This window comes from Cryobacterium sp. M96 (assembly GCF_002929845.1).
Classification (GTDB): domain Bacteria; phylum Actinomycetota; class Actinomycetes; order Actinomycetales; family Microbacteriaceae; genus Cryobacterium; species Cryobacterium sandaracinum.
The window spans coordinates 1-113,148 of the sequence record NZ_PJJS01000054.1 but is presented as its reverse complement, the minus strand read 5'-3'; the positions used below and the strand labels follow the sequence as shown (position 1 = coordinate 113,148).

Below are 113,148 nucleotides of genomic sequence, written 5' to 3'. Positions count from 1 at the left end.
CAGGGATACCTTGGTGCCCTTGAGCCCGTTGGGCGCGGACATCCGGATGCCGTTGGGCTGCTTCTCGACGACGGCGCCGAACTTGCGCAGCACGTCCAGGTGGTAGTCGATCGGGCGGTCGCCGATGCGGCAGCCGCCCAGATCGGGGATAAACGCCTCCCCGAGGCGGTGCAGCAGAGGGCCGCAGAACAGGATCGGGATGCGCGAGGAACCGGCGTACGCGTCGATCGCCGCGAAATGCGCGCTCTCGACGTCGACCGGGTCGAGCAGCAGTTCGCCGGGCTCAGCGCCGTCGGTGACCTTGACGCCGTGCACTTCGAGCAGCTGGCGCACGATGCGCACGTCGCTGATGTTCGGCACGTTTTTGAGCGTGCTGGGACTCTCACCGAGAAGGGCCGCGACCATGGCCTTGGTGACCAGGTTCTTCGCGCCTTTCAGTTCGATCCGGCCGACCAGGGGGATGCCACCGCGGATGGTGATCCGGTCGCCCTGCAGCCCGACGGCCGCGCCCCAGTTCTGGGCGTTCTCGCGGTTCTGCGCGTCCGACCGGTTCTGGTCGTCTTCACGGTCCTGGGTGTTTTCGCTGATGGTGCTCACAAACGTACCTGCCTTGCGGGGAGAGTGCGGGGCCGCCATGGCTCCCGGTGGGATTCGAATTCTGCGATCCGCGCTTCATCGCGCAGGGTGAGTCCGATGTCGTCGAGGCCCTCGAGGAGGCGCCACCGGGTATAGTCATCGATCTCGAACGGAACGGTGAGGCCGCCCACGCGGGCGGTCCTCGACACGAGGTCGACCGTCAGTTCGACTCCGGGACAGGCCTCGATGATGTCCCACAGGCGCTGGGCGTCGGCCTCGGAGATCTGGCCGGCGAGCAGACCCTGCTTGCCGGAGTTGCCGCGGAAGATGTCGCCGAAGCGGGGGCTGAGGACCACGTCGAAGCCGTAGTCGCGTAGCGCCCAGACGGCGTGCTCCCGCGAGGAGCCGGTGCCGAAGTCGGCGCCGGCCACGAGCACGCGGGCACCCTCGTAGGCCGGATTGTTGAGTACGAAGTCGGGGTCGGCGCGCCAGCGGGCGAAGAGGGCGTCTTCGAAGCCGGTCTTGGTGACGCGCTTGAGGTAGACGGCGGGGATGATCTGGTCGGTGTCGACGTTGGAGCGGCGCAGTGGAAGCGCGATGCCCGTGACGGTTGTGAACTTTTCCATTACTTACTCGTCTCCATCCTGGACCAGGTCCCACGGGCTCGAAAGCGTACCGCGGATGGCGGTCGCCGCCGCGACCAGCGGGGAGACGAGGTGCGTGCGCCCGCCCTTGCCCTGACGGCCCTCGAAATTGCGGTTGCTCGTGGAAGCGCACCGCTCGCCGGGAGCGAGCTGGTCGGGGTTCATGCCGAGGCACATCGAACAGCCGGCGAAGCGCCATTCGGCGCCGAAGTCGATGAAGATCTTATCGAGGCCCTCCGCCTCGGCCTCGATGCGCACCCGCGCAGAACCGGGCACCACCAGCATCCGCACGCCGGGGGCCAGGCTATGGCCCTGGATGATGTTGGCGGCGGCGCGCAGGTCCTCGACCCGGCTGTTGGTGCAGGAGCCGAGGAAGACGGTGTCTACCCGGATCTCCTTCATCGGGGTGCCAGCCGCCAGGTCCATGTACTCGAGGGCGCGTTCGGCGGCCGAGCGCTCGTTGGCGTCGATGATTCCGGACGGGTCCGGCACGGTATCGCTCAGGGACACGCCCTGCCCGGGGTTGGTGCCCCAGGTCACGAAGGGTTCGAGAGTGTCGGCGTCGAGCAGCACCTCGGCGTCGAACACAGCGCCGTCGTCGGTGGCGAGGGTGTCCCAGTAGCCGACCGCGTCGAGCCAATCCTGGCCTTCCGGGGCGTGTGCGCGACCCTGAAGATAGTCGTAGGTGATCGCATCCGGGGCCACCATGCCCGCGCGGGCGCCGGCCTCGATCGACATGTTGCAGATGGTCATGCGACCCTCCATGGAGAGGGCGCGGATGGCGCTGCCGCGGTATTCGAGCACGTAGCCCTGGCCACCGCCGGTGCCGATCTTCGCGATCACGGCGAGGATGATGTCCTTGGCCGTCACGCCGGGGCGGAGAGTGCCGTCGACGGTGATCGCCATGGTCTTGAAGGGTGTCAGAGGCAGAGTCTGGGTGGCCATCACGTGCTCTACCTCGCTTGTGCCGATGCCGAGCGCCATGGCCCCGAAGGCGCCGTGGGTGGAGGTATGCGAGTCGCCGCAGACGACGGTGATGCCCGGCTGGGTCAGGCCCAGCTGCGGTCCGACGACGTGCACGATGCCCTGCTCGATGTCGCCGAGCGAGTGCAGGCGAATGCCGAATTCCTCGCAGTTGCGCCGCAACGTCTCGATCTGGGTGCGGCTGGTGAGGTCGGCGATGGGCCGGTCGATCGCCAGGGTCGGCGTGTTGTGGTCTTCCGTGGCGATGGTGAGATCGGGGCGGCGCAGAGGGCGTCCGGCCAAGCGCAATCCGTCGAAAGCCTGCGGGCTGGTGACCTCGTGCACGAGGTGCAGGTCGATGTAGATCAGGTCGGGCGTGCCGTCTTCGCCCTTGGCGACGAGGTGTTTGTCCCAAACCTTTTCGGCCAGAGTACGCGGACGTTCTTCCAGCAGTGGTGCGTCAGTCATGTGTGTGCGTCTTCCTCAACGATGGGTATGCAGCCAACCAGAAACTCCACGACGAGAGAGGCCTCAGAACTGGGACTCGTCGCGGCAGGGAAGAGAGGGTCGACGCAGCAGCACTCTGACAGGCTAACACTGTGCGTGTGCGAGCTTTGCCTGACGCCCCTCATTCGAGGGTGCTTTCCGCTGTGTCCACGACGTCACTCTATCTGTGGCGCGCTGCTTCGCCCGTGTCGGCGGTGTCGTCCTGCTCAGGGTTGCCCAGTTTCGACTCCACATAGACGACCGTCACGTTGTCGTGTCCGCCGCGGGCCAGAGCCGCGTCGACGAGCACGTCTGCGCGGGACCGGCTGGGCAAGCTATCACCGTCATAGGATGCCAGGATCTTCGCGATCTCGGCCGCGCCGAGTTCCTTGGTCAGTCCGTCGGAGCAGATCAGGAACGCGTGCCGCCCGGACGCCGGAAGCAGCCACACGTCGGCGTCCACGGACTCGTCGGCGCCGATCGCGCGGGTGATCACGTTGCGTTCCGGATGCTGCTCCGCCTCGTCACTGGAAATGAGACCCGCGTCGACCATCTCCTGCACAGCGGAATGGTCGACGCTCAGCTGCGCCAACGTGTGCCCGTCCCAGGTGTAGACCCGCGAGTCGCCGACGTTGAAGGCCATCCAGTGGAAGCCGACGTCGTCGCCGGCGTCGACGAACGCGATGCCCGACAGCGTCGTACCGGACACCGCGGTGCCGTAGTCGTCGACGGCGCTGAGGTCGCGCACCGCATCGTTCGACGAGTGGATGGCGTCGAGCACGCGTTCCGGGGTCGAAGGTGCGTCGCAGGCGATGTGTTCCTCGAAGACCCGCACGACTGTCTGGCTGGCCACGTCGCCCTGGGCATGACCACCCATGCCGTCGGCGACCAGGAAGACCGGGGCCTGGGCCAGGAAGCTGTCCTCGTTGACCTTGCGCTCGCGGCCGACGTCGCTCCGGGCACTGAACACGAACCGCGCACGGGTTGCGGGGAGCACCAGTTCGCTCTCACTCTGCGAGGCCACGTCAGCTCCTGTGTTCGAGTGCGTGCGAGGCACGTCGGCGAATGTCACTCCTCGACGAAGTGGGGGATCTCCTCGGCGAGGGTGTGACCGCGCCGGCGAGCATCCCGCCGAGCCTTGATCAGGCTGGCGATGGTGGCCACGGCCATGGAAACCACGATCACCCCGAGAGAAGTCCAGGTGTCGATCTCCGGAGCCCAGCCCACGCCCTCGCCGCCGTTGATGAAGAAGACCTCATTGTTGTGCAGGGCATGGAAGACAAGCTTGACGCCGATGAAGAACAGGATGAATGCGATCCCGTAATTGAGGTATTCGAGGCGTTCGAGCAGCCCGCCCAGCAGGAAGTACAGCTGACGCAGCCCCATCAGGGCGAACACGTTCGCGGTGAACACGATGAAGGGGCTCTGCGTGATGCCGAAGATCGCCGGGATGGAGTCGAGGGCGAAGACCAGGTCGGTGGTGCCGATCGCGAGGAGCACGATCAGCATGGGGGTGAAGACCTTCTTGCCGTCGACCAGGGTGCGCAACTTCGAACCGTCGAAGGTCGACGAGATGTTCATGTGTCGGCGCAGGTAACGGATCAGCCCGTTGTCGGACTCGTCCACGTCGGGCTCTTTTGCGACCGCCTGGTGCACGGCCGTGTAGAGAAGGAACGCGCCGAAAATGTAGAAGATCCAGCTGAAGTTCTCGATCAGCTGGGCTCCGAGCAGGATGAAGATGCCGCGCAGCACCAGCGCGATGATGATGCCCACGATCAGCACCTCCTGCTGGTACTTCCGGGGCACCGAGAACCTCGCCATGATGATGACGAAAACGAACAGGTTGTCGATGCTGAGGCTGTACTCCGTGAGCCAGCCGGCGAGGAACTGCCCCGCGTGCTCGGCGTCGCCCAGGACCAACATCAGCAGGGCGAAGATCAGGGCCAGTCCCACGTAGAAGGCAACCCACAGGCTGGCCTCGCGCATCGAGGGCACGTGCGGCCGCTTGAAGACGATGAGGAGGTCGGCAACCAGGATGAGCGTCAGGACGACGAGCGACCCAATCTCAAACCAGAGCGGGAGAGCAATTTCCATGCGTGTAGAGCCTTTCACTGAAGGGGATGCTGGAGGCAGCAGGAAACCTGAGAGTCTCTCCCGTATCGATGGATCGATACCGCCGTGTCGGGCCCCTGCGACGCGGCCCGTGTTGACGTTCACGGCGAGGTGCCCGAACGGGCACGGGGACACTCCCCTTCACTCCGTGGAGTCTACCGGGGTCTCGCTTAAATAAGACACCCGGTGCCCCTCGAAAAGAAGGAAACCGGGCTGGTGTGACCCCAGCGGGATTCGAACCCGCGTTACCGCCGTGAGAGGGCGATGTCCTAGGCCGCTAAACGATGGGGCCGTTTTGCAACTCACCCAATATGCCACACGCCGATAGCTAAAACCAAACTGAGCGGCTCAGGCGTGCACGAGCAGGGCTTTGGGTACCACGTCGACCTGCACCGGCATTGCCCCGACCCTCTCCTCGTCGGCGTAGGCGGCGACCCGGTCGGCGTCGATCCGGATGCTGCAACACCGGGTGATTTCCACCTGCGGCAGGGTTGTATGCGTGCCCGAGAATACCTTCGGGAAGACGCGGAGGAAACCCGCCCGCGACAGCGGGGCCACGATGAAGAGGTCCAGCAGGCCGTCGTCGATCACCGCACCCGGAACGACGCGCATGCCGCCGCCGATCGACACGTTGTTGGCTACGGAGATCAGCATGGCCCGCATCCGGCGTGGCCGGCCGTCGACGGTCAGCCGGTAGGAGATGGGCCGAGCGTCGTCAGCACCAGCAGGATGGCCAGGGTGTAGCGGCTCTTCTCGCGGGGCCGGCGCATCCGGTTGGCCCGTTCGTTAACCACGGCGTCGAACCCGGCCGAAAGCACGCCCGCGAACCAGATCGTCGTGTCGCCGCACCGCACCCGGGCGGCGTCTATGGCCCGCGGCGGGCGGGTGAGGGCATCGAGCAGGTGACGGATGGCAGCATCCGTGTCGTCGACCGGGATCCCCAGCCCGCGCGCGAGGTCGTTGCCCGTGCCGCACGGCACAATGGCCAGGAATCGACTCGTACCGGCCAGGAGGTTGGTGCCAAGGCTGACCATCCCGTCGCCGCCGACGACCACGAGCGCGTCGACCCGCGACACCAGTGCGCCCTGGACGTCGCGGCGAAGCGCGTCGAAGCTGGGGGCGCTCAGACTGGTCACCTGGTGGCCGGCCACGACCAGGGCCTGGGCAACCCGAGGGCCGACGTCCCTGCGGCGACCGAAAGCGGCGGCGGCGTTGATGGCGACGACGAGGTGAAGACATGGAGGCACCGCTCCAGTATGGTCTCAGCTTGCAGCGCTCTGGGATTGGGTATTAGCTCAATCCATGAAACTGACGAAACTCGAGCACGCGGCTTTGATTCTTGACAAGGCCGGCCAGAAGTTATTCATCGATCCCGGCTCGTTCACGAGCCCGCTCACCGACACCGCCCGGGCTGTCGCCGTCGTGCTCACCCACGAGCACCCCGACCACTGGACCCCGGAACAGCTGGACCGCATCATCGCCCTGAACCCCGACGTGGCGATCTTTGCCCCGGCCGGGGTCGCGGCCGCCGCCGCCGGCTATCCCGTGACCGTCGTCAGCGCGGGCGACACCGTGGAGGCCGGGCCGTTTCGGCTGCGCTTCTTCGGCGGCACGCACGCCATCATCCACAAAACGATCCCGGTGATCGACAACCTCGGCGTACTCGTCGACGAGGAGCTCTACTACGGCGGTGACTCGTTTGCGATTCCGGAAGGCGTGACAGTGCAGACCCTCGCCGTTCCGGCCGGCGCGCCCTGGCTCAAGATCAGCGAGGTGATGGACTACGTGCTGGCCCTCGAGCCGCGCCGCACCTTCCCCACCCACGAAATGGGACTCTCCCGGGGTGGCAAGGAACTGTCCAACGCCCGGATTCAGTGGGCCACCGAGCAGAACGGCGGCGAGTTCTTCCCGCTCGAGCCGAACGAGTCCCTCGACCTGTGATGTTTGACGTTCCTTTCGGGGGGTAGCCCTGTAGGAATCCCACAAACGATATATAGTCAGCGCGGAATGCGTTAGCCCTGGCCCCGAACTTTTCCGGGCTTCGGTTCGTGGCTTCTCCCCACTGCTACGGTCGTGTCACTTCGGCGCGCCACCGTGCTGCACGGCCGTGAACCACCGGCCGTGACGTCGGAGTCTGACCGCGCACCGCACACCACACCACGCGAGTTCCGGCATGCCCGCATGCCTGCTCACGTCTTTCAAGGAGCCTCGATGACGAGATCTGACCGTGCACTATCCCGCCCAGGCACCATTGGCATTCGCTCCATTGTGGCCGGGCTCAGCCTCATGCTGGTCATGCTGCTGACGTTCTTCTTCCTGACCACCGGGCGGCTGGCCAGCGGCGCCGGAGAACTCTCCACCGGAGCCGTCACGGTGGAAACCGGCTCCCTGAAAGTCACCGGCGGCGCGGCACAACTCGCCGTGGGCGCCGAAACGCTGTCGGAGGGCGCGGCCGCCGCGGCCGCCGGTGCGACCGACCTCCAGGCCGGGGCGACCCGGGCCAACACGGGCGCCATCAGCCTGGCGACAGGTGCGGCGAACACTTCGGCCGGCGCCGGCACCCTCCTCGACGGAGCACTCACGAGCGTCAGCGGCAGCACCAGGCTGGTGCTCGGCACCGAATCGGCCGCACGGGGCGCGGAGACGCTGTCCGCCGGCGCCGCCACCGCCGCCAGCGGAGCGAGCGCTCTCGCCGCCGGTGCCGGAGCTGCTGCGACCGGTGCGGCGACTCTCGCCGCCGGCGTCGCCACAACAGGGACCGGCGCCATGAAAGTCTCCGCCGGCGCAACGCAGGTTGCCGCGGGTGCGGCAACCGTGGCCACCGGCGCTGGCCAGGCTGCCCTCGGCGCCAGGACGGCTCGCGACGGCTCGGTCCTGCTCGCCGTTGGAACGGCATCCGCCGCCCAGGGCACGAACCAGGCCCGGCGCGGCGCCGAGGCCCTCGCGCTGGGGGCGACCGAGCTCAGCGACGGAGCCCGCAGCGTCGCTGCGGGAGCCACGAGGCTGGATGCCGCACTCGCCACCCTGGCCGACCAGGTCGAGGCGGACACGATCACCCCGGACGCCCTTCTGGCCACTCTCCAGGGGCTGAGCTCCGCCGCCTCCAGCCTGCACACGGGCACCACGGGGGTTGAGTCCGGGGCTGTTGCCCTTCGGGACGGTTCGGCCGTCCTCCGCGACGGATTGACGCCCCTGAGCGAGGGCACTGCGGTGCTCCAGACGAGATCCGCAGAACTGCGCGACGGGCTCACAACCCTCGCCGCCGGCGCGGCCCAGGTGTCCGGCGGAGCTGCCGCGGTGGCCGCGGGGACAGGTGCCGTCGCGACGGGGGCCTCGGAACTCCAGGTCGGTACGCAGGCCCTCACCGCCGGTTCCGAACGGGTTGCGGCCGGCACCAGCGTGGTTTCCACCGGTGCAAGCTCCCTCCAAGGCGGCACCAGCCGAGTAGCCGCCGGCGCCTCGTCGTTGTTCACGGGAGCGACGACCCTGGCAACTGGCGCTGTGAGTCTCGCCGACGGCGCAACCCGCATCTCAGTCGGCGCCGGGTCATTGACCGACGGCACGCAGACCCTCGCGGCGGGGGCGTCCACGCTGGTCGCCGGCACCACTGCGCTCGAAACCGGGTCCACTGCCCTGGCCGAGGGCACCGAGAATGTGTCGGACGGATCCGGGACGCTCCTCGACGGTGCGAACACGCTCGCCGCCGGCACCGCCGAGCTGAGCGCCGGCTATGCCAAGGTGGCCGCCGGTTCAGGCAAGCTGGCCGATGGCGCCGAGACGCTGAGCTTCCATCGCTCGGCTCCCGGGATCATGGTCCTGATCGGATTGGTCCTGGCAGGGGCAACCGTCTGGCTGATCCGCCGCCTGAGAATGGGGCGCTGACCGAGAACCGATAGGCATCGGGGCCTGGATCCACTGATCCGGGCCCCGCTTTGTCCGGCCCAAAACCAAAGAAGGGGATGCACCGCCCCTGCACAGGGCGCACCCAGCTGACGCGGCATCGGTGCAGCTACTGTAATTTTGATGGCTCTGCACACGTGCGACCCGATGACTTCTCCCCCGAAGGATGCTGCCCCTATGACTGTTCCCGTTCTCTCGGCCCAGAACATCGGCAAGTCCTATGGGAGCGGGGCGAACCGTTTCGACGCGCTCAAGGGAGTCTCCGTCGACATCCGCGCCGGTGAATCCGTCGCCATCGTCGGCAAGAGCGGGTCCGGCAAGTCCACGCTCATGCACCTGTTGGCGCTGCTAGACGACCCGGACAGCGGCGCGCTGCTGGTCGAGGGAACGGATGCGAAGAAGCTCAAGGGCAAGGAGGTGAACCGGCTTCGTAACCAGGACTTCGGGTTCGTCTTCCAGCAGTTCTTCCTCACCGCCAATGCGAGTGTGCTCGAGAATGTCGTGCTCCCCCTGAAGATAGCCGGGGTCAGCCCGAAGGCGCGCAGGGCGCGCGGAATGAAGGCCTTGGAGCAGTTGGAGCTGGCCGACAAGGCGAAGAACAAGGCCATGAACCTCTCCGGCGGGCAGAAGCAGCGCGCGGTCATCGCCCGGGCCCTGGTCAACAACCCGAAGGTGATCTTCGCGGACGAACCGACCGGCAACCTCGACACGGCCACCGGAGCCGTCGTCGAGGACATCCTCTTCTCCCTCAATAAGGACAAGGGCATCACGCTCATCATCGTCACCCACGACATCGATCTCGCTGCCCGCTGCGACCGCCAGATCTTCATCCGGGACGGGATCGAGGACGTCACCAGATCTCCTGAAGCCATCTCGAAGCCCGAGGGAGCGCGCGCATGAAATTCGTCGACATCATCACATCCGCGATCGCGAACAGTTTTCGCAGCAAGCTCCGCACCGGCCTGACCGTCATCGCCATCTTCATCGGCGCGTTCACGCTCACCATCACCAGCGGCATCGGCACCGGGGTGACGAGCTACATCAACAGCCAGGTCTCGGCGATCGGTGCGGCGGATGTGCTCACGGTCTCCAAGACCGACGACGCCGCGGCGACGGAGAGCGACGGACCGGCGGCGTATGACCCGGAGAAGGCCACCACGATCAGCCTGGGCAACGGCTCGCGCCCCGGTAGCACCATCCAGGCGCTCACCGACGCCGATCTCGACACGATCAAGGCCACCAGCGGCATCCTCGGCGTCGACCCGGCGGTGCAGGTGACGCCCGACTTCATCGAGTACGACGGCAGCGGAAAGTTCGAGCTGACCGTGAACGCGCCCGCCACTCTCACCACGGCCGACCTGGCGGCCGGGGCTCAACTGGACAACGAGAGCGCCACCGACCAGCTTCTGCTGCCGACCACCTACCTCGACGCGCTGGGCTTCAGTACCCCGGAGTCGGCCATCGGCCAGACCGTCTCCATCGGCATCACTGATTTCGCGGGCACCCCGCAGCAGGTTCCGGCCACCATCGTCGGCGTGCAGAACGAGACCATCCTTGGCGCTGGGGCCGGCCTCAACCAGCCGCTGACGGACCGGCTGCACGACGTCGAACTCGCCGGCACCCCCGCCGGGGCACCACAGAGCTACGCCAGTGCGACCGCCCGGTTCGACCTGGACGCCTCCGACGAGGAGATCGTCGCGATCAAGGCCGACCTCGCCGACCAGGGCTACGCCTCGCAGACCGTCGCGGACCAGATCGGCTCGTTCGAAACCGTGATCAACGTCATCATCGGCGTGCTCAACGCCTTCGCCGTGATCGCGCTGATCGCCGCCGGCTTCGGCATCATCAACACGCTGCTGATGAGCGTGCAGGAACGCACCCGGGAGATCGGGCTGATGAAGGCTATGGGCATGAACGGCGGCCGTGTCTACGCTCTGTTCAGCACCGAGGCCGTCTTCATCGGCTTCCTGGGCAGCGCCCTGGGCGCGCTCGTTGCGGTGGGCGTCGGTTCGGTGATCAGCAACATCCTCGCTACGACCGTGTTCGAGAACCTGCCCGGACTTCAGGTCGTGCAGTTCGCGCCGAGTTCGATCGCCATCATCATCGGCGTCGTCATGTTGATCGCCTTCCTGGCCGGTACCCTGCCCGCCCGGGCCGCGGCGCGGCAGAACCCGATCGACGCCCTGCGGTATGAGTAGCACGGGTCCGAGCGGTGCGGGCCCGAACGGCCCCGGTCCGGCCGGCCCCGCCGCCGACCTGGGGCTGCGCGCCCGCAAGCGCGCGGCCACCCAGTCGGCGCTGGAGCGGGCCGCCATCTCGCTGGCGCTCGAGCACGGCTACGACCGGGTGACGGTCGACATGATCTGCGAGGCGGCCGTGGTCTCGCCGCGCACCTTCTTCAACTACTTCGGCACGAAGGACGGCGTGTTCCTCGGCGGCGCGCCGCCTCAGCCGACGGATGCCGAGCACCAGGCGTTCGTGCACGGCACCGGCCGGGACGTGCTGGGCGACCTCGTCGAAATGATCGCTGCCGCCGTGGCCGACCACTCCCCCGACACGGAACTTCTCCGTAGCCGCAGGATGCTGATCGAGCGCACCCCGGAACTCCTCACCGGGGAGACGTCCCGCATCGCGGAGCTGGAGGCGCATCTGGTGCAGCTGGTCCTCGACCGCTTCCACGCCCAGGGGCGCACCGAGACGGGCACCCCCGATCTGGCCGACGAGGCCAGAATGGTCGTCGCCCTCGCGGGCAGTGTCATGCGCTACTCGATGCAGAAGTGGTTCTCCGGCGGCTTCACCGGCAGCCCCGGCGAGTTACTGCACCACTCCCTCGCCCTGGTGCAGCGCCTGACGGGGACGGCTGTTCCGGCGCCCCGCTAAGCTAACGGGCGCCGCAGCGTCGCAGTGCCAGCAACGGGCATCCATCGTGACGTAATCTCGGAGATTTTCGGGAAACCCCGGTTTTCGCGCCCGGCTGAGCGGCGTCTTGCGAAAATCTCCGAAGTTAGCGCGGGGTGGCGCACCGGGTCTCGACGAGCTCGAGCGCCGAACGGGAGCCTCCGGACGTCGGGTCGCCGCCTCTCGACGAGCCCGACCACCGGTTGCTCGACCGGTGGCAGGCCAGGAACGCTCGCGGCGCTACGCGGTGACGAGCTCGCGCCAGTCGGCCAGCGGCAGGCCGTGGGCTTCGGACACGGAACGGTTCGTGACCGCTCCGGCGGCGACGTTCAGGCCGAGGGCCAAGGCGTCATCGCGCTCGAGCGCCGCCTTCACGCCAAGGTTGGCCAGTGAGAGGGCGTACCGCAGGGTGACGTTGGTCAGCGCGTAAGTCGACGTGTTCGGCACGGCGCCGGGCATGTTGGCAACGCAGTAAAAGATCGAGTTGTGAACGCGGTAGGTCGGGTTTTCGTGCGTGGTCGCGTGGGTGTCCTCGAAGCAGCCGCCCTGGTCCACGGCAATGTCGACCAGCACGGAGCCGGACTTCATGCGCGCCACGAGAGCGTTGGTGACCAGCTTCGGGGCCTTGGCGCCCGGGATCAGCACGGAGCCGATGACCAGGTCGGCATCCGTCACGGCATTCTCGATCTCGTAGGAGTTGGACGCGACGGTTTTCAGCCGGCCCTGGTACTGCGCGTCGAGCTGGCGCAGCCGGTCGATGTTGATGTCGAGGATCGTGACGTCGGCGCCGAGGCCCATTGCCATGGCGGCCGCGTTGGTGCCGGCGACGCCGGCGCCCAGCACGACGACCTTCGCGGGGCGCACCCCGGGCACGCCGCCGAGCAGCACGCCCTTGCCGCCGGCCGGGGCCATCAGGGACTGCGCGCCGACCTGCACGGCCAGTCGGCCGGCCACCTCGCTCATCGGGGCCAGCAGCGGCAGCGCGCGGTTGGCGGTCTGCACCGTCTCGTAGGCGATGGCGGTGACGCCGGCTTCGGCGAGGGCGCGGGTGAGGTCGGGCTCGGCGGCCAGGTGCAGGTAGGTGAAGAGGATCAGACCCTCGCGGAAGCGGTGGTACTCGGAAGCGACCGGTTCCTTAACCTTCATCACCATGTCGGCGCGGGCCCAGATCTCGTCGGCGGAGTCGACCAGCTCGGCGCCGGCCACGTGGTACTCGTCGTCGGTGATGTGCGATCCGAGGCCGGCACCCTTTTCGACCAACACGGTGTGACCGGCGGCCAGGAACTCGTGCACGCCCGAGGCTGTGATGGCTACGCGGAATTCGTTGTTCTTGATTTCCTTGGGTACACCGATGATCATGGCCGACTCCGTTGCTCAGTACTGCTCAATTGAACTTGTGACAGGGGGCTGCGGCGCCACTTTCGACAGTGAACCGCAGCGGGGTCAAGACTAAATCCACCAATTCGGCCCGAACCGCACGCCGCCGTCGGGCCTGAGGTCCAGCGGCGGAGACCGATGCCGACAACGGCTCCACCGCAGCATAAATAAGCCTCGCGTTCAGGGGTTTTCCTGGTGATCCCGGTCGGCTTCGCTCCGGACCGCACCGGTCACCGAGATGGGGAACCGCTTTGTCACTCGACAGTTGTCGCGCGTCAACCCGGCAAGCGTCGCCTGATGTCCGTTTCCGGCCTGCTCCGGCCCCCTAACATTGAGCCAATGAGAACCGCGGAAATCGAAGACCTGGTCGAACACCTCGCGGCCGGCCTGGACCGCGCCCTCTCGCTCGAGGATCTCGACGGAGGCCTGCTGGCGTACAGCCGGGACCAGCCGCTCGCCGACAGCGTGCGGGTCAATTTCCTGTTGAGCAAGAAGGTGCCCGCCGACGTCAGCGCCTGGCAGTTGCAGCACGGAATCAGCACAGCGGTCCGTCCCGTCGCCGTCCCCGCCAACGCCGCGCTGGGCATGCTCGGCCGCGTCTGTGTGCCGCTGATGGTGCGGGGGTTCCGGGTCGGCTACCTGTGGGCGATGCAGGGGTCGCACGACGAATCCCCGGAGGCGATCCTCCGTGAGCTACCCGCCGTGCGCGGCCAGCTGGACCGGCTGGCCGAGACTTTGCTCGACAGCAACACCGCCGAATCCGAGCACCGCCGGAAACGTGAGGCCCTATTCCTCGCGGCCTGCCAGGCGGAGACATCCGCCATCGAGGAGATCGCGGGCTGGCCGCAGATTCATGGGACCGGCCCGTGGCATCTCGCCACCCTGATGCCCCGCCCCGTCGAGCAGGCCGACGGCGGCGAGGCCACGCCCGATTTCGCCGCCGGCGTTCTGCTCCAGCGGATCTCGGCGCTGCACGCCACGGTCGGCATCGACGCGGCCCGGTTCAGCGCCGGCACCGAGACCCACGCGGTTGTGCTGCTGCGCGATTCAGCGGGCAAGGTGGCACACACCGAGATGCTTCACCGCTATCGGTACGAACTCGCCCGGCGCGGCGGCACCCCCGAGCGCCCCGACCTGATGGGCTTCAGCGAGGTGTTCACCGATCTCAGACGGTTCCCGGATGCCTACATCCAGTCCCGCAAAGCGGTGCAGGCCGCCGCCGTCGACGCCCGGTTGGGCACCATCGCCGATTTCCGCCAGATCGGCGTCTACCAGTTCCTCGCGGCCAGCAGCCGCAACCTTTCCCCCGTGGAATCGGTCTACTTCGCCGAGCTGCGGGACTTCGACGACAACCACGAGTTGCTTCCGATGCTGGAACTGCTCTACGACACCGACGGGTCGGTTCAGGATGTCGCGGCGGCCCTGCACCTGCACCGCAGCAGCATCTACAACCGGCTGGCGAAGATCCGCACCCTGATCGGCGCTGACCCGCTGGGCGGCCAGGTGCGGCTGGAACTGCACCTCGCGATGAAGGCAGACCGCTGGTCGCGGCGGCCGCGGATCTAGCGCCGGACGAGCGTGGCCTTCTCTGCTTGAACGTCGGCCTTCCACTCCACGATCCGGGCCTGCTGCAGCGGCGCCTTGCGGTTGACGTACCACGCGGCGCCGAGGGCCAGAAACCAGACCGGGGCCACGACCAGCGCGAGGCGCGTGTCGTCAGCCTGGCCCAGGGCCCAGAGCATGAAGGCGAAGAACGCCAGCACGACCCAGGGCATGAACCGAGCGCCCGGCATCCTGTATTTCGAGGCGGCGTGCAGGTGGGGACGGCGGCGCAGGAAGGCGAGGTAGCTGACCATGATGATGGACCAGACGAACATCGTCAGCACAGATGCCACCGAGGTGACAAGCGTGAAAGCGCCCATGAAGGAATCACCCGTGTACAGCAGCACCAGCCCGGCCAGCAGGAATATGCAGGAGAACAGCAGGGCGTTCCTCGGCACCTTGCGGCTGCTCAGCGTGCCGAAGGTCTTCGGGGCATTGCCGTCCTGCGCGAGGCCGTAGACCATCCGGGAGGTCGAGTAGATGCCGGAGTTGGCACTCGAGGCGGCGGAGGTGAGCACGACCAGGTTGACGACGATGGCCGCGACCCCCAGCCCGGCGAGGGCGAACATGCCGATGAAAGGGCTGCTGCCTTGGTCGATGGTGCGCCACGGGTTGACCGACATGATGATCACCAGGGCACCCACGTAGAAGAGCAGCAGCCGCAGCGGAATGGTGTTGATGGCTCGGGGCAAGTTCTTCTCCGGGTCCCTCGTCTCCGCGGCCGCGGTGCCGACAAGCTCGATTCCGGCGAAGGCGAAGATGGCGATCTGGAAGCCGAGCACGAAGCCGGCGACGCCGTGCGGGAACATCCCGCCGTCGTTCCAGATGTTCTCGAAGCCGGCCACGGCACCCGACGGGGAGGTGAAGTGCGTAATGATCATTACCAGGCCGGTTCCGATCAGGGCCACGATGGCGGCGACCTTGATCAGCGCAAACCAGAACTCGGCTTCACCGAACGCCTTGACGCTCGGCAGGTTGAGCAGGATCAGCGCAACCGGAGTGAGTAGCGCGGGGATCCACAGCGGCGTGCCCGGTGCCAGCACGTCGACGTAGCCGGAGATGGCCACGATGTCGGCGACGCCGGTGACCACCCAGAACGCCCAATATGACCAGCCGGTGAAGAAGCTCGCCCACGGGCCGAGCAGGTCACCGGCAAAGTCGCTGAACGACTTGTAGTTCAGGTTGGACAGCAGGATCTCGCCCATGGCCCGCATCACGAAGAAAAGCATGAAGCCGATGATCATGTAGACGAAGATCACGGCCGGCCCGGCGAGGGAGATGGTCTTGCCGGCGCCCATGAATAGCCCGGTTCCGATCGTGCCGCCGATGGCGAGCATCTGGATGTGCCGCCGACTCAGCGAGCGAGCAAGGCTCGGATCCGCGTGCGAGTCTCGGGCTGCGGCCCCGGTAGGTGAGGTTCCGGGTACCGCGGTGGTGCGTTCAGGCATGGGGCTTCTTCCTCAAAACGGCACAGACGCAGCCACCCAGAGGACGACCGTGTCAACCCGTTGGGGCCTCACGGTTGTGAAGCGGCCCGACTCGGGTTCTGAAGTAGCAACGCTACGTCCTCGGGCGGGCGTCCCCCGAACCCGGGTGGCAGCCGAGGCGCACCCCAGCCCGCACCCCGCGGCCGCGGGCCAGACCTGATCGACAGGTGTCGAGCATCCGCGGGCCAAACGTCGTCGGCTGTTCGGGCGTGGTGATCCCAACCGGACACAGGGTCAGGACAAGATGTCTTTGGTGGAGAACCGGCCGTAGGCCAGGGTACCGAACACGGCGATGTAGCCCAGTTGCAGGAGCACGTTGTCGCCGAACGAGCCCAGGTCCATGGGCTGCCGCAACAGGTCGGCGAAGCCCAGCCAGTAGTGGCTGAAGAGCCACGGATCCAGCCACGACAGTTGCGGGAGCACGTCGAGGATCTGCACGACGACCGATACCACGACCGTGGCGGCCATCGCCCCCACGGGAACATCGGTGAGGGTGGAGATGAACAACCCGATCGCCGCGAAGCCGAGCAGTGAGACTGTGACGTAGAGCGAGATCAGCCCGGAGCGCAGCAGCGATTCCGGCACGCTGATCACATCGCCCGAGAGCAGTGTCACCGGCCCGACCGGGAACAGTGCGGCCCCGATCAGGGTCCCGGCCACCGCAAGGGTCAACGTCGCGGCCAGGCAGAACACGGCGACGCCGGCGTACTTGACGAGTAGCAGGCGCAAACGCCCGGCCGGGGCCACGAGCAGGTAGCGCAGGGTGCCCTGCCCGGCCTCCCCCGCGATGGTGTCGCCGGCGACGACGCCGATGGTGAGCGGAAGGAACAACGGGATGGCCACGATCATGGCGGTGAACGCCACGAACAGGCCGTTCTGGGTGACCCGGTCCAGGAAGGGCGGGCCCTCTCCCGGTGCCAAGGTCTCCGACGAAAGCCGCACGGCGACGGCGAGCAGGATGGGGATGAGAGCGATGGCGACCAGCATCGCCCAGGTGCGGCGGCGGCGGAACAGCACCGTTAGCTCGGAGCCGAGCAGGGCCGGTCCGGCTGATCGGCGCCTGCTCGGAACGCCGTTGCCCGACACCTTCGAGCTCGCCACGCTATTGGAGGACATCGAAACCTTCTCCGGTCAGGGCCACGAAACGTTCTTCCAGGCTGGATTCCTCGATCAGAAAACCGCGCACGCGCACGCCACCGGCGACGAGAGCCGTGACGATGGACTCCGGCTGCCCGGTCAGGTCGACCGACATTTCTCGGGGCAGCGGAGCCGCGACCCAGGGGTCCTGCTCGGGCACGTCGCTGTGCACGGGTGCCAGACCGAGGCCGGTCAGCACGGCTGCGGCCGCGGCGGCATCCGGTGTGCGCACGCGGACCCGCGTCTGGCCCACGTGGCGCAGGTCGGCCAGCGTGCCCTGGGCCACGAGGTTGCCGCCGCTCATCACCGCGGCGTGAGTGCACATCTGCTCCACCTCGGCGAGCAGGTGGCTCGAGACGAAGACCGTGGTGCCCTCGGCCGCGAGCGACCGCACCAGGCTGCGCACCTCGCGGGTGCCCTGCGGGTCGAGCCCGTTCGTGGGTTCGTCGAGCACGAGCAGCTCGCGCGGCTGCAGAAGCGCGTTGGCGATGCCGAGGCGCTGCTTCATGCCCAGCGAGTAGGCAGCTACCTTCTTGCCGGCGGCGTGGGTCAGGCCCACGCGCGCCAGCGCCTGCTCGACCCGGGCGCCTCGCGTGCTAGACGGCGCGTTGCGGTCGGCGGTGTCGAGCCGGCGCAGGTTGGCGGCTCCGGAGAGGAATGGGTAGAACGCCGGCCCCTCCACGAGGGCGCCCACGCGCGGCAGCACCGCGTGCAGACTGTCGGGCATGCTCTGCCCCAGCACGCTGATCTGCCCACTGCTGGCCTGGGTTAGGCCGAGCAGCATGCGGATGCTGGTGGTCTTACCGGAGCCGTTCGGCCCGAGGAATCCGAAGACCGCTCCGCGCGGGACGGCCAGGTCGATCTCGTTCACGGCGATCTGCTCGCCGAAGCGCTTGGTGAGACCCCGGCTCTCGATCGCGAGATCGGGAGCCGGGGTTGCGGCTGTCACTGTGTCGTGATCACTGGGCGGCGGCGGCCTGGAGCATCTCCACCGGAACGGATCCGGCGAAGACACGGCCGTCATCGGCGAGAAACACGTTGACCAGGGCTGTTGAGAATAGTCGCCCACCGTCGACCGCGGTCGCCAGTTCCGACATGAGCGGGTTGGCGTTGAGTTCGGACGGAACGGATGCCGCGGGCACTTCGACGATGGCGTCCCAGCCGCTTCCCGTCACGAGGGGAAGCTTCTCAGCCGGAATCTCAGGCTTGGCCTGGTCGGCGGGCATCTCGGTCATCTCGGGCATGACCGGAAGGGCGACCTCTTCGACGGTGGTGCCGGCTGGCGGGCTGAAGTCGAACAAATCGGCGGACGGGGTGCTGAAGTCGACGGCGGTGAAGCCGACCTGAAGAGCGGGGTCTTCCTGGCCGTCGGCGCGCACGGTGACTTGCAGCGGCACCCCCGTCTCAGAGTCGACCGAGATCGACACCGATTCGACCAGGGTCCGTGTGGTCTTGGGGGTGAGCACCAGCTCATAGGCCGTGCGACCGGCCACGGTGCCGTCGGTGCCGACCGAGACGGTGGTGCTCGGGTCGATCTCGCTCAAAAAGCGCTCGGCAACCTGCGAGGGCGTCGACAGGCCGGCCGGGGCAGAGTCAACTATTTCGGCGAACTTCGCCTCGGCGATGGCCCGGGCGTCGGCGGGGATGGTCAGGTGGCTGGCGGTGTTGGTCTTGGAGTCGTAGGTCCATACATCCGTGCCGTTACTCACCACGTTGCGTTCGGCCATGCGGTCCTGGATCTGCACGCGGGCTTTCGCGGGGCCGTCGGAGTCACTGCCGTCCACATGAATGCGGGCCGTGTGCGAGCCGCTGAAGAGTTCCATCACGGAGGCGAGCGCTCCGGTGGCCGCCGCCCCCGGTTCGGTCTTACCTTCCGGTGCGGATTCAGCCATCGAGTCGCTCATGGACTCGGACATGCCGGCGCTCAGGTCGATGTCGGGTAGTCCCAGCTCGGCTGTTTTCTCGACGGTGCCGGAGAACGCACTGATGGTGCTGTCACTGACCATGAGTAGCACTTGCTCGGGCGTTTTGTCGGGCAGATCGACGGCTGCACCGGCCTGCAGAGGTACAGCAATCACACCGGCGGCGATGACAACCGGAACGACGATGGCGGGAAGCCACTTGGTTGAATTGCGTGACATGATCAACGACCTGTTCCGAAACGATTCATATCCTGATGCTACGCCGGGGCTCTGACAGTCGGCTCGGAATCCCGCTGGGAGGTTGCTCACAAATAGAGACGCCGAGCCGTGAGCGGGTGAGCCCGCGAACGTCTAACCGAAGAGTTCGCCGAGCCAGTTCTCCTTTTTCTTGGGACGGTACCCGTCACGATTGTCGTAGCCACGGTCTCGGTCGTCATAACTCCGGTCGCGCTCGCCGTACTGCGCGCGGTTGCGGGTGTCCGGATACGGCTGAACCGGTGCCCCGGCGACCGGTGGGACCGGCGCTGCCTGGGCGGCTTCCTTTTCCACGCGGTCGAGGATCTTGTCGAGTTCGCCGCGGTCCAGCCACACGCCGCGGCATTCGGGGCAGTAGTCGATTTCCACACCACTGCGTTCGCTCATCACGAGGGTGGTTGAGTCATTTGGGCACTTCATAAGATTCCTCCAGGACGTCGTGGACTTTCGATCCTAGACGCCCGACCGGACTGATCCTGAGAGTCGTCGGATGACAGAAATCGTCCCAATGGATGTTCACGGGCGCTCGCGGTGGTGTGAGGGGAGTGCGCACCAATCGCTTTCGGCGGTAACGGTTTCACGGATGGACAACTCCGTCCTGAACGAATTCGACGAAGATTTTACCAAAATTTGCCGAGAATCCGCCGAAATGCAGTTTCACACGAGAATCTCCGTCGAATTGGTTCGAGACCGAACTCGGCGCTCCGCGGATGATGAACAGCCTCTCTACCGCCGTCGCGCTCGTGTTCAGTCGGACTGGCCGACGCGAAGACCGGATATTACGCCCGGCAGGGCCCCGTCTGGCTGGTCACCATCCTCAAGGCCGCGCCCGGACGATCCATCAACGACGAAGTCGTCTTCGACCACCTTGACGTGTTCGGATGGAGCGATGGCCAACGGCGAGAGATCGACGACCACCACACCCTTCAGCTGGTCGACGTCGCCACTACGACCGGGGCGTGGAACACGATGAGGGATATCGACGCGCCCGCGGCACCAGAAGATCTCAGCAACGCCCTCGACTGCAACCCGATCGCACGTCACTCCCTCGACGCCTTCTCCCCCTCGGCCTGACAGTCGACGTGCCATCCGCGACGAACCAAAAGCAGCGAATAGACGGACCACCATTGCAATGCGGTCGACTCAATCGAACCATTTCCCGAAGGACTTCGGGCGTTGCTCTCCGAACCAGGCCTGTCCGTCGACGATGACCGCGTCCGTGTGATCTGCCAGTGCGCAGCGGCACGGGCTCAGGGCAGACAACTATTCGCTGTTTCGAACTTTCCTAGTCTTCTGCGGCCCGTGATGTCGCCCAATCCAATGAGTGCCGAACCTGGGTGGCGGTGAGTCGTGTGGTGCCACCGCAGTTGGTGCACTCGTTGGCGTACGACCTGGCAAGGGGAAACAATGGCAGTAAGAACAGCGTAAACTTCGACGACTTTTTCACCACCCGCTGCTGGGCCAGAATCCCACAATATCCGCACACAAACGAGACAACATTTATCACGGCACGATGCGCACGCGTGCCGAAGAGAAGGAACACGATCTACTTCCCCGATTGCGCGGCGGGATCGGGCACGGAGCCGGACTTCTTATGTCGAGGCCGGTCGAACTCATCGGCGTCTAAACGATTCGGGATGGTCACTTTTTCGGGTTCCCTGCGCTCATACGGGACTGCGCCGGCAGATGGTTGATGACGTTTGACATTGTGGTCCTTCCAGGTGCACATGGAACGGCTCGACTCTCTTCACCGCGGCCGCGGCAGTGCCGTCAATAATATGTTGGCCCGTCCCATCCGAGGGACATGCCGCAGACACCTCACTGGGTAATCTGCTGGCCGAGGCACCCGTGACCCGGCTGTTCCTGTCCGCTCCAGCGTGCTGGGACTGGGACTGGGACTGGGTCATCTCAATCATGGCCGCGGTACCGGGGGTGGTCACGCGTCGGTGAGCGCTCTCGGGCCCCTCTCGGCACCGCCCTCGGCCCGGAAAGCGAGCCGGCGCAAAGTCTCCACGTTTCGCATACTAATGGCCGGGTCGCGCAGGAAGGAGGGCACGAACCGGCCGGGGCCGGCGGTGGCGTCCTCGGTGATGCGCACGACGCATCCGCCACCTCGTGCCTTCACATTGAGGGCCACGTGGGACTTCCCGATCGGCCAGCCACGGGCCGTGAACAACGCGTGCCCAGGTGATTCCCACTCCAGAGCAGAGGTGGAGTCGTCGATCAGAGCCGGCCAGACGCCCACCGAGTGATGGATGGAGCTTCCGGCTGTCGGCCAGGCCGCGTCGACAGCCCGCATGCGGGAGGCTGCGACGACCCAGCTCGGGTACAGCCAGACGTCAGCGAGGACGGCGAAAACGTTCTCGGGCGGACAGCTCATGGTGCGGTAGGTCACGGCCACTGTGTCACCTATTTCTGGTTAGTCGGGGAAAGATCGGGGGCTGTGCGCACCCCGAGGTCGTGTCGAAGAGCGCTCAGGGCCGCGTACCAGCCGGCCAGGCCGTGCACGCCGGGGCCCGGCGGTGTGGATGACGAGCACAGGTACACGCCGCTCAGGGGGGTGCGCCAAGGGTCAGTGGACAGTACCGGGCGGCGCACGAGTTGGGTCAGACTCACCTCGCCGGCCGAGATGTCACCGCCGACGTAGTTGGGATTGAGCTGTTCCATCTCCGTCGCGGTGCGACCGGCGCTGGCCAGGATCGTGTCACGGAAACCCGGGGCATAGCGCTCGATCTGGCGCACGATCGCTTCGGTCTGGTCGATGGTTGAGCCGCGCGGAACATGGGTGTACGCCCAAAGAGTGTGCTGACCGGCCGGCGCGCGACTGGGGTCGGTGCGGCTGGGCTGGGACACGAGAACATACGGCTCCTCGGCGTGTCCGCCACGCGCAACGGTGTTCTCGGCTCGCCGGATCTGAGCCCGAGTGCCGCCCACGTGCACGGTGCCAGCCGCCCGCACCCCGGCAGCCTGCCAGGGCACCGGACCCGAAAGCGCGAAGTCGACCTTGGCGACGCCGTTTCCGTACCGGAAGGCGCGCAACCGTCGCGCGTAGGCACCGGGAAGCTCGCCCTCGGCGAGACGCAGGAGCGCACGCGGCGTCAGGTCAAGCATCACCACGCGGGCCGGCGGCAGTTCGCTCAGCCGCCGCACCTCGGTCGACGTGACGATCTCACCGCCATGAGCGAGCAGATCGTCGACCAGCGCGGTCACGATCGCGCCGCTGCCGCCGACCGGTATCGGCCAGCCGCCCGCGTGCGCATACGTGGCGAGGGTGAGGCCCGCACCGGCTGTGACGATGCTCGGCATCGACCTGATCGTATGGGCGCTGACGCCGGAGAGCAGGGCAGGCGCGGCTTCGCCCGAGAAGCGCAGGCCCCAGAGCGGGCTGCCCTGTTCGAGGGAGCGTAAGCCGAAGCGCAGCGCGGTGACCGGATGCTTCGGCAGTCGCAGGAGCTGCGCACCGGTGAACTGAGCGACCTGCTCGGCATGCGCCACGAGGGGCGCAAACAACCGATTCCAGGCCGCGCCGTCCCTGCCCAGTTCGGCGACGGTGCGCGTCAAGCTGCGGTAGGCGAGGCCGGCGGTGCCGCCCGGCAGCGGGTGGCCGTAGGAAACCTCGGGAATTGCCAGTTCGATCCGATCCGCGAGCCCGAATCGTTGAAAGAACTCCGAAGCCAGCGCGAGTGGGTGCACGGCGGAGCAGACATCGTGGTGGAAGCCCGGCAAGGTCAGTTCTGCGGTCGCGGCGCCGCCACCGACGCCGGCGGACTTCTCGTAGACGCGCACAGAGAATCCGGCCCGGGCGAGGGTGACCGCGGCGGCGAGGCCGTTGGGCCCGGAGCCGACCACGATCGCATCAACTTCCGGCACTCCTCGGCGCGCAGTCACCATGTCACTCTCCACTCGTCATGGGACGAGTCTTCCCTAGTGCCCTGACGTCGTTCACAGACACCATGCCGACGACAGCGATTGAGTGTCCCCGGTGCGAACAGTGTGACTGGAAATACGCAAATCTCAGGTTTTCATAAAAACTCACGGTAGTGCTGAGGTGCCTGGACTCGAACCCAAACAACTGACAGTAGTCTCGGCCGTGCGGCCCACCCGCTACAGGGGCAAAATGCCGCGGATTTCCGCGGTTTTGATGTGGCAAGTGCACGCGCTGGCACGGACGAATACGGGCCAACTCTGGTCACGCCAAGGGGTCTTCGGTGCGTTTCTGGTCACATCCTCGCGCGTGTTGTACACAGAGTGAAAAGCCTCTCATAGACCGAAGGCGGCACTGGATGCGCCGCCACATCCGTCATCGATGTGCGATTTTGTCGGCGGCTCGACGCTGGCCGGTGAGCCGAGGTACGAGACGCACGAGGATCACCATGACGACCAGCTCCACGAGGGTCTGGGTCACCACGGCCAGTGCGGCCACGGACAGGGACTCCGCTAGCGCAAGCGCCAGAGGGAGCACCACCAGGGAATTGCGGGTGGACCCGCTGAAGACGAGCGCGCGGGTCGCCGGCACGTCCAGGCGTGCGAGTCGACTCGCTGACAACCCGACGACGACCATGATGACCGGGAACGCGATGTACAGCGGCACCACCAGCAGAAGCGAGGCGATCCGCATGTCCACCGCCGCGATCTGGGATCCGATCACCACCGCCAGGGTGGCCATCATCAGCGGCACCGTAATAACCTGCAGGACGGCTTCGATTGCCCGGCCGAACCGGTGCCGACGGCCAACCCATTGAACCGTGACCGCTGCCAGCAGGGGAATCACGATCAGGACGAGGAACGCCTCGAGGAACGGCTCGATCTCGATCATCGAGACGGTGTTCGGGCCGGCGAACAGCAGCAGGTAGATGGGAAGTAGAACAATCTGTAGAAGCATCAGCAGAGGTGTGGCCGCCAGGAGTCGTTCACGTGCCCCGCCGGCCAGACCGGTGAACACAATCATATAGTTGACACACGGAGTCAGCAGCACGAGCGGGGCACCGAGGAGCAGTGCCCGGTCGCAGGCAACGAATCGTGACGGGCCGAACGCGACCACCGGAACGACGATGAAGTCGACGGCAATCGCGGTGCCCAGAAAACGGATGTCCACAATCCGCCGGCGCTCCATCCACCGCACGGGTCCCGCCATCGTGTATACGCACAACGCCCTTACCCTCGCGTCGGATGGGCCGATGTCCGACTCCCGGCGGTGAGCGAAGAAGGATCCACCTTGAGCGCTATCATCGTTTAATGGCGATCAAATCTTCGGTTCTGTCCGATGGGTGCGAGCAACGCGATCCTGCGGCGGCGCTGTTCCACTCCCTCAGTGACCCAGCCCGGTTGAGCATTGTGAAGCGAATGGCCGGCGGCGAGGTACGGGTCAGTGACCTTACCGACGAGCTGGGCCTCGCCCAGTCCACGGTTTCGGCGCACGTCGCGTGCCTGCGTGAGTGCGGCCTGGTGGAAGGCCGTATGCAGGGCCGCAGCGTGTACTACTCGCTGTCTCGTCCGGAGCTGATTGACATGCTCGCCCAGGCCGAGGTTCTACTCGCCGCAACCGGCAACGCGGTCAGCCTGTGCCCGATCTACGGCACCGGCAGTACCGGCGTCCCCCTGACAAAGAAGCGCACACCATGAGTGCTGCCTGCGGTTGCAGCGACGAGAAAAACGGGACCAAGGCATCCGAAGAGGAGGAGACCGCCAGTTTCTGGCAGGTGAGCGAGATCCGGGCGGCGGCAGCCTCCGGTGCACTTCTCCTTGCCGCGTGGATCGTCTCGCTGACCGGCGGCCCCCAGGGGCTGCTGCTACCGCTGGAAATCATGGTGCTTCTGATTGCCGCCTGGACATTTGTTCCGTCCACCCTCCGACGACTTCTCAAAGGCAAAATCGGGGTCAGTACACTGATGACGATCGCCGCCGCCGGCGCGGTCGCGCTCGGGCAGTTCGAGGAAGCAGCCATGCTGGCATTCCTCTACGCGATCTCGGAAGGGCTTGAGGAATACTCCCTGGCGAAAACCCGCCGCGGTCTGCGCGCACTGCTGGACCTGGTCCCGGTTGAGGCGATCGTCCTGCGCGACGGCGCCGAGGTCACCGTCGCCCTGTCAGCACTCGCCCCCGGCGACCGCATGGTCGTCCGGCCCGGGGAACGTCTAGCCACCGACGGCAGGATCATCATCGGCCGCACGTCCTTGGACACCTCTGCGCTCACCGGAGAGTCCGTCCCCGTCGAGGCGGGACCGGGAACCGAGGTCTATGCCGGGTCCATCAACGGCACAGGCCCGCTCGAAGTTGAGGTCACCAGCACCGCTGAGAACAACTCGGTGGCCAGGGTCGTTCAGATCGTGGAGGCCGAGCAGTCCCGCAAGGGGCCCGGTCAGCGGCTGGCCGACTCGATCGCCAGCAAGCTGGTTCCGGGCATCCTGATCGTTGCAGTCCTGATCATCATCTTCGGCTTCATCGTCGGCGAACCACTGCTGTGGTTCGAACGTGCGCTCGTCGTTCTGGTCGCCGCCTCGCCCTGCGCCTTGGCCATCTCTGTCCCGGTCACCGTGGTCGCCTCCGTCGGCGCCGCCAGCCGCATGGGCGTTCTCATCAAGGGCGGGGGTGCCCTGGAAACCCTCGGCCGGATCCGCACTATCGCATTGGACAAGACCGGAACCCTCACCCGCAACAAACCCGCCGTGACCGATGTCGCCACCACCGGATCCGCTTCCAAAGACGATGTCCTCTTCCTCGCGGCCGGTCTGGAATCCCGCAGCGAACACCCCCTCGCCCACGCTATTCTCGCCGCGGCTCCGGACCGGGCGTTTGTCACCGACGTGGATACCGTCCCCGGCGCCGGCCTGGAGGGCCGGGTGGACGGGCGACGTGTACGTCTCGGTCGGCCGGGGTGGATCGATGCCGGCCCCCTGGCCGCCGACGTCCAGCGGATGCAACAGGCCGGCGCCACCGCTGTCCTCATCGAGGACAATGGGCAGGTCATCGGCGCCATCGCAGTCCGTGACGAGCTGCGTCCCGAAACCCGGCAGGTCATAGACCGGCTGAGCGCATCCGGATACACCACGGTCATGCTCACCGGCGACAACCTGGTCACCGCCACCGCCTTGGGGAAGGCTGCGGGCATCACCAAAGTCCACGCCGACCTCCGCCCCGAGGACAAAGCGGAAATCATCCGCACCCTCAAAGCCCGCCAGCCCACAGCCATGGTCGGCGACGGCGTCAACGACGCGCCGGCCCTCGCAACCGCCGACACCGGCATCGCCATGGGCGCCATGGGCTCCGACGTCGCCATCGAAACAGCCGACATCGCCCTGATGGGCGAAGATCTGAACCACCTACCTCAGGTGCTCGACCACGCGCGGAGAACCCGGAGCATCATGCTCCAGAACGTGGGCCTGTCCCTGCTGCTGATCGCCGTGCTCATTCCCCTGGCACTATTCGGCACGCTCGGCCTGGCCGCCGTGGTCCTGATCCACGAACTGGCCGAAATCGTCGTGATCGCCAACGGCGTCCGGGCGGGCCGGCTGAGCCGCACAACCGCGCTGGGAGCCGCGCAGTCCGTCCCAGCACTGGAAGCGGCAGCGTGAACGCCGAAGCCACGCTCTCGCGCGGGGTGGCCCCCGACCTGGGTTTGATCAGCATCCGGCTTCTCTACAACCCCCGCGCGTCCGCCGGGACGGCACGAGGATTCAGGTCCGCGCATATCGGCTGGGTGGCCGTGCGGGCCGCGACCGACGCGGCGATCAACGCGCGTCTGGTCCCGTAGACCATTACCGCGATCACCGGTCTGGTCAATGCAGCGCTGACCGTGTACACCATCCCTTCGGCGCTGGGCATGTCAGGACCCTCCACGCAGGCACGGCCCAACGATTCAGCGGAGACGCCAGAAACTTCATCGACCGGCTCGACAGGTGGACACTCGTAGCCTGGCCGTATCAGCCACCGCAACGTGCTCGCCCGTGTGTAACACACTGCGCATGAATGCATGAGGATGGTTGCACACTCGGCCCAGAAAGTGAGTATGTCGAGTTGGCCGTGGAGGTCTTCGCGATGCTCGCCGACGCCACGCGCATCCGGGTCATACTCGCGTTGCGGGACTCGAACTGTCGGTGAACCAACTGGCGAAAATCGTCAACAAGTCCCAGGCCGCCGTATCGCAGCATTTGGCGAAGCTGCGCCTCGCCCGCATCGTGACTACCCGGCGCGAAGGAACCCGGGTGTTCTATCGCCTCGCAAACGAGCACGCCCGCCAGCTTGTCCCCGACGCCATCTTTCAGGCCGAACACGCCCTCGATGGCGTTCCGGCCCACCACCGGCACCCGCACGACACCGCCAGCACAGACCTTGAGGTGGACGCGCATGCGTGACGTGTTGCGGAACACCGCCTACCGAAAACTGTTCAGCGCCCAGGTTGTGGCGCTGATTGGCACCGGCCTGCTCACCGTCGCACTGGGGTGCTCGCCTTCGATCTGGCCGGCGGGGATGCCGGCATCGTCCTGGGCAGCGCCTTGACGATCAAGATGCTCGCCTATGTGGGCGTCGCCCCGGTCGTGTCCGCGCTCACCAGCCACGTCCCCCGCAAGGTGCTGCTGGTGTCCTCAGATGTTCTCCGGGCCGGGGTCGCGATCTCGCTCCCGTTCGTCACCGAGGCCTGGCAGATCTACATTCTCATTTTTGTGCTGCAGGCCGCTTCCGCGACCTTCACGCCCGCGTTCCAGGCGCTGATCCCGGATGTTCTTCCTAAGGAAAGCGAATACACGCGGGCGTTGTCGCTGTCCCGTCTGGCCTACGACCTGGAATCCCTGCTCAGTCCCATCCTGGCGGCCGCGCTCCTGACCGTGATCAGCTACCATTCCCTGTTCGTGGGAACAGCGCTCGGCTTCGTCGGCTCGGCCACACTCGTGCTCTCCACCACCCTCCCGACGATGAGATCCACCGCAGCCGCACCGTTCGTCGACCGGCTCACTCGAGGCGTGCGCGTGTTCTGGCGCACCCCGCCGCTTTGTGCACTGCTCGCGATGAACCTCGTCGTCGCCGCGTCTACCGCGATGGTGATCGTCAACACCGTCATACTCGTGCAGAACAGCCTCGAACGAACCCAGGTCGATTTCGCGATCACCCTCGCTTGCTACGGACTCGGCTCCATGCTCGTCGCCCTCAACCTGCCGCGGGTGCTGGATCGCTATCCGGATCGACGCGTGATGCTGACCGGATGCGCCATCCTCCCGAGCGGGCCCGTCGCCGTAGCGCTGCTGGTCCCGGCTCAGGACTCCGCGCCGGCCTGGCCCGGCGTGCTCACGGTCTGGTTCGTTCTCGGCGCCGCGACCGCACTGATCCTCACGCCGTCGGTCCGGCTCCTCCGCCGCTACTCCGACGACACCAACCGGCGAGCGGTCTTCGCCGTCCAGTTTTCGCTCTCCCACGCCTGCTTCATCATCACCTACCCGCTGGCCGGGATCCTCGGGGCAACGCTCGGACTTGCCCCGACTGCCCTCGTCCTGGCCGCTATCGCCGTACTCGCCGTACTCGCCGGGCTCGCGGCGGTCCGGTCGTGGACATCGGCGTCAACACAGCTTCAGAAGGCCAATAGGTGAAGGACTACGGCTTCGTGTGAGTCAACATGCCTGAGACTTCGATCTGCCCTCGTGTCCCGACTGTGACGCCGACCTTGTCGAGGTGCAGGTCCGCGGTGGCGGGTCTACGTACGGTGGCCACGAGGAGCTTGCTGGTCCGGATTGTCTCCTTGCCGGTGGCGCTTGTCACCTCGGCGATCACGTCGCGGGTGCCCTCGGATTCTTCCTGCGACACCAGCCGGGAGCGCACCCGGACGGTCATCTCGCAGCCGAGCGGGGAGAACAGTTGTGCTTGTTCGAGGGCCACGTAGCCCCCCGGACCAGCGATGACTCGGGCACTTCGTCTAGCTCCATGCGTTCGCCGAGGTCAGCTAGCCCACCTCGGACAACCCCGCAATGGGTGGTGCCCACGGGGCGGAGCCGGTGGCCACAAGGTACTGGTCCGAACGCATGGTTTCCACGCTGCCGTCGTCCGAGGTGATCTCCAGTAGCGGCTCCTCCGTAGTTCCCGTGAACGTTGCGTCGCCGTGACGGAAGGCCCAATCGTATTCGGCGATCAAGTCCCCCTAATTGCTGGCCCGCATCGTGTTGACCAGAGTGCGCTTGCCCTCGATTAGCTTCTTCATATCCACCGGCTCCGCAGAGGCTGCGATGCCGGGGATTCGCCTCGCATTCAAGGCAACATGGCGAGCTTCGACGGCCGCCAACAAGGCCTTAGACGGCATACATCCCGTATTGACGCAGGTGCCTCCGATAGTTGCACGCTCGACCACTACCACTTGCTTGTCAAGCCTGGTCGCCAGGATCGCGGCCGCGAATGCTGCACCACCGGAACCGATGATCGCCAAGTCAAAGTCGGTCGGCGTGTTTTTACACATGAATCCTCCAAGTGCTTTCAATCGGCAATCGCGCTGCCGCCGCGCAGTGCGGTGTGCACGGACCTCAAGTCTCGACCTTCCTCACGGCTGGAAGGTCAAGCCGGACCACGAGTCCGGTCATGGCAGGAGCACAGGGTGCGCATAGGAGGAACGGCTGATGTGGCCGGGATGACGGCGAAAACGCTGCGCTATGTCGAGGATCGAGGCTTGCTTCCTCCGCCGGACAGGATGCGATCCTGACGAGATCTGCAGCTACCTGAAGACCTCGCGTCGAACACATTGAACCGTGCAATGGGCTGCGGGACCAGCGGCATCGGAGAGCATGTGCTCTGACCGCCGGTCGCCGCGACCGCATCAGCAGCCGATGCGCAGGCACGTTTTTCTTATGCCTGTATAGAAAGCAGTATTATCGTAAATAATACAATTCGACAAATCATGGTCTCGCTGAGGGTCCGTCCGAAGAGACAACGGCATGAGTGACGGGAATGCAATGAACAGAAGACGTGCAGTGGCCATAGGCGCGATCCCCCTGGTCATCGTGGCGGCCGCGACGGCAATTCTGATGACCACAACCGATGACCCGGAGGCCCGGGTAGCCATGCATGAGGGACTCGTGACCGGAACGGTCTGGGTCGCCAACGAAGATGGCGCCAGCCTGAGTGCGATCGACGCGGCCTCGAACAAGGTCGCAACCACCCTGACCGGTCTTAAGAGCCCACACAATGTGCAGGCGACAGCCGATGGGGAGTCCGTGTGGGCCGTCAGTGGATCCACGTCTATGGCGATCAAGCTCGACGCATTTACGTTGGCTGTGACGGGAATGGTCGCCACCGGCGCCATGCCTGCTCACGTTGTCGTCACTCCGGATCTCACGACGAGTTACACAACCAATAACGCTGACGACACCGTGACGGCAGTCAATGCCTCGACGATGCAGTCGGTGGCCACCATCCCCGTCGGGACAGGCCCACACGGGCTCCGGCCAAGCCCCGATGGAAAATGGATTTACGTCGCCAACATCGGCGGAACGATTCTGGGCGTCGTCGATACCGCAACTAACTCACAGGTCGCAGAGATTGAGGTCGGCGCGGCGCCCGCCCAAGTGGCATTCTCGCCGGACGGACGCTTCGTGTACGCCTCGCTCAGTGGGGAAAATGCCGTTGCCAAGGTAGACGTGGCCACCCGCAAGCTGATCGGAAAGACCGCGGTCGGCTCCGGACCGATCCAGACGTTCGTGAGCCCGGACAACAAGTACCTATTGGTAGCCAACCAGGGCACCGACGACGAACCAGGCACAACAGATTCCATCCTGAGTGTCGATACATTCAAGGTTGTGAAGAGCGTGAAGACGGGCGACGGCGCCCACGGCGTCGTCATTGACCCCTCCAGCCGACACGCGTACGTCACCAACATGGCCGCAGACACGGTCGCCGTCCTCGATCTGAAGTCGCTCACCGTTGTGGCACGTATCCCGGTCGGATCCACACCAAATGGAATCAGCTTCTCAACGCAAACCGTCGAACCGTCCCCGGAAACAAAGTTGGAGCTTCCGGTGGTTTCTGGCGACTCGTCGACGATGAAGCACTAGGTACTTGCAGGCGCTGGCGGCGCAGTGCGCATGGGGGAGGTCAGGAGCGGACCAATCGTGCGATTGCGATTGAAGCTTCCTTGATCTTGGCGTCGCCTTCTTCACCGCCGGCAGCGACAGCGGCAGCAACACAGTGGCTCATGTGGTCCTCGAGTAAGCCCAAGGCCACGGACTGCAGAGCGCTGGTCATAGCTGATATCTGCGTCAGAATGTCGATGCAGTACAGCTCATCTGCAACCATTCCCTGCAATCCCCTGGCCTGTCCTTCGATTCGTCGGAGGCGCTTCACATACGCGTCTTTGCTCGATATATAGCCGTGCGGGCCAGCGTGGGTTGTCATCGCGCTCTCGTCGCTGAAATCACTCATTGGTGTGTGTATCCGATCTGGTCTGCCCCGCGCGATCCTGGTGGCCTGCCGGCGAGTGGTGGCACTTTGAATTTTCCGAGTATACCCCCGGGTGGTATACCTCACACGCGGCGGGGTGACCAACTGTGCGCACCGATCTCATGTTGACCGGGTACCCCCCTGGGGTATACCGTGGATGTATCCCCTGGAAGTACGTCCCGACGGTTGCTTCGATCGCTGGGGAACGAAAGGAATCGCGAATACTATGTCGACGTCGAATAAGAACGACCTTGGTCTTACTGACTCTTCGTGCACGTGCGGGTCGCACGATCACAAATCCGAGCGCACCGCGGAACCTACCGGCATGACCACCACTTTCCAGGTATCGGGAATGACCTGCTCTCACTGTGTGAAGAGCGTGACGGCCGAAGTGGGCAAGGTCGCCGGAGCCGAAGCCGTGGACGTTGACCTTGTTCCGGGCGGCGTCTCCGTGGTCACCGTCTCCAGCTCCAGATCCCTCGATCCCGCCGCTGTGGCCGCCGCCATCGATGAGGCAGGCTACGAACTGGTCACGGCGACACGATGAGTGGAGAGCAGGTCGACCTTCTCGTCGGCGGCATGACCTGCGCCTCCTGCGCGGCGCGAATTGAAAAAAAACTCAACCGGATGCCCGGGGTCGAGGCATCGGTGAACTACGCCACCGAGAAGGCCAGTGTCCTCATCCCTGACGGCACGACGGTTGAGGATGCCATCGCGGTGATTGAGGAGACCGGATACACGGCCGCACGTCCGAAACCGCCTGAGGCTCCGACACTCGATGTGCCCACGGACCAAGACCGCGAAGTGGCCAGCCTGCGCCAGCGGCTGATCCTGTCCGCCGTGCTCGCCACCCCCGTGCTCCTGCTCTCGATGATCCCCCCGCTGCAATTCACCAATTGGCAATGGCTGGCTCTCACCCTTGCCGCCCCGGTCGCCGTCTGGGGAGCATGGCCGTTCCATCGCGCTGCCTGGGTGAATTTGCGCCACGGTGCTGCGACTATGGACACCCTGATCAGTATCGGAGTGCTCGCCGCACTCGGCTGGTCGCTGTACGCCCTCTTCCTGGGAATGGCTGGAGTCCCGGGCATGACCATGGCCTTCAGCTTTACCGCCACCCCGGGAAGCGGTGCCGATGAAATCTACCTGGAGGTCGCATCCGCCGTCACGGTGTTCATCCTGGCCGGCCGTTACTTCGAGGCCCGTGCGAAGAAACAGTCTGGTGCCGCACTGAAGGCGCTGCTCGAACTCGGGGCGAAAGAGACGACCCTTCTGCGGGATGGTGTCGAGACCACCGTCCCCACCGCGTCGCTGGTCGTCGGCGACCAGTTCGTCGTCCGTCCCGGCGAGAAGATCGCCACGGATGGAACCGTTGTAGAAGGTAACTCGGCGATCGACGTCAGCATGCTCACCGGCGAGTCCGTTCCGGTCGAGGTCGGGCCCGGCGCAGCCGTGGTCGGCGCCACCTTGAACTCGGGTGGTCGCCTGGTCGTGCGGGCCACCCGCGTTGGCGCGGACACGCAGCTCGCCCAGCTAGGCCGCTTGGTCGAACAGGCGCAGACCGGTAAGGCCGAGGTACAGCGCCTCGCCGACCGGGTCTCAGCGATCTTCGTCCCGATCGTGATCGGGTTGTCGCTGGCCACCCTTGTGGTCTGGCTGCTGCTCGGAGCAGGGAGCGTCGTCGCATTCACCGCGGCCGTGGCAACGCTCATCATCGCGTGCCCGTGCGCGCTCGGCTTGGCGACCCCGACCGCTCTGCTCGTGGGCACCGGGCGTGGTGCGCAGTTGGGCATCCTGATCAAGGGACCCCAGATTCTCGAATCAACCCACCGGGTAGACACCATCGTGCTCGACAAGACCGGCACGGTCACGACCGGCCGGATGACGCTCGTGGCCGCCGTTCCCGTCGCTGGTGGAGACGAGCAGCTCCTGCTTCACCTCGCCGGAGCCGCGGAAACGGGTTCCGAACATCCCATCGCCCAGGCGATTGTGTCTGGTGCCCGGGAACGCGCCGGCGAACTACCGTCACCCGAGTCCTTCGCGTCGACGGACGGTCTCGGCGTTCAAGCCCTGGTCGGCGGTCGGGTCGTTCTCGTGGGACGTCCGCGCTGGCTGACGGAACAGTGGACTATCCCGCTTCCGTCAGAGCTCGAGACGGTGCTGGCCGCCTTCGAGGCACAGGGTCGAACCGCGGTCGCCGTCGCCTGGGACGGCCAGGCCAGGGGTATCCTCGCCGTCTCTGACGTCGTCAAAGACACCAGCGCTGCCGCGATCGCGGAGTTCCGTCGCCTGGGTCTGCAGCCGGTGCTCCTCACCGGCGACAACGAGGCCGTCGCGGCCTTCGTTGCGGCTGAGGTCGGTATCAGCGACGTTCGTGCCGGTGTGCTGCCGGCCGAGAAAGCGCAGATCATCCGGGAGCTGCAGAGCGAGGGTCGCGTGGTTGCCATGGTCGGCGACGGCGTGAACGACGCTGTGGCACTGGCCACCGCGGACCTGGGCATTGCGATGGGAACGGGAACGGATGTCGCCATCGAGGCCAGCGATCTGACCCTGGTCAGAAGCGACCTCATCGCAGCAGCTGATGCGATCCGACTCTCCCGGCGCACCCTGTCGACCATCAAGGCCAACTTGTTCTGGGCCTTCGCCTACAATGTGGCGGCGATCCCGCTGGCTATGCTGGGCTTGCTCAACCCGTTGATCGCCGGCGCGGCCATGGCACTGTCATCTGTTTTCGTGGTGAGCAACAGCCTCCGGCTGCGCGGCTTTCGCGGACTCAACGTGGCGGGTGCCCCGATACCTACCGGAACGCTCACCGCACATCCTGCCACCATCAAGTGACCTGCGAGATCGCATTCACAGGTCGAGCAGTGTGAAAGTCGATACTGTGGAGGGGTCTGCGCGGGAACCAACTGCGACAGGAACGGGACCGGAGGCGACATGAAGCTGGATAGCACAGCACACGTGGTTCCCCGCACGAGGCCTGTCCTCCTGTCTGGTTTGGTGGCGTTGGTCGCCATGGCCGGACTCCTGTTCGGTGTGCTGGCCATGAACTCCACGCATGCCAGTCACGAGACGGGTGGGACCGCGGTTGCATCTGACCCCACCGCGCAGGTCGGTGTCTCCCCCGTTGTCACGGCGGGCGCTGTCTCGGCGGTTTCCGTCATCGCACACACCGGTCTCGGAGTCGTGGATTGTTCCGATTGCATGTTGGACTGTGCGATCCTCGCGATGACCTGCACCATCCTGCTGGTGCTCGCTTCGCTGATCCTGCTGGCTCGGTTACCGTCAACGTACCGCAGGCTGTTCGACGCGGGCGGGCACATCGCTCGGCTCTCTCACCGCCTCGTCCTGGATATTCACAGGCCGAACCTGACCATTCTTTCCATCAGTCGCATTTAGACCGAACCGCCGCCGACGCGCCCTCATGGACGCGTGGCCTCCTCGCGCCCGCCGGCGCCTCGGTTTCTCAAGTCTGACTAATGAATGGAAAAACAATGCTCAAATCACGTAAGTACCTTCTGACGGGGGCGGCCCTTGCCGCCGTGCTCACGCTCAGCGCCTGCACCAACGGGACAACCCCCGACAGTTCGTCCGGGTCGTCCAGCACCTCCACTGCGTCCGCTTCTTTCGGGTCGGCTGATGTGACTTTCGCACAGATGATGATCCCCCACCACGAGCAAGCCGTCGAGATGAGCGAGGACATCCTCGCCAAGGACGAGGTCGACGTGCGCATCACCGACCTCGCCACGCAGATCAAAGCCGCCCAAGAACCGGAAATAGAGCAACTCAGAGACTGGCTCGCCGAGTGGGGCACCGATGAGACCAGCACCGGCGGCATGGATGGGATGTCGGGGATGGGTGACGGTTCCGACGGAATGATGTCCGACGACGACATGATGGCCCTCGAAAATGCGTCGGGCCCGCAGGCCGGAGAGCTATACCTGGAACAGATGATCGTCCACCATCAGGGCGCGATCATGATGGCGGAGCTGGAACTGGATGAAGGTCGAAACGAGGACGCCAAGGCCATGGCGTCGAACATCGTCACGAGCCAGACCGATGAGATCGATGTCATGAAGGACATCCTCTCCACCCCGTAGGACCCCTCACCTTTCCCGGCGGTAAAGCCTATCGAGACCCGTCGCCGTCTGCGGGCGGCAGAAAAACACCAGCGTCATCGGCAGTTCCGCAGGCTGGCACACAAATCGCGCCGACAACAGTCCGACCGACCGGCTCCGCCACCAGTGCGGCGGCGATTGTTCGGCGTCGTGGCGATGGCCTTCGTCGCGCTTTTCGCCGTCAGTGTCTCGCTCCCCGCTCTCGCTCGCAAAACCCGGCCCGGCCGCGGCGAATCCACAGAGCCAACTGGCCGCTGACGCGCCCCAGGTCGTGCCCATCAACGAAGCAGACACCGTCAGCGTCCTGCGCGACGTTTTCACCGTGGGACGAGTGCAGAAGCCGTAGCCAGGCGCCTATAACCAAAGGTCGGGCAGCTATGTCAAGGACGTGACTTCGCCAGTTCAGCGGCCGTTCACAGTCGGGGTCTTCATCACGACGGACTGCGGTCCGCGCGTGCCGTCCTGCGACCGCTGCTCGAGCTTCAACAAGGGCCTGGACATGAATCCCGGCGTGAACACTCCCAGCCAGGCAGTCGCGGACGGCATCGTGAAGGACGTCTCGGCAACCGACGCCAGCGGACTCGGCGTGTGCGCCATCATCGAGCACATGATCGACGGCCGCCTGGTCTCGCGATGGTGGCAGTGGGCGTTGCCACCCTGGGGGCTGGAAAATGATGCTACCGATGCCCTCCGGGCGCGGCGGCGGAACGAGCATCGGCTCGGTGTACGGACTCGGAGTGTTCTCCGGTGCCGCCAGCGCGTGCTGCGCCCCAGTCCTCGCCGATGTGGCGGCGCTCTCCGGTGCCGCTTCGTCTTTCCCGGCCGCCGCCGCAGTGGGCGTCGCCTACGTATTCGGGATGGTCGCGCCCCTGTGCGCCTTGGCGTTGGCGTGGGACAGAAAAGACTGGGGAGCCAGTCGCCTACTCGCGGCCACGACCATTCCGATCGGGCCCGGGGCCCGGTGGCGGTTGCCCGTGGGAACAGTGCTCTCAAGCGGGTTGATGATCGCCATTGGCGTGCTCACCGTCGTCCTCGCGGTGTAGGGACCCGGCATGGCACCGGACGGGTGGCAGGTTGAACTTGCCGCAGCACTGGGGCACTGGGCCGCCGTCATCCAGCAGTTCCTGGCCTTCATTCCAGGGTGAATCTCGACGCTCGCCGTCTTCGCCGCTCTCGGCGCTTTGGTCTGGACGGCGCTCCGCAGCCGAAAGCACGCAGCCACGCCGACCGCCTCCGGCAACCGACCCGACCAGGCGCATACGCGCGCCCAGACAGAGGAGTCACAGTAATGGCATCACGGAAGAAAGGCCGTCCGGGCATACGCCCGCAGTCACGCGCCAGGAGCACCGGGTTGCGCCGGGCAACGATGGTCGTGGGCATCTTGGCGGTTGCGGCAGCCATCCTGGTAGTCATGGAAAGCACTTGGAACGGGACCCCCACGGCTGTGGAAAACACCGCCTCCATCAATTACGCCGTGGGTGCTCCCGGCCCGGGCGCGGAAGCCCCCGACTTTTCTCTCGCTTCCACGGCCGGGGGGACGGTCAATCTCAGCGACTACCGTGGCGAGTCCGTTCTGCTCTTTTTCCATGAGGGGATCGGGTGTCAGCCGTGCTGCGACCAAATCCGCGGTCTGGACGCCGCCCAGACCGAGCTGCAGTCTGTCGGCGTCGATCAGCTCCTCACCATCACCAGCGGGCCGGTGATCCTGATCGCCCAGAAAATGGCCGACGACAAACTGACGGCGGTCGCTTTGGCCGACACCCGTCTGGATGTCTCCCTGACTAACCAGACCAACAAGGACGGAATGATGGGTGAATCCCGCAACGGACACAGCTTCATCCTGGTTGGGCCGACGGGGGAAATTGAGTGGCGCGCCGACTACGGCGGCCCGCCTAACTACACCATGTACGTGCCGGTAGACGAGATCCTCACCCAGATGCAGGCTCTCCGGACCGACGCCTGATGCGAATCACCGTACTGACGCAAGCCTCGTGCCACGCCTGCGATCAAGCCAAGCTGGTAGTGTCCCGACTCTCCGCGGACTACTCCTTTCAGGTCGAGGCGATCGGCCTGGACACCGATGAAGGCCGGGCTCTGGCCGCTCGGAACGGCATCATCTTTGCCCCCGGCATCCTGATCGACGACGTCATGTTCAGCTACGGGAGGCTATCGGAGAAGAAGCTGCGGCTCCAGCTGTCCCGCCCCGACGTAGCCGCCCAGGGGCAGCCGGGCTCGAACGGCAGCTCACAGAACGTTGCCGTACACCACAATGCACATCAGCAATAGAGAGGACCGTCCAAATGGAACACCCGAACACAGAGGACAGAGCACATCGGCAGGCGATCGTTGCGGCCGCACGAGCACAGCTGAAGCGGGGCGAGCGGCGTCGGAGCTTCTGGATCTACGGCTTGGGCACCGTCGTCGCAATCACCCTCGTGGCGACCGTTGTCTCCATCTTCATCGTCAACCAGAAAGACCAGGACGCGGCGAGATCGGCAGCAGACAAGCCAATCAGTGGCGTGGAGAGTTCTGATGGATTGAGCCGCGACCACGTGGTCAACGAGGTTGCGTTTCCGACGCTTCCCCCCGTCGGCGGAGATCATTCGGCCGAGCTGACAAACTGCGGCGTGTACACGAAGCCGGTAGACACCTGGCGGGCCGTGCACTCGCTCGAGCATGGCGCGGTGTGGGTCACCTACCGATCCGATCTGCCGCAAGAGCAGATCGACACTCTGACGGCTGATGCCGAGTCGAACCCATACGAACTCTTGAGCCCGTATCCTGACCTCCCCGCCCCGATTGTCGCCAGCGCCTGGGGAAAACAACTGCAACTGGACAACGTGGATGACCCCCGCCTGCAGTTGTTCCTGCAGACCTACCTACAGGGCCCACAGACACCCGAACCCGGCGCACCCTGCTCTGGTGGCGTCCAGGGCTGATCGGCACGGGATCCCGCGGGCGCAGCAGGGACCGTACGTTACTATGGAAGGTAGTTGATTAGGGGTTTTCGTTTCCATTAGAGCGTAGAAGGGAACAACCCATGGTGCGCCCACTCGGCACGCTGGAACAGCACGTCATGGATCGCATCTGGTCCTGGGGGCGCCCGGTCGCCGTTCGCGAGGTGCTGGAGGATCTCCAACGCGAGCGCACACTCGCCTACACAACGGTAATGACAGTTATGGACAACCTGCGCCGCAAAGGCTTTCTGACTCGGGAGAAGGACGGCCGTGCGTATCTTTACCGACCTGCGCAGACTCGTGAGCAGCACACTGCCGCGTTCATGGGGGAAGTCCTTGCCGGAGGAGCTGACACTTCGGTGACATTTTTGCACTTCCTCGACCACATTCCGCCAGAGGAAGTCGCCAGCCTCCGTCTTGCCCTTGACGAGCACCTTCAGGGTCGCACAGGCACCGCGCCATGATTGCTCCAGCCGTTTTGGCGGTCCTCGCCGTGATTCTGGCCGTCCTGGGGCCGACCCTATTGCGCCGGATGTCGTGGCTCGAGCGGTCTCCCCGGATCGGGATCACTGCGTGGCAAACGCTGAGCGTCTCAATTGTTTTGGCGGTGCTGCTTGCCGGTTCGAGCCTGGCCATCCCCGCGATTCCCTGGACCATCAACCTCGCCGACTGGATCCGTACCTGCGCGATGGCCCTCCTCGCGCAATACTCCACGCCAGGCGGTGCCGTGGTCAGCGCCACCGGCGCTGCCGCCGCAAGTGCCATCCTCGTCCGGGTCGCCTATTGCCTGGCCGCGGACCGGGCAATCGCAGCCCGTAACAGGAAAGTACAACTGGACGCCCTGGCCCTCATTGCGCGACCCCACCTCCGATACGACGCTCTCGTCGTCGACCATCCGGCCGCCGCCGCGTACTGCCTACCAGGCAGGGTCCGTCAGGTCGTCTTGACCAGTGCCGCCCTGTCGGCGTTGGATCACAATCAGCTCCTCGCCGTTCTGGCCCACGAACGGGCCCACCTGCGGGGACGTCACGACCTCATCCTCGCGGCGGCCGACGCGCTACAGCATGCATTCCCCCGTGTCCCAGCATTTCGAACCGCACGCAGAGAACTGGGCCGGCTCGTCGAGATGCTCGCCGATGACAGTGCGGCCCGTCATAGTGACCGGACCACAGTCGCCACCGCCTTGGTGCGCCTGGCTGAACACGGGCTGACCCCCGCGGCGGCCCTCGGTGCTGGCGGAGAATCAGCTCCCAGCCGAGTCAGGAGACTTATTTCACCGACTCGGCCCCTCGGCGCCGGGAAGACAACCGTCGCTGCTTTGGCTATGGGATTGTTGATCGCCTTGCCCTTGTTCCTCGCCATCGCCCCCGCATCCGCAGCGGGAACAATGGACCCGTGCCCGGAGGACGAGCAGTCCTTGACGATGTGATCGACGCTGCGCATTCCCCCGGAAGCCCGGATCTCACACTGCAACCGCACTGACGGCCATCGAACAGGTGTTGAGGCTGAATAAGAACCTCAATTCGGCAGATACAGCGTGTCCACCTCCGCGCGCACGGTGGTCAACTCCATTTCATCGGCCGCCGACAGCGACTTCGGCGCATCAGCTGTCGTCTTCCCTCGCATCATGAACCACATCATCAAGCCCATAGCCGCTGGGCAGGCCAGGAGGGCCAGACCATAGAGCGCCGTACTCACCGTGACGCCTCCAGGCTTTTATTGCCAGCCTCCGACGAAGCGTCGCCAGCCGGGTGATGGGCCATCATCTGCTCGTGCATTTTCGCCATGCCGGGTGCACCGGCCGTCATGTCAGCCGTGTCGGACATCCCGGCCATCATCTGTTCGTGCATTTTCACCAGGCCAGGTGCTCTGTGCATCGCGGCCATGTGTCCGCGGGCGCTATCCTCGGCCTGACCCGCCGGGGCCGGAGGGCTGCTGCCCTCGGCCGCGTAGGCCGGAGCGACGGTGCCTGCTGCAAGCAACGCTCCAGCGGCCAGGGAGATGATCCAGATTCGTGAGCGCATGAGCGCCTCCTTCTTTGTCTACTATCTTTCATAGTAGTAGCCGAAGTTGGCTCCCGTCGCAGTGAACCGCGGTCACACAGGAAAGCCCCTGTCAGGAGTCGTTGTTACTTTGCTTCAATGACGCCCATCATCCCGTTGTCCTCGTGATCGAGGATGTGGCAGTGATAGACAGTCCGTCCGGCGAAGTCGTCGAAGGCGATGCGGACCTTCACTCGTCCCCCTGCCGGAACATTGACAACGTCTTGCCGAACCACCAACTCGACCGCCCTGCCATTTTCCTCAACGAGCTGCATTGGCCAAACGTGCAGGTGCAGGGGGTGGTCCATCTGGCTGGTGTTTGTCAGGGTCCATTCTTCGATGCTGTCGGCCTGAACCGTGGTGTCTGTTCTGTCCGCATCGAACACCTCTTTATTAATGGTGAAACTCATCATCGAGCCGCCCCTCATCCCGCCCATTCCCATCCCGAACGTGAGCTCGCGACGCGCCGTCACGGGCCGCGAACGAAGATCTGGGGGCACGGCCTGCTCGGGGACCGCGGACAGGGCGGTCATCGCATCACCGGACACCGTTAGTGTCGCCACTGAAAAGCCGCGAGGGTTGCTCTGAGCGTCCTGCCCGCTGGGTCCAGCGCCGCCGCCCATCATCCCGCCCATCATTCCGTTCGGGCCGCCGCGGTCGTAGGGCAGCGTCTGGAAGATGGATGTCCCTGAGACAGCGGTAACCAGGAGGTCCGCTCGGTTGCCGGGTAACAGCACTACCTCATCGACGTCGCCGGGGGTCTGGAACCGTCCCGAGTCGATGCCGAGGAGTTGTAGCTCCTGCCCGTCGAGACGCAGCCGCAGGTACCGGGACACACAGGCGTTGACGATGCGCCAACGTTCGCGTTCCCCCGGACGGGCGGTCATGACCGGATTCACCTGCCCGTTGACCAGAACGAGTTGTCCTTCCCGTCCCGCCATCTGTTCCATCGGCGTGACGGGAGGGATGCGGCCCAGGCTGTCCAGTGTGATGTCTGAGATGACGAGCACGCGCTCTCGCGTTGCCCTGATGGGCGTGGGGTCCTCGACAATGATGGCCCCGTAAAGGCCGCCGAAGACCTGATCGGCGACGAACCCGTGGTGGTGCGGGTGATACCAGTACACTCCCGGCGGGTGATCAGGCGGCAGCTGATATTCGTAGTCGAAGGACTCTCCGGCCTTCACGGTCACGAACATGTTGTCGCCGTTGTCCGACGGAGAAACATGCAATCCGTGCACGTGCAGGTTGCTCGGATCGTTGAGGCCGTTGTGCAGGCTCACATTGAGCGTGTCGCCCGCCTGAACGCGTAGGGTAGGCCCCGGCACGCCCCCGTTATAGCTCAGCACGGTGGCACCGCGACCGGAAATCTTCACGTCCCCCGGTGCAGCATCCAGGCGTACCTTGAGGCGGCCATCGGCGCTACGTAGCTCGGGCGGCTGAACCAGTGGATCCCCGGAGGGCGCCCCAAAGCCTGAGCTGGTGGCCGAAGGCGATGCTGTCTGCTGGCTCCAGAGAAGTCCCGCTCCCCCGGCAACCGTGCTCGCCAGCCCGAGGCCACCGAGCGTGAGAGCGCTTCGACGGCTGAGAGGCTTCACCACTTATCCTCGCCCAAGACTGCGCGCTGTTCGCGGTACTGCTCTGCGGTCAGCTCACCCCTGGCGAAACGTTCATCCAGTATCTGGCGCGCGCGGCCTAGCCCAACCTCTCCCCCCTGTTTCCGCCCGACACTACGATCGCCAGAAAACAGCCGAACCATGAGCACGACCAGCAACGAGATACCGACAATTGTCAGCAGCCCGAAGAGCCAGTACAGCCCCATACTTCCTCCATAGCCCCACATCATGATCCGACTCCTTCGACTCATATTTCGAGAATAGACACTGCCGCAAGCATACCCCTTGGGGTATTTTGGACAATCAAACGGCGTGCACCACTCCCCCTTTTCAGGCGGTGCATCCTCCCGGAAGGGGTAGTCGTTCAGTGCGCCTCAAGCCGTCACGGCGAGCAGCGAACGACAAGTGAGCCGTGAGCCGGTAGAAGCATTCCGGAATACTATCTATCCTAGTAGCGTTGCCTGATTAACGACCCAGAGGCCCTACGACAGCCTCCCACCGACGAGGTGGATCGCCCCGATCGCATACCCCCCATGGGTATAGGATGAGAGTGTTCGACACGGAGATTGTCGCTGTGAGGCCGATTCTTCAGAATGGAAGATTCACATGACTCAGGAAGCCGAAACTACTGTCCTCGAAGTGCAGGGCGTTCAATGGGCATCCTCGCGAGCGATCGTCGAGTCGGTGCTCGCCCGCCGCCCCGGCGTGTTGAGCGTTGATGCGAATCCGGTAGCGCAAACCGCGAGCGTGACCTTCGATCCCAGGCAGACCTCCGTCACTGATCTGGCGGCATGGGTCCGGGAATGCGGTTACCACTGCGCTGGACGCTCCGTGCCCGATCACATCTGCGATCCGGTGGCGTCATCCGTCACCGACCACACCGAACATGAAATGAAGACCGGACAACCGCCTCGAACCATGCAGGAGACCATGGGGCATGGTGGCGCGCACGGCGACATGTCCATGGCCGGCATGATCCGGGACATGCGCAACCGGTTCATGGTGGCGGTGATCCTGTCGGTTCCGATCACCCTGTGGTCGCCGATCGGCCGCGACGTTTTCGGTTTCGCGGTTCCTGCCCCGTTCGGGCTGCGGAATGACGTTTTCGCGTTGATCCTGTCTCTGCCGGTCATTTTCTATTCGGCTTGGATCTTTTTCGATGGGGCCTTCCGGGCGCTGCGGGCTCGAACCCTGGACATGATGGTTCTGGTAGCCGTCGGTGTCGGAGCGGGCTGGCTCTATAGCCTGTCTGTCACCCTTACCGGTGGTGGGGAAGTTTTCTACGAGGCTGCGACCGTTCTGACCAGCTTCGTCCTCCTGGGCCACTGGTTTGAAATGCGTGCCAGGGGCGGCGCAAACGACGCCATCCGCACGCTGCTCGAGTTGGCACCGTCGATGGCATTCGTCATCCGAGACGGGGAACCGGTTGAGGTCCCGACCGCGGAGGTTGTCCCGGGCGACCTCCTCCTGGTTCGGCCCGGAGCAAAAGTTCCAACTGACGCCGTCGTAGAAGACGGTGAGTCCGACATCGACGAATCCATGGTCACCGGGGAGAGCCTTCCCGTCGCCAAGAGCATCGGATCCAACGTGATCGGCGCCACAGTGAACACCACCGGAACCCTTCGCGTGCGGGCGACCAAAGTCGGCGCCGATACCGCACTCGCGCAGATCGTGGCCCTGGTTCAGGAAGCACAGAACTCCAAGGCCCCCGGACAACGGCTAGCCGACCGCGCGGCCTTCTGGCTTGTGCTCGTAGCCCTCATTGGCGGCAGCGCCACCCTGGGTGCGTGGCTCTTGGCCGGCGCGAGCCTTCCTACCGCGATCCTCTTTGCGATCACCGTCGTCGTCATCACCTGTCCGGATGCGTTGGGCCTGGCGACACCGACCGCCATCATGGTCGGCACCGGCCTGGGCGCCAAACGCGGTGTCCTCTTTAAAACTGCGACCGCGTTGGAGACTTCAGCTCGAATCGACACGGTCGTCCTGGACAAGACGGGAACTCTGACCCGGGGCGAACCAGAGGTGACGGACTTCATTGCTGTTGGGATGGATGAGGTCGAGTTGTTGGCCCTTGTCGCTGCAGTGGAACGGGAGTCCGAGCATCCGCTCGCCGCAGCCGTCGTCAGTTACGCCGTCGGGCGCGGCGCGACTGCGTTGGAAGCATCTGCGTTCCGCAATGTTCCGGGACATGGTGCCGGCGCAACAGTCGCAGGACGCCAGGTGTTCGTCGGCAACCGCAAACTCATGGTCGCCCAGGGCATCGATATTGATCCGGTGTCCGCCCAGCGTCAGACGTTGGCCGCCACCGGACGGACGGCGGTCCTCGTCGCCGTCGACGGGAAGGCCGCTGGGGTCATCGCCTTGGCTGACGCCGTTCGAGAGACCGCGGCGGCCGCCGTTGTCGCTCTTCACGAAGCGGGAATCGAGGTCGTCATGCTCACCGGCGACAATGAGGCGACCGCGCAGCGGATCGCATCCATGCTCCAGATCGACGTTGTGATCGCCGAGGTGCTCCCGGAAGACAAGGCCGCGAAAATCAAGGAGCTGCAGGCGTCCGGCAAGCGAGTCGCGATGGTCGGCGACGGAGTCAACGACGCTCCGGCCTTGGCACAGGCGGACCTGGGCATCGCCATCGGGGCGGGGACGGACGTCGCCATCGACACGGCGGACGTAGTCCTGATGCGGTCAGACCCCCTCGACGTCCCCATCGCCCTGCGCATCGGGAAAGGCACCGTGCGCAAAATGCGCCAAAACCTCGGCTGGGCGGTCGGCTACAACGCGATCGCGCTCCCCATTGCCGCCGGCGTTTTCTTTCCGACGTTCGGCATCCGGCTCAGTCCGGAAATCGCCGCCATCTCCATGTCCGGCTCCAGCGTCATCGTCGCGGTCAACGCGCTGCTACTCAAGCGGCTGCGCCTCCCGCGACAGCCCGAGAGCACGACGGCCACCACATCGGCTGACGGAGCAGGGAATGACGTCGGAGTTTCAGCCTGATCTGGCGCCGGCCCGCAGGGGTACCACGACCGCGAATCTGGCTCCCTGCCCTGTCCCTCCCGACGAGGCCGTCACGTCCCCGCCGTGCGCACGCGCTATTTCCCGGGCGATCGTGAGACCGATCCCTGATCCGGCGGAGCGGCGGGCCTGTCCGGGCACACGGTAGAACCGCTCGAAAACACGGTCTGTGTCCTCCTCGGCCAGGCCCACTCCCGTGTCGATCACGACGACCTCACCACGGCCGTCGGCGCCGTGCGTCGTGATGGTGACCGCACCGCCCGCCGGGGTGGCGAGCAGGGCGTTGCCGAAAAGGTTGGTCAGAACCTGGGTGATCCGGTCCGGGTCCACGTGCACGGGCAGCGGCGTGGCGACGTTGAGTGTCAACGTCACGCCCGAATCTTCGAATTGCGGAGCGAGCCGGTTGGCCGTGCGGCGAGCAAGATCGGCCAGGTCGGCATCGACTGGATGCAGATCGAGCCGCTGTTCTTGAGCGCGCGACAGGCTGGACAGGTCATCGGAGAGGCGATGCAGGCGGCGCAGTTCCTCGCTGAGGGAGGCGAATGTGTCGGGGCTGGCGGTGAACACGCCATCGATCAGCCCCTCGACGTAGCCGTCCAGAACGGTCAGTGGGGTTCGCATTTCATGCGCAACCTCCCCGAGCAGCCGGGTTCGCCGTGACTCGGTATCGGCCAGGGCCTGGGCCAGCGTGTTGACGTCTGTGGCCAGCGCTGCGAGTTCCGGCTCGGAGGGGACGGGGACCCTGCCGCCGTATTTTCCGGCAGCGATCAGTTTGGTCGCGGCCCGCACAGCGTTGAGGGGGCGAAGTAGGCGCCCCGTGACTGCCGCGGCGACGAAACCTGCGGCGATGACGCTGGCCAGTACCCCGACGATCAGCGAGGTCGTGAGCGCGGATAGGAAGGCGGAGCGCACGCTGGTCGCGTCCATGGCCCCCATCGACATTCCGGTGCCCTCACTGTCCATCATCATCCCCAGCCGGTCTTCGAACAGTCGAGGAGCGAGCAGCGAGATCGTCAGATAAGCCACCATGCCGCCGACCACGGCAATAGCGGCATAGGAGATGAACAGGCGCAGCGAGAGGCGCATCTTCATCTGGGCCCGGCCACAAACTTGTAGCCCACGCCCCGCACCGTGGCGATCAGGTGTGGATCGCCGGCATCGTCGCCGAGTCGTGCGCGCAAACTGCGGATGTGAACATCGACGACCCGTTCGTCGCCGTAGAAATCGTAGCCCCAGACTTTTTTAAGCAGTTGTGCCCGGGAAAACACCCGCCCGGGCTCGGTTGCGAGTGCGGTGAGAAGATCAAACTCCAGGCTCGACAACCCCACAGAGACTCCATTCGCCTCAACCTCTCGGTGGGCGGGTTTGATGGACAAGCCATCGAAGCGAAGCAGGGCGTCTCTGTCGGTTCGCTCATCCCGATTGTCACGACGGAGCATTGCCTTCACTCGAGCCGTCACCTCGCGCGGGCTGAATGGCTTGGTCACATAGTCATCCGCACCCACACCGAGCCCCACGAGCTTGTCGACCTCCTCCGCCCTGGCCGTGACGAGGATCACGTACGCGTCGCTGAAGCCTCGCAACTGCCGGAGAACCTCCAGCCCGTCGATCCCCGGCAGCATTACATCCAGCAGCACGAGAGCGGGAGGGTCCTTATGGAGTACCGCAAGCGCCTCGGCGCCGTCCGCGGCCTCCGCTACGTCATAACCTTCCGCTTCCAGGTAGCCGCGCAGGACCGTCCTGATCTGCGCCTCGTCGTCGACAACCAGGACCTTCTGCATCGCTCACCCCTTTTCTTCTGATTATCGCCGTCCGGCGGCACGGACTCTGCACTGCGCCCCAGGGACTCGGCGAGGGAGTACCAACTCAGGCCTTACCTCTCGAGCACCTGCAACCGTTCTCGGTATTCCGTTTCATTCAATTCACCCTTCGCGAAGCGATCATCGAGTATTTGACGCGCTGGACCGCGCTCGCCTTGTCCGCGGCTCAGCGGAGTAGTCCCGCGGAACCCTCCGCGTTCAGTTTCGTCAGCAAAAGCCCGCACAACCCAGACAACAAGGAGGATGACTGCGACGAGCATGAGCAGCCCTACCGGCCATCCCCACGTCATGTTGTATCCGTTTCCCCACATCATTTCTTCTGCTCCTTCAGTTTGTGTTTATTTTCGTACATCCAGGCAGCCCGTGGACCGCTCCGCCTGTTCAGGAGACGGTCAGGTCCGCGCCATTCCCAAGCCCATCCCTACGCCCATCCCTGCGCCCGAGTGCATACCGACTCCCGAACCCATGCCCATCCCCTCACCTGGGGTGTGGGTCGCGTTCAGCATCGGGTCAATGCGGCTCCTCATCTGTTCTACGGCTGCCTCCCTGTCATCAGATGACAGAGTGCTGTTGGAGTCGAGAGTGGTCCTCTGCTGCGAGAGAATTACGTCTTTGAGACCAGAAACCGATTTTCCCTGGGCTTCAGCGACATCCGCGAGGGACCCACCCGACTGGACCCGGTCCTGCAGCTCCGTCCGACTCAAGCCGAGGTAGCTCGCGATCGCGACCATGGGCGAACTCTGCCCGAATGCCATGCCGGCCAAGTGGCCTGAACGGTGCTCGCCAACTGACGACGAGGTCGTCGATGGTGGCTGGGAAATAGCCCCATCACCGGTAGATGCCTGCGCCGCGGCAACACCGCCCGTGACAAGCGCTCCGACAAGCCCGAGTCCCGCAACACCAGCGGTCACGTTCTTCCGATTGAATTTCATCAGTCTCAACACCTTTCGCGTTCAGCCACCAAGTTGGTGTCCACACACCAGCATGCAGACCGCGCATGAAGCTCCAGCCCCCGAGCATGTGAAGGTTTGATGAAACGCGCTGGCCAGGCTCATACCGATCCGCAAAGCGCATGCCGACGGTCGTTATGCGTCGATTCCTGACACCAGCGGCGCAGCAAACCATCCGTCAACTGATCGAGTCATCGTCTGAAAATCAGATTGTCCACCGCATCCCGACAAGCCGGGAAAGACATCGCAGTGTGCACCTTGGCGCTGCGGGCTGAACGCCGAACGGCGTCGAGTGTCAGTCCGGTTGCGTCGTGACGAAAGCGAATCAACCCGGGCGGCGAAACGCCGCTGCAGCCCCGCATGGCGCTTGTGATAGTGGTTCTAAACACCGGAGCGGACCCGGGCCAAGGGGAGAGGATGGGCGATGGGTGATATCGCCGCGAAATCCTGCACCTATTACTGCTGGGGTACCTGGACTCGAACCAAGAACAACTGAACCAGAATCAGTCGTGTTGCCAATTACACCATACCCCACTGCCTGTTCCTCAGAACGGACCGACTCGTAACTCTAACCCACTCAGAGTGCCGGGACAAACCCAGAGCCGAAATCATCGCCGGCTCGAGCCGATTGCCGGGGCAGACCCCGAGGGGCCCGACACCGCGCGGCCAGTCACTCGAGAGTGGTGGCAGCCAGACGTGCAAGACGCAGCACGGACTCCGCCTTGCCCAGGATCTCCATCGACTCGAACAGCGGCGGCGAGATGCGCCGGCCGGAGACCGCGACCCGCAGGGGGCCGAAGGCCACGCGCGGCTTGAGCGCGAGCCCGTCGATCAGCGTCTCGGTCAGGGTGGTGTGCACGCGGTCGTGCGTCCATTCCGCTTCGGGAATGTCGAGCAGCGCTGCCGTGGACGTGGCGAGGATCTCGCGCGTGTTCTGCGGGAGCGAGGCGAGGGCATCCGGCTGGTAGGCCAGCGAGTCGCCGCCGATGAACAGGAAACCGAGCATGCCGGGTGCCTCGCCGAGCAGGGCGATGCGTTCCTGCACTAGCGGTGCGGCGGCCTCGAGAATAGCCTGCTGCACCTCGCTGAGTGGTTCGGTCACGTCGCCGGCGGCCACCAGGTACGGGATGACCCGGGCGGCGAAATCGGCCGGGTCGAGCAGCCGGATGTGGTCGCCGTTGAGCGACTCGGCCTTCTTGAGGTCGAAGCGGGCCGGGTTCGGCAGCACGTCGACGACGTCGAACGCGGCGATCATCTCATCGATCGTGAACACGTCGCGGTCGCTGGAGAGGGACCAGCCGAGCAGCGACAGGTAGTTGACCAGTCCCTCGGGAACGAAGCCGCGGGCGCGGTGGTGGAACAGGTTGGACTCGGGGTCGCGCTTGGAGAGCTTTTTGTTGCCCTCGCCCATGACGTAGGGCATGTGCCCGAAACGCGGCACGAACGTGGCCAGTCCGATGTCGATCAGCGCGTGGTACAGGGCGATCTGGCGCGGCGTGGAGGAGAGCAGGTCTTCGCCGCGCAGCACGTGGGTGACGCCCATCATGGCGTCGTCGACCGGGTTCACGAACGGGTACAACGGATGCCCGTTGGGCCGCACGACGACGAAGTCGCTGAACGAGCCGGCCGGGAAGGTGATCTCGCCGCGAACCAGGTCGTCGAAGGAGATGTCCGTGTCGGGCACCTTGAGGCGGAGCGCCGGCGAGCGGCCCTCTGCACGGAAGGCCGCCTTCTTCTCATCGCTGAGGTCGCGCTCGAAGTTGTCGTATCCGGCCTTCGGGTCGCGGCCGAGGGCGACGTTTCGCACCTCGATCTCCTCGCCGGTGGCGAAGCTCTCGTAAATGTGACCGGACGCCTTGAGCTGCTCGATCACGTCACGGTAGATGTCGTAGCGCTCGGACTGGCGGTAGGGAGCGTGCGGTCCGCCGACCTCGACGCCCTCGTCCCAGTCCAGGCGCAGCCAGTGCAGCGCGTCGAGGAGCTGCACGAAGCTCTCCTCGGTATCGCGGGCCGGATCGGTGTCTTCGATCCGGAAGATGAACGTGCCGCCGGTGTGCCGGGCGTAAGCCCAGTTGAAGAGTGCCGTGCGGATCAGACCGACGTGCGGCGTTCCGGTCGGCGAGGGGCAGAACCGAACGCGAACGTCGGTGCCGGTGGCAGTGGAAAACGGGTGCGCAATTGTCTCAGACATCACCCCCGATTCTAGTTGCCTCCGGGTGAGGGCGCGGGTGGGGATACGGGTGGCGCCGCGGGTGGCGCGTCCGGTCCGGCCAGCGCGGCGAGCCGGCGCAGGGTGACGGCAATGGCCGCCACGCCCGCGGACCCAGTGACCGTGACCGTGTGCAGGGTGCGGTGGTCGCGGCCGCGGGTGGGCCGGATGGCGACGAGAGGCTGCGCGCCGACGGAGTCGAGGGCAAGCGCGGGCAGCATCGCCACCCCGATGCCGGCCGCCACGAGGCCGAGCACGGCGGCCGCGTTGTCGGTCTCGTAAGAGATGCGGGGCGTGAAACCGTTGTGACCGCAAAGCTCCAGCAGGTGGCCGCGGCACCGAGGACATCCGCCGATCCAATTCTCCTCGGCCAGGTCGCCGAGGTCGACTGCGCTGTTTTTGGCCAGGGCGTGTCCGGCCGGCAGCACGAGCATCATCTCGTCCCGGCGGAGCCGGGTCACGACGAGGCCCTCGGCGCTGTCCCGGTGAGGGTCGACCCGGTCGCCGGGGTAGCTGAACGTGATCGCCAGATCGGCCTGGTTCTGGCGCACCAGAGCCACGGCTTCGGGCGGCTCAGCCTCAAGGTAGGTGACGCTGACTCCCGGATGGCGGCGCTGCAGGTCAGCGAGCAGGCGCGGCACAATGGTCGCCGAGGCGGAGGGGAACGCCGCCAGACGCACCCGGCCCGCGCGCAGGCCGCGCAGCTCGGACAATTCCCCCGCGGCGGCGTCCAGGGCCCCGCTCACGATGGCGGCGTGCCGGGCGAGCAGCCGGCCGGTCTCGGTGAGCCGCACGCCGCGGCCGATGCGTTCGATCACGGCCATCCCGATGCGCTGCTCGAGCCGTCTAAGCTGCTGGCTCACGGCGGGCTGGCTGTAGCCGAGCGCCGCCGCGGCCGCCGTGATCGAGCCGCAGTCGGCGAGCGCACCCACGACGCGCAGCATGGTGGAGTCGAGTTCGGGCTGGACGATGGCGGGCACGAAGTGATCATAACTGATGCTTATGGATTGCCTCAGCTACTGGTTATTGTCAAATGAATAGGCCGGTCGCATGCTGGAGAAATGATCCAGAGCGACTCTTCCGCGTCCCGTTCGACGCTGCCGGCCCGCATCGGCGTGCGCGAGGCGGGCGAGCGGTTCCGGGGCGGCCGCGGCTATCTGGCGGCCTGCACGCTCGGGCTGCCGACCCGGGAAACGGAAGCGGCCCTGCGCCTGGACGCCGACGCCTGGGCGCTGGGCACCGCGTCGGCGGCGGGGTACGCCGCCGTGGTCGAACGGGTCCGGCACGCGTATGCCAGACTCGTCGCTGTTCCGGTGAGCCGGGTCGCGATCGGGTCTCAGGCGTCCGTGCTGGCCGGCCTGCTCGCCGCGAGCGTTCCCGACGGCGCCGAGGTGCTCTGCGTCGATGGCGATTTCAGCTCGATGGTGTTCCCGTTCCTCAGCCAGGCGCACCGCGGGGTCACCGTGCGGCACCTGCCTCTGGCCGAGCTGGCCGTCGGGATCACCGCCGACACCTGGCTTGTGGCGTTCTCGCTCGTGCAGTCCGCCACCGGTGCCGTCGCCGACACCGCGGGGATCGTGGCCGCCGCCCGTGCTTACGGGTGCTTCACCCTCTGCGACACGACGCAGGCCGCCGGGTGGATGCCGGTGGACGCATCCGTCTTCGACGCCTCTATCTGCCACAGTTACAAGTGGCTCTGCGCCCCGCGCGGCGTGGCCTTCCTGACCGTGGCCGAGCGGCTGGCCGTACTGCTGCACCCGGTGCAGGCGGGCTGGTATGCCGGCCGGGACCCGTGGGCCTCCTGTTACGGACCGGACATGAACCTTGCGGCTGATGCACGCCGATTCGACGTCTCCCCGGCCTGGAACTCCTGGGTGGGCGCCGAACCCGCACTGGAGCTGTTCGGGCGGCTCGACCTGTCGACGGTGCGCGACCACGCGGTGGCGCTGGGCGACGCGCTCTGCGCCGGGCTCGGGCTCGCCCCGGCCGGGCAGTCGATCGTGACCTGGCCGGATGCCGACGGCACCGACCTTGAACGCCTCACCCGGGCCGGTCTCACCGCGTCGCGCAGGGCCGGGCGGGCCCGCGTCGCCTTCCACCTGTGGAATGACGAGGACGACGTCGCCGACGCCCTGCGCGCCCTGCGTCCGTAGCCGGGTCACGACGGGCGCGACCGCAGGGCCTGCTCGGCCAGAGGGCCTCGCGGCGACTCGACTACTTCTGTGCGGTGACGGCGGTGATGATCGCGCCGGCGAGAGCAGCGGAGGAAGCCGGATTCTGGCCGGTGTACAGGTTGCGGTCGATCTCCATGTGCTCGGCCCAGGCTGCGCCGGCGACGAAGTCGGCGCCCAGCGCGACCAGGCGGCTCTGCACGAGCCACGGCGCCTTGGGGGCGAGGCCGCCGAGAGTCTCCTCCTCATCGGTGAAGCCGGTCATGCGGTAGCCGGTGAAGGGCCAGCTGCCGTCGGCTAGCTGGGCGGCGAGCATGGCGGCCGGGGCGTGGCAGAGCACGCCGAGAATCGTTCCGGAGTCGAGGGCTTCGGTCATGATACGTCCGGAGTCGGCGTCGACGGCCAGGTCCTCCATCGGGGCGTGGCCGCCGGGGTAGAAGACGACGTCGTAGTCGGCGACCGTGATGTCACTAATCGAGCGGGGCTCGTCGAGTTCACTGCCGATGGTGTCGAGGTAGGCGACGATGGCCGCGGCCCGGTCTTCCCCGCCGGCCGCCTGGGGTGCCAGGCTTCCCGCGTCGATGGTGGGGGCGATGCCGCCGGGCGTCGCGATGGTGATCCGCCAGCCGGCCTCGGTGAACAGGCGGTGCGGTTCGGCGAGCTCTTCGGCCCAGTAGCCGGTGGGGTGCAGGCTGCCGTCGTTGAGGGTCCAGTGATCGGCGGCGCTGACGACAAAAAGTACGGAATTCATGGGTTCTCCAGAGTGTGTGATCGTGTGAAATGGATGCTGTCGGGAAAGTCAGACGTTCGTGCGGACGACCATCTTGCCGGTGTTCTCGCCACGCATGAGGCCGAGGAAGGCGTCGACCGCGTGGTCGATCCCGTCGACCACGGTCTCGTCGAAGACGACGTCGCCCGCGGCGAGCCAGCCGGCCATGTCGGCCGAGAACGCGGGGAAATGCTGCACGTAGTTGCCCACGATGAAGCCCTTGAGGGTCAGCCCGCGACCGATCATGTTCGCCAGGTTGCGCGGGCCGCCGGTCGCCTCGGTGTTGTTGTAGACGGAGATCGCACCACAGAGGGCGGCGCGTCCGCCGTCGTTGAAGCTGGCCAGTGCCGCCTCGAGGTGCTCGCCGCCGACGTTGTCGAAGTAGACGTCGATGCCGTCCGGAGCCGCGGCGGCGAGCTGCTTGGCGATGTCGCCGTCCTTGTAGTTGAAGGCGGCGTCGAAGCCGTACTTCTCGGTCAGCAGGGCAACCTTCTCGGCCGACCCGGCGGAACCGATCACGCGCTTCGCGCCCTTGAGACGGGCGATCTGGCCGACCATGCTGCCTACGGCCCCGGCCGCGCCGGAAACGAAAACGGTGTCGCCTTCCGTGAGCCCGGCCACCTCGAGCAGGCCCACGTAGGCGGTGAGTGCGGTCATGCCCAGCACGCCGAGGTAGGCGGAGAGAGGCACGCCGGGGATTTCCGGGACGACGCGGAAGCCGGAGGCCTCCTCCTGTACCAGGTCGCGCCAGCCGAACTGGTGCACGACCACGTCGCCGACGGCAACCGCGTCAGAGGCGGATGCGACGACGCGGCCGACGGCCCCGCCCGTCATCGTCTCGTTGAGGGCGTAGGGGGCGGAGTAGGACTTGGCGTCGTTCATCCGGCCGCGCATGTAGGGGTCGACCGAGACGAACTCGTTGGCCACGCGAACCTGACCGGGGGTCAGCTCGGGCAGGTCGATGCGGATGGTGCCGAAGTCGGCATCCGTTGGCCAGCCGGTGGGGCGGGCGACAAGCTGGATCTGGGTGCTGGTGATGGTGATGGACGAGGCCATGGCGGCTCCTCTGCTGCTTTGTAACGAATGTTTTAATATATTGTGTACTGAGCGATACACAAAACCACTCACAGCGAAAACGGAGGAAACACCATGGGGCGGCTGCAGAGTTTCGAGCGCACGACCGTCGTCCAGGCGGCCAGGGACCTGTTCTGGGACAAGGGCTTCGAGGCTACCTCGCTCGCCGACCTCGAAGATGCGACCGGTCTCCGGCGATCCAGCCTCTACCATGCCTTCGGCAGCAAGCGTGGCCTGTTCGACGCCGCCGTCGAGGACTACCAGGCCTCCGTCATCCGCCCGAGATTGCGGACCCTGACCGGGCCGGGGATCGGCCGGGCCTCGCTGCTGGCCTACTTCAGCGAACTCAGGTCGGCGGTCTCCGCCCTGCCGGAGGACTCCCCGCGCCGCGGCTGCCTGCTGGTGAACTGCGCCGCAGGCCTCGCCGGGCACGACGACTTGGCCCGCCAGGTCGTGGAGGGCTACCGGTCCGAGCTGACGGACACCCTTCAGGACGCCCTCCGGGCGGCCGGGACCGCGGCCGGAGGAAGCGCGCCGGACCGCGCGCCGGAACGCGCCCGCACCCTGGCTTCGCTCGGCATGAGCGCCATGCTGCTCGCCCGGGTCAACGCGACCGAATCGGTGGCGTTGCTGGATACGGCGACGGAGCAGATCCGGTCCTGGTTTCCCGTGCACGCCGCAACCGACGCCTGACGATCAGGCGCGCCGCACCGGATTCGTCAGCACGCCGATGCCGGCGATCTCCACCTGCACGGCGTCACCATGCACGACGGAGGCGGACCGGTCTGGGGCACCCGTCAGAATGACGTCGCCCGGCAGCAGGGTGAACACGCTGGAGACGAAGGAGATCATCTCAGCAACGGTGTACTTGAGCAGCGTCGCATTGCCCTTCTGGAAGACCTCGCCGTTGATGCGGGACTCGATGGTCAACGCGGTCCAATCGTATTCGGTGTCGATGACCGGTCCGAGCGGGCAGAACGAGTCGAAGCTTTTGGCCCGTGTGAGGTCGCCGTCGCGCTCCTGCAGATCGCGGGCGGTGACATCGTTTGCTACCGTGTAGCCCCAGATGGAGTCCTCGGCGGCGTCGACGGACACGTTGCGGGTGATCTTGCCGATCACGATCGCGAGCTCGCCCTCGACGTGCACGTTGTCCGTGGACACCGGCACGGTGATCGGGTCGCCGGGGCCGACGACGCAGGTGTTCGGCTTGAGGAAAAACCTGGGCTCACCGGGCGAGCGGGCCGCGGTGGACTGCTCGGCCGCGTCGGCGAAGTAGGACCACGCCATGCCCACGATCTTCGACCGCGGGATCACCGGGGCGAGCAGCTTCACGTCGCGCAGGGCCACGCGCTCCCCGGACGGGTCATAGCCCGCGAACATCGGGTCGCCCTTTAAAACGACGATCTCGTCGTCGTCGACGATGCCGAACGAGATACGTCCCTCGTGACTGAACCGTGCGATTTTCACGCGGGTCCCACCGGGGCGTCGAGCCGGGTGAGCCAGCCGTGGCGGTCGGGCAGGCGGCCGTACTGAATGTCGGTCAGCTCCTGGCGGAGCGCCATCGTGATCTGGCCGGCCGGGCCATCCGGGTCGCCGATGGAGAGGTTCGGGCCCTTGAGCTGCGAGATCGGGGTGACGACGGCGGCCGTGCCGCAGGCGAACACCTCGGTGATGGCACCGGATGCGACACCGTCCTGCCATTCGCCGAGGGTCACGTCGCGCTCCTCCACGGTCAGGCCTCGGTCCCGGGCGAGCTGGATGATGCTGTCGCGGGTAACGCCCTCGAGGATCGCGCCGGTCAAGCGCGGGGTGACGAGCGTGTCGGTGCCATGAACGAAGAACACGTTCATGCCGCCGAGTTCGTCGATGCGGCTGCTGGTCTCCCCGTCGAGGAAGAGCACCTGGGCGCAGCCGTTGTCATAAGCCTGCATCTGAGGCAGCAGGCTGGCGGCGTAGTTGCCGCCGCATTTGGCCGCGCCGGTGCCGCCGCGGCCGGCGCGGGAGTACTCGGTCGAGAGCCAGATCTTGATCGGGGCCACACCGTCTGCGAAGTAGGCGCCGGCCGGGCTGGCGATCACGTAGTAACCGACCTGGTGCGCGGCCCGCACGCCGAGGAAGCTCTCGTTGGCGATCATGAATGGGCGCAGGTAGAGGCTGGTCTCCGCAGCGGAGGGCACCCAGTCGCCGTCTACGGCCACGAGCTGCCGGATCGATTCGATGAAGTCGGCCTCGGAGAGTTCCGGCAGTGCCAGGCGGCGTGCGGAGCGCTGCAGGCGCTCTGCATTCTTCTCCGGGCGGAAGGTCCAGATCGACCCGTCGGCGTGACGGTAGGCCTTCAGCCCCTCGAAAATCTCCTGGCCGTAGTGCAGCACCGAGGAGGCCGGGTCGAGGTGCAGCGGACCGTAGGGCATGACCCGGGCGTTGTGCCAGCCCGCGTCGAGGGTCCAGTCGATGGCGACCATGTGGTCGGTGAACTTCTTGCCGAAGCCGGGATCGACGAGGATCTCTTCGCGCTCGATCTTCGTGCGGGCCGCGGTCGACGGCGTCAGGCTGAATTTCAGCGGGAAGGTGGCGGTTCCGGATGTCGTCGGGGGCGCTGGCTGGCTCATTGGATTCCCTTGTCTGTCAGTCGAGTCACGATGGCGTCGCCCACGGCGCTGGTGCTCCGGGGTATGTCGAGAGCCGCCCGGGCCACGATGTCGGCGGTCACGGCGGCAGTCACCCGGGCCGCGGCATCCGTGAGTCCGAAGTGCTCCAGGAGTAGTGCCACCGACAGGATGGCCGCCGTGGGGTCAGCCAGTTGTTTGCCCGCGATGTCCGGTGCCGAACCGTGAACCGGCTCGAACATGCTGGGGAACCTGCCCTCAGGGTTAATGTTCCCGGAGGCCGCAAGGCCGATGCCGCCGCTGATTGCCGCCGCGAGATCGGTGAGGATGTCGCCGAAGAGGTTGTCCGTGACGATGACGTCAAATCTACTCGGATTTGAGACCAGGAAAATCGTGGCCGCGTCGACGTGCAGGTAGTCGACGGTCACCTCGGGGTATTCGGCTGCGACGGCGGTGACGATCCGCTGCCACAGGCTGCCCGCGAAGACGAGCACATTGGTCTTGTGCACGAGTGTGAGGTGGCGGCGGGGCCGACCCTGGGCCTGGGCGAAGGCGTAGCGCACCACGCGTTCGACGCCGAAGGCCGTGTTGACGGAGACCTCGTTGGCCACCTCGTGCGCGGTACCCTGGCGGATCGCTCCGCCGTTGCCCACGTAGGGACCCTCTGTGCCCTCGCGCACGACGACGAAGTCGACGGTGCCCGGAGAAGCCAGCGGGCTGGGCACGCCGTGGAAGAGAACGCTCGGGCGCAGGTTCACGTAGTGGTCGAGCGAGAAGCGTAACTTGAGCAGCAGGCCGCGCTCGATATTCGCGTTGGCGAGGCGGGGGTCCCCCGGCACGCCGCCGACGGCGCCGAGCAGGATGGCGTCGTGGCCGGCGATCGCCGCGAGGTCGTCATCGGTCAACACATCGCCGGTTTCCAGGAACCGTGCGGCGCCGAGGGAGAACCAGGTTGCGTCGAAGGTGACGTCGTCGGCAGACGTGGCCGCCTCGAGAACCTTGACCGCTTCGGCGACGACCTCGGGGCCGATCCCGTCGCCGGGAATGACAGCAAGCTTGATGAGAGGGGACATTCGACTCCGTATGTCTGAAAGTTGGCTGTAGATAAACCCTACTGCGACGCAACGAGTGTCTAAGCTGGTCAACTCCTGACAACCAATAGAAAGCAGTTTCGCATGAGTCTCGGATTGGGAATCTTCCTTCTTGTCGTCGGCGCCATCATGGTGTTCGCCCTGAACGTGACCGTCGAGTGGATGGACATCGAGCTGGTCGGCTACATCCTGATGGGCGCCGGTGCTGTCATCATGGTCATCGGCATCGTCTTGCTGACCCGCAAGCGCAGCAGCATCACCACGACCCGCAGCGCCGTCGACCAAGCGAGCGGGGAACAGGTCACGTCGCAGAAGCGTTCCGTCGACGACGTCTAGGTCGACGTCCGTCGTGCCGGGGCCCGCGTCGAGGTCGACGTCGACACGCGCCCCGGCACCGGCCTGCGCCGGCGGCGGCCCAGGTGATCAGGTCGCCTTACGCAGGGTGACCAGCGCCACCAACGCCGCCGCCAGCACCAGAATGGTACCGATCCAGGCCGTGGGCCCAATTCCGCTGGTGAAGGCATCGCGGGCCGACGAGAGCAGCACGTTTGCCAGGCCGGAGGGCAGCCCGTCGGCCACGGCCACCGCACCGCCGAGGGTCTCCGCCGCCGCCGCGCTCTGCGCCGCGGTGAGGGCCTCCGGCAACACGACCGCACTGCGGTACGACGCCGTCAGGATGGTACCGAGGATGGTCGTGCCGAGCACGGCGCCCAGTTCATAGGCCGTCTCGCCGACAGCGGATGCCGCCCCCATCTTGGCCGCCGGGGCGTTCGCCACGATCAGTTCGTTCGAGACCGTCTCGGCCGCGCCGATCCCGATCCCGAGGGCCACGAAGACGAGCGCGATGCCGACCGCGTCGAGGTCTCCCCCGCCCAGGGCGGCGGCCGCGTAGCCGACGGCCGAGATCAGCAGTGCCACCGGAACGACGATCGACGGCCGCACGCGCCGGGCGATGGGCACGATGACGAGGCCGGACACGATCATCGCCGCCAGTCCCGGCACGAGCACCAGACCCGCCTCCAGAGGCGAGAGGGCCAGTACGAGCTGCAGGTACTGGGAGACGAAGAACAGGCCGCCGACGAGAGCCACGACGCTCAGCAGGTTGACGCCGATCGCCCCGCTGAAGGCCCCCTGGCGGAACAGCCCGAGGTCGATCATCGGGTGCGTCAGCCGGGGCTGGCGGCGCACGAAGACCACGCCTGCGGCGAGTCCGAGCACGATCGGGCCGAGCGAGAAGGGCGTGGGTCCGTGCTCCGCCAGGGCCTTGATCCCGTAGACGACCGGCAGCATGGTCGCCAGCGAGAGCGCGATGCTCGGCGCGTCGATGCGTCCGGGGTTCGGGTCGCGGGACTCCGGCACGAGCAGGGGCCCGAGAACCAGCAGCGGCAGGAGCAGCGGCACCGCGAGCAGGAAGACCGAGCCCCAGGCGAAGTGCTCCAGCAGCACGCCGCCCACCACGGGGCCGAGCGCGCTGCCTGCGGCGAAACCGCTCGCCCAGATCGCGATCGCCAGCCGCCGCTGGTTGCGGTCGGTGAAGACGGAGCGGAGCAGCGACAGCGTCGGCGGCATCAGCATGGCGCCGAAGAAGCCCAGCACGGCGCGGTCGATGATCAACCACTCGACGCTTGGGGCGAAGGCGGCCACCACGGAAACGGCGCCGAACCCGGCGGAGCCGATCAGCAGCAGCCGGCGGCGCCCGATCCGGTCACCGAGGCTGCCCATGGCCACTAGGAGGCCGGCGAGCATGAGCGGGTAGATGTCGATTACCCAGAGCAGCTGCGTGCCGGTCGGCCGCAGGTCCTCGGAAATGGCCGGCAGGGCGAGGTTGAGCACCGTGTTGTCGATCGAGACCAGGAGCACGGGCAGCATGAGCACGACGAGCGCCCACCACCGGCGGCGGGGGCTGAGCACACGGCTGACGGCGATGACGGGGGTGGTCTCTCGGACGGTATTCGACACGGGAACGACTTCTTTCGGCTCCAGGGACGGATGCTGCACCGTCCAGACGGTACAGTAAACCGTCCAGACGGTATAGTAGCACCATGAGCTCTAAAACCGCAGCCCCGGCCCGGAACGTGCCCCGCCTCTCCCCCACGCGCGATCGCATCCTGGACGCGTTCGCGCACCTCCTGATCGACCAGGGCGAGCGGGCGGCCACCCTCGAGGCGGTGGCGGTGGCGGCTGGCCTTTCCAAGGGCGGCCTGCTCTATCACTTCGGGTCGAAAGACGCGCTCGTGGAGGGACTCCTGGCCCGGCTCGACGCGCTCGTCGCCGACGATGTCGAACAAATTCGAGCGGCCTCGGCCGGAGCGGTCGACTACCTGATCCGCACGTCGATGAGCGAGGGGACGGTGCTCGACCAGTCGATCGGTGCGGCCGTCAGGCTCGCGCAGGGGGCACATCCGTTGGCCAATGCGGCCCTGGCCGCAACTCGACGCCAGTGGCTGAGCGTCATCGAGGAGGCGGTGGGAGACCCGGACGTGGCCGAGGTGATCATGCTCGTCAGTGACGGGCTGTACTACGAATCCACCCTCGCGAGCCCCGGCCAGCCTGCCGTCGATGACACATCGACGACGAGGTTGGACCGGTTGCTCGCGGTGATCGGGCGGATGACCGACGGAACTGCTATTCGGTGATGGAGATTTCGATCATGGCCTCGGCCGAGATCGCGTCGCGCACCGTGGCCAGCAGGCTCGCCGGAACGGGCGAGTCGACCGTCAGTACGCTCAGGGCCTTGCCGCCAGCCACGTGGCGGGCGATCTGCATGCCCGCGATGTTGATCTGGGCGTCGCCGAACTCGCGGCCGTAGACGGCCACGATTCCCGGACGGTCCGTGTAGAGCATCACGATCAGGTGGTCGTCGAACGGAACCTCGACGTCGTAGCCGTTGATCTCGACGATCTTCTCGATTTGCTTGGTGCCGGTCAGGGTGCCGGACACCGATACCTGCGAGCCGTCCGCGAGGGCGCCACGCAGCGTGATGACGTTGCGGTACTCCGGCGACTCCTTGTCGGTGATCATGCGCACCGCGACGCCGCGCTGCTCGGCGAGCAACGGCGCGTTGACATAGGACACGGTCTCGCTGACGACATTGGTGAAAATGCCCTTGAGCGCGGCGAGCCGGAGCACGCTCACGTCATAGTCGGCGAGCTCGCCGCGCACCTCGACGTCGACGCTGGTCAGCGGGCTGTGGGCGCCGAGACCGGAGAAGACCTGGCCGAGCTTCTCCACCAGCGGGATGCCGGGGCGCACGTAGGGGTCGATAACGCCTCCGGCGACGTTGACCGCGTCGGGGACGAGCTCCCCCGACAGGGCGAGGCGAACCGACTTGGCGACGGAGACGCCAGCCTTTTCCTGGGCTTCGTCCGTGGAGGCGCCGAGGTGAGGCGTGGTGATGATGTTGTTGAGGCCGAGCAGCTTCGACCCGGTCGGCGGCTCGTTGACGAACACATCGAGGCCGGCGCCGGCGATCGTGCCGGCCGTGAGGGCGTCGTAGAGGTCGTTCTCGTTGATGAGGCCGCCGCGGGCCACGTTCACGACGAACGCGGTGGGCTTCATCAGCTTGAACTGTTCGGCGCCGATCATGCCGTTGGTTTCGGGCGTCTTGGGCATGTGGATGGTGATGAAGTCCGACTGTGCAAGGAGCTCATCGAGGCTGACCGGAACCACGCCGAGCTGCTGGGCGCGGGCGGAGGTGATGTAGGGGTCATAGGCGATGATGTTCGTGCCGAAGGCCTGCATCCGCGCCGCGATGAGGGCGCCGATGCGGCCGAGGCCGATGATGCCGATGGTCTTTTCGTAGAGCTCGACGCCGGTGTACTTGGAGCGCTTCCACTGCCCCTGCGCCAGCGCGCCGTGGGCGGCCGGGATGTGACGGGCCAGGCTGATGATGTGCCCGACGGTCAGTTCTGCGGCGGAAATAATGTTGGAGGTCGGGGCATTGACGACCATGACGCCCGCAGCCGTGGCCGCTTTAATGTCGACGTTGTCGAGGCCGACGCCCGCGCGGGCGATGACCTTCAGTAACGGTGCGGCGGCGATTGCCTCCGCGTCCACCTTCGTGGCGGAGCGCACCAGAACGGCATGCGCCGTGGCCAGTCCGGCGAGTAGCGCGACCCGGTCAGTGCCGTCTACGGAGCGGACCTCGAAGTCGGGCCCGAGGGCGTCGACGGTGGCAGGCGATAATTCTTCAGCGATTAGGACAACAGGTTTTGACACGAAAACGGATCCTCCGATTGCAGCAGAAAAGCATGGCTTGCGCCGCGACCGTGGGGCGCCAGATATGAAATCACTCTATCGGCTGGAGAATAGGGCCATGAGCAGCGTTACATTCCCCGACCTCCAGTTCGCCGTGCGCATCGTGCTGGCGGTGGTCTTCATCGGCGCCGGCATCGCACATTTCGTGCCGGGTGTGGCGCGCACGATGAGGGCGATGATCCCGCCACGGCTGCGAACGACCGGGATGCTTCGCCCCGGCAACCTCGTCATCCTCACCGGAGTCTGCGAGATCGCGGGCGGGCTCGGACTGCTGTATCCACCCACGATCGTGACGGCCGGCGTCTGCCTGATCGTGTTCTTGGCGGCGATCTTCCCCGCCAACGCCTTCGCCGCGCGCTACCCGGACCGCTTCGGCGTGGCCGCGATCCCCCTCGTGCCGCGGCTGACCGGGCAGCTCGTGCTGATGGGGCTGATCGTCGTCGCGATCGCCTGAGCGCTAGGCGACGCCGTGCACCACAGGCGGAGCGCCCTGCCCGGTGTCGAACCAATTCGACGGAGATTTTGGGTCAAACACCCGTTTTTGAACCCAAACGCGCTGTTGAGAGCAACATCTCCGTCGAATTCGTTCGGGACACCGAGCGGCAGGGCCAGGCGAGCAGGCAGGGCCAGGCGAGCAGGCAGGGCCAGGCGAGCAGGCAGGGCTAGGCGAGCAGGCTGCCCGCGCCGAGGGTGAAGATGTTGGCGGCGATCGCGGCGTTCAGACCCAGGCCGGCCAGGAACAGGGCAGCCTGCGCGGCGGGTCCGCGTGAGCGCCCGATCCACGCGGCAAGCACGAAGACGAGGAGCGGGCCCAGGATGCCGACGAGGAGCACGAAAATACCGAGTCCGCTCAGCTGGGTGTCGAGGCTTTGAGCCAGGATGTTGAGGCCGACGAGGTTGCCGACGCCCTCCCAGATGTCGTAGGCATAGCAAAGGCCGAACAGGATCGCGATGCCCGTCGACAGCCAGCGCGGGGTGCGCCGCCGGGATGAGGGGATGGTCGCGGGCGTGGTCACCGGTGAATCGGTCATGCGATGACCCCCGGTCCGGAGATGAACGGCAGCGGGGCGAGCAGAACGACTCCGAGGAGTAGCCAGCCGATCCGGGCTCGGGGATGCGTTCTGGTCAGCCAGAACGTCACCGCGAACCAGACCGCTGGAGCGGCCACGGCCAGCCAGAGACCGAGGGAGAACATGAACTCGGACAACTCGTCGGCGGGCGGGGTCTGGATGCGGCCCACGCCGATGAACCAGCCCACCGTGTAGAGCAGATATATTCCGCCGAAGATTCCGAGCGAGACGAGCGCCAGGGAACTCGTGGCCGTGCGGGTCAGGGCGGCGTCGGCCGCCGCCTTCGCCGCGACAGCGGATGCCGGACCGGCCACGGTCCATCCGTCCGGCGGCGCGACGGAACCGGTCTCGGTGCCGGCCGCGGTGCCGGTGTCGGTTTCAGAGCCGGAGCCGGAACCGTCGCCGGTCGTGACGAAAGCGCCCGAATCGGGCTCGGCGGGCCGTGCGGTCGCGCCAGACTCGTCGCCGGAGACGAGCGTGGGGTCGTCGTCGCCGGCCCAGCCCAGGGCGTCGTCCCGGTTGTCGTCACCGGAGTGTCCAGAAGTCATGAGACCAGCGTACCGAGGCGCCGCCCGGGCGGCGCACACTTCCGGCTGATCACGACTTTCAGTGCCTTGGTTTCCGCCGCGCGGGAGAAGGTGTCGTACGCCTCGAGGATCTGGTCCATCCGGAACCGATGCGTGGTCAGCTTGTCGGCTGGGATCTTCTTCTGCGCGACGAGCCGGAAGACGGTGTCCGGGGCCGAGGCGCGCTCGAGCTTCGCGGCCGTGACCGTCTCCCCCGCCGGGCCGTCGGGGATGCCATGAACCGGTTGCGAATGGGGGTCGTGTCCTGTGCGAACCGGCAGGCCGGGTTCATCCACGGGCATCAATGGTGACCACCCGGACCGGACGTGGCAAGCACCCCGAACGCATCCTCGGGCAATCAGCGCCGTTGACGCGGCAGCGGGGCCAATCCAGTGGATTGGCCCCGCTGCCGATGCGAGCTCGGGTGTTAGCGCGCGGCTTCGCCGTCAGTGTAGTCGTCGTCGGCGGAGGCGTTCCAGGCGAACAGCTTGCGCAGCTCACGGCCGGTGGCTTCGATGGGGTGCTCTTCGCCCTTCTTGCGCAGAGCAAGGAACTCCGGTGCTCCGGCGTCCTGGTCCGCGATGAAGCGGGCCGCGAAGGCGCCGTTCTGGATGTCGGCGAGAACGGCCTTCATATTCTCCTTGACGTGGGCGTCGATGACGCGTGGGCCGGAGACGTAGTCGCCGTACTCGGCGGTGTCGGAGACGCTCCAACGCTGCTTGGCGATGCCCCCCTCCCACATCAGGTCGACGATGAGCTTGAGCTCGTGCAGCACCTCGAAGTAGGCGACCTGCGGCTGGTAGCCGGCCTCGGTGAGAACCTCGAAGCCGTACTGGATCAGCTGCGACGCGCCACCACAGAGCACGGCCTGCTCGCCGAACAGGTCGGTTTCGGTCTCTTCGGTGAAGGTGGTCTTGATGCCGGCGGCGCGCAGCCCACCGATCGCCTTGGCGTAGCTGAGGGTGAGCGGCCAGGCCGCGCCCGAGGCATCCTTCTCGACGGCGACGATCACGGGAACGCCGCGGCCGGCCTCATACTCGCGGCGAACGGTGTGGCCCGGTCCCTTGGGGGCGACCATGGTGACGTCGATGCCTTCGGGGGCCTTGATGTAGCCGAAACGGATGTTGAAGCCGTGTCCGAAGACAAGGGCCTTGCCCGCAGCGAGGTTCGGCAGCACGTCGTCGGCGAACAGGTGACGCTGCACCTGGTCGGGCGCCAGGATGACGATGACGTCGGCCCAGGCGGATGCCTCGGCGGTGCTGAGAACGGTGAAGCCGGCCTCTTCGGCCTTGGCCTTGGACTTCGAGCCCTCCTTGAGGCCGATGACGACCTCGACACCCGAGTCGCGCAGGTTCTGCGCGTGAGCGTGACCCTGCGAGCCATAGCCGATGACGGCTACTTTCTTGCCCTGGATGATCGACAGGTCGGCGTCTTTGTCGTAGTAAATCTCAGACACGAGTAAATGTTCTCCTTGTTGTTGTAGTCGGTGGTCGAGCTCTAGTTTTTGAAGACGCGCTCGCTGATCGATTTCGACCCGCGGCCGATGGCGAGCAGGCCGGACTGGGCGATTTCCTTGATCCCGTAGGGCTCGAGCACGCGCAGCAGCGCCTGCGTTTTGCCGGAGTCCCCGGTGACCTCGATCACGACCGCGTCGACGGACACGTCGACGACCCGAGCCCGGAACAGGGTCACGGCTTCGAGCACCATCGACCGGGTCGTGTTGTCGGCGCGCACCTTCACCAGCAGGTGTTCGCGCTGCACCGACTGGGCCGGGTCGAGTTCGACGATCTTGATGACGTTGATCAGCTTGTTCAGCTGCTTGGTCACTTGCTCCAGCGGTGCGTCTTCGACGTCGACGAGGATCGTGATGCGGGAGAGCCCGGGGATTTCGGTGTGGCCGACGGCGAGGCTCTCGATGTTGAAACCGCGGCGGGCGAAGAGGCCGGCGACCCGGGTGAGCAGGCCGGGCTTGTCCTCGACGAGGAGGCTCAGAACGTGGGTGCTCACGGGTTATTCTTCTTCCCAGGTCGGTGCGTGCTCTTTGGCATACTGCACATAGCTGTTGCTGACACCCTGCGGCACCATCGGCCAGACCATGGCGTCCCGGCTTACGATGAAGTCGATCACCACGGGCCGGTCGTTGGTCGCCAACGCCAGCTTGATGGCGTCGTCGACCTGGTCGGGGCTGGTGACCCGGATGGCGAGGGCACCGTAGGCCTCCGACAGCTTCACGAAGTCCGGCACCATGGCGGACCCGTGCCCGGTGTGCAGATCGGTGAAGGAGTGCCGTCCGTCGTAGAACAGGGTCTGCCACTGGCGCACCATGCCCAGCGAGGAGTTGTTGATGATGGCGACCTTGATCGGAATGTTGTTGATCGTGCAGGTGGCCAGTTCCTGGTTGGTCATCTGGAAGCATCCGTCGCCGTCGATCGACCAGACCACCCGGTCGGGCTCGGCCACCTTGGCACCCATCGCTGCGGGGATGGAGTAGCCCATCGTGCCGGCGCCCCCGGAGTTCAGCCAGGAATTGGGCCGCTCGTACTTGATGAACTGGGCCGCCCACATCTGGTGCTGGCCGACACCGGCCGCATAGACGGCTTCCGGCCCGGTCAGCTCGCCGATGCGCTGGATCACGAACTGCGGGCTCATGAGGCCGTCGGTCGGCTCGGAATAGCCCAGCGGGAACTCCTCCCGCAGCCCCTTGAGGTAGGTCCACCAAACGCTGACGTCGGGCGTCGTCGTGGTGATGGCGGCCGCGTAGGCGATGGTGAGTTCGGCGATGACCTCCTTGGCGTCACCGACGATGGGAACGTCGGCGGCGCGGATCTTACCGATCTCCGCGGGGTCGATGTCGACGTGCACGATCGTGGCGTGCGGCGCAAACTCGGAGACCTTGCCGGTGACCCGGTCGTCGAAGCGGGAGCCGAGCGCGATGATCAGGTCGGCCTCCTGCAGCGCGAGCACCGCGGACACGGTGCCGTGCATCCCGGGCATGCCCAGGTGCTGGTCGTGCGAGTCCGGGAACGCGCCGCGCGCCATCAACGTGGTGACGACGGGCGTCTTGCTGAGTTCGGCGAAGGCGAGCAGTTCTTCCGACGCGCGGGCACGGATGACACCGCCACCCACATAGAGGACGGGCTTCTTGGCCTCGGCAAGCAGCTGGGCCGCAGCCTGCACCTGTTTGCCGTGGGCCTTGGTGACCGGCCGGTAGCCGGGCAGGTCGAGCTTGGGCGGCCAGATGAACGGGGCGCTCTTCTGCTGGGCATCCTTGGTGATGTCCACCAGGACCGGGCCGGGCCGGCCGGTGGAGGCGATCAGGTGAGCCGACGCGATAGCCGCGGGGATGTCCTCGGGACGCTTGACCAGGAAGGAGTGCTTCGTGATCGGCATGGTGATGCCGACGATGTCGGCCTCCTGGAAGGCATCCGTGCCCATCAGGGTGGAGAAGACCTGGCCGGTGATGCAAAGGATCGGCACCGAGTCCATGTACGCGTCGGCGATGGCGGTGACAAGGTTGGTGGCGCCGGGCCCGGAGGTGGCGATGGCCACCCCGACGCGGTTGCTCGCCGAGGCGTAGCCCTCCGCGGCGTGGCCGGCACCCTGCTCGTGCCGCACCAGGATGTGCCGGATCACGGTTTGGCTCATCAGCTCGTCGTAGAGCGGAATGACGGCGCCGCCCGGCAGACCGAAGACGTCGGTGACGCCCAGCAGCTCCAGCGAGCGGATGATCGCACCGGAACCGGTGAGGATTTCCGGTGCCCCCGAGTCGGGCGCCCCGGCGGCCGCGGCAGACGAGGGCGACGGTGATGGCACGGGTGTTTCCGCGGTCATGTGATCAGTTCCCTAGTTCGATGACGAATAGTGAGTTCTAGCCCGTGACGGCGCCGACGGCCGCAGACTGGACAAGCTTCGAGTACTTTGCGAGAACGCCCCGGGTGTAGCGCGGAGGCAGAGGTGCCCAGCCAACACTCCGGGCGGTCAGCTCATCAGGGTCGACCAGTAGGTCGAGCGTGCGAGCTGCGATATCGACCCGTATCAGATCACCATCGCGCACGAAGGCGATTGGACCTTCGTCCACCGCTTCGGGTGCTATATGGCCGATGCACAGTCCGGTTGTGCCGCCTGAGAATCGACCGTCCGTTAAGAGTAGTACATCGGCGCCGAGCCCGGCGCCCTTGATGGCGGCGGTGATCGAGAGCATCTCCCGCATTCCGGGCCCTCCCTTGGGTCCCTCGTAGCGGATGACGACGACGTCTCCCTTCTGGATCTCCCCCGCAGTGAGAGCGTCCATGGCGGCGCGCTCACGCTCAAACACGCGCGCGGGTCCCTCGAAGATGTCGGAGTCGAAGCCGGCGGTTTTGACGACGGCACCCTCGGGGGCGATAGAGCCCTTGAGGATGGTGATTCCGCCGCTGGCGTGAATCGGGTTGTCGAGGGTGCGCAGCACCTCGCCGTCCAGTTCGGGCGGGTCGATCTCGGCAAGGTTCTCGGCCACGGTCTTGCCGGTCACGGTGAGCGCGTCGCCGTGGATGAGGCCGGCCTCGAGCAGGGCCCGCATCACGGCCGGCACGCCGCCGTGACGGTCGACGTCGTTCATGACGTACTTGCCGAACGGCTTCAGGTCGCCGATGTGCGGCACCTTGTCGCCGATGCGGTTGAAGTCGTCGAGGGTGAGCTCGACCTCGGCCTCGTTCGCGATGGCCAGCAGGTGCAGAACCACGTTGGTGGAGCCGCCGAACGCCATCGCCACGGCGATCGCGTTCTCGAAGGCTTTGAGGGTCAGGATGTCCCTGGCCGTGATCCCCAGACGCAGCAGGTTGACGACGGCCTCGCCGGAGCGGTGCGCGTAGTAGTCGCGGCGGCGGTCGGCGGAGGCCGGGGAGGCCGATCCCGGCAGGCTCATGCCGAGAGCCTCGGCCACGCTGGCCATGGTGTTGGCGGTGTACATGCCGCCGCAGGCACCCTCGCCGGGAGCGAAGGCGCACTCGATGCGCTTGGCGTCGGCCACGGACATCCGCCCGGCCTTGACGGCGCCCACCGCCTCGAAGGAGTCGATGATGGTGATGTCTTTTTCGGTGCCGTCGGAAAGCTTGACCCAGCCGGGAGCGATCGATCCTGCGTAGAGGAAAACGCTGGCCAGGTCGAGGCGGGCCGCGGCCATCAGCATCCCGGGCAGCGACTTGTCGCAGCCCGCCAGCAGCACGGAGCCGTCGAGGCGCTCGGCCTGCATGACAACCTCGACCGAGTCGGCGATGACCTCGCGGGAGACGAGGGAGAAGTGCATGCCCTCATGGCCCATCGAGATGCCATCGGAGACGGAGATGGTGCCGAACTGCAGCGGGTAGCCGCCGCCGCCGTGCACACCTTCTTTGGCGGCCTGCGCGAGGCGATCCAGGGAGAGGTTGCAGGGCGTGATCTCGTTCCACGAACTTGCGATGCCGATCTGGGGTTTCTCCCAGTCGGCGTCGCCCATACCGACGGCCCGGAGCATCCCCCGCGAGGTGGTGGCTTCGATTCCATCGGTGACGTCCCGGCTGCGAGGCTTCATATCGATCTCAGTCATGCACTGAGTCTAAACGTCCACTGAGGGCGGAACGTCGCCCGGGGGTCATGCTCCGGCGGCGGCCTCACGCTCCGTGGCGACGGCCGCGCGGGCATCGGCGATCAGGCCCAGCACCAGCGGCACGTCTTCGGGGCCGCGCACCCGGTAGCCGGCGAGCGAGTCGCCTGCCCCGATCTTGAGGCCGACGTCGCCGGGTCGCAGCACGGCGAAGGCATCTTCGTCGGTGGTGTCGTCGCCGGCGTAGAAGACCCGGTCGGCCCCCGCGTGCCGGCGCAACCGCTCAAGGGCGTCGCCCTTGGTGCTGGCACGCACCGCGAATTCGATCACGTCCTTGCCGTCCCGCACGGTCAGGCCGGGCAGCAGCGTGCCCAGCTCCTCGCGTGCGGCCTTCAGGGCGGCCGCCGCTTTCCGAGGCGTCGCCAGCCGGGTGTGCAGGGCCAGACCGGCCGGCTTGCGTTCGATCCAGGTTCCGTCGATGCTGCCGGAGATGCGCTCAAGCACCCGGGCGAGGGCGTCGAGCTGCTCGAGTTCCTCGGTGACGAGGTCGAGTTCGATCTCGGGGGTGTCCAGCTGCACCTCGATCCCGTGCGAGCCGGCGAGGAGCACATCGGTCTGCGGCTGCGACACGTGCCGCAGGCTGACCAGGGCCCGGCCGGAGACGAACGCGACCCGCACCCCGTCGAGGTCGAGCAGGCGCTGCACGGCCTCGCGAGTGCCTGCCACTGCGCGCGCGTCTTCGGGCTTGTCGACGTGCGGGGCAAGCGTCCCGTCGAAATCGAGGGCCACGAGGATGTTGTCGGCGCGGCTGAGATCCTTCAGCGCACCGGCGAGGGTGTCGGGGATCCCGGGACGCACGGCGGCTCCTTCGGTCAAGGTTCGGAGGAAGGAAGAGGACCAAGCGTCGACGTCGTTGTCGAAGACCTTGCGGCGGAGCGCGCGCATGCGTCGCAGCCGTTCCTGGCGGGGCATCGCGACGGCCCTGAGGATGGCGGCCTTCACGCCGTCGATGTCATGCGGGTTGATCAGCACGGCCTGTTTGAGCTCGTCGGCGGCGCCGGCGAACTCGCTCAGAACGAGCACGCCGTCGCGGTCGAAGCGCACGGCCACGTATTCCTTGGCGACGAGGTTCATGCCGTCGCGGAGCGCGGTCACGAGCATCACGTCGGCCGCGAGGTAGAGCGCCACCATCTCCTCGCGCGGGTAGCCGTGATGGTGGTAACTGATGGCGGTGTGGCTGATGGTGGAAAAGTCGCCGTTGAGGCGGCCGACGGCCAGTTCGATCTCGTCGCGCAGGGCGATGTACGGGCCGACGCGTTCCCGGGAGGGGCTGGCGACCTGCACCAGGGTGACATCCTCCACGCTCAGGCTGCCGTCGGCGAGCAGCTCGCCGAACGCCTTGATGCGGTGGGCGATGCCCTTGGTGTAGTCGAGCCGGTCCACGCCCAGCATGATCGTCTGGGGGTTGCCGAGGTCTTCGCGGATCTGGCGCGCCCGCTCCTGGATCTCGGGGCGCCGCGCCAGTTCCTCGTAGGCGGCGGCGTCGATGGAGATCGGGAAGTGCTTGGCGATCACCCGGCGATGCTTGCCCTCGGGTGCGGGCACATCGATGGCGACGCCGCGGGTCGGATAGCCGTAGAGGCGGCGCACGGCTCGGGAGAAGTTACCGGCGTCGGCGAGGCGCTGGAAACCGATCAGGTCGGCGCCGAGCAGTCCGTCGAGGATCTGCTTGCGCCAGGGTAGCTGGGCGTAGATCCCGTAGGGCGGAAAAGGGATGTGGTTGAAGAACCCGATCACGAGGTCGGGCCGCGCGTCGCGCAGCATCCGTGGCACGAGCTGCAACTGGTAGTCGTGCACCCACACCGTGGCGCCGGGCGCAGCGGCGGATGCGGCGGCGTCGGCGAAGCGGCGGTTCACCCGAACGTAGGCCTCCCACCATTCGCGGTGGTAGCGCGGCGGCGCGATCACGTCGTGGTAAAGCGGCCAGATCGTGTCGTTGGAGAAGCCCTCGTAGTAATCCTCCAACTCCGACTCGCTGAGCCGCACCGGCACGATGGAGATGCCGTCGTTCTCGAACGGGTCGAACGAGCGGTCGGCGATGCCGGGCCAGCCCACCCAGGCGCCGTCGGAGCTGCGCATCATGGGCTCGAGGGCGGTGACCAGGCCGCCGGGCGAGGTGCGCCAGCCCTCGGTTCCGTCTTCGGAAACCTCGATCTCGATCGGGAGGCGGTTGGAGACCACGACCAGCGAATAGGTGGAGTCCGGGGCGGCGGATGCCGTGGGTTCGGCTGAAGAGGTAATGAGATCGTCCGTTCCGGCGGGCGCAGAGCGACGCCTTGGTGGTCTCCCAAGGCTACCAGTGGGCCGAAAGCGGTGGCCGGGCTGGCCACTCGGCCACGGTCGCCCGACATGGGGACAACTTTGAGGTAACGCGCGTACTTTAACCCGTGGATCGTGTCCGGGTGTGGCGCGACCCCGGCTGACTGTTTGAAAGAGGCGGACCCATGGACCTGAATTCACTGCTGAGCTGGGTGTCGATCTCACTCGCGACCATCAGCCTCGTTATCTTCGTCTCGTTCTTCGTTCTGGTGCGGAGGCTGTACCGGCGCATTCGCCGTAGCCGCAGGCTGACCGGCGCGGTGTTGCGTTCTCGCACCATCCTGAGTCGGGGCCCGCAACACGAGGTTCTGAAGCTGCAGTTGCGGCTGAGGGAATCTCTCGACAGTGGTCAGGCAGCCGTCGACCTGGCCCGGAGCAGCCAGGGCCCGCTCGGCGAGCTTCCGCGACTTTTCCGTCGCATTCAGGGCGAAAGCGTCACGCTGCAATCGCAGCTGCGGCTGCTGACGAGCGAGGCCGATCCTGTCGTGCTCGCCGAGGCGCTGTCGGTGGCCGGCCGCCGTGTCGACCAAGTGGCCGGGTTGGTGCGCCGGCTGCGCTCGGCCGTCGCTGCCGGTCTCGGAGAGCTCACCGATGACACCCTCACGGCCCTTCGGTCCGAGGTCGACCGCGAGGTGGCCGCGCTCCGGGCTGGGGTCGATGAGTTGCGCTCCCTCAACGGCCGCTCGCTCAACGGCTGCTCCCTCGACGGCCACTCCCATAACGGCAACGACGGGTTCTCTGATCCGCGCCGGCCCTTGCCCATGAATACTTTCAACAGAAGGACTGAATCATGAGCCTCACCTCGCGGCTGCGCGTCATCCTCCGCAGCAAGTCAAACCAGGCCCTGACCCGGATCGAAGACCCCCGCGAGGCCCTCGACGACAGCTACGAGCAGCAGGTGAAGTCGCTCCAGCAGGTGCGCCTGGGGCTGGCCGAGGTCGCAACGGCAAAGAAGCGAATTGAGTTGCAGGGGCAGGACATGGGCGGCCGCTACCAGCGGCTGGCCGACCAGGCCCAGGAGGCGCTGAACCAGGGCCGGGAAGATCTGGCCCGCACGGCGCTGGAACGCCGGTCGCTCCTCGAGGGCCAGGTGGCAGCCATCCGTGACCAGTACCTCGTTTTGGTGCAGCAGCAGGCGCAACTGCAGGACAACGAACGACGCCTCGCCGAACGGGTCGCCGCCTTCCGCCTGGAGAAGGAGACCATCAAGGCCACCTACGCTGCCTCCGAGGCTCGGGTCAAGGCCAACGAGGCCGCGTCCGGCATCGGCTCGCAACTGGGCACGGTCGGTGCCGACCTCGACCGGGCCAAGGACCGGGTCACCCAGATGCAGGCCCGCGCCGCCGCCACCGACGAGCTGCTCTCCAGCGGCGCTCTGAACGATGTCACGGCCCCGCTCGACGCGGACCTCGAGCGGCAGCTCTCGGCTGGGGCGACCAGAGCGGCTGTCGACCGCCAGCTTCAAGCGATGAAGGAGGCCCGCGCCACGAACCGAGGCCCCGGCCCGAACGCTCGCGGAGGAACCGACGCCTGGTTGAGTATCGGCCAGGGCCCGTCTCTCCCCTGATCCTGGTCGTCGACCCACTCTGAGCCAGGTCGTCGAACCAATTCGACGGAGATTTTGGCGAAAACGCTACTTTCCGGGGCATCCTGGACCTACCTTGGCAAAATCTCCGTCGAATTCGTCCGCGCTGCGGGGCAGAACAAAGCGCGAGGTGCACGCCCGAACCGCACAGGCACTTCGGCGCATCAGGCGGGAGGTGTGGCCACCTCAGGAGATCCGGCCGGGCCGAGCCGGGTATCCGCACCTGTTCCGCACTGGTCCGCGCCGACTGGAGAATTTAGGCGACGGATGTCCTGAGTCAGCCCCACACGCAAGCTCGCCTGAGCCTGAACCTGAACCTGAACCACGGTTGCTCGGGTGAGCCAAAATCTCCGGCGAATTCGTGCGGCGCACGGGGCGCAACCTCACGCGGGCGGGCACACGTTCCCTCCGGGAACAGATACCCCGCATCAGCTGCGGGCCTGCGCCAGGCCGAACGAGCGGGCGCCGCGCCGGCTGGCGACGGTCCAGTACGAGGCCAGAACGCTCACCAGTGCGAGGATCAGCAGGATGGCCGCGGGCCCGCCGGCGCTGCCGCCTCCCCCGGAGACAATGGCCTGCATGCCCCGCACCGCCCAGGTGAGCGGCAGGAACGGGCTGATCATCTGGAACGGCGCCGACACCAGCTCAATCGGGTAGAGCCCACCCACCGCGGTGAGCTGCAGCGCGAGCAGTACCAGGGAGACCACGATTCCGACCCGGCCGAACGCCGCCGTGAGGAAATGGTGCACCGCCGCGAACACGAAGGCGAGGAACACCGCGAAGGCCAGGGTCGACGGCAGGATCGACCACGAGACGCCGAGCGTGCTGTGCAGCAACAACACCACGACCACGGCCTGCGCTGCGGCGATTCCGAACGCACGGCCGAGGCTGCGGGCCACGAGGTTGCCGGTCGACGCGGTCGACGCGAGCGCGAGCGCGGACAGCGGCTTCATCACCAGGAAGATCGCCAGGGCACCGATCCACAGGCCGATCGGCACGAAGACCATGCCGATGACCGGGCCGATCGACGCGAAGGCGTTGTCGCGCTCCGCGGTGATGCCGACCGGTTCGGAGACGACCGCCGCGGTCGTCACCGGGTCGGTGTCGGTGAGAAGGGCCGCGCTGTCCGCGCCGTCCTGCAGCCCGCTGGCGAGTTCGACCGCGCCCGATTCGAGCAGGCGGGCGCCCGCCGCGGCATCCGTTGTTCCGGTGGCCAGCTGCGAGAGGCCGGTGGCGATGCCGGCAACGCCGGTGGCGAGGTCGCTGGCACCGCCGCGGAGGTCGCTGCCGCCGGCGGAGAGCAGGCTCGCACCGTTGGCGCTCTGAGACACCCCATCGAGCACGCCTTCGAGGCCCGGACCGGCCTGGCCGATGCCGGTGCTCTGCGCGGCGAGGGCGTCGAATCCGCCCTGGAGCTGCAGCAGGGCCGGCGCGTAGTCGGCGACCCGCGGGTCGCTCTGCATGGCCGCGTTCAGCTGCCTGAAACCGTCGGCGTTGGCCTGCACCCCGGCCGCGTAGGCCGGTAGGCCGGTCGCGAGCGGAGCCAGCCCGACCGCGCCCGTGCTCAGCCGGTTCAGGCCGTCGCTCAGTCCGGTGACGCCCTGGGTGTACTCGGTCACGCCGGAGGAGAAGCTGGCGGCGCCGGTCGCGGCGGACGAGGCCCCGGATGCCGCGGCGGCCGTGCCGCCGGCCAGCGAATCGAGTCCGGTGGCCACGCCGGTGACCCCGGTCGAAACCTGCGCGGCGCCATCCGCCGCCTGCGTGAGGGACTCGCCCAGCACGGCCAGGCTGGTGTAGAGCCCGTTGAGGTACTGCGAGGTGATCTCGCGGCCGAAGACGCCCGACATGGCGGTGCCCACCGACTGGGCCACCGATCCGGCCAGGAACGAGTGCGCGTCATCCGTGCGGATGCCCAGGTCGGCCTGGGTGGGAGCCGCCCCGCCCAGCGAGGTCACCGACGCCGAGAAGTCCTTCGGGATCGTGAGCACCGCGTAGGCGTCGCCGGAGGCCAGGGCCGACGCGGCATCCGCGGAGTTGGAGATGGTCCAGTCGAACCCGGTGGCCTCGGACCCCTCATCGGAAGGCTTGGTGAGTTCGGTCACGAGCAGGCGGCCGGCGAGCACCGGCTGCTCGGTGCCGTCGGGCAGGGTGGTGGTGACGATCTCGTCGTTGTTGACGACGATCGCCGGCAGCGTGTCCACGCGCTGATCGGCGGTGGCGAGGGCCCCGGCGAAGAGTCCGGCAACCGCCAGCGGCACCACGATCAGGCCCGCCAGCAGGGCCCCGAGGGCCCCTCGGCGCTGCCCGGGCGTGCGGCTGAACAGTTCCTCAAGCCTGGTGCTCATCGCTGCAGGGCCTTTCGGTCACGGGAATCGAGTTCGAGGGTCTGCAGCGGGCGGGCCCCGCGGTAGACCGCGATCGCCTCGGGGAAGGAGGCGGCACCGACGATGAGGGCGGTCGAGGCCGGGGCGAGGATCGCCAGCACCTGCACGAGGTCCCGCCCCGCCGGGTCGACGGGCAGTCCCTCGCCGAGGTCGACGATGACAACTCCCGGGGTCTCGATGAGCGCCGCGGTCACGTGCACCGCGGCACGGCCCAGGGCGGAGAGGGACGATACCGTCGTGCCGGCCACGATCGGGCCGGCGTCCCGGCCGCTCGACGGGGTGCCGAGCGCACCGTTCAGACGCGCGATCCACCCCGCGAGAAGCGAACGGCGCGACGCGGCGCGGTACCACGGATGCGCCAGGTCCAGCCGTTCGGCCAGCAACTCCCCCACGGTGAGCCCATTGTCGCGGCTGTCGCCCACGTCGGCGAGCGCCACCGCGCGGAGGGCGCGGCTGCGCTCGGACGGCAGCGGAAAGCCCATGACCTGGAGGCGGCCGAACACCGGGTCGAGCCGGCCGGCCAGGGTGGCGGCGACGACGCGGCGGTGGGTGGCGGAGCCGGTCAGTACCACCACCGCGCCGGCGTCGATGGTGAGGTCCAGCGGCCCGAAGGGGCTCTCCGGCAGCCCGAAGACGGCTCCCTCGGCCGTGATGGCGTGCGGCTTGCTGATGGCCCATTCCTTGTCGGCCAGGTGCCGGCGCAGACCCTCACCCTCGATGTCGACGTTGGGCAGAATGCGGGAGAGCCAGCGTGGCAGCCACCAGGCGGCATCGCCGGCGAGGGCCATCGCGGCCGGGACCAATGTCATCCGCACCAGGAACGCGTCGAGGAAGACTCCGACGGCGAGGGCGAACGCGATGCCCTTGATCGCCCCGGTGCCCTCGGGCACGAAGGCAAAGAAGACGAAGAACATGATCAGGGCGGCGGCCGTGACCACGCGGGCAGCGTGGGAGAACCCGTGCACGATGGATTCGCGGGCCAGGCCGGTCTTCACGAACTCCTCCCGCATGCCGGAGACGAGGAACACCTCGTAGTCCATGGCCAGACCGAAGAGCACGGCCATCAGCAGGATGGGCAGGAAGCTTAGGATCGGCCCGGGGGTTTCCACCCCGAGCAGCTCGGAGAACCAGCCCCACTGGAAGATCGCCACGGTCGCGCCGATCGATGCGGCCACCGAGAGCAGGAACCCGAGGGCCGCTTTGATCGGCACGAAGATCGACCGGAACACCATGGTCAGCAGGATGATCGAGAGCCCCACCACGATCAAGGCGAACGGCACGAGCGCGTTGCTGAGGCGGTTGGAGATGTCGATCGACACGGCGGTCGCGCCGGTCACGGCGATGGGGGTGCGCAAGTCGTCGTCGATCGATGGTGCCAGATCGCGGATGGCCTGCACGAGCGCCTTGGTCTCGGGCGCGTTCGGCGCGCTGTCCGGCATGACCTGGATGATGGCGGTGTCGACGGTCGGGTTCGGAGTGCCCTTGCCGACGAAGGCCACGCCGGGCAGGGTGCGCAGGGCCGCGCCGATGGTGTCGAGGTCACCGAAGATATCCGTCGTCTGGGTGATGTCGACGACGACGATGAGCGGACCGTTGTAGCCCGGACCGAAGCCCTCCTCGAGCATGGTGAACGCCTCTCGCTGCGTCGAACCGGCCGGCTCGGACGCCCCGTCAGGCAGGTTCAGGTCGAGGCTGAGGGCCGGGATCGCCAGCGTGCCGAGCACGCCCACCACGAGGAGCACGGCCACGACCGGCGCCCTGAGCACGAGGTTGACCCAGCGGTGGCCGAGGGTGGGCCGGCCGGTGTCTGGACGGGTGGCCCGGTGGTGCGCGCGGCTGCCTGTCTTGGGAGTGAGGCGCCCCTTGGCGAGGCCGAGAACGGCGGGGAGGAGCGTGACCGCCACGAAGATGGAGACCAGCACGGCCAAGGCGGCGCCCAGCCCCATCACGCTGAGGAAGGGGATGCCGACCACGAGCAGCCCGAGCAGGGCGATGATCACGGTGATCCCGGCGAAGACGACGGCGCTGCCGGCGGTAGCCACGGCCGAGGCGGCCGAATCGTGTGGTTCGACCCCGTTGGCGAGCTGCGTGCGATGCCGCGACAGGATGAAGAGCACGTAGTCGATGCCTACGGCGAGCCCGAGCATCAGGGCGAGCATGGGGGCCGTGCTCGAGACCGGCACGAATGCGGAAATCACGGTGATGCCGCCGATGGCGACGCCGACGCCGATCAGGGCCATCAGCAGCGGCATCCCGGCGGATACGAGCGAACCGAAGGTGATCACCAGCACCACGCCCGCGAAGATCAGGCCGAGAACCTCGGAGATGGTGATGCCGAAGGTGTTGTCCTGGAAAACCTGGCCGCCGAAGGCTACCTCGAGGCCGGCCTGCTCGGCGATATCCCGCGTCGCGGTCACGTCGTCGAGGGTTTCCGCGGTGACGTCGGTTGATAAGCCGGACAACTGAACCTGGCTGAACGCACTCTCCGAGTCGTCGGAGATCGCGCCCGACGCATATTCGTCATAGGGCGTCAGCACCGAGTCGACGCCGGGCACGTCCGCGAGTTCGGCCGCCATGTCGACGATGGCCGTGCGGTAAGGCTCGTCAGTGACGGATGCCCCGTCCGGGGCCGTGTAGACAACCTGTACCGCGGCGCCGGCCGCCTGGGGGAACACCTCGCCGAGCTTGTCGATGGTGTCCTGTGATTCCGTGCCGGGAATCGCGTACGACTCCTGGGTCTGGCCACCGAGGGCCACCCCGGAGCCGAGGATCCCGACCAGCAGGATGGCCCAGATGCCGAGCACCAGGCCCGCACGCTGGTAGGCGAAGTGACCGATTCGATAGAGCAGGGTTGCCATGGGTGCTACTTCCGGGACGGGGCGGTGCGAACGGTGACAGGGGCAAGCAACTCGGTGATGACGGTCAGGAGAGCCGGTCGGACCTCTTCCACCGGGGCTATCTCCTCCCCGAGGAACGTCATGCCGGCCACCAGGGTGTAGGCGGCGCCGCCGAGGGCGATACCGAAGCGGATGCGGTCCTCCGTACTCGCATCGCCGTGGCACAGCGTGTCGGAGAGGCGCACGATCACCACTCCTGCCCGGTCGATCACGGGGATGCCGCGCAGCGACTGAGACTGGTTGATGAAGGTGTGCAGCTCGAGGCGGAATTCAAGGATGAAGTCGATGAAGTCGTTCACGAACCGGCTCCGGGTCAGGGCGCTCTCCTCGGTGGCGAGGAACCGTTCGAGAATGGCCTCCAGCCGGTTCACCGCCGGGGTGAGCACCTCGTCGAGGAGCGCTTCCTTGGAGGCGAAGTGGTAGAGCACGCTCGATTTGGAGTACCCGGCCGCGTCGGCGATCTGCTGCAGCGAGGTGCCGGCGAACCCGACCGAGGCGAACTGCTCCAGCGCTGTCGCGCGCAGTTCTGCGCTGGTGCTCTGGCGGTTGTGTGGGGGCTGGGGCACAACGGGCTCTGGAGTCACCCGATCACGGTACCTGACCGATCGGTCAGAGCTTGTCCGATCGGTCAGATTGTCGGGAAACGTGCAGCCGGGCAACTTCCGGGTAGCGTTAGACGCGGAGGTCACCATGCGAAAGTTCATTTTCAGCAGTGCCATCATCGGCGTGCTCGCCGGCGGTTGGAACATTCTGAGCGCCACCCGCACCGGTCCGCGCGACTGGCGCCTGGCGCTGATGTGGATCGGCTGGCTGCTCAGCGCCGCCGTCGCCATCGGAACCGTCATCCAGGATGCCGACGATCGCCGAATCGAGGACTAAGTCCTCCGCTGTCGGCGTGTCAACGCGGGCCGTAGCGCGCCGCACGGCAAACTGAAGAGTTCACGGGCACGTTAGCCGAAAGGGGCTCCCGATGTTTGGTCGACGACGTCGCGTCGCACCGGTCGCACCGGTCATCCCCCCGCCCGTTCCCGAGCTCAGCGACGCTCAGATATTCGAGCTCCTGCACACCCAAATCGCTCGTCTCGTCGGCGCCCAAGGCCAGTGGACTCTGGTTCCCCGCAGCAGTGACGACACCGACGTGATCTTCCACGATCTGAAGGCGAACCAGATTGCCTCGTCCCTGGCCTCCGTGCTCCGCACAGAGACCGCCGTTCTGCGCGGCGAGGTCACCGCCGAGCCCACCGCGCTCCCCTTCATTCCCGCCCCGATCTCCGTTTGGGCCGAACCGGAGCGGGCGCCGACGGCCACCCTTCCGCGCTTCTCCGCCGCTGCTTCGACGAACAACGCCCGCCTCGTCGCCTGACCCGCGGCCCCGCTTGTTTGCTCGCTCGGCAACGCGATTATCGTCCACTCCGGGTCAACCTGCATCGGTGACCGCAGTCGGCACTGAGTTCCGGTGCGGATGATCGTCCAGTGCTTGTTGTGCAGGAGCAAAGGGTGAGCATGGCACAGCAGTACTCCGTCGGACGAGCGCATCCGTTTGCAGCTGCGGAAGAAACGCCCCGCGGCACCGGAGACCACCCATCCCAGGCGCTCGAGATCGCGTTGTGCTGCGGCTGGATCGACGGGCAAGTGAACTCTCTCGACGGTTACTTGTCGCAGGCCTTCACTCCCCGCCGAGCCCGCAGCGTGTGGTCACAGCTCAACCGGGACTCAGCCCTCACCCTCATCGTGGAGGGGTGGATGCGTCCCGCCGGGTTCTTCCCGGCGCTCACGTCCCAGAACCGTTTCGCGATCCTGTTCCGCCTCGACGGTACGAAGCAGCCCGAGGCTCGCGCCGCGAAGATTGCGACCTACATCGGCATGCTCGAATGCGGGGAACCGCTCTACCGGCAGAAACCCCGAGACACCCCTGCGTCGGGAGCTTGCCGGACGCGCCCGTATAGAGTTCCGCCGCATTCTTTGTAGGTCTTCTTCAGACTCGCGCTGCCGCGGAATTCTAGATTGAAGATCATGACTTCCAGCCCCCTCATCGCCCGCACCCCGACACCCCGCATCATGAGCGTGCGCGACCTGTCGCAGATCGCCATCTTCGCCGCCCTGATCGCCGCACTCGGACTGCCCGGCGCCCTGAGTATTGGGGCGGTGGCCGTGCCGATCACCTTCCAGACCCTCGGGGTGATGCTGGCCGGGGCGATCCTCGGGGCGCGCAAGGGCTTCTTCGCCGTGCTCCTCCTGCTCGCCCTCGCCGCAGCCGGCCTCCCGCTGCTGTCTGGCGGGCGCGGCGGCATCGTCTGGTTCACCACCTCACCCTCCGCCGGCTACCTCTACGGCTGGCTGCTCGGCGCCCTGGTCATCGGCTACTTGACCGGCCTGCTCCTCCCCCGCTACCGGCTCTGGGCGGCGCTCGGCGCCACCACCCTCGGCGGTCTCGTCGTGGTCTACCTGATCGGCGTGCCCGTCACCGCGATCAACCTGGGCCTGCCGCTCTGGGTTGCTCTTGTCGACGCCGCGAAGTTTCTGCCCGGCGACCTGATCAAGGTGGTCGTGACCGTACTGGTGGCCCGCCAGGTTCACAGGGCCTACCCGGGTCTGATCCCGCCGCGCCGCAGCGCCGCTCCCGCGCCCGAGGCCGCCGACGTCACCGCCGGAGCAGTCACGCCCGCATCATGAGCAGGATCGACTTCGACAGCGTCTCGCATGCGTTCGGTGAACGGATGGTGCTGCGGGACATCCGTCTGACCCTCACCGAACAGCGCATCGGCATCGTCGGTGCGAACGGGTCGGGAAAGTCCACCCTCGTGCGCCTGATCAACGGATTGATCAAGCCCGACACCGGAATCGTAAGCGTCGGCGGCCTCGACGTGGCCCGGAACGCCAAGGCGGTGCGCCGGCAGGTCGGCTTCATCTTCACCAACCCGGACAATCAGATCGTGATGCCCACCGTGGCCGAAGACGTCGCCTTCACCCTGCGCCGCCGCGGGCTGACCCCGCTCGAGATCTCGACCCGCACGCGGGCGGCGCTCGAGCGCTTCGGGCTCGACCAGCACGCCGACCATCCGGCGCACCGGCTGTCCGGCGGCCAAAAGCAGTTGCTCGCGCTGGCGGCCGTGCTCGTGGCGGAGCCTGAGATCGTGGTCGCCGACGAGCCGACCACGCTGCTCGACGCACGCAATGCCCGGCGCATCACCGAACTTCTGCTCGGCCTGAGCCAGCAGGTCATCGTGGTCACCCACCAGCTGGACCTGCTCGCCGCCTTCGACCGCGTGATTGTGATCGAGGACGGCCGGGTGGTCGCCGACGGTGCACCGGATGCCGCGCTCGGCGCTTACCGGGAGCTGCTGGCATGATCGGGCCGGCATGATCGGGCTCTATCACCCCGGCCACTCGCTGATCCACCGCGCGCCGATGCTGCTCAAGCTCGTGCTTCTCTCGCTCGCCGTGCTGCTCGTCGGCTCGCTCGGCGAGCTCTGGCAGCTGGGCGCCTGCCTTCTCGGGGTCGCCGCACTGTTCCTGGTGGCGCGGGTGCCGCTGGGCGCGGCGTGGCAGCAGATCGGCCCGATCCTGTGGATTTTGGTGATCGCCGTTCCAGTCCAGGCGCTGTTCGCCGGCTGGACCACGGCCGGCCTGATGGCCGGGCGGCTACTGATCGCCGTGGCGCTGGCGGCGCTGTTCACCGTGACGACCACGGTCACGGCCGTGCTTGAGGGCTTTCAGAAGCTTCTACGACCGTTCCGTCGCTGGGTCGACGCCGACCGGGTCGGCCTCCTCCTCGCCCTCACCCTGCGGTGCATCCCGCTCGTCACCGAGATCGTGTCCGAGGTGATCGAGGCCCGTCGGGCGCGCGGCACCCAGGGTTCGCTGCTCGCCCTGGCCGTGCCGGTGGTCGTGCGCTCGCTCTATGCCGCGGATGCGATCGGTGAGGCTCTGGCCGCCCGCGGTCTCGACGACTGAGGCCGGAGCGGTTCGGCCCCGGCAGGTCGGTTGCGGCTAGGTTGAGACCACCAGCGGTTTCCGGTCTCACCCCGACCGGACAGGCGAGGAGCGGAGCGCGATGATCCAGCCCGGCTGCATGACCGAGGCACGTCGACGAGGACGGCTGCGGCGCGGCATCCGGGCCGGTGGCTGGTGGACCCTGACCGCGTTCGTACTCGTCGTGATCGTGTTCCTTGCCTGGGTGAACACTGTGCGCGTGGCCGATCGGGCCGCGTCGGACGAGGTCTTCGCCAACCCGAACGTGACCGTCACCGACACCCCCACGTCGGTCGTCCTCGCGCCCGCCGACGACGCCGGCGACATCGGCTTGGTCTTCGTTCCCGGTGCCCGGGTTGACCCCTATGCCTACCTCTACAAGCTGGCGGGCACGGTCGAAGACACCGGGGTGACCGTTGTGATCATCAAGCCGGTGCTCAACCTCGCCATCTTCGACCGCCGGACGTTGTCCACCTTCACCGACGCCGTCCCCGACGTCTCCACCTGGTTCGTGGGCGGCCACTCGATCGGCGGCGTGCGAGCCTGCATGCTGGCGGACGATCCCGCGGTGGCAGGGCTGGTGCTGTTCGGCAGCTACTGCGCGGCCGCGCCGGAGCGCACCGATCTGCGGGCCCTCAGCCTCAGCGGGAGCGCCGACGGCCTCAGCACCCCGGAGAAGATCGCCGACAGCGCAGATCTACTTGTGCCCGACACCCGTTTCGTCGAAATCGAAGGAGCCAACCATGCGCGGTTCGGCGACTACGGCGTCGAGAACGGCGACGGTGTTGCCACCATGTCAACGGATGCCGTTGCCGCCGAAATCACCCGCGAGCTCACTGAGTTCCTGACACAGACAACCCCGTAGTCGGCAACCTTCCCCGGTCCGCGGTTGCGATGCACTGAAGCGGCCGGCACCTGACGAACCCGATCGTTGGAGCACGGCGTGAGCACCCTGGTCATCTTCGATTCGACCTCCAAAACCAGGGCAACCATTGCCAGCGTCGCCCCGGCACCCTGCGGGGCGCGGTCGGCCGCCTTCGACACCCGGGGGCGCACATCCGTGCTGCCCCGCTGAGGTGCAAGAAAGGCCCGGGTATCCTTGACCGGGCCTCTCCTGCCGCTCTCGTGTTGTGTTCTGTGTTACGTGGTGGTCAGAGAGTCTACGTACTCCTGGTTCTCGGAGATCCACTTCGCCACGATCGGCTCGTAGTCCTTGCCGTCGTAGTCGACGAACATGGCCTTCTCAAGCGAGTACAGCTTGTCGAGGTCCATGTCGAAGCCCTTGATCCACTCGGTGGCCTGCGGAAAGTCCTCGGCGAAGTCGGACTTGGCGTAGCTGTGGAGCGACTCGGTGTTCTTCAGGGTTCCCTTGGGGTCCTCGAGAGTCTTGATCGGCAGCGAACCGTAGGCCCAGTGCGGCTCCCAGAGGGTGACGACGATGTTCTCGCCGGCCTTGGTGGCCGCGGTCAGCTCGGTGAGCATGGCTGCGGTCGATGAGGTCAGGTATTCCATGTCGTCGAGGCCGTAGGCCGGGATGACCTTCTCAGTGGTGGCCTTGGTCAGGCCGGCTCCGGGTTCGATTCCGACGATGCGGTTGCCGAACTTGTCGGCGTTCCTGGCCAGCTCGTCGAGGGAATCGATGGGGGCATCCTTGTTGACGGCGATGGTCAGGCGGGATTCCTCGTTCCATGCGCCGAGGTCGACGATGTCATCGCCGTACTCCTTCACGTAGGACGCGTGGGTCTCCGGCATCCAGACATCCATGTTGATGTCATAGTCTCCGGTGGAGAGACCCGAGTAGACGGGGGCAACGTCGGCGTATTCCAACTCCGCGTTGTAGCCCTTCTCGTCGAGGATGGCCTTCCACAGTTCGGAGACCGCGACGCCTTCATCCCAGCCGTTGAACACGGCGATGGTGATGTCTTTCTGGTCCTTGTTCCCGTCGCCGACGACGGCGGCCTCGGCCGAGGCGCAGCCGCTGAGTGCGAGGAGCCCAACGGCTCCGAGGGCGATGAGGGACAGTGATCGGTTTTTCATATTGTTTCCTTTCGTGTCGCCTGGTGGGCGACCGGGGCAGAATCAGAAATCAGGAGGTCGTGTGCGTGGCGCACTGACTCAGGCGGCCAGGGCTTGCTGGGCGCGGCGCTTGCGGGCCGACATGATTCGACCGAGCGGGGTGTCGCCGGTGCCGAGTGCGGCGGTCAGGCGGTCAAGGAAGATGGCGAGGATCACCACGGCGAGGCCGGCTTCGAAACCGAGTGCGACGTCGATGCGGTTCAGGCTGGCGACGACATCCGCTCCCAGCCCCCCGGCACCGACCATACCGGCGATGACGACCATCGACAGTGAGAGCATGATGACCTGGTTGATACCCGCCATGATCGTCGGCATCGCCAGCGGAAGCTGGATCTGCCGGAGGATGCGCCAGGGCGAGGCGCCGAAGGCCTGCCCGGCCTCAACCACTTCTCGGTCGACCCCGCGGATGCCCAGCTCGGTGAGGCGGACTCCCGGAGCCATCGCGAAGATGATGGTGGCCACGATTCCGGGCACGACGCCCACGCGGAACAGAATCAGCGCGGGAATCAGGTACACGAAGGCCGGCATGGTTTGCATGAAGTCGAGAATCGGCCGGATGATGTTGGACGCCACCGCGGACTTCGCCGCCAGGATACCGAGCGGCAGGCTGAGGGCGATCGCGAGCACACTGGCGACCAGCACCAGTGCGAGGGTGTCCATGGCGTTCTCCCACTGGTCGACGCCGACGACGACGATCAGACCGAGGACGGTACCGACCATGAATTTCCAACCGCGGGTGGCCAGGGCCAGCCCCGCCGAGAGCACGATGATCACCCAGAAGGGCGGCGCCACCAGGAGGAAGTCGACCAGTTCGTAGGCACCGTCGAAGACGGCCCGGATGAAGTCGAATAAGAACCCGAACGTGTCGGTGATCCAGTCGATGAACCCCTCCACGAGGGTACCCAGAGGAAGTCGGAAGTCGTTCACAGGTCGGCTCCTTCCAGAGCGGTGTCGCGGAGGGTTTCGGTGATCACGCTGATGGAAATCGTGGCTGCGGGCTCGATCACGGGCACGTCTCCCGTATTCGTGCTCACGTTGCCGAGCGCGGCCAGCAAGGTCACCCGCGGGATGACGCCGAGCAGACGGTTCTTCTCATCGACCACGGCGATGGCCAGATCACTGCCGACCGAGGGTTCGACCAGGTCGACCAGCGGGGTGTCCGGGTTGACGGAGATCGCATCCGTGCGCACTATCGCGCGCAGATCGGTCTCGCCGGCCTTGACCTGCCCCAGCACGTCGCGATCGCGCACCACACCGGCGAAGGTGCGGTCGCGGTTGAGCACGAAGGTGGCGGAGGTCTGCAGGTCGCGCATGGTGCGGAGCGCAGCTCGGGGACCGCCGGTGATCGTGACCACGGAGCGCACGGGCTCCATCACGCTGGCCGCGGTCAGCACCCGGGCGCGGTCGACATCCTGCACGAACTGAGCGACGTAGTCGTTCGCCGGGTCGGTCAGGATCTCCTCGGGGGTGCCGATCTGAACGATGCGACCATCGCGCATGACCGCGATGCGGTCGCCGAGGAACATGGCCTCGTTGAGATCGTGGGTGATGAAGATGATGGTTTTGCCGAGCTCGGCCTGCAGCTCGATCAACTGCTCCTGCATTTCGCGGCGGATCAGCGGGTCAAGGGCCGAGAACGCCTCATCCATCAGGAGGACGTCGGTGTCGGCGGCGAGAGCCCGGCCGAGGCCGACTCGCTGCTGCATTCCGCCGGAAAGCTCGGACGGCAGGCTGTCGGCCCAGCCGTCGAGCCCGACGAGGCGGATGATGGTGCGCGCCTTGGCGAGCCGCTCCTCGCGGCCCATGCCCTGCACCTCGAGTCCGTAGGCGACGTTGTCGATCACGGTGCGATGCGGTAGCAGGGCAAAGTGCTGGAACACCATGGAAATATTGGTGCGGCGCACCTCGCGCAGCGCGGCGGCGGAGATGCCGGTGATGGCCTGGCCGGCCACCGTCACGCTGCCAGAGGTGGCGTCCAGTAGCCCGTTGAGCATGCGGATCAGGGTGGATTTGCCCGAACCGGACAACCCCATCACCACGAAGATTTCGCCGCGGTGAACCTCGAATGAGGCGTCGATAACGGCGGCGGTGCCCAGCGAGGACACCTCATCGCGGCTGGCTCCCGCGGTCAGCTTCTTGACGAGCTCGTGCGGACGACGCCCGAACGCTTTGTACAGTCGATCTGCCTTCACGGCAATAGTTTCGGTCACGGATTCTCCCGGTGCACGCCGGGCGGGGCCGAATCACGGCCGACGGAACGGATGCACGCTGTGTCGGACGGGTAGGCCGTGACCGGCCTCGACGCGATGGAAAGCGTGGGCTGGGGCGATCATGGGGATCGCATCCGTCATGGCCTCACCATACGAAGCGCCGTACCGATGGGGCCGTGGCTGTACATTCGCGTCCTGGTGAAGGGTCGTAAGACCAGCAGTAAGCCTAACACGGGGGTATTTGCGTCGCAGAAGCAGCGATTTCGACGGTTTCGGGTAGCGGGGAGAACCGGCCCTACCGCAGGCCGCGAGACAGCCGCCGCGGAGCATCCGTGCCGGGTCGCGTTCGACGACCCGGAACGGACTCAGGCCTTGAGCGCCGCGATCTGCGCGGACTTCTCGGTCGCGGCGGCCGTTTCGGCGGCGCTGGGCGCACCGTGGTGGGCGATCATCGTGGTCTCGTCGAACGGCTCGTGACGGTCGAGCACCCGGTCGACCTGGGCACGATCGATCTCCTTGGTCCAGGATCCGATCAGCACGGTGGCGACGGCGTTGCCGGTAAAGTTCGTGAGCGCGCGGGCCTCGGACATGAAGCGGTCGATGCCCACGATGAAGCCGACTCCTTCAAGCAGCTGCGGGGCGTGGGCCTGCAAGCCGGCGGCCAGGGTCGCGATCCCGGCACCGGACACTCCGGCGGCACCCTTGGAGGCGATGATCATGAAGGCGAGGAGCCCGATCTGCTCGCCCAGGGCGAGCGGCTGACCCATGGCCGTGGCGATGAAGAGCGACGCCATGGTCAGGTAGATCGCAGTGCCGTCGAGGTTGAAGGAGTATCCGGTGGGAACCGTGACGCCCACGACCGGCTTGGAGACGCCGAGGTGCTCCATCTTGGCGATCAGGCGCGGCAGCGCCGCCTCGGAAGAGGAAGTCGAGAAGATCAGCAGGTACTCTCGGCCGAGATAACGCATCAGCTTGAAGATGCTGATGCCGGTGACGATCTTGAGCAACCCGCCGAGGATGACGACGATGAAGAGCACACAGGTCAGGTAGAAGGCGCCCATCAGGGTGAAGAGGCTGATAACGGCCTGGAAGCCGGTGGCACCGACGACGGCGGCGATCGCACCGAAGGCGCCGATCGGCGCGAGCCACATGACCATGATCAGGATGCGAAAGACCAGGGCCTGCACGTGCGCGATGCCCTCGAGGATCGGCTTGCCGGCGGCTCCCATCTTCTGCAGCGCGAAGCCGGCGATGAGGGCCACCAGCAGGGTCTGCAGGATGTTGCCGGCGGTCAGTGCGGAGAACAGTGTGGTCGGGATGATGCCGAGGAAGAAGTCCGATTCGGCGGCTTCCGGCGGCACGAAGGTGGTCGCGGTGAGATCGAGCCCTGAGCCGGGCTTGATCACGTTGCCCACGACGAGGCCGATCGCCAGGGCGAAGGTGGACATGGTCAGGAAGTAGCCGAGGGCCAGTCCGCCGATCTTGCCGACCGTGGCGGCCTTCGCGATGGAACCGATGCCGAGGATGATCGTGCAGAAGATGATCGGCGAGATCATCATCTTGATCAGGGCGATGAAGATGTCCCCGAGCGGTTTGAGCGAGACGGCGAATCCGCCTGTGCCGCCGAAGAGCAGGCCGACGATGACGCCGAGGATCACCGCGACGATGACCGCCATGTACAGGTAGTGGGACTTGTCAAACTTCTTCGCGGGCTGTGCAGCGCGAGCGCGAGGCAGTGATGCCATAAAAGACTCCTTTGTCTAGTAACTAGGCTGGGGTGAAGCGCTGGTGCGCCCGGACCATCCGTGGTGTGTTTCAGACTGGACGACCGAGGCGCCCGCGTCACTGTTGCGGTCATATTGGTCACGGTCGCGCAAATGGAAGAAGGATGCGATGGGGCAAGGCTGGAGCATTGCGCGCCGCCTGTTCCTGGCGAACGCCCTGGTCATCATGGCGATAACCGTGTTCGCGGGCACCGCGGCCTTCGTGGACGCCCGCGACCGTGGTTTCGTCGCCGCCGAGGAACGGATGCTGTCCGTCGCCAGCGCCATCGCCGACAACCCGCTCGTACTGGAGGCCAGCCGCTCAGCCGATCCCAGCGCGGTGCTCCAGCCGTACGCCGAGCGGGTCACCGCCGACGCCACCCTCGACTTCATCACGATCATGGCGCCCGACCGCACCCGCTGGACCCACCCGACCGAGTTGGAGATCGGCCGCCCCTACATCGGTACCGTCACGCCCGCCCTGGCCGGGGAACCGTTCACCGAGGTGACCACGGGCACGCTCGGACCCTCGGTGCGGGCCGTCGTTCCGATCACCGACGAGCAGGGAGCCGTTCAGGGCCTGGTGGCTGCGGGGGTGAAGACGAGCAACCTCTCCATCGCGCTGAGCGCGCGGCTGCCGGCCGTGCTGGGGGTGGCCCTGATGCTGCTAGCCACGGGCACCCTCGCCGCCTGGCTGCTCGGTCGCTATCTAAGCCGGGTCACGCTCGGCTGGGGACCGGAGCAACTCGCCCAGCTCTTCGTCTACTACGACTCGGTGCTGCATTCGGTGCGGGAGGGTCTCGTACTCGTCACTCTCACGGGCGAGGTCGTGCTCTACAACGATCAGGCTGCCCGGCTGCTGGGCCTGCCGCCGCGCTCACCGACTGAGGGCCGAGCATCCTCCGCCGCCACGCAGAGCCTTGACCGTCTCGACCTTCCCCCGGCGCTCGCCGAGCTACTGAAGAGCGGCCGCCCCGCCACCGACGAGATCCACGTCACCGACACGCGCGTGCTGGTCGTCAGCCAGCTGCCGGCACTGAAACCGGGCAGCGGCCGCACCAAACCCGCGCCGATGGGCTGGGTTGCGACCATCCGCGACCACACCGACCTGCAATCGATGGGCAGCGAGCTCCGGTCGATGCGCACCCTCTCGGATGCCCTGCACGCCCAGACCCATGAGCACGCCAACCGGCTTCACACCATCGTGTCCCTGATGGAACTCGGGCGCGGCGCCGAGGCCCTCGATTTCGCCACCAAAGACCTGGAGCTCAGCCAGCAACTCACCGATGACATGCTCGACTCGGTGGACGAACCGGTGCTCAGCGCCCTGCTGATGGGCAAGTTCGCCCAAGCCAGCGAGCTGGGCGTGCTGCTCACGGTTGAGGCGGCCGGAACCCTCGCCGATTCCGGCCTGACGGCGCAGGACCTGGTCACGGTCGTGGGCAACCTGGTCGATAACGCACTCGACGCGGCCGCCGGCGGCGAGGCACCCCGCCGGGTGCACCTCTCGGTCGGCTCCACGCCCTCGTCGGTGGCGATCGAGGTGGCCGACACCGGCCCCGGCGTCGACCCGGACGCCGTGACCGACATCCTCCGCCGCGGTTACAGCACCAAGGAGCCCGGCAGTTTCGGCCGCGGCCTCGGACTGGCGTTGGTGCGGCAGACGGTCAACCGGCTCGACGGCAGCCTCAGCATCACCCGCCGCGAGGGGGCCGTGTTCACGGTCACCCTCCCCCGGCAGCCGGAGGAGCCCGCTGCGGGCATCGAACCCGACCTCGAGGCGACGATGGGCGGATCGCATGACTGACCGGGACATCCGGGTGCTCGTCGTCGAAGACGAAGCCATTGCGGCCGAGGCGCACGCCGCCTACCTCGGGCGTTTGACCGGTTTCGTGCACGCGGGCACCGTCGGCGACGGCCATTCCGCCCTGCGCGCCCTGGCTACGGCCGTCACCGCCGGGCAGCCCATCGATCTGGTGCTGATGGATATGACCCTGCCCGACCTGCACGGCCTCGACGTGAGCCGACGGATGCGCGCGGCCGGCCTGACCACGGACATCATCGCCATCACGGCGGTGCGCGAACTGCACATCGTGCGCGGCGCCGTGGCGGCCGGCATTGTTCAATACCTGATCAAGCCGTTCACCTATTCGACCTTCGCGCAGAAGCTGGTGCAGTATCGGGACTTTCGGCTTCAGCTGGGCGGCCTGTCCGCGATGACCAGCCAGACCGACGTGGACCTGGCGTTCGCGAGCCTGCGCACGCCCACCGAGCTGCCGCGGCCGAAGGGTCTGTCCGAGGGCACCCTGGGCGCGGTGATCGAGTTCCTGAAGCTGCAGACCGTTCCGGTCTCCTCCAGCGAGGTCATGGAGCAGCTCGGCATTTCTCGGGTGACCGCCCGGCGCTACCTTGAGCATCTGGCCGACACCGGCTCACTCGAGCGGTCGCCGCGCTACGGCACGCCGGGGCGGCCAGAGAACGAATACGTCTGGCGCCGGTGAACCGTTCGGGTAGCTGTTTCAGAGCTCCTTCTTCATGATCTCGGACAGGTGGTCGTCCTGCACCCGGGTCAGATGCCGGATCAGCGACGCGATGCTGTTCACCTCCAGGACGGGCCGGAGGTTCAGCGACTCCGCACCGGCATCCTTGAGCACGGCGTGCACGACTCCGCGGACGCGCCCGTACGATTCGGCGATCAGGTAGCTCGACAGCATTCGTTGTCCTTCGTCTGGTCGTGAGCCGGCGAACCTTCGGTGGGCCCCGATCGGTCGGAGACAGAGCAGACCGAGTGGCCGATGGATTTACGCCGCGACGGGCGGAGCCGGCAGCGGGTCGGGGCGGACGTGGCCACCGGCGCGGACCGCAGCACCGAAGGAGGATCCTCAGGCGCAACCGAAACCAGCGCCAAAACGGTTGTTATATCCCGCGGCGGGGCACCCGGCGCCGGCGGGCGGGTGAACGGCGGTGGTGCCCATCTGTGAGAAACGGTGAGACAGGAGATCTGACTGATTGTCACAACGGCAGCGCGGGGCCAGGCTCTCAGAGGAACCGGTCGAGGTCCACCACACCCAGCGCAGCCAGGGACCGCGCAAGCATCTCCTCGATCCGTTCTGGTAGGTCCTCCCGTTCGGCAAGCCGGTTCGATACCTCCTGAACGCCGCTGAAGTACGCCACCAGATGCCAGGCCTCGCGGTCGTGGTCGAGTCCGGACAGGATCTCCCCCGCTGCCTCGGCCTCGCGAAGCAGCATCGCGATGCGCGCGACCCAGCCCACGTACGGGGTCGGCAGGATTGCCGGGATCAGATGATATTCCCGCACGAGCCGCACCGAAGCCCGCACGCGCACGTCGTTCCGGAAAGCGCCGGCAACCCCGCGGATCGACGCCACGATGGCCTCGATCCCGCGCACGGGTGACGCATCGCCCAGTACGTTGGCGAACGGAGCCCGCGAAAACGAGGAATGCACGAGCGCGAGCGCCATATCCGACTTGGCTTTGAAGTGGTACTGCACCAACCCCTTGCCGGTGCCCGACTTCTCGGCAACCAGGCCGATCGAGGTGCCCGCGTAGCCGCGGTCGGCGAATTCGATTGCCGCCGCTGCCAGGATGCGTTCACGCGCCTCGATCCTGCGAGCATCACTTCCAGCCACCAGCACCTCCGGGAATCGTCACCATTCGACCGAACGGTGCGATATACCAGCCTAACCATCGGGCCGGGACGCCTTCACCTGAGAGTGCTGTACGATCGTACAAGTCTCCGGGTGAGATTCAGTTCTCGACTGACCGGGGGGATTCAGGGGGACCCGGGGACCAACGCAACCCCAGTCGGATTCGCATCTGGCTGNGGGGGGGGGGGGGGGGGGGGGGGGGGGGGGGGGGGGGGGGGGGGGGGGGGGGGGGGGGGGGGGGGGGGGGGGGGGGGGCGAGCCTGCCCAGTCCCGGTGACCCGCCCCTCGGAGATTCCCCGCCGGTGGTCGAGCCTGTCAAGACCCGGGACGAGAGCCACGCCCTACAGCCCCACCCGCTTGCTCGGCAGTGCGATCAGTGTCTGTTCCGGGTCGTTCTCCACCGGTGGCCGCAGCCAGTGTTGCGTTCCGGTGCGGGTGATCTTCCAGTGCTGGTTGTGCAGCAGTAGGTGGTGCGGGTGGCAGAGCAGTACTTCTTCGGCGAGGTTGGTGTCTCCGGTGTCGGTGAGCCAGTCGTTGATGTGGTGGGCTTCGGTCGAGGCTGGTGATCTGTCGCAGTCGACCCACCGGCATCCGCCGTCGCGCACTCCCATCGCGGCGCGTTGTTTCTCGGTGAAGAGTCGTTCGTCACGGCCGACGTTGATGATTTGGCCGATGTCGTCGAACTTGATGCCGCGGGTGCCGGTGTCGCAGAGCACCCGGTCGATGGTTTCCTGCGAGATGGGGACCGGGTTGCCTTCGATCTGCCCGTGAGCGGCGGGTTCGGCGGCACCCGGCGCGGCGGGTTCGGCTGTGAGGACTTTCTCGGTCACGATCACGCGCCGCCTGGCGGCGTCCGCCGAAGACCCGGCCGGGGTCGGCTTCGCCGGCGATCGTCAGCAGTTGCACGAGGGAGTCCGCGTTGATCTGCTCGGTGCTGCGCGGGTCGTCCTGCATTTTTTGGGCCCAGGCTGCCCGTTCCGGGTCGACGAAGCGCACTCCGCCGCGGCGGAGGCTGGTGATGGAGTCGAAGGTGGAGAGCACGAACTCGCCGTCTTCGGGGGCGAACAGCCCGTTCAAGCGCACGTTGACGTTGCTCAGCCGGTAGACCCGCAGGTAGCGGTCGTCGTGGGCCTGCTTCTCCCGGGCGGCGATGCCGGCCTGATCGAGCCGGTCGCGCATCCAGCGGGCCCGTTTGAAGACCTCGTCGGCATTCAGTGACGGTGCCTCGGTGAGGAGCGCCGCGAGGGCCACCCGGAGCTTCTCCGCGGTGACTGCCGCGTCGATCTGGCCGAGCCCGGCCCGGATCGCCTCGGCCGCGTCAACCGAGAGCGTGCCGGCGGTGACGCCCCGGGCGATCGGCGCCTGCCACGGCACCCTCGCGGTGAACGCCGCGACGTCGACAGCGTCGGCGTCGGGCGTCGGGCGTCGAGAGCGTCGAGAGTGCCTCTTCGACCAGCTTGTCGGCCGCCTCGGTGTCGGCCATCATCGTGCCGACCGCGACCAGCTTGTACGCGTCGCCCTTGGATGAGCCGGTCCAGTTCTGGATCAGGGCCTCGGGCGAGAGGAACCCCTGCTGCGCGGCCAGCCCCGAGTGGCCGAGTTCCGGGCGGGACCGGCGGGCGATGGTTGCGGCCATCAACGCGGCATAGGTGTCGAGCAGACGGCGCGCGCAGGCGATCCGCTTCTGGCCGGCCAAAGCCTCGGCGTCGGGAAGAGCCGCGAGGTCGGCGCTCGAGGAGCCCAGCAGGGCGACAGCGTCGGCCGCCTGCCTGAGGTCATCCGCGAGGTTCGTCATGTTATGAGGATACCTCGTTGGGTACATTTAGTCGATACTTATTTATTAATAGCTGTGATTACTTCGGATTTTTGTTCTAGTACCAGAACGCGGAGGTCGCGCTGGCATGCCGATATGGTCTGGGGTCGGCGTGTCGGTCTCGCGGCGCAGGTTCTGGACCGTGGCGGACGTTCCAACGTGCGCCTGCTTCCTCACCGTGCGCCGGGAGAGGGGAGGTCAGACGGGAGCCTCCAGGGATCACCTGACCGGGTCTCGACGGACTCGAGCACCCGAGGAGGGAACAAAAAAACCCCTTCCATTTGGTGAAAACCTGATGAAAGGGGCCTCGCGGTGCACCCCCCCGGACTTGAACCGGGAACCCACTGATTAAGAGTCAGTTGCTCTGCCAATTGAGCTAGAGGTGCATGTTTCTCTACTCTCCGACCCAGGGTGACCCGAACCGACTCTAGATACTAACAGCACGATTACCTTCGGCGCCAATCGAGGTACAAACCGGAGAGTCGCGCCAAAATTACTAGTCTTGGTCTGTGACCCAGCCCCAGAAGTACTCCCTCGATGACGACCTCCAGCTCGCGACCGAGCTCGCCGATCTGGCCGACGCGATCTCGCGCGACCGGTTCACCGCGATGGACCTCGTCGTGACGACCAAACCCGACCGCACCCCGGTGACGGATGCCGACCAGGCCGTGGAGCGCGCGATCCGGACCGCCCTGGCCGAGCGGCGCCCGGCCGACGGCATCCTCGGTGAGGAATTCGGCACCGAGGGCACCAGCGTGCGGCAATGGATCATCGATCCGATCGACGGCACAGCCGGTTTCCTGCGCGGCATCCCGATCTGGGGCACCCTGATCGCCCTCGCCGTCGATGGCGATCCGGTGGTGGGGATGGCGAGCTCCCCAGCCCTCGGCAAGCGTTGGTGGGCGCGCACCGGCGGCGGCGCCTGGATGACCGACGAGCGCACGCCGGGCGCCGACCCCGTGCGCCTGGCCGTGTCCGGCGTGGCCAAGCTCGCCGACGCCTCGCTCAGCTACAACAGCATCCAGCAGTGGGACCAGACCGGGCACCTCGACGAGCTGATCACGCTGTCCCGCCAGGTCTGGCGCACCCGCGCCTACGGCGACATGTGGTCGTACATGCTCCTCGCCGAGGGTCTGCTCGACATCGTCGCGGAATACGACCTGCAGCCCTACGATCTCGCGGCCCTGGCCCCGATCGTGCAGGAGGCCGGCGGCCGGTTCTCCTCCGCCGACGGCCGGCCCGGCCCCTGGCACGGCAGCGCTCTGGCCACCAACGGCCTGCTGCACGAGCCGGCTCTGCGGGCCCTCGGCTCAGCGACCACCACCACGGATGCACCCGCGTCCCCGAGCGCGCCGACCCGCTAACCGATGATCCCGCCGCGCACGCACCCCGGAACCCTGACCCTGCTGATCGCTGCGGCCAGCGTCCTGACCGCCAGCCTCACCGGCTGCAGCGTGATCGGCGACATGCTGCCGACGCCGGTCCGCAACGTGGCTGCCGTGCCGGCATCCGCTCTCGGAGAGGTCACCGCTGTGGCCGACCTTCTCGTCGGAGACTGCCTGCGTGAGGTTTCGGAGGGACTGGACGTGAACGCATCGATCGTTCCGCGGGTTTCATGCGACGAGAGCCACGAGTTCGAGGTATTCGCCCGGTTCCCGGTGCCGGGCGACGCCTTCCCCGGCGACAACGCCGTGACCGCAGTGGCGGAAACCGGCTGCGGTTCCCTGTTCGAGGACTTCGTGCTGCTCGAGTACCGGGCATCGAGTCTGGATTTCGCCTACCTCACCCCCACGGCGCAGAGCTGGGCCGACGCCGACGTCCTGGCCAGCCCGAACGGCCCGGGCAGCCGCGACGTCTCGTGCCTGATCACCGACCCGGCCGGCGCCGTGACCGGCACCCTGGCCGGCGCATCGCGCTGACCCGCGGCCATACTGTTGACCCATGAGGATCAATGCCTTCTCGGATGTCTCCCTGCGAGCGCTCATGTTCCTGGCGACGCTCCCCGACGGCGAGCTTCAGACCTCGCGGGTCATCGCCGAGGCGGTGGCCACCCCGTACAGCCATGTCAGCAAGGCCGTCATGCGACTCCGCGAGCTGGGACTCGTGGAGTCACTGCGCGGCCGTACCGGCGGAGTGAGGATCAGCCCGGTCGGGCGAACGGCCACCGTGGGCTGGCTGCTGCGCCAACTCGACACCCGCGACGATGTCGCCGACTGTGAGACGCCCCACGGTGACTGTCCGCTCAGTGGCGGCTGTGGACTCCGCGGGGGGCTCCGACGAGCACGGGAGGCGTTCTACGCCGAACTCGACGACCTTGTGATCGCGGCTCTCCCCCATATCGGCTTCCCCGCTCCCGTTGTCCTCACGCTGGCACCCCTGCCGCCGCGCCGCGCCGATCGGGGGTAATGGGATACAACCCGATATTAAGCATTTGAAATGATACTTTTGGGTACGTCCCTCAATTGCTTGGAGTTTGCATGCTATCCACCCAGTCACTGCCCCTCATCAAAGCGACTCTGCCCCTGGTGGGCGAGCGCATGCCCGAGATCGCGAAGAACTTTTACGGCCGGATGCTGACCGCTCACCCCGACCTCTTCGACGGCCTCTTCAGCCGCTCCAACCAGAAAAACGGCTCGCAGCAGCAGGCCCTGGCCGGAAGTATCGCCGTCTTCGCGACCTACCTGGTGCAGAACCCCGACACCACGCCGGAGGCCATGCTCTCCCGCATCGCCCACAAGCACATCTCCCTCTCCATTGCGCCCGAGCAGTACGACATCGTCTACAAGTACCTCTTCGAGGCCATCGCCGAAGAACTCAGCGACGTCATCACGGCCGAGATCGCCGGCGCCTGGACCGAGGTCTACTGGCTGATGGCCCACGCCCTGATCAAGATGGAGAAGGGCCTTTACGCCGGTCTCGCCAGCGACAAGCCGCTCGCCCCCTGGGTCGTCGTGAAGAAGGAAGCGGCCGGCACCGACGCCGTCACATTCACCCTGGAGCCGGCCGACGACACTCCCGTGACGCCTGCCCTGCCGGGCCAGTACGTCAGCGTCACGGCCACCATGCCCGACGGCATCCGCCAGGTGCGCCAGTACTCGCTGTCGGCCGGCACGGCCACGACCCGCGTCTTCACCACCAAGCTCGACGCAGACGGCGAGGTCTCCCCCGTGCTGCACCGTGATGTGCAGGTCGGCGACACGCTCATCCTCTCCGTGCCGTGCGGCGACATCACCCTAGATCAGGGCACCGGCCCGCTGATCCTGGCCTCGGCCGGAATCGGCTGCACGCCCAGCGCATCGATCCTGCGCTCCCTGGTGGACACCGGCTCGAAGCGCGAGGTGCTCGTGCTGCATGCCGAGAGCAACCTCGAACGCTGGGCGCTGCGCGACCAGATGAGCGAAGACATCGCACTGCTGGAAGCAGCAGAGCTCGAACTCTGGCTGGAGATCCCGAGCGAGGGCCACCACGAGGGCTTCATGTCCCTTGAGAACGTGTCGATCCCGACGGATGCCTCGGTGTACCTGTGCGGTCCGCTCCCGTTCATGCGCAGCCTGCGCTCACAGGCGCTGGAGTCCGGTGTGCCGGCCGACCGCATCCACTACGAGATCTTCGGCCCTGACCTCTGGCTTGCCGGCGTCTGATCCGCGCGGAATTTCAGCGCAGCCTCAGTGCTCGTCGCCCCATTCGGTGCCCTCGAGGTCGCCGCGCAATGTGCCGGTGACCTCGTCGACCGCCTCGCCCACGGTGCCCGCGAACCGCTCCGGTGGGAACCGTCGACTGAGACCGTAGTCGCGCAGGTGGTCCTTCACCGGACCCTTCATCTCGGCGAAGATCAGCGTGATCCCGCGTGAGGCGAGGAAATCGTCGAGTTCCAGAAGTTCTTCCACGGCGGTCGTGTCGATCTCTGTGATCGGCTCGGCCGCCAGGATGACCGTGTGCACGTCACTCCCTGCCTCGGTGACGACGCGACGCACGAAGTCGTCGAAAATGCCGCCGTTGGCGAAGAACAGCGGCGCGTCGAAGCGCACGATGACGATGCCGGGCAACCGCTCGCCCTCCGGATGACGGGACAGGTCGTGGTACCCGCGCAGCCCACGGATGCGCCCGAGCTCAGCCCGGTAGGGTCGCCAGGCGTGGCTCACGAATGCCCCGAGGGACAGCACGATCGCCACGCCGATGCCCTCGATCACGCCCACGACCACGACACCGAGGAACGACGCGATGGACAGCGCGGCATCCACTTTGTTCATCCGCACGAGGGCGAGGAACCCCTTCACGTCGATCAGACCGGCGGCCGCGACGATCACGACGGCAGCGATGGTCGCCGAGGGCAGGTAGCCGGTGAGTCCGGGCGCCAGCAGCATGAACACCACGATGAGTGCGGCGCCGACCACGCCCGTGAGCTGGGTTCGTGCGCCCGCGCTCTCGGCAACGGGGGTGCGCGAGGACGACGCCGAAATGGGGAAGCCGCCGAGCAGACCGCCCGCGATGTTCGAGGCGCCGATCGCCGCCATCTCCTGACTCCCGTCGACACTCTCGCCGCGGCGCGCGGCGAACGTGCGCGACAGCACGGCCGTATCGGCGAAGGCGATCAGGGCGACGCCGAGGGCGGGAAGGGCGAGCGCGGCGACATCCGCCCAGACCAGACCGCCGAGCGCCGGAGCGGGCAGTCCCTGCGGCATCGCCCCGACGACGGGTATGGTGCTGTGAAGCCCGAGTACGGCAGTCAGCAGTGTCGCCAGCACGACGGCCACTAGCACGCCGGGGATCCGAGATCTGCCCCAGGACAGACCCACGATGATGAGCAGCGACCCGAGTCCGAAGAGCAACGCGGTGAGGTTGACTTCGCCCCCGGCGATACCGGCCCCGATTGCGATCACGTCGGCAATCGGCGGACCCGAGTCGATCGAAAATCCCAGCAGCGCCGGCAGTTGGGAAATGATCACCAGGAGTCCGAGGGCATTCAGGTAGCCGACCCGGATGGGCTTGGAGAGCAGGTCGGTCACGAATCCGAGGCGGAGCAGTCCGCCCAGCAGGAGGATCAGGCCGACCATGATCGCGAGAAGTCCCGCCAGGGCCACCGCTCGGTCATCGTCGCCGAGGGCAAGCGGCAGGATCACGGCCGCGATGATCGGCGCCAGGGCCGAGTCGGGGCCGAGCACCAGCACGCGAGAGGGGCCGAACAAGGCATATGCCGCCAACGGAATGATCGTGGCGTACAGGCCGGTCTCTGGCGGCAGGCCGGCCACCTCGGCGTAGCCGATGCCCACCGGGATCAGCAAGGCGGTGAGCACAAGCCCCGCTCTCAGGTCAGGGAGCAGCCAGGCGCGCCGGTAGGTGAGCGCGGTATCGACACCCGGCACCCACTTCTTCACCCACGCAGCCGCCATACCGTTCCTCCCGGCCCTATCTTGGTGCATCCGGGCGGTCCGGCCTAGAGGGCCTATAAGTCGGTGTAGCCGAGATCGGGAGCCGGGAGAAAGCGGGCGACGGATGAGGGGGCGCCCGACAGCGCGAGGATCACCAGTTCGTTCTCCCCCGCAGTGAGCACCGGACCGGGCACGTACAGGGTAACCTGCGGCCCGCGATCCCAGAATCGGCCGAGGTTGAACCCGTTCAGCCAGGCCTGGCCCTTGCCCCAGCCGACGACGCTGAGAAAGAGGTCCACCCCGGGCTCGGCGACGAAACGCCCGCGGGCGAAGGCCGGGCCCGCCAGCGACCTACCGGGCATACCCCTCCGGAACAGGGAGGCGCCAAGTCCGGTCACGGCGTCGAGGCGCAGCGGGACCACCTGCCACGCCGGCTCCTCCGTGTCGAGGAGGGCCGGGCCGATCAGACCCTTGGCCTCGCCGATCCGGGGGCCGTAGTTGACCCTGCCCTGATCTTCGACGAGCACGTCGAGTCGCCCGGCAGCGTCACCGTCACCCACGCTCGGCAGGGTGAGCGAGCGGTCGTGGTTGTCGCGCTGGAGCACACCCACCGGCACACCGTCGAGAAACACCTGGGCGCGGTCGCGCACCTCAGCGAACGAGAGCACGCGGGCGGCACCCGGTGCCACCCGCGTGCGGTAGAGGGCGAACCCGGAATACTGGCCCACGGCATCCATGGTCGGCAACCCGGCGCCAGCAGCGGCAGGAACGACAGCCTCGACCCCCGCTGCAGCCTCGTCGGCCGGCACGCCCAGAACTTCGAGGGCATCCCACAGGCTGACCGACTCCCAGAGGGACACCTCGAAGGCCGGGGCCGCCCGCACCCGGTCCGGCAGCTCGTCCGGCACGCTCGTATATCGGGCGAGCACCTCCCGGAAGGCGTGGTACTTCTCGGTGGTCTGGCCGCTCTCCGACAGGGGCGCGTCGTAGTCATAGGACGTGATCGTGGGCTGGAACACGCCCTTGTCATTGGCGCCGTTCGTGAATCCGAAATTGGTGCCGCCGTGGAACATGTACAGATTGACGGATGCCCCAGTAGCCAGCAACTCGTCGAGCTCTCGCGCCGACTCTGCGGCCGAGGTGGTGTGGTGGTGTGCACCCCAGTGGTCGAACCATCCGTTCCAGAACTCCGCGCACATCAGCGGCCCGGTCGGCTGATGCCGCCGGAGGGTGGCCAGGCGTTCGCGGCTGCGTGCGCCGAACGACCCGGTCTTGTGCAGTTCGGGCAGGCTGCCGTCCTGCAGCATCTGGTCCGTCGGCTGGTCGATCGTGGTCAGTGGCACGGTGATGCCGTGGGCCCGGTTGAGTTCGACGAGCGCCGTGAGGTAGTCCTGATCGCGCCCGTAGGCACCGTACTCGTTCTCGATCTGCACCAGGATCACCGCTCCGCGGCGATCGATCTGCCGCTCGGCCACGATCGGCAGCACCTGCTCGAAGTACTCGGCGACGGCCGCCAGATACTGCGGCTCATTCCGGCGCACGCCCACTGTGGCGTTCTGGAACAGCCAGGCCGGCAATCCGCCGTTGTCCCATTCCGCACAGATAAACGGGCCGGGGCGCACGATCGCGTACAAACCCTCCGCAGCGACGAGGTCGAGAAAATGCGCCAGGTCGAGCGGCCCGTCGGTGCGGAACTCCCCGCGCACGGGTGCGTGCGCGTTCCAGGGCACGTAGGTCTCGATCGTGTTCAGGCCCATCAGCCGGGCCTTGTGGATGCGGTCGGCCCAGTGGTCGGGGTGCACCCGGAAGTAGTGGATGGCCCCGGCCAGCACTCGGAACGGCTGCCCATCGAGCAGGAAGTCCCGTTCCCCGATCGCGAAGCGGCCGGTCACGCGGTGCCGGCCGTCGTTGCCGCCACTGCCACTGCCGGCACAGCCTCCCGGGATCGGCGCAGCACGGCCACCCCGAACCGGGGCAGGTCCAGTTCGCCGTCGGTGAGCGTGGCCGGGCCGAGGTCGATGCCGATGAGTCCCGAGCCCGTGACGCCCGCCACCCGCACGACCTCCTCGCTGTGGTTGATGTAGAAGAGGTAGTCGTGGGTGTCGGACTGCCGGGCGGCGAGCTGCACCGATCCGTGCACGGCGGCAGGCAGCGGCGAGACGATCCCGGCCTGTGCGGCGAACCTTCCGACGAGGGTGGCCAGCGCCACGGTGTCGGGCACGGTGGCGACGAAGCAGGCCCGGCCGGCGCCGACAACCCGGCCCGTCACGGCGGGTACCCCGGGGTACGGACCGCCGACGAATCGGGCGAGCACCTCGACATCCGGCTGCACCGTGACGTCATGGGTGATCAGGATGCCTGTGCCTCCGTCGGGAAGGCTGGCGACGCCGGTCGGGCTGGTTCCCTCCAAACCCACGGTCTGGCCGGGAAGCAGCGGGCCGAATTCCTCCGCGCGCACGCCGAGCAGATCGCGGAAGGCGCCCGGGTATCCCCCGGGATAGACGTGGTCGTCGCGGTCGGCCAGGCCGGAGAACGCACCGACGACGAGGTGGCCCCCGGCACGGGCATAGTCACCGAGGGCGGCGGCGAGCGGCTCCGGAACGACGTAGAGCATCGGCGCAATCACGAGGTCGTAGCCGGCCAGGCCGTTCTCGGCCAGGGCGATGGCCGCGGGCACGATGTCGGCCTGCAGCCCGTTGGCCAGTGCTGCGGTGTACCAGTTCATGGCCTCCACCTTGTAGCGCAGCTGGTCGGTGGGGTGCGAGTCGAGCTCGGAGGCCCACCAGGAGTCCCAGTCGAAGAGGATGCCGATGCGAGCCTGCACGGTTGTCGTGCCGGCCACCTCGGCGAGGGCGACGAGCTCGGCGCCGAAGTCCACGACCCGGCGGAACATCGTGCTGTCCTCACCCGCGTGCGGGAGCATCGCCGAGTGGAATTTCTCCGCTCCGGCGAGAGACTGGCGCCACTGGAAGAAGCAGATCGCGTCGGCGCCGTGGGCCAAGTGCGTGAGGCTGTCCCGGCGCAGCTGCCCGGGCGCCTTGGCCAGGTTCACCGGTTGCCAGTTCACGGCGCCGGTGGAGTGCTCCATCAGGAACCAGGGGTCGCGTCTGGCGATCTGCCCGGTGAGGTTGGCCGAGAACGAGAGCTCCTCGAAGGCGAGCGGGTAGGCGCCGAGGAAGTAGTGGTCGTTCGAGACAATGTCCACCTCGGTTGCCCAGTCCGCGTAGTCCATCCCCTTCACTTCGCCCATCACCATGAAGTTCGTGGTGATCGGCACGTCCGGGGTGATGCGGCGCAGGATGTCCCGCTCGGCCACCAGGTAGTCCTTCAGCGCGTCGCTGGAAAACCGGGCGAAATCGAGTTGTTGGGTGGGGTTCGGGTGGGTTCCGGCCAGGCGAGGTGGCAGGATCTGGGTCCAGGCCGAGTAGTTCTGCGACCAGAAAGCCGTGCCCCAGGCCCGGTTGAGATCGGCGAGCGAGCCGTAGCGGGCTTCCAGCCAGACCCGGAAGGCCGCCGCCGCGTCATCCGAAAAGTCGTACACGTTGTGGCAGCCGAGCTCATTGCTCACATGCCACAGGGCGAGGGCCGGGTGGTCGGCGTAGCGCAGGGCCATCTTCTCGACCAGCGCGAGGGCGTAGCGGCGGAAGACCGGTGAGGTGGGGCGCCACTGCTGGCGTGCGCCGGGCCAGATCGTCTCGCCGACCCGGCTCTCGGGCAGCACCTCCGGGTGCAGCTCGGTCAGCCAGGGCGGCGGGCTGGCGGTGGCCGTGGCCAGGTCAACGGCGATGCCGTTGTCGTGCAGCAGATCAAGCACCCGGTCGAGCCAGGCGAAGTCCCACGAGTCGATGGTGGGCTGCAGCAGCGCCCAGGAGAAGATGCCGACGCTGACGATGTTCACGCCGGCCTCCCGCATCAGACGCACGTCGTCGGCCCAAACCGTTTCCGGCCACTGCTCCGGGTTGTAGTCGGCACCGTAGGCCAGCCGTGGTGTTTCAGCGGCCAGGCTCTGGCTGCCGTCGGCGAGAGGGTGGGCGTCGGGCCAGCGGACCCAGCGGGCCGGTGAAGTGTCGTGCGTCATGGTGTTCGTCTCATTCGTCGTGCAGGGTGACGGGTGTGCCGGGCGGGAGGGGGCCACCGGATCTGCTGTGGCCCCCGCTCGCCCGTCGAGCGGGGCGGATACGCCCGGTTACTTGCTGTTGACGGTGAAGCCCTGCTCCACTCCGTAGGCTGCGGTCTCGTCCTGCCAGCCCTGGAGGCCGGTGTTCAGGTCGGTCTTGTTCTCGTAGGACTGTCCGACCGTGTCAGCGAAGATGCTGTTCGAGTAGACCTGGAACGGCAGGTAGGACCAGCCGGGCACGACGTCCTTGGCGGCCTGCACGAGCACCTCGTTGATCTTCTGGCCACCGAAATACTCGCTCTCGTAGCCGAGGAACCCCTCCGACTCGAGGTCGGCGACGGTGGAGGGGAAGCTGCCGCCGTCGATCTGCAGCTGCACCCCGGGGCCGGCGTTCAGGTACTCGACGAATCCGGCCGCAACGAGCTTGTTCGTGCTCTGTTCGAGCACGGCCACGCTGGAGCCGCCGTTCTCGGCGCTGGCCGCTTCACCGGCTTCGTAGGTGGGTAACGGGGCAACCCGCCAGTCACCGGCCGATTCGGTGATGCCCGATTCGAAGTTGGCGGGCATCCAGGCGCCGGTCAGCAGGGTCGAGATGGTGCCGTCTCCGAGGGCCTTGTACCACTCGTCGGTCCAGCCGACGATCGGGGAGACGAGGCCGTCCTGAACCATCGGGTTCCACATTTCCGTCCACTCCTTGGCACCGGCATCCTGCAGGTCGATCGTGACGTCGGTGCCGTTTTCGGTCGTGTACGGATGTCCGCCGGCCTGCCAGATCATGCTCGTGGCGAAGCCGGCGTCGCCGGAGTCGCTCGAGATGTAGCGGGACGGGTCGGCGGCGTGGATCGTGGCCGCTGCCGCGGTGTATTCGGCCCAGGTGGTCGGCACGGCGATGCTGTATTCGTCGAACACGGCCTTGTTGTAGAACATGGCCATGGGGCCGGAGTCCTGCGGAAGGGCGTAGAGACCGCCGTCGATGCTCACGTTGCCCCAGGTCGACGCCGTGAACTCGTCCTCGAGTTCGGCGAAGCCGAAGTCGTTGAGGTCGGCGAGGGAATCCGACAGAGCGAACTGCGGCAGGGCGTAATACTCGATCTGAGCCACATCGGGGGCGCCCGATCCGGCCTTGATCGCGTTCTGCAGCTTGGTGTACTCGGCGCTGCCGGTGCCCGCGTTGACCACCTTGACGGTGACGTTGGGGTATTCCTCCTGGAAGGCATCCGCTGCGGCCTGCACCGGGGTGCCCCAGGACCAGACCGTGATGGTGGATTTCTCCTGCAGAGCCGCCGCGATGTCGTCGGCGGTGCCGGTTTTGGCTCCCCCGGCGGAACCCGGCGCACAGGCCGCGAGCGATCCGACCAGGCACAGGCCGGTCACCATGGCCGCTACGGTGCGTCCCACGCGTCGTGCGGTGCGGTGTGTTGATTTCATTGTGAACCCTTCACTTCTTTGAGAATGGAGGCTGCCTGGATAGTTAGGCTTTGACGCTTCCGGCGGCCAGACCCGACTGCCAGTACCGCTGGAGAAATAGGAACGCGACCACGATGGGGATGATCGTGATCAGGGAGCCGGTGATCACGAGGTTGTAGATCACGTCACCGCCCACCGTCTGCGCCTGCTGATTCCACTGGTTCAGGCCCACGGTGAGCGGGTACCAGGTCGGTTCGCTCAGCATGATCAGCGGCAGGAAATAGTTGTTCCAGGTCCCGACGATCGAGAAGAGGAGCACGGTGACGAGCCCGGGGGCCAGTAACCGCAGGGAGATGGTGAAGAAAGTGCGGATCTCTCCCGCGCCGTCCATCCGCGCGGCCTCGAGTACCTCGGTGGGCACGGAGTCGAGAGCGTAGGTCCAGATCAGGTATAGCCCGAACGGGCTGATCAGTGACGGCAGGATCACGGCCCAAGGGGTGTTCGTCAGGCCGAGCTGGCTGAACATGAGGAAGGTGGGAACGGCCAGGGCCGTTCCGGGGATGGCCACGGCGCCGAGCACGACGGCGAAGACGGCCTTCTTGCCGGGAAAGTTGAACTTGGCCAGCCCGTACCCGCCGAGGGCCGCGAGGAACGTGGCCCCGCCCGCTCCGATGACCACGTACAGCAGCGTGTTGCCGAGCCAGCGCACGAAGACACCGCCGTCGTAGGTGAGCGTCTGGGCGATGTTGTCGAACAGGGCGAAGTCGCCGCTGAACCACAGGCCGAAAGAGTTGAGCAGCGAGGCCTGCGTCTTCGTCGAGCCGACGAACAGCCAGAACAGCGGGAGCAGGCTGTAGATCAGGAAGACGACCATGACCGCCGTCAGCAGCACCGACTTGCGCTTGTGCTGACTGCCGGCGCTGGGGCGGGCGTAGCGGGATCGGCGCGGGGATGTGCTGCGGGTGGCCGCGGTTGTCTCGCGCACTGCGGTCGAGGCCGGGGTCAGGGATTCGGGCGTGGTGAGGGCCATCTCAGACCTCCTTTCGGGTGCCGGTGATCTGCACGATGTAGGCGATGGATGCGGTGAGCAGACCGACGATAATGGCGATGGTCGCCGAGTAGTTGTACTGCTGCCCCGAGAAGGAGAGGTTGTAGGCGTACATGTTCGGGGAGAAGAAGGTGCTGATGGCGTTCGGGGCAAGTGAGCGCAGGATGCTCGGCTCGTTGAAGAGCTGGAAGCTTCCGATGATCGAGAAGATCGCTCCGATCACCATGGCGGGCCGCAAAGCGGGGAACTTGATGCTGCGGATGATCCGGAAGGTTCCCGCACCGTCGAGCTCTGCCGCCTCGTACAGGTCCGCGGGGATGACCCGCAGCGCCGCGTAGAACAAGATCATGTTGTAGCCGACGAATTCCCAGGTGACGATGTTGCCGATCGACGCGAGCACCCAGGTGCCGGATAGTGGCGAGGGGATGGTGATCCCGAAGAAGTCGTTCAGGTTGCCGACGAGGCCGAACTGGGTGCCGTACATGAAGCCCCACATCAGCGTTGCGACCACGGCCGGCACGGCATAGGGCAGGAAGATCGCGATGCGGAACAGCGGGGACAGGTGCAGTCGGGCGCTGTCGATGGCCAGTGCGGCGAAGAGTGCGAGGGCGAGCATGATCGGAACCTGCACGGCGAGGAACAGGGTGACCCGACCCAGGGACTCCCACAGCTTGGGATCCGACAGGGCGTGGGCGTAGTTTGCGAACCCGACGAACGAGTTGCCGCCGACCAACTGGTCCTTGTAGAGGCTCAGGTAGACCGAGTAGATCACGGGAGCGATCAGCACGACGGCGAAGACGACCATGAACGGGCCGACGAATTGCCAGCCCGTCCAGTCTCTTTTCTGCCTGCGCTGCGTGCGGGTCGCCGACCCGGCTGCGGGGTGATGTGACAACGTTGTCATGCTTGCCTTCTCAACTCATCATGGTTGCGGTTTGCCGATCGCGGTCATGTTTACGTAAACATGATGTATCAGGACGGTAGCATGTTTACGTAAACATATGGAAATGGAAAGCATGACCAACCCCCCGCAACGACGCACGGCGACATCCCGACTTCCATCGATGGCCGATGTGGCCGCCCTGGCGAAGGTTTCCTCCCAGACCGTGTCGCGGGTGGTCAACGGTCGCACCAACGTGGACGACGACACCCGGGAACGAGTTCTGGCCGCCATGGGCGAGGCCGGCTACCGGCCCAACAGCGCCGCCCGCTCACTGAAGTCCGGCCAATTCCGTTCCATCGGAGTCGTGCTCTACACCCTCTCGACGTTCGGCAATATGCGCACCCTCGATGCGGTCACCGCATCCTCCACCCTCGCCGGCTACTCGGTCACTCTCCTGCCGGTCGCCCTCGACACTGAGGACGGCGTGGCCAGCGCCGTCACCCGGCTCGCCGAGCAGGCGGTCGACGGCATCGTCATCATCATGGAGGCCCAGGTTCTCGACCGGGCGTCGATCACCCTCCCGACTGGGGTTCCCGTGGTGATCGTCGACTCCGATGCCGGAAGCCAATTCACGGTCGTCGACACCGACCAGGTCGACGGTGCCCGCCAGGCCACGCAGCACCTGCTCGACCTGGGCCACACCACCGTCTGGCATGTGGCCGGGCCCGACGCGGCGTTCTCCGCCCGTCGCCGGGCAGCCTCCTGGCGAGCGACCCTCGAGGAGGCAGGCACGCCGGTGCCGCCGCCCCTGGTGGGCGACTGGAGCGGCAAATCGGGCTACCAGCACGGACTGACATTGGCCGCGCGCAAGGATGTCACGGCGATCTTCGCCGCGAACGACCAGATGGCCCTCGGCATCCTGCGGGCTCTGCACGAGTCCGGGCGCGCCGTGCCGCAGTCGGTCAGCGTGATCGGCTTCGACGACATGCCCGACGCCGATTCCTTCTACCCACCTCTGACCACCGTGCATCAGGACTTCGGCGAGGTCGGCCGCCTTTGCATGGTGAAGCTGCTCGAACTCATCGAGTCAAACCGGCCACACCCCGGCGCCACCCTCGTGCCGGCGCACCTGGTGCTCCGGTCGAGCACGGCCTCTCCCTCGCGCCGGGACTGACCCCGCCCACTCGCGGAGCGAGAAGAGGGCGGCCACGAAACTGACGACGGGTGACGAAAGGCCCGCAATCACGTGGATTGCGGGCCTTCCGGCTCAACAACGTGTGACAGCAACCGGTGGTGGAGATGGGGGGAATTGAACCCCCGTCCACTGCTGTGGTCATATGCCTTCTACGGGTGTATCCAGTGAAATCGTTCTACTCGGCTCCGGAATTTGCCGCTGGCACCTAATCCGACGAGCCCAGCCCTCGTTTGAGTCCCCCTACACCCCGCGGCTCAGAGTAGGAGCAATCTCTCTAAATGACGTCAGGGTCCGGGTAGAGAGCATTCCCGGCCTGGCGGACTTCTTAGTGCGCTCGCTTAGGCAGCGAGGGCGAAGTCAGTGCGGTTTGATTTGGCACTTATTGTTTTGCAGAGATCGTTTACGAGATAACCCTGCATCCTCGACCCGCTTCTCATAATTGCGCAGGCAATGTCGAAACCGATCATCCCCAGGTGCACTCACTGCCACCATGGCGGCATTCAAGTGGGTCACTGTCACACGCTGTTGAGTTTTCAATCTGCTGAGTGTCAATCCTCACGGCCCGAATGGATCGTGCAGCCCTTTAGCTTACAATACGACGAGGTGGAAGGCTAGTCGCCGAGGTTTTTTCGGGCGGAGATGGCCCGGTCGGACTCGCGCTTGTCCTGGCGCTCGCGCAGTGTCTGGCGCTTGTCGTACTCTTTCTTGCCCTTGGCGACCGCGATCTCCACCTTGGCCTTGCCGTTCTTGAAGTAGAGCCGCAGCGGGACGAGCGTGTAGCCGCCCTCTTTGGTTTTGTGGCTGATTTTGATGATCTCCTGCTTGTGCATCAGGAGTTTGCGCTTGCGCCGCGGCGGGTGGTTGGTCCACGTGCCGGCGACGTACTCCTGGATGTGCACGGCGTCCAGCCACATCTCGCCGTTCTCGATGAAAGCGTAGCCGTCGACGAGCGAAGCCCGACCGGCCCTGAGAGACTTGACCTCGGTGCCGCTGAGTACCATTCCGGCCTCGTAGGTCTCCTCAATGAGGTAATCGTGGCGTGCCTTGCGATTGGTCGAGACGACCTTCTCGCCTATTTCCCTGGGCACGGCATACTCCTCGACTCGGTGGATGTGTTCGGACGCGATGCCGACCAGCCCACCAGTCTAGCGCTCTGGGGGCGGGCCGAGCGGAGTAGGTCAGACCTTCAGATAGCGCGTGATGGCGAATTGAGCGGAGAAGGCCGCCAGCACCGCGCCGACCACCAACAGGATCGGAACCACCACGAGGGCGTCTTGCATGCCGACGAGGGAGAAGTTGGTCAGACGTTCGCCCAGATAGCCCTGCACGAACCAGTACACGAGACCGAGAACGGCGCCTCCCGCCAGCAGCGATCCCAGCAGAGCCGCGAAAACACCCTCCAGGATGAAGGGCGTTTGAATGAACCGATTGGATGCCCCGACCAGCCTCATGATGCCCAGCTCGCGCCGCCTGGAGAACGCGGAGAGACGGATGGTGGTGGCGATCAGCAGGGCCGCCGCCACAAGCATCAGCGCGGCGATGCCGATCGCGGTGTAACTGGCAACGTTCAGCACGGAGAAGATCTGGTCCAGGTACTTTCGTTGGTCCGCGACGTTCTCCACCCCGGCGACGCCGGACAGAGCCTCTACGAGCACATCCGATTGCGAGGGATCGCCGAGGTTGACCCAGAAGGTTTCGTTCAACTGGTCAGCGGTGACGTAGTCGACCACCGGGTTGTCGGCGAACTGCTTCTTGAAGTTCTCGAAGGCCTGGTCGTGAGTCTCGAAGTAGTACTTGTCGATGAACGGTGACAGGGTAGAGGTCTCGAGCTGCGCCTTGACCGTGTCGATCTGTTCGGGCGTGGCCTCCCCGGCCGTGCACGTCTCACCCGACGAAATGGCGGTGCACATGTAGATGCCCACCTGGGCGCGGTCGTACCAAAAGTTCTTCATCTGCCCGATCTGCATCTGCATCAGGATCGCGGCGCCGACGAAGGTTAGCGAGATGAAGGTCACGAGCACCACGGAAACGACCATGGAAGCGTTGCGGCGCAGGCCGTTGGCTGCTTCGGAGAGCACGAGTCCGAGTCTCATCGGGTGGGCCCTACATTCTGTTCGCCGGTCTGGTCCGGTTTTTCGCCCGGCGCGCGCAGCCCGAGCTTCTCGGCCAGGGTCAACTGCTCCGGTACGTCGTGCTGAGTGATCGGAAGAACCGGCCGGGTCATGGCCCGGCTCAGGTCGGTCATCGAAGCATCGGCGGCGGAATCCGCTTCTGCTTCTGCGTCCGTTTCTGCTTCTGCTTCTGCTTCTGCTTCCACTTCCACTTCTGCGTCCTCGGACGATCCGTCGTCGAGGGGCGCCGGATCGGCCGGACCCTTCGCGGCTGAGAACGGGGCCGCGGCAGGCTCGGCGACCGGCGCCGGCACGGGAACCGGTGGAAAGGTGAGGGGAGGGTGCGACGCAGGCAGAACCTCGTCAGTGGGCACGGCGGGAGGGGCGGCGGCGGCGGCCGGCGCGAAAATGGATGACGGTGCCGCAGCCGCAGGTGCCACACCCGACGAGCCACTGGGAACCTCTCGGGCGGAACGGCGCCCGGTGCCGGCGGTGGTGGTGGGGATGGCCGCGGTGGCGTAGCCACCCTGGCGCTCGTCGCGCACGATGCGTCCGCCGACGAGTTCGATCACACGGCGCTGCATCTGGTCGACGATTCCGGCCTCGTGGGTGGCCATGATCACGGTCGTGCCGGCGGCGTTGATACGTTCGAGCAGGGCCATGATGCCGGCGCTGGTGGTGGGGTCGAGGTTTCCGGTGGGCTCGTCGGCCAGCAGGATCTGCGGCTTGTTCACGATGGCGCGGGCGATGGCAACACGCTGCTGCTCACCACCGGAGAGTTCGTGGGGCAGGCGCAGCGCCTTTTCGGCCAGTCCGACCATCTCGAGGGTGTCGGGTACGGCTTCCTGGATGAACCCGCGCGACTTGCCGATCACCTGCAGACTGAAGGCCACGTTGTCGAAAACGCTCTTATTCGGCAGCAGGCGGAAGTCTTGGAAGACGACGCCCATGTTGCGGCGGAAATAGGGCACCTTGCGGTTGGAGATCGACCGCAAGTCCTGTCCGAGCACGTGAATGCTGCCGCTGGTGGGCCGGTCTTCCTTCAGCACAAGGCGGAGGCAAGTCGATTTCCCCGAGCCGGAAGCACCGACGAGAAAGACGAACTCTCCGCGCAGCACCTCGACGCTGATGGCGTCCAGTGCCGGTCGGTTCGTTCCCGGATACTTCTTGGTGATGGTGTCAAAACGAATCATGGCCCCTTGAGCCTAGGCAGGCATCTTGATAATTCCTACTCCGACATACCTAACCGGTGACAGACCCGCAGATCAAGGCTCTAACCCTGCGGCGCCTGCTTGCGCCAACGGATGCCGGCGGCGATGAAACCGTCAAGGTCGCCGTCGAACACCTGGCCGGGATTGTTGACCTCGTAGTTGGTGCGCAGGTCCTTGACCATTTGGTACGGCGCGAGCACGTAGCTGCGCATCTGGTCGCCCCAGCTGGCCGTGATCACCCCGGCCAGCTCCTTCTTGGTGGCGGCTTCCTGCTCGCGCTGCAGCAACAGCAGCCGGGACTGCAGCACGCGCATGGCGGCGGCCCGGTTCTGGATCTGGCTCTTCTCGTTCTGGCAGCTCACCACCGTGCCCGTGGGCAGGTGGGTGATGCGCACGGCGGAGTCGGTCGTGTTCACGGACTGGCCGCCGGGTCCGCTGGAGCGGAAGACGTCGACCCGGATGTCGTTCTCGGGCACCTCGATCGACTCGGTCTGCTCGATCAGCGGAACCACCTCCACAGCGGCGAAGGAGGTCTGGCGTTTACCGGCGGAGTTGAACGGGCTCATCCGCACGAGGCGGTGCGTGCCGGCCTCGACGCTCAGCGTGCCGAAGGCGTAGGGCGCATCCACCTGGATGGTCGCGCTCTTGATGCCGGCCTCTTCGGCGTAGCCCACGTCGAGCACCTGCACGGGGTAGTTGTGCTGCTCGGCCCAGCGCAGGTACATGCGCAGCAGCATCTCGGCGAAGTCGGCCGCGTCGACGCCGCCGGCGCCGGAACGGATGGTGATGACCGCCGGACGCACGTCGAATTCGCCGTTGAGCAGCGTGTGCACCTCGAGGTCGCCGAGCACCTTCGTGATGCTCGCGAGTTCCGCGGTGGCCTCGTCAGCCGATTCCTGGTCACCCTCGGCGTTGGCGAGTTCCACCAGCACCTCAAGGTCGTCGAGGCGGGACTCGATGCTCACGATGCGGGCCAGCTCCGACTGGCGATGGCTCAGCTGGCTGGTCACCTTCTGCGCGTGGTCGGAGTCGTCCCACAGATCGGGCGCACCAGCCTGTTCATTCAGGTCGGCGATATCGGTGCGGAGTCGATCGATATCGATCACCGACCGGATGTCGTCGAACGTGGCCCGCAGTGCGGCGATCTGCTCCGAGAATTCCAGCTCAATCATGTCGAACCCCAGCCTACCGGGCCACCCGGTCACGGCATCCGCTCGTGGAGTCCGCTTTCAGCGCCGGATGCGGCTGGTCCGGACCCTGCAAAGGTCCATGCTGACCATTCCGTGTGGCCGCGGTTCGTGCACGGCGGAATGCCCTGCCCGGCATCAACCAATTCGACGGAGATTCTGGCTCTCCTGCTTCATCTGTGGGTGTTTCGGAGCGCCTTAACGGCCGCACGCCGCTTCCTGTCTA

112 protein-coding genes, 3 tRNA genes, 1 other RNA gene and 2 pseudogenes (1 of these 118 only partly in view) are annotated in these 113,148 nt (G+C 66.5%); 47 read left to right on the top strand and 71 right to left on the bottom strand.

The genetic code is table 11. From position 1 onward, the window contains the following. From murA to CXY79_RS16650, 8 genes are all read right to left on the bottom strand, one after another. Positions 1-495: the beginning of a UDP-N-acetylglucosamine 1-carboxyvinyltransferase gene (gene murA, locus CXY79_RS14580; RefSeq protein ID WP_233191550.1), read on the bottom strand. Its footprint begins 828 nt before the window's first position; only the first 495 of its 1,323 coding nucleotides appear in the window; its start codon is at positions 493-495; its stop codon lies off the left edge, out of view. A 98-nt stretch (positions 496-593) separates the two neighbouring features. Next, complete coding sequence (gene leuD, locus CXY79_RS14575; protein WP_104103024.1) at positions 594-1,202, bottom strand: 3-isopropylmalate dehydratase small subunit; 609 nt, start codon at positions 1,200-1,202, stop codon at positions 594-596. A gap of 3 nt (positions 1,203-1,205) precedes the next feature. Beyond that, on the bottom strand, positions 1,206-2,651 hold the full coding sequence (gene leuC, locus CXY79_RS14570) for a 3-isopropylmalate dehydratase large subunit (protein WP_104103021.1): 1,446 nt from the start codon (positions 2,649-2,651) through the stop codon (positions 1,206-1,208). Between the two features lie 199 nt (positions 2,652-2,850). Beyond that, positions 2,851-3,693: a PP2C family serine/threonine-protein phosphatase gene (locus CXY79_RS14565; protein ID WP_233191530.1), complete on the bottom strand. Its 843-nt coding sequence runs from the start codon at positions 3,691-3,693 to the stop codon at positions 2,851-2,853. 44 nt (positions 3,694-3,737) lie between these two features. Then, on the bottom strand, positions 3,738-4,763 hold the full coding sequence (locus CXY79_RS14560) for a TerC family protein (protein WP_104103018.1): 1,026 nt from the start codon (positions 4,761-4,763) through the stop codon (positions 3,738-3,740). Positions 4,764-5,000: 237 nt separating this feature from the next. Continuing rightward, positions 5,001-5,073 (bottom strand) — tRNA-Glu (locus CXY79_RS14555). A 56-nt stretch (positions 5,074-5,129) separates the two neighbouring features. Beyond that, entirely contained in the window at positions 5,130-5,435 is a 306-nt protein-coding gene (locus CXY79_RS16655) for a hypothetical protein (RefSeq protein ID WP_233191529.1), read from the bottom strand. A 32-nt stretch (positions 5,436-5,467) separates the two neighbouring features. After that, positions 5,468-6,028: a diacylglycerol kinase family protein gene (locus tag CXY79_RS16650; RefSeq protein WP_233191528.1), complete on the bottom strand. Its 561-nt coding sequence runs from the start codon at positions 6,026-6,028 to the stop codon at positions 5,468-5,470. A gap of 55 nt (positions 6,029-6,083) precedes the next feature. On the opposite strand from CXY79_RS16650, the gene CXY79_RS14545 reads away from it, so the two are divergent. The 5 genes from CXY79_RS14545 (at position 6,084) to CXY79_RS14525 (ending at position 11,561) form a co-directional block, all read left to right on the top strand. Further along, positions 6,084-6,722 (top strand): MBL fold metallo-hydrolase, encoded by a 639-nt coding sequence (locus tag CXY79_RS14545; protein ID WP_104103016.1) that lies wholly within the window; start codon positions 6,084-6,086, stop codon positions 6,720-6,722. 270 nt (positions 6,723-6,992) lie between these two features. Then, the gene (locus CXY79_RS14540; RefSeq protein WP_146068153.1) at positions 6,993-8,663 is read left to right on the top strand and encodes a hypothetical protein; all 1,671 of its coding nucleotides are present in this window, start codon (positions 6,993-6,995) and stop codon (positions 8,661-8,663) included. Between the two features lie 195 nt (positions 8,664-8,858). After that, positions 8,859-9,581, top strand: coding sequence for an ABC transporter ATP-binding protein (locus CXY79_RS14535; protein ID WP_104103010.1), 723 nt, complete (start codon positions 8,859-8,861; stop codon positions 9,579-9,581). Continuing rightward, positions 9,578-10,879, top strand: coding sequence for an ABC transporter permease (locus CXY79_RS14530; RefSeq protein WP_104103007.1), 1,302 nt, complete (start codon positions 9,578-9,580; stop codon positions 10,877-10,879). Before CXY79_RS14535 ends, CXY79_RS14530 begins: the two co-directional genes overlap by 4 nt. Next, positions 10,872-11,561, top strand: a complete 690-nt coding sequence (locus CXY79_RS14525; protein WP_104103004.1) for a TetR/AcrR family transcriptional regulator — start codon at positions 10,872-10,874, stop codon at positions 11,559-11,561. The genes CXY79_RS14530 and CXY79_RS14525 overlap by 8 nt, the downstream gene beginning before the upstream one ends. A gap of 258 nt (positions 11,562-11,819) precedes the next feature. On the opposite strand, the gene ald is transcribed toward CXY79_RS14525, so the two are convergent. After that, positions 11,820-12,938, bottom strand: a complete 1,119-nt coding sequence (gene ald / locus CXY79_RS14520; RefSeq protein ID WP_104103001.1) for an alanine dehydrogenase — start codon at positions 12,936-12,938, stop codon at positions 11,820-11,822. Positions 12,939-13,295: 357 nt separating this feature from the next. Between ald and CXY79_RS14515 the strand changes: the two genes are divergently transcribed. Next, positions 13,296-14,522: a CdaR family transcriptional regulator gene (locus CXY79_RS14515; protein WP_104102998.1), complete on the top strand. Its 1,227-nt coding sequence runs from the start codon at positions 13,296-13,298 to the stop codon at positions 14,520-14,522. On the opposite strand, the gene CXY79_RS14510 is transcribed toward CXY79_RS14515, so the two are convergent. The 5 genes from CXY79_RS14510 to CXY79_RS14490 all read right to left on the bottom strand — a co-directional run bounded on the left by CXY79_RS14510 (position 14,519) and on the right by CXY79_RS14490 (position 19,779). Continuing rightward, on the bottom strand, positions 14,519-16,006 hold the full coding sequence (locus tag CXY79_RS14510; protein WP_104102995.1) for an amino acid permease: 1,488 nt from the start codon (positions 16,004-16,006) through the stop codon (positions 14,519-14,521). The two genes, CXY79_RS14515 and CXY79_RS14510, sit on opposite strands and share 4 nt — an antisense overlap. A 273-nt stretch (positions 16,007-16,279) precedes the next feature. Then, entirely contained in the window at positions 16,280-17,161 is an 882-nt protein-coding gene (locus tag CXY79_RS14505) for an ABC transporter permease (protein WP_104102992.1), read from the bottom strand. Next, entirely contained in the window at positions 17,148-18,131 is a 984-nt protein-coding gene (locus CXY79_RS14500) for an ABC transporter ATP-binding protein (protein WP_233191527.1), read from the bottom strand. Before CXY79_RS14500 ends, CXY79_RS14505 begins: the two co-directional genes overlap by 14 nt. Positions 18,132-18,141: 10 nt before the next feature. Continuing rightward, positions 18,142-19,323 (bottom strand): DUF2092 domain-containing protein, encoded by a 1,182-nt coding sequence (locus CXY79_RS14495; protein WP_104102986.1) that lies wholly within the window; start codon positions 19,321-19,323, stop codon positions 18,142-18,144. A 132-nt stretch (positions 19,324-19,455) separates the two neighbouring features. Continuing rightward, complete coding sequence (locus CXY79_RS14490; protein WP_104102983.1) at positions 19,456-19,779, bottom strand: zf-TFIIB domain-containing protein; 324 nt, start codon at positions 19,777-19,779, stop codon at positions 19,456-19,458. A 453-nt stretch (positions 19,780-20,232) separates the two neighbouring features. On the opposite strand from CXY79_RS14490, the gene CXY79_RS14485 reads away from it, so the two are divergent. Further along, positions 20,233-20,433, top strand: a complete 201-nt coding sequence (locus CXY79_RS14485) for a hypothetical protein (protein WP_104102980.1) — start codon at positions 20,233-20,235, stop codon at positions 20,431-20,433. Between the two features lie 862 nt (positions 20,434-21,295). On the opposite strand, the gene CXY79_RS14480 is transcribed toward CXY79_RS14485, so the two are convergent. The 3 genes from CXY79_RS14480 to CXY79_RS14470 form a co-directional block, all read right to left on the bottom strand. Continuing rightward, complete coding sequence (locus CXY79_RS14480; RefSeq protein ID WP_174720165.1) at positions 21,296-21,760, bottom strand: SRPBCC family protein; 465 nt, start codon at positions 21,758-21,760, stop codon at positions 21,296-21,298. Between the two features lie 8 nt (positions 21,761-21,768). After that, a complete protein-coding gene (locus CXY79_RS14475; protein ID WP_104102977.1) occupies positions 21,769-23,250 on the bottom strand; it encodes an NAD(P)/FAD-dependent oxidoreductase in 1,482 nt (493 codons plus the stop codon). 409 nt (positions 23,251-23,659) lie between these two features. Further along, positions 23,660-24,472, bottom strand: a complete 813-nt coding sequence (locus tag CXY79_RS14470) for an arsenic resistance protein (RefSeq protein WP_233191549.1) — start codon at positions 24,470-24,472, stop codon at positions 23,660-23,662. A gap of 122 nt (positions 24,473-24,594) precedes the next feature. On the opposite strand from CXY79_RS14470, the gene CXY79_RS14465 reads away from it, so the two are divergent. The 5 genes and pseudogenes from CXY79_RS14465 (at position 24,595) to CXY79_RS14445 (ending at position 28,937) form a co-directional block, all read left to right on the top strand. Continuing rightward, entirely contained in the window at positions 24,595-24,981 is a 387-nt protein-coding gene (locus CXY79_RS14465) for a helix-turn-helix transcriptional regulator (RefSeq protein WP_104102971.1), read from the top strand. Then, a complete protein-coding gene (locus CXY79_RS14460) occupies positions 24,978-26,930 on the top strand; it encodes a cation-translocating P-type ATPase (protein ID WP_104102968.1) in 1,953 nt (650 codons plus the stop codon). Before CXY79_RS14465 ends, CXY79_RS14460 begins: the two co-directional genes overlap by 4 nt. Further along, positions 26,927-27,109, top strand: coding sequence for a hypothetical protein (locus tag CXY79_RS14455; RefSeq protein WP_104102965.1), 183 nt, complete (start codon positions 26,927-26,929; stop codon positions 27,107-27,109). The genes CXY79_RS14460 and CXY79_RS14455 overlap by 4 nt, the downstream gene beginning before the upstream one ends. A gap of 215 nt (positions 27,110-27,324) precedes the next feature. Next, a pseudogene (locus tag CXY79_RS14450) lies at positions 27,325-27,710 on the top strand (ArsR/SmtB family transcription factor). An 87-nt stretch (positions 27,711-27,797) separates the two neighbouring features. Beyond that, positions 27,798-28,937: an MFS transporter gene (locus CXY79_RS14445; protein ID WP_233191526.1), complete on the top strand. Its 1,140-nt coding sequence runs from the start codon at positions 27,798-27,800 to the stop codon at positions 28,935-28,937. A 4-nt stretch (positions 28,938-28,941) separates the two neighbouring features. On the opposite strand, the gene CXY79_RS16645 is transcribed toward CXY79_RS14445, so the two are convergent. From CXY79_RS16645 to CXY79_RS16635, 3 genes are all read right to left on the bottom strand, one after another. Then, a complete protein-coding gene (locus CXY79_RS16645; RefSeq protein WP_233191525.1) occupies positions 28,942-29,223 on the bottom strand; it encodes a hypothetical protein in 282 nt (93 codons plus the stop codon). 64 nt (positions 29,224-29,287) lie between these two features. Then, positions 29,288-29,476, bottom strand: a complete 189-nt coding sequence (locus CXY79_RS16640; protein WP_233191524.1) for a hypothetical protein — start codon at positions 29,474-29,476, stop codon at positions 29,288-29,290. A 6-nt stretch (positions 29,477-29,482) separates the two neighbouring features. After that, positions 29,483-29,794 (bottom strand): FAD-dependent oxidoreductase, encoded by a 312-nt coding sequence (locus tag CXY79_RS16635; protein WP_233191523.1) that lies wholly within the window; start codon positions 29,792-29,794, stop codon positions 29,483-29,485. A gap of 472 nt (positions 29,795-30,266) precedes the next feature. Between CXY79_RS16635 and CXY79_RS14430 the strand changes: the two genes are divergently transcribed. Beyond that, positions 30,267-31,382: a beta-propeller fold lactonase family protein gene (locus CXY79_RS14430; RefSeq protein ID WP_233191522.1), complete on the top strand. Its 1,116-nt coding sequence runs from the start codon at positions 30,267-30,269 to the stop codon at positions 31,380-31,382. Positions 31,383-31,422: 40 nt separating this feature from the next. Here the strand turns inward: CXY79_RS14430 and CXY79_RS14425 are convergent, their stop codons facing one another. Next, positions 31,423-31,749, bottom strand: a complete 327-nt coding sequence (locus tag CXY79_RS14425) for a metal-sensitive transcriptional regulator (RefSeq protein ID WP_304466204.1) — start codon at positions 31,747-31,749, stop codon at positions 31,423-31,425. A 343-nt stretch (positions 31,750-32,092) separates the two neighbouring features. Here CXY79_RS14425 and CXY79_RS14420 point away from each other — a divergent pair, with 343 nt between their 5' ends. From CXY79_RS14420 to CXY79_RS16085, 5 genes are all read left to right on the top strand, one after another. Then, the gene (locus CXY79_RS14420) at positions 32,093-32,314 is read left to right on the top strand and encodes a heavy-metal-associated domain-containing protein (RefSeq protein WP_104102962.1); all 222 of its coding nucleotides are present in this window, start codon (positions 32,093-32,095) and stop codon (positions 32,312-32,314) included. Next, a complete protein-coding gene (locus CXY79_RS14415; RefSeq protein ID WP_104102959.1) occupies positions 32,311-34,602 on the top strand; it encodes a cation-translocating P-type ATPase in 2,292 nt (763 codons plus the stop codon). Before CXY79_RS14420 ends, CXY79_RS14415 begins: the two co-directional genes overlap by 4 nt. A 99-nt stretch (positions 34,603-34,701) precedes the next feature. Continuing rightward, positions 34,702-35,163 (top strand): hypothetical protein, encoded by a 462-nt coding sequence (locus CXY79_RS14410; RefSeq protein ID WP_104102956.1) that lies wholly within the window; start codon positions 34,702-34,704, stop codon positions 35,161-35,163. A gap of 95 nt (positions 35,164-35,258) precedes the next feature. Further along, positions 35,259-35,864, top strand: coding sequence for a DUF305 domain-containing protein (locus tag CXY79_RS14405; protein WP_198411399.1), 606 nt, complete (start codon positions 35,259-35,261; stop codon positions 35,862-35,864). Between the two features lie 202 nt (positions 35,865-36,066). Further along, a complete protein-coding gene (locus tag CXY79_RS16085; protein ID WP_158250306.1) occupies positions 36,067-36,228 on the top strand; it encodes a hypothetical protein in 162 nt (53 codons plus the stop codon). Between the two features lie 56 nt (positions 36,229-36,284). On the opposite strand, the gene CXY79_RS14400 is transcribed toward CXY79_RS16085, so the two are convergent. After that, entirely contained in the window at positions 36,285-36,482 is a 198-nt protein-coding gene (locus tag CXY79_RS14400) for a hypothetical protein (RefSeq protein WP_134371662.1), read from the bottom strand. 83 nt (positions 36,483-36,565) lie between these two features. On the opposite strand from CXY79_RS14400, the gene CXY79_RS14395 reads away from it, so the two are divergent. From CXY79_RS14395 to CXY79_RS14370, 6 genes are all read left to right on the top strand, one after another. Beyond that, a complete protein-coding gene (locus tag CXY79_RS14395; protein ID WP_146068152.1) occupies positions 36,566-36,925 on the top strand; it encodes a hypothetical protein in 360 nt (119 codons plus the stop codon). 245 nt (positions 36,926-37,170) lie between these two features. Further along, positions 37,171-37,845, top strand: coding sequence for a redoxin domain-containing protein (locus CXY79_RS14390; RefSeq protein ID WP_104102941.1), 675 nt, complete (start codon positions 37,171-37,173; stop codon positions 37,843-37,845). Next, entirely contained in the window at positions 37,845-38,168 is a 324-nt protein-coding gene (locus tag CXY79_RS14385; protein WP_134400726.1) for a thioredoxin family protein, read from the top strand. The genes CXY79_RS14390 and CXY79_RS14385 overlap by 1 nt, the downstream gene beginning before the upstream one ends. Before the next feature lie 14 nt (positions 38,169-38,182). Beyond that, positions 38,183-38,821: a DUF3105 domain-containing protein gene (locus CXY79_RS14380; protein WP_104102938.1), complete on the top strand. Its 639-nt coding sequence runs from the start codon at positions 38,183-38,185 to the stop codon at positions 38,819-38,821. Between the two features lie 101 nt (positions 38,822-38,922). Beyond that, entirely contained in the window at positions 38,923-39,303 is a 381-nt protein-coding gene (locus CXY79_RS14375) for a BlaI/MecI/CopY family transcriptional regulator (protein WP_104102935.1), read from the top strand. Next, positions 39,300-40,268 carry a M56 family metallopeptidase gene (locus CXY79_RS14370; RefSeq protein WP_104102932.1) on the top strand — a complete coding sequence of 323 codons (969 nt, stop codon included), beginning with the start codon at positions 39,300-39,302 and terminating at the stop codon, positions 40,266-40,268. Before CXY79_RS14375 ends, CXY79_RS14370 begins: the two co-directional genes overlap by 4 nt. An 89-nt stretch (positions 40,269-40,357) precedes the next feature. Here CXY79_RS14370 and CXY79_RS14365 read toward each other — a convergent pair whose 3' ends face one another. The 4 genes from CXY79_RS14365 to CXY79_RS14350 form a co-directional block, all read right to left on the bottom strand. Then, complete coding sequence (locus tag CXY79_RS14365; protein WP_104102929.1) at positions 40,358-40,537, bottom strand: hypothetical protein; 180 nt, start codon at positions 40,535-40,537, stop codon at positions 40,358-40,360. Then, complete coding sequence (locus CXY79_RS14360) at positions 40,534-40,863, bottom strand: hypothetical protein (RefSeq protein ID WP_104102926.1); 330 nt, start codon at positions 40,861-40,863, stop codon at positions 40,534-40,536. The genes CXY79_RS14365 and CXY79_RS14360 overlap by 4 nt, the downstream gene beginning before the upstream one ends. A gap of 104 nt (positions 40,864-40,967) precedes the next feature. After that, positions 40,968-42,476, bottom strand: coding sequence for a multicopper oxidase family protein (locus tag CXY79_RS14355; protein WP_104103514.1), 1,509 nt, complete (start codon positions 42,474-42,476; stop codon positions 40,968-40,970). After that, positions 42,473-42,724: an SHOCT domain-containing protein gene (locus tag CXY79_RS14350; protein ID WP_104102923.1), complete on the bottom strand. Its 252-nt coding sequence runs from the start codon at positions 42,722-42,724 to the stop codon at positions 42,473-42,475. The genes CXY79_RS14355 and CXY79_RS14350 overlap by 4 nt, the downstream gene beginning before the upstream one ends. Before the next feature lie 376 nt (positions 42,725-43,100). Here CXY79_RS14350 and CXY79_RS14345 point away from each other — a divergent pair, with 376 nt between their 5' ends. Continuing rightward, positions 43,101-45,488, top strand: a complete 2,388-nt coding sequence (locus CXY79_RS14345; RefSeq protein ID WP_104102920.1) for a cation-translocating P-type ATPase — start codon at positions 43,101-43,103, stop codon at positions 45,486-45,488. Here CXY79_RS14345 and CXY79_RS14340 read toward each other — a convergent pair. The 6 genes from CXY79_RS14340 to CXY79_RS14310 form a co-directional block, all read right to left on the bottom strand. Then, on the bottom strand, positions 45,480-46,598 hold the full coding sequence (locus CXY79_RS14340; RefSeq protein WP_104102917.1) for a cell wall metabolism sensor histidine kinase WalK: 1,119 nt from the start codon (positions 46,596-46,598) through the stop codon (positions 45,480-45,482). The genes CXY79_RS14345 and CXY79_RS14340 overlap by 9 nt on opposite strands. Then, the gene (locus CXY79_RS14335; protein WP_104102914.1) at positions 46,595-47,287 is read right to left on the bottom strand and encodes a response regulator; all 693 of its coding nucleotides are present in this window, start codon (positions 47,285-47,287) and stop codon (positions 46,595-46,597) included. Before CXY79_RS14335 ends, CXY79_RS14340 begins: the two co-directional genes overlap by 4 nt. A gap of 92 nt (positions 47,288-47,379) precedes the next feature. Next, positions 47,380-47,640 carry an SHOCT domain-containing protein gene (locus CXY79_RS14330; RefSeq protein WP_104102911.1) on the bottom strand — a complete coding sequence of 87 codons (261 nt, stop codon included), beginning with the start codon at positions 47,638-47,640 and terminating at the stop codon, positions 47,380-47,382. A gap of 1,098 nt (positions 47,641-48,738) precedes the next feature. After that, positions 48,739-48,810: transfer RNA gene (locus tag CXY79_RS14320), tRNA-Gln, on the bottom strand. Between the two features lie 136 nt (positions 48,811-48,946). Further along, positions 48,947-50,467 (bottom strand): glutamate--tRNA ligase, encoded by a 1,521-nt coding sequence (gene gltX, locus CXY79_RS14315; protein ID WP_104102905.1) that lies wholly within the window; start codon positions 50,465-50,467, stop codon positions 48,947-48,949. Positions 50,468-50,478: 11 nt separating this feature from the next. Continuing rightward, entirely contained in the window at positions 50,479-51,465 is a 987-nt protein-coding gene (locus tag CXY79_RS14310) for a LysR family transcriptional regulator (RefSeq protein WP_233191521.1), read from the bottom strand. A gap of 81 nt (positions 51,466-51,546) precedes the next feature. Here CXY79_RS14310 and CXY79_RS14305 point away from each other — a divergent pair, with 81 nt between their 5' ends. Then, a complete protein-coding gene (locus tag CXY79_RS14305; protein WP_104102903.1) occupies positions 51,547-52,638 on the top strand; it encodes an aminotransferase class V-fold PLP-dependent enzyme in 1,092 nt (363 codons plus the stop codon). 61 nt (positions 52,639-52,699) lie between these two features. On the opposite strand, the gene CXY79_RS14300 is transcribed toward CXY79_RS14305, so the two are convergent. Both CXY79_RS14300 and CXY79_RS14295 read right to left on the bottom strand, forming a co-directional pair. After that, entirely contained in the window at positions 52,700-53,407 is a 708-nt protein-coding gene (locus tag CXY79_RS14300; RefSeq protein WP_104102901.1) for a type 1 glutamine amidotransferase domain-containing protein, read from the bottom strand. A 48-nt stretch (positions 53,408-53,455) separates the two neighbouring features. After that, a complete protein-coding gene (locus tag CXY79_RS14295) occupies positions 53,456-54,481 on the bottom strand; it encodes an NADP-dependent oxidoreductase (RefSeq protein WP_104102898.1) in 1,026 nt (341 codons plus the stop codon). 93 nt (positions 54,482-54,574) lie between these two features. On the opposite strand from CXY79_RS14295, the gene CXY79_RS14290 reads away from it, so the two are divergent. After that, positions 54,575-55,192, top strand: coding sequence for a TetR/AcrR family transcriptional regulator (locus CXY79_RS14290; RefSeq protein ID WP_104102896.1), 618 nt, complete (start codon positions 54,575-54,577; stop codon positions 55,190-55,192). Between the two features lie 3 nt (positions 55,193-55,195). On the opposite strand, the gene CXY79_RS14285 is transcribed toward CXY79_RS14290, so the two are convergent. From CXY79_RS14285 to CXY79_RS14275, 3 genes are read right to left on the bottom strand one after another with little or no spacing between them, the layout of a single operon-like run. Further along, the gene (locus CXY79_RS14285; RefSeq protein WP_104102895.1) at positions 55,196-55,966 is read right to left on the bottom strand and encodes a fumarylacetoacetate hydrolase family protein; all 771 of its coding nucleotides are present in this window, start codon (positions 55,964-55,966) and stop codon (positions 55,196-55,198) included. Next, positions 55,963-57,108 carry a branched-chain amino acid aminotransferase gene (locus CXY79_RS14280; RefSeq protein ID WP_104102894.1) on the bottom strand — a complete coding sequence of 382 codons (1,146 nt, stop codon included), beginning with the start codon at positions 57,106-57,108 and terminating at the stop codon, positions 55,963-55,965. The genes CXY79_RS14285 and CXY79_RS14280 overlap by 4 nt, the downstream gene beginning before the upstream one ends. After that, positions 57,105-58,178, bottom strand: coding sequence for a 3-isopropylmalate dehydrogenase (locus CXY79_RS14275; RefSeq protein ID WP_104102892.1), 1,074 nt, complete (start codon positions 58,176-58,178; stop codon positions 57,105-57,107). The genes CXY79_RS14280 and CXY79_RS14275 overlap by 4 nt, the downstream gene beginning before the upstream one ends. Before the next feature lie 102 nt (positions 58,179-58,280). Here CXY79_RS14275 and CXY79_RS14270 point away from each other — a divergent pair, with 102 nt between their 5' ends. After that, positions 58,281-58,532 carry a DUF6458 family protein gene (locus tag CXY79_RS14270; protein ID WP_104102889.1) on the top strand — a complete coding sequence of 84 codons (252 nt, stop codon included), beginning with the start codon at positions 58,281-58,283 and terminating at the stop codon, positions 58,530-58,532. An 87-nt stretch (positions 58,533-58,619) separates the two neighbouring features. Here the strand turns inward: CXY79_RS14270 and CXY79_RS14265 are convergent, their stop codons facing one another. Continuing rightward, positions 58,620-60,107 carry an MFS transporter gene (locus CXY79_RS14265; protein WP_233191547.1) on the bottom strand — a complete coding sequence of 496 codons (1,488 nt, stop codon included), beginning with the start codon at positions 60,105-60,107 and terminating at the stop codon, positions 58,620-58,622. Positions 60,108-60,238: 131 nt separating this feature from the next. Here CXY79_RS14265 and CXY79_RS14260 point away from each other — a divergent pair, with 131 nt between their 5' ends. Next, positions 60,239-60,832 carry a TetR/AcrR family transcriptional regulator gene (locus CXY79_RS14260; protein WP_104102886.1) on the top strand — a complete coding sequence of 198 codons (594 nt, stop codon included), beginning with the start codon at positions 60,239-60,241 and terminating at the stop codon, positions 60,830-60,832. Here the strand turns inward: CXY79_RS14260 and serA are convergent. Then, entirely contained in the window at positions 60,822-62,414 is a 1,593-nt protein-coding gene (serA, locus tag CXY79_RS14255) for a phosphoglycerate dehydrogenase (protein WP_104102883.1), read from the bottom strand. The two genes, CXY79_RS14260 and serA, sit on opposite strands and share 11 nt — an antisense overlap. Positions 62,415-62,511: 97 nt before the next feature. On the opposite strand from serA, the gene CXY79_RS14250 reads away from it, so the two are divergent. Continuing rightward, positions 62,512-62,907 (top strand): DoxX family membrane protein, encoded by a 396-nt coding sequence (locus CXY79_RS14250; protein WP_104102881.1) that lies wholly within the window; start codon positions 62,512-62,514, stop codon positions 62,905-62,907. A 208-nt stretch (positions 62,908-63,115) separates the two neighbouring features. Here CXY79_RS14250 and CXY79_RS14245 read toward each other — a convergent pair whose 3' ends face one another. The 8 genes from CXY79_RS14245 to CXY79_RS14210 form a co-directional block, all read right to left on the bottom strand. Beyond that, positions 63,116-63,484 (bottom strand): hypothetical protein, encoded by a 369-nt coding sequence (locus tag CXY79_RS14245; RefSeq protein ID WP_104102879.1) that lies wholly within the window; start codon positions 63,482-63,484, stop codon positions 63,116-63,118. Next, positions 63,481-64,071, bottom strand: a complete 591-nt coding sequence (locus CXY79_RS14240; RefSeq protein ID WP_104102876.1) for a DNA polymerase III subunit gamma/tau — start codon at positions 64,069-64,071, stop codon at positions 63,481-63,483. The genes CXY79_RS14245 and CXY79_RS14240 overlap by 4 nt, the downstream gene beginning before the upstream one ends. Then, positions 64,068-64,385, bottom strand: coding sequence for a hypothetical protein (locus CXY79_RS14235; RefSeq protein WP_104102873.1), 318 nt, complete (start codon positions 64,383-64,385; stop codon positions 64,068-64,070). The genes CXY79_RS14240 and CXY79_RS14235 overlap by 4 nt, the downstream gene beginning before the upstream one ends. Positions 64,386-64,516: 131 nt before the next feature. Next, positions 64,517-65,545 (bottom strand): ketol-acid reductoisomerase, encoded by a 1,029-nt coding sequence (ilvC, locus tag CXY79_RS14230; protein WP_104102870.1) that lies wholly within the window; start codon positions 65,543-65,545, stop codon positions 64,517-64,519. 41 nt (positions 65,546-65,586) lie between these two features. Beyond that, positions 65,587-66,096 (bottom strand): acetolactate synthase small subunit, encoded by a 510-nt coding sequence (gene ilvN, locus CXY79_RS14225; protein ID WP_104102867.1) that lies wholly within the window; start codon positions 66,094-66,096, stop codon positions 65,587-65,589. 3 nt (positions 66,097-66,099) lie between these two features. Beyond that, positions 66,100-67,920: an acetolactate synthase large subunit gene (locus tag CXY79_RS14220; RefSeq protein WP_104102864.1), complete on the bottom strand. Its 1,821-nt coding sequence runs from the start codon at positions 67,918-67,920 to the stop codon at positions 66,100-66,102. Between the two features lie 37 nt (positions 67,921-67,957). Then, positions 67,958-69,652 carry a dihydroxy-acid dehydratase gene (gene ilvD / locus CXY79_RS14215; protein WP_104102861.1) on the bottom strand — a complete coding sequence of 565 codons (1,695 nt, stop codon included), beginning with the start codon at positions 69,650-69,652 and terminating at the stop codon, positions 67,958-67,960. Between the two features lie 45 nt (positions 69,653-69,697). Further along, complete coding sequence (locus tag CXY79_RS14210; protein ID WP_233191520.1) at positions 69,698-71,890, bottom strand: bifunctional alpha,alpha-trehalose-phosphate synthase (UDP-forming)/trehalose-phosphatase; 2,193 nt, start codon at positions 71,888-71,890, stop codon at positions 69,698-69,700. Positions 71,891-72,153: 263 nt separating this feature from the next. On the opposite strand from CXY79_RS14210, the gene CXY79_RS14205 reads away from it, so the two are divergent. Further along, complete coding sequence (locus tag CXY79_RS14205; protein ID WP_134416016.1) at positions 72,154-72,822, top strand: hypothetical protein; 669 nt, start codon at positions 72,154-72,156, stop codon at positions 72,820-72,822. Continuing rightward, positions 72,819-73,595, top strand: a complete 777-nt coding sequence (locus CXY79_RS14200; protein ID WP_104102852.1) for a PspA/IM30 family protein — start codon at positions 72,819-72,821, stop codon at positions 73,593-73,595. The genes CXY79_RS14205 and CXY79_RS14200 overlap by 4 nt, the downstream gene beginning before the upstream one ends. 446 nt (positions 73,596-74,041) lie before the next feature. Here the strand turns inward: CXY79_RS14200 and CXY79_RS14195 are convergent, their stop codons facing one another. The 3 genes from CXY79_RS14195 to CXY79_RS14185 are packed head-to-tail and all read right to left on the bottom strand — an operon-like array spanning position 74,042 to position 79,478. Continuing rightward, positions 74,042-75,958: a YhgE/Pip family protein gene (locus CXY79_RS14195; protein ID WP_104102849.1), complete on the bottom strand. Its 1,917-nt coding sequence runs from the start codon at positions 75,956-75,958 to the stop codon at positions 74,042-74,044. Next, positions 75,955-78,855: an MMPL family transporter gene (locus CXY79_RS14190; protein WP_104102846.1), complete on the bottom strand. Its 2,901-nt coding sequence runs from the start codon at positions 78,853-78,855 to the stop codon at positions 75,955-75,957. The genes CXY79_RS14195 and CXY79_RS14190 overlap by 4 nt, the downstream gene beginning before the upstream one ends. A 5-nt stretch (positions 78,856-78,860) precedes the next feature. Further along, complete coding sequence (locus CXY79_RS14185; protein ID WP_233191519.1) at positions 78,861-79,478, bottom strand: TetR/AcrR family transcriptional regulator; 618 nt, start codon at positions 79,476-79,478, stop codon at positions 78,861-78,863. A gap of 106 nt (positions 79,479-79,584) precedes the next feature. On the opposite strand from CXY79_RS14185, the gene CXY79_RS14180 reads away from it, so the two are divergent. The 8 genes from CXY79_RS14180 (at position 79,585) to CXY79_RS16785 (ending at position 83,941) form a co-directional block, all read left to right on the top strand. Further along, on the top strand, positions 79,585-79,773 hold the full coding sequence (locus CXY79_RS14180) for a hypothetical protein (RefSeq protein ID WP_104102840.1): 189 nt from the start codon (positions 79,585-79,587) through the stop codon (positions 79,771-79,773). A 91-nt stretch (positions 79,774-79,864) separates the two neighbouring features. Then, on the top strand, positions 79,865-80,257 hold the full coding sequence (locus CXY79_RS14175) for a hypothetical protein (RefSeq protein WP_104102838.1): 393 nt from the start codon (positions 79,865-79,867) through the stop codon (positions 80,255-80,257). Between the two features lie 140 nt (positions 80,258-80,397). Continuing rightward, entirely contained in the window at positions 80,398-80,862 is a 465-nt protein-coding gene (locus CXY79_RS14170) for a YdeI family protein (RefSeq protein ID WP_104103500.1), read from the top strand. 45 nt (positions 80,863-80,907) lie between these two features. Continuing rightward, complete coding sequence (locus tag CXY79_RS14165) at positions 80,908-81,567, top strand: biotin transporter BioY (RefSeq protein WP_104103497.1); 660 nt, start codon at positions 80,908-80,910, stop codon at positions 81,565-81,567. Beyond that, entirely contained in the window at positions 81,564-82,244 is a 681-nt protein-coding gene (locus CXY79_RS14160; protein WP_104102835.1) for an energy-coupling factor ABC transporter ATP-binding protein, read from the top strand. The genes CXY79_RS14165 and CXY79_RS14160 overlap by 4 nt, the downstream gene beginning before the upstream one ends. A gap of 10 nt (positions 82,245-82,254) precedes the next feature. Beyond that, positions 82,255-82,848 carry an energy-coupling factor transporter transmembrane protein EcfT gene (locus tag CXY79_RS14155; protein ID WP_104102832.1) on the top strand — a complete coding sequence of 198 codons (594 nt, stop codon included), beginning with the start codon at positions 82,255-82,257 and terminating at the stop codon, positions 82,846-82,848. A 100-nt stretch (positions 82,849-82,948) separates the two neighbouring features. Then, positions 82,949-83,731 (top strand): alpha/beta hydrolase, encoded by a 783-nt coding sequence (locus CXY79_RS14150; protein ID WP_233191518.1) that lies wholly within the window; start codon positions 82,949-82,951, stop codon positions 83,729-83,731. A gap of 78 nt (positions 83,732-83,809) precedes the next feature. Continuing rightward, the gene (locus tag CXY79_RS16785) at positions 83,810-83,941 is read left to right on the top strand and encodes a hypothetical protein (RefSeq protein WP_255409045.1); all 132 of its coding nucleotides are present in this window, start codon (positions 83,810-83,812) and stop codon (positions 83,939-83,941) included. Between the two features lie 65 nt (positions 83,942-84,006). Here CXY79_RS16785 and CXY79_RS14145 read toward each other — a convergent pair whose 3' ends face one another. From CXY79_RS14145 to CXY79_RS14130, 4 genes are all read right to left on the bottom strand, one after another. After that, positions 84,007-84,903 (bottom strand): glycine betaine ABC transporter substrate-binding protein, encoded by an 897-nt coding sequence (locus tag CXY79_RS14145; protein ID WP_104102829.1) that lies wholly within the window; start codon positions 84,901-84,903, stop codon positions 84,007-84,009. Between the two features lie 78 nt (positions 84,904-84,981). Continuing rightward, on the bottom strand, positions 84,982-85,869 hold the full coding sequence (locus CXY79_RS14140) for a proline/glycine betaine ABC transporter permease (protein WP_104102826.1): 888 nt from the start codon (positions 85,867-85,869) through the stop codon (positions 84,982-84,984). Beyond that, a complete protein-coding gene (locus CXY79_RS14135; RefSeq protein WP_233191517.1) occupies positions 85,866-87,134 on the bottom strand; it encodes a glycine betaine/L-proline ABC transporter ATP-binding protein in 1,269 nt (422 codons plus the stop codon). The genes CXY79_RS14140 and CXY79_RS14135 overlap by 4 nt, the downstream gene beginning before the upstream one ends. A gap of 383 nt (positions 87,135-87,517) precedes the next feature. After that, complete coding sequence (locus CXY79_RS14130) at positions 87,518-88,897, bottom strand: cation:dicarboxylate symporter family transporter (protein WP_104102820.1); 1,380 nt, start codon at positions 88,895-88,897, stop codon at positions 87,518-87,520. 148 nt (positions 88,898-89,045) lie between these two features. On the opposite strand from CXY79_RS14130, the gene CXY79_RS14125 reads away from it, so the two are divergent. Both CXY79_RS14125 and CXY79_RS14120 read left to right on the top strand, forming a co-directional pair. Further along, a complete protein-coding gene (locus CXY79_RS14125) occupies positions 89,046-90,722 on the top strand; it encodes a sensor histidine kinase (protein WP_104102817.1) in 1,677 nt (558 codons plus the stop codon). Next, entirely contained in the window at positions 90,715-91,416 is a 702-nt protein-coding gene (locus CXY79_RS14120; RefSeq protein ID WP_104102814.1) for a response regulator, read from the top strand. The genes CXY79_RS14125 and CXY79_RS14120 overlap by 8 nt, the downstream gene beginning before the upstream one ends. Before the next feature lie 18 nt (positions 91,417-91,434). On the opposite strand, the gene CXY79_RS14115 is transcribed toward CXY79_RS14120, so the two are convergent. The 6 genes and pseudogenes from CXY79_RS14115 to CXY79_RS14090 form a co-directional block, all read right to left on the bottom strand. Further along, positions 91,435-91,629 (bottom strand): hypothetical protein, encoded by a 195-nt coding sequence (locus tag CXY79_RS14115; protein ID WP_104102811.1) that lies wholly within the window; start codon positions 91,627-91,629, stop codon positions 91,435-91,437. Between the two features lie 325 nt (positions 91,630-91,954). Beyond that, positions 91,955-92,569, bottom strand: a complete 615-nt coding sequence (locus CXY79_RS14110) for a TetR/AcrR family transcriptional regulator (RefSeq protein WP_104102808.1) — start codon at positions 92,567-92,569, stop codon at positions 91,955-91,957. A gap of 353 nt (positions 92,570-92,922) precedes the next feature. Next, positions 92,923-93,411 (bottom strand): hypothetical protein, encoded by a 489-nt coding sequence (locus CXY79_RS14105; protein ID WP_233191516.1) that lies wholly within the window; start codon positions 93,409-93,411, stop codon positions 92,923-92,925. A gap of 115 nt (positions 93,412-93,526) precedes the next feature. After that, a pseudogene (locus CXY79_RS17035) lies at positions 93,527-93,955 on the bottom strand (DUF222 domain-containing protein); the annotation flags it as partial. Continuing rightward, the gene (locus tag CXY79_RS14095) at positions 93,900-94,376 is read right to left on the bottom strand and encodes a hypothetical protein (RefSeq protein WP_104102799.1); all 477 of its coding nucleotides are present in this window, start codon (positions 94,374-94,376) and stop codon (positions 93,900-93,902) included. The gene CXY79_RS14095 and the pseudogene CXY79_RS17035, both read right to left, overlap by 56 nt. Before the next feature lie 331 nt (positions 94,377-94,707). After that, positions 94,708-94,780 (bottom strand) — tRNA-Lys (locus CXY79_RS14090). 123 nt (positions 94,781-94,903) lie between these two features. Here CXY79_RS14090 and CXY79_RS14085 point away from each other — a divergent pair. The 4 genes from CXY79_RS14085 to CXY79_RS14070 all read left to right on the top strand — a co-directional run bounded on the left by CXY79_RS14085 (position 94,904) and on the right by CXY79_RS14070 (position 98,035). Next, positions 94,904-95,758: an inositol monophosphatase family protein gene (locus tag CXY79_RS14085; RefSeq protein WP_104102796.1), complete on the top strand. Its 855-nt coding sequence runs from the start codon at positions 94,904-94,906 to the stop codon at positions 95,756-95,758. Between the two features lie 3 nt (positions 95,759-95,761). Next, the gene (locus CXY79_RS14080; protein ID WP_104102793.1) at positions 95,762-96,313 is read left to right on the top strand and encodes a septum formation family protein; all 552 of its coding nucleotides are present in this window, start codon (positions 95,762-95,764) and stop codon (positions 96,311-96,313) included. Positions 96,314-96,335: 22 nt separating this feature from the next. Next, positions 96,336-96,800, top strand: a complete 465-nt coding sequence (locus CXY79_RS14075) for an Rrf2 family transcriptional regulator (RefSeq protein WP_104102790.1) — start codon at positions 96,336-96,338, stop codon at positions 96,798-96,800. A 71-nt stretch (positions 96,801-96,871) separates the two neighbouring features. Beyond that, entirely contained in the window at positions 96,872-98,035 is a 1,164-nt protein-coding gene (locus CXY79_RS14070) for a globin domain-containing protein (RefSeq protein WP_104102787.1), read from the top strand. A gap of 24 nt (positions 98,036-98,059) precedes the next feature. Here CXY79_RS14070 and CXY79_RS14065 read toward each other — a convergent pair whose 3' ends face one another. The 6 genes from CXY79_RS14065 to CXY79_RS14040 form a co-directional block, all read right to left on the bottom strand. Continuing rightward, the gene (locus CXY79_RS14065; protein WP_104102784.1) at positions 98,060-99,784 is read right to left on the bottom strand and encodes a SulP family inorganic anion transporter; all 1,725 of its coding nucleotides are present in this window, start codon (positions 99,782-99,784) and stop codon (positions 98,060-98,062) included. Between the two features lie 53 nt (positions 99,785-99,837). Then, complete coding sequence (locus CXY79_RS14060; protein ID WP_174776128.1) at positions 99,838-101,655, bottom strand: glycoside hydrolase family 35 protein; 1,818 nt, start codon at positions 101,653-101,655, stop codon at positions 99,838-99,840. Then, positions 101,652-103,841 (bottom strand): beta-galactosidase, encoded by a 2,190-nt coding sequence (locus CXY79_RS14055; protein ID WP_104102781.1) that lies wholly within the window; start codon positions 103,839-103,841, stop codon positions 101,652-101,654. Before CXY79_RS14055 ends, CXY79_RS14060 begins: the two co-directional genes overlap by 4 nt. A gap of 108 nt (positions 103,842-103,949) precedes the next feature. Next, positions 103,950-105,308, bottom strand: coding sequence for a sugar ABC transporter substrate-binding protein (locus CXY79_RS14050; protein ID WP_104102778.1), 1,359 nt, complete (start codon positions 105,306-105,308; stop codon positions 103,950-103,952). A gap of 43 nt (positions 105,309-105,351) precedes the next feature. After that, positions 105,352-106,317, bottom strand: coding sequence for a carbohydrate ABC transporter permease (locus CXY79_RS14045; RefSeq protein WP_104102775.1), 966 nt, complete (start codon positions 106,315-106,317; stop codon positions 105,352-105,354). A gap of 1 nt (position 106,318) precedes the next feature. Continuing rightward, on the bottom strand, positions 106,319-107,239 hold the full coding sequence (locus CXY79_RS14040) for a carbohydrate ABC transporter permease (RefSeq protein WP_104102772.1): 921 nt from the start codon (positions 107,237-107,239) through the stop codon (positions 106,319-106,321). A 112-nt stretch (positions 107,240-107,351) separates the two neighbouring features. Between CXY79_RS14040 and CXY79_RS14035 the strand changes: the two genes are divergently transcribed. Further along, positions 107,352-108,392 (top strand): LacI family DNA-binding transcriptional regulator, encoded by a 1,041-nt coding sequence (locus tag CXY79_RS14035; RefSeq protein WP_233191514.1) that lies wholly within the window; start codon positions 107,352-107,354, stop codon positions 108,390-108,392. A gap of 117 nt (positions 108,393-108,509) precedes the next feature. Here CXY79_RS14035 and ssrA read toward each other — a convergent pair. From ssrA to prfB, 5 genes are all read right to left on the bottom strand, one after another. Next, positions 108,510-108,884, bottom strand: a transfer-messenger RNA (tmRNA) gene (ssrA, locus tag CXY79_RS14030). Between the two features lie 140 nt (positions 108,885-109,024). Beyond that, positions 109,025-109,501, bottom strand: a complete 477-nt coding sequence (gene smpB, locus CXY79_RS14025) for an SsrA-binding protein SmpB (protein ID WP_104102765.1) — start codon at positions 109,499-109,501, stop codon at positions 109,025-109,027. A gap of 90 nt (positions 109,502-109,591) precedes the next feature. Further along, on the bottom strand, positions 109,592-110,506 hold the full coding sequence (gene ftsX / locus CXY79_RS14020) for a permease-like cell division protein FtsX (protein ID WP_104102762.1): 915 nt from the start codon (positions 110,504-110,506) through the stop codon (positions 109,592-109,594). After that, positions 110,503-111,717: a cell division ATP-binding protein FtsE gene (gene ftsE / locus CXY79_RS14015; RefSeq protein ID WP_104102759.1), complete on the bottom strand. Its 1,215-nt coding sequence runs from the start codon at positions 111,715-111,717 to the stop codon at positions 110,503-110,505. Before ftsE ends, ftsX begins: the two co-directional genes overlap by 4 nt. A gap of 80 nt (positions 111,718-111,797) precedes the next feature. Then, entirely contained in the window at positions 111,798-112,907 is a 1,110-nt protein-coding gene (gene prfB / locus CXY79_RS14010) for a peptide chain release factor 2 (RefSeq protein ID WP_104102756.1), read from the bottom strand. Between the last annotated feature and the right edge of the window lie 241 nt (positions 112,908-113,148).

Coding starts and splice junctions, on each gene's coding strand:
- leuD (WP_104103024.1), bottom strand. CDS start 1,202: ATGGAAAAGTTCACAACCGTCACGGGCATCGCGCTTCCACTGCGCCGC.
- leuC (WP_104103021.1), bottom strand. CDS start 2,651: ATGACTGACGCACCACTGCTGGAAGAACGTCCGCGTACTCTGGCCGAA.
- CXY79_RS14560 (WP_104103018.1), bottom strand. CDS start 4,763: ATGGAAATTGCTCTCCCGCTCTGGTTTGAGATTGGGTCGCTCGTCGTC.
- CXY79_RS16655 (WP_233191529.1), bottom strand. CDS start 5,435: ATGCTGATCTCCGTAGCCAACAACGTGTCGATCGGCGGCGGCATGCGC.
- CXY79_RS14545 (WP_104103016.1), top strand. CDS start 6,084: ATGAAACTGACGAAACTCGAGCACGCGGCTTTGATTCTTGACAAGGCC.
- CXY79_RS14540 (WP_146068153.1), top strand. CDS start 6,993: ATGACGAGATCTGACCGTGCACTATCCCGCCCAGGCACCATTGGCATT.
- CXY79_RS14535 (WP_104103010.1), top strand. CDS start 8,859: ATGACTGTTCCCGTTCTCTCGGCCCAGAACATCGGCAAGTCCTATGGG.
- CXY79_RS14530 (WP_104103007.1), top strand. CDS start 9,578: ATGAAATTCGTCGACATCATCACATCCGCGATCGCGAACAGTTTTCGC.
- CXY79_RS14525 (WP_104103004.1), top strand. CDS start 10,872: ATGAGTAGCACGGGTCCGAGCGGTGCGGGCCCGAACGGCCCCGGTCCG.
- ald (WP_104103001.1), bottom strand. CDS start 12,938: ATGATCATCGGTGTACCCAAGGAAATCAAGAACAACGAATTCCGCGTA.
- CXY79_RS14515 (WP_104102998.1), top strand. CDS start 13,296: ATGAGAACCGCGGAAATCGAAGACCTGGTCGAACACCTCGCGGCCGGC.
- CXY79_RS14510 (WP_104102995.1), bottom strand. CDS start 16,006: ATGCCTGAACGCACCACCGCGGTACCCGGAACCTCACCTACCGGGGCC.
- CXY79_RS14505 (WP_104102992.1), bottom strand. CDS start 17,161: ATGTCCTCCAATAGCGTGGCGAGCTCGAAGGTGTCGGGCAACGGCGTT.
- CXY79_RS14495 (WP_104102986.1), bottom strand. CDS start 19,323: ATGTCACGCAATTCAACCAAGTGGCTTCCCGCCATCGTCGTTCCGGTT.
- CXY79_RS14490 (WP_104102983.1), bottom strand. CDS start 19,779: ATGAAGTGCCCAAATGACTCAACCACCCTCGTGATGAGCGAACGCAGT.
- CXY79_RS14475 (WP_104102977.1), bottom strand. CDS start 23,250: ATGGTGACTGCGCGCCGAGGAGTGCCGGAAGTTGATGCGATCGTGGTC.
- CXY79_RS14470 (WP_233191549.1), bottom strand. CDS start 24,472: ATGGAGCGCCGGCGGATTGTGGACATCCGTTTTCTGGGCACCGCGATT.
- CXY79_RS14465 (WP_104102971.1), top strand. CDS start 24,595: ATGGCGATCAAATCTTCGGTTCTGTCCGATGGGTGCGAGCAACGCGAT.
- CXY79_RS14460 (WP_104102968.1), top strand. CDS start 24,978: ATGAGTGCTGCCTGCGGTTGCAGCGACGAGAAAAACGGGACCAAGGCA.
- CXY79_RS16635 (WP_233191523.1), bottom strand. CDS start 29,794: ATGTGTAAAAACACGCCGACCGACTTTGACTTGGCGATCATCGGTTCC.
- CXY79_RS14430 (WP_233191522.1), top strand. CDS start 30,267: ATGAGTGACGGGAATGCAATGAACAGAAGACGTGCAGTGGCCATAGGC.
- CXY79_RS14425 (WP_304466204.1), bottom strand. CDS start 31,749: ATGAGTGATTTCAGCGACGAGAGCGCGATGACAACCCACGCTGGCCCG.
- CXY79_RS14420 (WP_104102962.1), top strand. CDS start 32,093: ATGACCACCACTTTCCAGGTATCGGGAATGACCTGCTCTCACTGTGTG.
- CXY79_RS14415 (WP_104102959.1), top strand. CDS start 32,311: ATGAGTGGAGAGCAGGTCGACCTTCTCGTCGGCGGCATGACCTGCGCC.
- CXY79_RS14410 (WP_104102956.1), top strand. CDS start 34,702: ATGAAGCTGGATAGCACAGCACACGTGGTTCCCCGCACGAGGCCTGTC.
- CXY79_RS14405 (WP_198411399.1), top strand. CDS start 35,259: ATGCTCAAATCACGTAAGTACCTTCTGACGGGGGCGGCCCTTGCCGCC.
- CXY79_RS14400 (WP_134371662.1), bottom strand. CDS start 36,482: ATGATGGCGCACACGCCGAGTCCGCTGGCGTCGGTTGCCGAGACGTCC.
- CXY79_RS14395 (WP_146068152.1), top strand. CDS start 36,566: ATGCCCTCCGGGCGCGGCGGCGGAACGAGCATCGGCTCGGTGTACGGA.
- CXY79_RS14390 (WP_104102941.1), top strand. CDS start 37,171: ATGGCATCACGGAAGAAAGGCCGTCCGGGCATACGCCCGCAGTCACGC.
- CXY79_RS14385 (WP_134400726.1), top strand. CDS start 37,845: ATGCGAATCACCGTACTGACGCAAGCCTCGTGCCACGCCTGCGATCAA.
- CXY79_RS14380 (WP_104102938.1), top strand. CDS start 38,183: ATGGAACACCCGAACACAGAGGACAGAGCACATCGGCAGGCGATCGTT.
- CXY79_RS14375 (WP_104102935.1), top strand. CDS start 38,923: ATGGTGCGCCCACTCGGCACGCTGGAACAGCACGTCATGGATCGCATC.
- CXY79_RS14370 (WP_104102932.1), top strand. CDS start 39,300: ATGATTGCTCCAGCCGTTTTGGCGGTCCTCGCCGTGATTCTGGCCGTC.
- CXY79_RS14360 (WP_104102926.1), bottom strand. CDS start 40,863: ATGCGCTCACGAATCTGGATCATCTCCCTGGCCGCTGGAGCGTTGCTT.
- CXY79_RS14350 (WP_104102923.1), bottom strand. CDS start 42,724: ATGATGTGGGGCTATGGAGGAAGTATGGGGCTGTACTGGCTCTTCGGG.
- CXY79_RS14345 (WP_104102920.1), top strand. CDS start 43,101: ATGACTCAGGAAGCCGAAACTACTGTCCTCGAAGTGCAGGGCGTTCAA.
- CXY79_RS14340 (WP_104102917.1), bottom strand. CDS start 46,598: ATGAAGATGCGCCTCTCGCTGCGCCTGTTCATCTCCTATGCCGCTATT.
- CXY79_RS14335 (WP_104102914.1), bottom strand. CDS start 47,287: ATGCAGAAGGTCCTGGTTGTCGACGACGAGGCGCAGATCAGGACGGTC.
- CXY79_RS14330 (WP_104102911.1), bottom strand. CDS start 47,640: ATGATGTGGGGAAACGGATACAACATGACGTGGGGATGGCCGGTAGGG.
- gltX (WP_104102905.1), bottom strand. CDS start 50,467: ATGTCTGAGACAATTGCGCACCCGTTTTCCACTGCCACCGGCACCGAC.
- CXY79_RS14305 (WP_104102903.1), top strand. CDS start 51,547: ATGATCCAGAGCGACTCTTCCGCGTCCCGTTCGACGCTGCCGGCCCGC.
- CXY79_RS14300 (WP_104102901.1), bottom strand. CDS start 53,407: ATGAATTCCGTACTTTTTGTCGTCAGCGCCGCCGATCACTGGACCCTC.
- CXY79_RS14295 (WP_104102898.1), bottom strand. CDS start 54,481: ATGGCCTCGTCCATCACCATCACCAGCACCCAGATCCAGCTTGTCGCC.
- CXY79_RS14290 (WP_104102896.1), top strand. CDS start 54,575: ATGGGGCGGCTGCAGAGTTTCGAGCGCACGACCGTCGTCCAGGCGGCC.
- CXY79_RS14280 (WP_104102894.1), bottom strand. CDS start 57,108: ATGAGCCAGCCAGCGCCCCCGACGACATCCGGAACCGCCACCTTCCCG.
- CXY79_RS14275 (WP_104102892.1), bottom strand. CDS start 58,178: ATGTCCCCTCTCATCAAGCTTGCTGTCATTCCCGGCGACGGGATCGGC.
- CXY79_RS14270 (WP_104102889.1), top strand. CDS start 58,281: ATGAGTCTCGGATTGGGAATCTTCCTTCTTGTCGTCGGCGCCATCATG.
- CXY79_RS14260 (WP_104102886.1), top strand. CDS start 60,239: ATGAGCTCTAAAACCGCAGCCCCGGCCCGGAACGTGCCCCGCCTCTCC.
- CXY79_RS14250 (WP_104102881.1), top strand. CDS start 62,512: ATGAGCAGCGTTACATTCCCCGACCTCCAGTTCGCCGTGCGCATCGTG.
- CXY79_RS14245 (WP_104102879.1), bottom strand. CDS start 63,484: ATGACCGATTCACCGGTGACCACGCCCGCGACCATCCCCTCATCCCGG.
- CXY79_RS14240 (WP_104102876.1), bottom strand. CDS start 64,071: ATGACTTCTGGACACTCCGGTGACGACAACCGGGACGACGCCCTGGGC.
- CXY79_RS14220 (WP_104102864.1), bottom strand. CDS start 67,920: ATGACCGCGGAAACACCCGTGCCATCACCGTCGCCCTCGTCTGCCGCG.
- ilvD (WP_104102861.1), bottom strand. CDS start 69,652: ATGACTGAGATCGATATGAAGCCTCGCAGCCGGGACGTCACCGATGGA.
- CXY79_RS14205 (WP_134416016.1), top strand. CDS start 72,154: ATGGACCTGAATTCACTGCTGAGCTGGGTGTCGATCTCACTCGCGACC.
- CXY79_RS14200 (WP_104102852.1), top strand. CDS start 72,819: ATGAGCCTCACCTCGCGGCTGCGCGTCATCCTCCGCAGCAAGTCAAAC.
- CXY79_RS14195 (WP_104102849.1), bottom strand. CDS start 75,958: ATGAGCACCAGGCTTGAGGAACTGTTCAGCCGCACGCCCGGGCAGCGC.
- CXY79_RS14190 (WP_104102846.1), bottom strand. CDS start 78,855: ATGGCAACCCTGCTCTATCGAATCGGTCACTTCGCCTACCAGCGTGCG.
- CXY79_RS14180 (WP_104102840.1), top strand. CDS start 79,585: ATGCGAAAGTTCATTTTCAGCAGTGCCATCATCGGCGTGCTCGCCGGC.
- CXY79_RS14175 (WP_104102838.1), top strand. CDS start 79,865: ATGTTTGGTCGACGACGTCGCGTCGCACCGGTCGCACCGGTCATCCCC.
- CXY79_RS14170 (WP_104103500.1), top strand. CDS start 80,398: ATGGCACAGCAGTACTCCGTCGGACGAGCGCATCCGTTTGCAGCTGCG.
- CXY79_RS14165 (WP_104103497.1), top strand. CDS start 80,908: ATGACTTCCAGCCCCCTCATCGCCCGCACCCCGACACCCCGCATCATG.
- CXY79_RS14160 (WP_104102835.1), top strand. CDS start 81,564: ATGAGCAGGATCGACTTCGACAGCGTCTCGCATGCGTTCGGTGAACGG.
- CXY79_RS14155 (WP_104102832.1), top strand. CDS start 82,255: ATGATCGGGCTCTATCACCCCGGCCACTCGCTGATCCACCGCGCGCCG.
- CXY79_RS14150 (WP_233191518.1), top strand. CDS start 82,949: ATGATCCAGCCCGGCTGCATGACCGAGGCACGTCGACGAGGACGGCTG.
- CXY79_RS14145 (WP_104102829.1), bottom strand. CDS start 84,903: ATGAAAAACCGATCACTGTCCCTCATCGCCCTCGGAGCCGTTGGGCTC.
- CXY79_RS14130 (WP_104102820.1), bottom strand. CDS start 88,897: ATGGCATCACTGCCTCGCGCTCGCGCTGCACAGCCCGCGAAGAAGTTT.
- CXY79_RS14125 (WP_104102817.1), top strand. CDS start 89,046: ATGGGGCAAGGCTGGAGCATTGCGCGCCGCCTGTTCCTGGCGAACGCC.
- CXY79_RS14120 (WP_104102814.1), top strand. CDS start 90,715: ATGACTGACCGGGACATCCGGGTGCTCGTCGTCGAAGACGAAGCCATT.
- CXY79_RS14115 (WP_104102811.1), bottom strand. CDS start 91,629: ATGCTGTCGAGCTACCTGATCGCCGAATCGTACGGGCGCGTCCGCGGA.
- CXY79_RS14095 (WP_104102799.1), bottom strand. CDS start 94,376: ATGACGAACCTCGCGGATGACCTCAGGCAGGCGGCCGACGCTGTCGCC.
- CXY79_RS14080 (WP_104102793.1), top strand. CDS start 95,762: ATGATCCCGCCGCGCACGCACCCCGGAACCCTGACCCTGCTGATCGCT.
- CXY79_RS14075 (WP_104102790.1), top strand. CDS start 96,336: ATGAGGATCAATGCCTTCTCGGATGTCTCCCTGCGAGCGCTCATGTTC.
- CXY79_RS14070 (WP_104102787.1), top strand. CDS start 96,872: ATGCTATCCACCCAGTCACTGCCCCTCATCAAAGCGACTCTGCCCCTG.
- CXY79_RS14065 (WP_104102784.1), bottom strand. CDS start 99,784: ATGGCGGCTGCGTGGGTGAAGAAGTGGGTGCCGGGTGTCGATACCGCG.
- CXY79_RS14055 (WP_104102781.1), bottom strand. CDS start 103,841: ATGACGCACGACACTTCACCGGCCCGCTGGGTCCGCTGGCCCGACGCC.
- CXY79_RS14050 (WP_104102778.1), bottom strand. CDS start 105,308: ATGAAATCAACACACCGCACCGCACGACGCGTGGGACGCACCGTAGCG.
- CXY79_RS14045 (WP_104102775.1), bottom strand. CDS start 106,317: ATGGCCCTCACCACGCCCGAATCCCTGACCCCGGCCTCGACCGCAGTG.
- CXY79_RS14040 (WP_104102772.1), bottom strand. CDS start 107,239: ATGACAACGTTGTCACATCACCCCGCAGCCGGGTCGGCGACCCGCACG.
- CXY79_RS14035 (WP_233191514.1), top strand. CDS start 107,352: ATGACCAACCCCCCGCAACGACGCACGGCGACATCCCGACTTCCATCG.
- ftsX (WP_104102762.1), bottom strand. CDS start 110,506: ATGAGACTCGGACTCGTGCTCTCCGAAGCAGCCAACGGCCTGCGCCGC.
- ftsE (WP_104102759.1), bottom strand. CDS start 111,717: ATGATTCGTTTTGACACCATCACCAAGAAGTATCCGGGAACGAACCGA.
- prfB (WP_104102756.1), bottom strand. CDS start 112,907: ATGATTGAGCTGGAATTCTCGGAGCAGATCGCCGCACTGCGGGCCACG.